We start from the raw sequence: 114,709 nt of genomic DNA on the forward strand, positions 1-114,709 counted from the left end.
CTCCCCCAGCTACCGCTGGGGGTGCCCCCAACGCCCCTTGCCGGCCCCGGACCACCCCGGCCCCTCCCGTTCGTTCGCGGCTGCAGCCAGTGGCCCCTGAGGCCCAGGAGTACGGCTGTCGCGATCAGCAGGAGGAGGAGTGATACCGCTGTGGCCCCTTGGGGGTCGTCCTGGAGGAGCAGGTACACCTGCAGGGGGAGTGTTTGCGTTTCGCCCGGGAGATTGCCCGCGAAGGTGATCGTCGCGCCGAACTCCCCCAGGGCCCTCGCCCAGCTGAGCGCCGCCCCCGCGAGCAGGCCGGGAGCCACCATCGGCAGAGTGATCGTGCGGAAGACGCGGAGCGGCGCCGCCCCCAGGGACGTCGCCGTCTCCTCGTAGCGGGGGTGGAGGCCCGCCAGCGCGCCCTCCAGGCTGATCACCAGGAACGGCATCGCCACGAAGGCCGATGCCACCACTGCCCCTGCCGTGGAGAAGGGGAGGGTGACGTTCATGGATTCCAGGGCCGGGCCCAGGACGCCGCGGCGGCCGTAGCCCTGCAGGAGTGCCACGCCGGCGACCGTGGGCGGCAGCACCATCGGCAGCATCACCAGGCAGCGCACCAGGGACTTGCCCCGGAACTCCACCCGCGCCAGCAGCCACGCCAGCGGCACGCCCAGGATCAGGGAGAGCAGGAGTGCCCAGGCCGAGGCGAGGAGGGACAGTTGCAGGGCTTCGGTGACCGGTTGGGAGGTGAGGCGGGACGGGAGCGTCTCCCACGGGGTGCGGGCGAGGATGCCTGTCAGCGGCAGCAACAGGAACGCCACCGCCAGCGCGGCGGGCAGCCCGAGCGCCAGAGGCGTGCGGGCCCTGGTCACGGCTGCTGGAAGCCCGCTGCCCGCAGGAGCTTCTGGGCCTCGTCCGTGCCGAGCCACTTCACGAAATCGTCGGCCTGCTGCGCGTGCTTGGAGCCCTTGAGCGTGGCCGCGGGGTACGACGCCACGGCGTTCTGCTCGTCGGGCACCGTGACGGTGGCGACCTTGTCCTTGGCCGCGTCGGTCACGTAGACGATCCCGGCGTCGGCCTCGCCCAGGGTGACCTTGCTCAGGACGGCTCGCACGCTGGGCTCCTGGGAGACCGGCTTCACCGTGACGTGCTGCTGGTCCAGGACCTTCTTGCTGTAGCGGCCCACCGGCACCTCCGGCGCCGCCAGGACGACCTTGAGGTCGCTGCGGGAGAGGTCCGACAGGGCCTTGATGTTCTTGGGGTTGTTCTTCGCCGTGGCGATCGTCAGGCGGTTCTTTGCGATCACCTTGGGGGTGTTCGTCTCGCTCTTCAGATCTTGCATGGTTTTCGTGTCCGCCGTCACCAGTGCGTCCGCCGGGGCGCCCTGGCGTACCTGCGCTGCCAGCTCCTGCGAACCCGCGAAGGAGAACTTGACCTTGGTGCCCGGGTGTTCCTTCTCGTAGGCCTGGCCCGCCTGCTTGAAGACGTCCGTCAAGGATGCTGCCGCCAGGACGGTGAGCGTGGTTTCGTTCTTGGCGTCGGCTTTGTCCTCGCTGCCGCAGGCAGCCAGGAGCGGGATGAGCATCGTGCCGGCCAGGAGCGGCAGCGCGCGGCGAGAGTGCATCGGTTCTCCGTGGTCAGGTGCGGTCGATGTGCACGTTGGTGGCCTTCACCCGGGCCACCGCTTCCATCCCGACCGCCAGCCCCAGCTCCTCGACGGCCTCGCGCGTGAGCAGGGAGACGAGGCGGTGCGGGCCGGCCTGGATCTCCACCTGCGCTGCGACGTCGCCGAGCTTGACGGCCGTGATGATGCCGGGGAAGGCGTTGCGGGCGCTGGTGTACGCGTCCTCGCCGTCCGCCGCCTCCGCCGCGAGCGACACCGAGAACGCGGCCAGGTCGGCCCCGTCGATGTGCCGCTTCCCCGCCTCGTCACGGCGCGTCGGTATCCGGCCGGCATCGGCCCACCGCCGGACGGTGTCGGCGCTGACGCCCAGCAGCTTGGCGGCACGGCCGATCGTGTAGGAACGCATATGCGGCACCGTAGGTGCTTGTCCCTCGCATTTGCAAGGGGTTGGGGTTGGGGTGCTGGCAGATGCGGTAGCCCCGGGTTAGATCGCGCCCTTGCGGGTCAGGTGCGTGAAGCACAGCCACCCCGGCAGGACCGGCAGCCACAGCGTCATCAGGCGGAAGAGGAGCACCGCCGGCGTGCCCTGCTCCGCCGGCAGGCCCGCCACCGTCAGGGCCGCGGTCAGCGCGAGCTCCACCGCGCCGACGCCGCCCGGCGTCGGCGCCGCCGAACCCAGCGCGTTCGCCGTCAGGTAGACCACCGCGATGCTCGCGTAGCTCAGCTCGCCGCCGAACGCGCGGATCGCGGCGTCCAGGCACATGACGTTCGCGGCCGTCAGCAGCAGCATTCCGCCGATGCCCGAGAGGAGCTTCTGCGGGCGCTGCGTGACGTCCAGCATGCGCGGGACCACGCCCGCGAACAGCGACCGCACGCGCGTCGAGACGAACTTCCGCAGGACGGGGATCGCCGCCACGACGAGCACCAGGACCGCGGCCGTCAGCAGGCCGCCGATGACCGTGCGCGAGGGGCCGAGCGAGGAGCTGCGCTCGGTGCCGGTGACGTAGCCGAAGGACAGCAGCAGCATGATGTGGCAGGCGAGGCCGAACAGCTGGGACGCGCCGACGCTGGCCACCGCCAGGCCGGGGCGGACGCCCGAGCGCTGCAGGAAGCGGGTGTTCAGCGCCACGCCGCCGACCGCCGCGGGGGCGACCAGCTTGACGAACGAGCCGGCCACCTGGGCCAGCACCGTGCGGGCGAAGCCCACCTTCTCGGGCACGAAGCCCAGCAGGCTGAGGGCCGCGGCGACGTACGTCAGCGCCTGGAAGGCCACCGCGACCGCGACCCACGGCCACTCCGCCTTGTCGACGAGGTCGCCGAACTGCACGTGGGTGAGCTGCGACAGCAGGAAGTACGCGGCGAAGGCGCCGGCGACGAAGCTGATCAGGGTGCGCGGCCTGATGCGCTCCAGGCGTACGGGCTCTATCGGGGCCTGGGGGCGGATGAGGAGCACCTGGCGGCGGATCTGGGCCAGCAGGTCCTCCTCGCGGGCCTCTTCCATGGCCTCGTCGATGGCCCGCTTCTCGGCCTGGCGCTCGGCCTTGAGCGCCTTGCGCCCGCTGACCTCCTCCTCGGCCGCCGCCGCCTTGGCCTCCTTGGCGGCGCTCGCGGCCTCCAGGACCTTCTCGCGCTCCCGCTGGGCCCGCTCGCGGGCGAGCTGGCGCAGGGTCGCCCGGCTGGTGCGGGTGAGGGCGATGGACTGCAGGAGCGGGAGGCTGTCGGCGACGGCGTCCGGGCCTAGGACCGCCACGCCGGTGGCCACGGCGCGCTCGGCGCCGACCCGCAGGCCGAGCGTGACGAGCAGCTGGGCGACGTCCATGCGCAGGACGATGTCGCCGGCCGCGATCTCGCCGCCGCGCAGGTCGGTCAGCACCACGTTGCCGGAACGATCCACCAGCAGGGCGTCGCCGTCGAGCCTGCGGTGGGCGATACGGCGCGACTGCAGGGCATGGACCTGGCGCCACGCGCCCGCCATGAGCTCGTCGGTGATCTCCTCGGTGGGCACCTGCCCGAAGGGGCGGCCGCCGATGTGCTCGTAGACGAGCATGACGGCGTCCGGGCCCAGCTCGGAGGTGGCGATCAGCTTGGGCGCGTTGGCGCCGGCGGCGATGGCCGCGTAGGCGAGCAGGGCCTCCTGCTCCAGGGCCTGGCGCAGGGACTGCAGGCTGCGGCGCTGGGTGATGCCGCGCAGGGCGAGGCGCTGCCAGACGCGGTAGAAGAAGCCCTGCGCCTGCTGTTCGCGGTCGACGACCGTGACGTCCAGGGGCGGGCCGTCCTCCAGGGTGACGATGTAGCGGCGGCCCCGCTCGTGCGGCTCGGTGTCGTCGGCTCCGTCCTCGGCGCGCAGCGCGGTGACCGGCTTGAAGCCGACGCGGCGCAGGCCGGTCAGCAGGTGGCGGCCGGTGGGGCGGACGTTGGGGGAGCCGACCGCGTAGAGCGTGCCGTAGGCGACCGTCCAGCCGATCAGGACCGTGGTGACGATCGAGAACGGTGTCGTGTAGCCGTTGACCAGGACCGCGAAGGCGTCCAGGAGCAGGACCGCCCACATCGCCACGCGCCAGCGGGGGCGCCGGGACATGCCGACGGCCGTCATATAGGCGATCACGGGGGCCAGATAGCCGTGGACCGGGTCGGTGAGGCCGCCCGTGGGCGCGAGCTGGGTGAGGGCGGCGCGGATCGAGTCGGGGGCCGTGCGGGCCACCCACAGGTCGGTGGCCAGGGAGACGCCGTGCGCGAGCACGGCGGCCAGCACGCCGTCGGCGATGCGCAGCCCGTCCCGCTTGATCAGCCGCTCGACGGCGAAGGCCACGGGGACGATGAAGATGGCGATGTTGGCCGCGAGGCCCGCGAAGCTCGCCAGCAGCTGCGGGGCGCGCCCCGTGCTCTCGTTGATGTCCTGTGCGAGACCCGTGGTGGTGCCGTGCGCGAAGGCGGCCAGGGCGAGGACGAGCGCGATGCCGACGATGCCGAGGAGGAGCCGGAGCAGGTCGGCCGGGCGGTGCACGCGGGCGGGCAGCAGCGGTTCGTCACCGGAGACCCGGTCGATCTGCACGCCCCCCTCGTCGCATTCGTATGCTCCCGGGCCGGACGAGGACAGCGCTTGGGGAGCGCGGTCCCCTTCAGGAGGCTCCGCGCCCTGCATCCGGTCCTTCTCGTCTTCTTGGTCTCGTATCACCTGTCACCGCCCGGAAGATGGTGGCATGGCCCCGCCGGGCGAGGGGGCATCAGGGTGCAATTCGGGGGCGCGGACTCCGGATCGTACGCCCTGTAGTGCGGTTCCGCACTGTGCGTGATCACTGGGCGGAGCTGTCGGCGGGGTGCGGCACCATGGACCGGGTGAGCGAGGACGAGGAGCTTCCCGAGTACGCGGAACGTGTGCTGGCGGTCGCCGAGCAGATCCCACCCGGGCGGGTGATGACCTACGGGGACGTCGCCGAGTGGCTGGGCGAGGGCGGGCCCCGTCAGGTGGGGCGCGTCATGGCGCTCTACGGCGGCCCCGTGCCCTGGTGGCGCGTCGTCCGCGCGGACGGCGTCCTGCTGCCCGGCCACGAACTGCGCGCCCTCGCCCGCTACCGCGAGGAGGGCACGCCCCTGCGCGAGGCCGCGCGGTCGGCCGAGGGGCACGTCCCCCGGATCGCCATGGCCCTCGCCCGCTGGGACGGCCGCAGCCCCGGGGATGTGACTCCGCACACCTGACGGCACCCACCGCCCGCGGTCGCGGGACCCGGTCTCACCCGAACGGGTGAGACCGTTGAAGCCGTGCGCCGGCTCCCGCGACGCCCTGCGCCCCGGACGCCGCCTGGCGTAGCGTCGGGAACCGCCGTCACTCCCCGGCCTCCCGCCCCGCACGGCCGCACGACTCCCCGCACCCCCACCAGGACCGGCAACCCACGTGAGCTCCTTCCCGCCTTCCGGCTCGACCCGGCCGCAGCACCAGCACGCACGGCAGCCCTCCCCGGGCTCCTACCGCCTCGTGCGCACCCGGCCGGGCTCCACGGCCCTTCCTGAGCTGGACGCACGCCAGCGCGCCGTGGTTGAGCACGCCGGAGGGCCGTTGCTCGTGCTCGCGGGCCCCGGCACGGGGAAGACGACGACGCTGGTCGAGGCCGTCGCGGAGCGGGTGCGCCGGGGCACCCCGCCGGAGCGGATCCTCGTCCTCACCTTCAGCCGCAAGGCCGCCGTCGAGCTCCGCGACCGGATGGCCGCCCGGCTCGGCGCGGGCGCCGCCGCGCCCCAGGCCACGACCTTCCACTCGTACTGCTACGCCCTCGTCCGCGCCCACCAGGACGCCGACCTGTTCATCGACCCCCTGCGGCTGCTGTCCGGCCCCGAGCAGGACGCCGTCGTGCGCGAGCTGCTGGCCGGCCAGGCCGAGCTCGAGCGCGCCGGCCGCGCCCGCGTGCGCTGGCCCGACGAACTGCGCGCCTGCCTGACCACCCGCGGCTTCGCCGACGAGGTGCGCGCCGTCCTCGCCCGCAGCCGCGAGCTCGGCCTGGGCCCCGGCTCCCTCGGCGACTTCGCCGCCCGCACCGGGCGGCCCGACTGGGCGGCGGCCGCCTCCTTCCTCGCCGAGTACCTCGACCTGCTCGACCTGCGCGGCGTCCTCGACTACGCCGAGCTCGTGCACCGCGCCGTCCTCCTCGCCGAGGGGCCCGAGACCGCCGCCGAGCTGGCCGGCCGCTACGACGCCGTCTTCGTCGACGAGTACCAGGACACCGACGCCGCCCAGGTGCGGCTGCTGCGGGCGCTCGCCGGAGGCGGCCGCACCCTCGTCGCCTTCGGCGACCCCGACCAGTCGATCTACGCCTTCCGGGGCGCCGACATCAACGGCATCCTCGACTTCCCGGACGCCTTCCCCCGCCGCGACGGCGCCCCCGCCCCCGTCGAGGTCCTCACCACCTCGCGCCGCTCCGCCGCGGACCTCCTCGCGGCCACCCGGCTGCTCACCCGCCGGATGCCCCTCACCCGCCTCCCCGCGGACGCCGTCCGCGCGCACCGGGACCTCGCCGCCGTCCGCGAGGGCGGGCGCGTGGAGGCCTTCACGTACCCGACGGCGGGCGCGGAGACCGACAACATCGCCGACATCCTGCGCCGCGCGCACCTGGAGGACGGCGTCCCCTGGCACGAGATGTCCGTCCTCGTCCGCGCGGGCTCCCGATCCATACCGGCCCTGCGCCGCGCCCTGACCTCGGCGGGCGTCCCGGTGGAGGTCGACGGCGACGACATCCCCCTGCGCCAGGAACCGGCGGTGACGCCGTTGCTGACGGCGCTGCGGGTGGTGGCGGAGGACGTCGCGGAACCCGCGGTGGCTGCCGCTCCGAGTGCGTCTGCCGGGGCGCTTGCGGCTCCCGCCGTCATGGGCGACGGCAGCCCGGCCGGGCCTACGGTTCCGGCTGCTGCGGAGGCATCCGACGACAGTGGGGCCTCTGATGGGGCTCCTGCCGCTCCGACCGTCGTGGGCGGTCGGGAGGGTGCCGGGACCGAAGACCCCGCGCCGCAGGCGCGGGCACCCCGCATCGACCCCGAGACCGCACTCGCCCTCCTCACCTCCCCCCTCGGCGGCATGGACGCCGCAGACCTCCGCCGCCTCGGCCGCGCCCTGAGGGACGAAGAGCGCGCCGCAGGCGAAGCCGTACCCCGCCCCTCCGACACCCTCATCGCCGAAGCCCTCGCCGAGCCGGAGCGACTGGCCGTCCACGACCCCGCCTACGCCCGCGGCGCCCAGCGCCTGGGCGCCCTCCTCCGCGGGGCGCGCGAGATCCTCGCAGCCGGAGGCACCGCCGAAGAGGCCCTCTGGGCCCTTTGGGACGGCACCCCCTGGCCCGCCCGCCTGCAGCGCGCAGCCCACCGCGGCGGCGCGGCCGGCCGCAACGCCGACCGCGACCTGGACGCCGTCTGCGCCCTGTTCGAGACCGCCGCCCGCGCCGAGGAACGCACCGGCGGCCGCGGCGCCCTGAACTTCCTCGACGAGCTCGAGGCGCAGGACATCGCGGCCGACACCCTCACCCGCAGGGCCGTCCGCCCCGACGCCGTGCGCCTGATGACCGCCCACCGCTCCAAGGGCCTCGAATGGCGGCTCGTGGTCGTCGCGGGCGTCCAGGAAGGGCTCTGGCCCGACCTGCGGCGCCGCGGCTCGCTCCTGGAGGCCGACCGGATCGGCCGCGACGGCATCGCCGAGCCCCTCAGCCCCGGCGCGCTGCTGGCCGAGGAGCGCCGCCTGTTCTACGTGGCGGCCACGCGTGCGCGCGAGCGCGTGGTCGTCACCGCGGTCAAGGCAGCGGCGGAGGACGGCGACCAGCCGTCCCGGTTCCTGACCGAGCTGGGCGTCGAGCCCGTCGACGTCACCCAGCGCCCGCGCCGCCCCCTGGCCGTCGCCGCCCTCGTGGCGGAGCTGCGCGCCACCACCGTCGACCCCGCCGCCTCGGACGCCCTGCGGGCCGCCGCCGCGGAACGGCTCGCCCGGCTCGCGGCCCTGCGCGACGAGGAGGGCCAGCCGCTCGTACCGGCCGCCCACCCGTACCGCTGGTGGGGCCTGCACGAGCCGACCCACAGCGAGGTGCCGCTGCGCGACCGCACCCGTCCGGTCGCCCTGTCCGGTTCGGCCCTCGGCCAGCTGGGCACCTGCTCGCTGCAGTGGTACCTGGGCCGAGAGGTGAAGGCCGACGCGCCCGCCACCGCCGCCCAGGGGTTCGGCAACGTCGTGCACGTCCTCGCCGACGAGGTGGCCTCCGGCCGCACCCCCGCCGACCTCGCCGTGCTCATGGAGCGCCTCGACTCCGTCTGGGACGCGCTCGCCTTCGACGCCCCGTGGAAGTCGGCGCAGGAGAAGGAGAACGCCCGCGCGGCCCTGGAGCGCTTCCTGCGCTGGCACGTCATGGAGCGCGGCGGCCGGGCCCCCGTCGCCACCGAGCACGCCTTCGACGTCACCCTGAAGGCCGACGACTACCTCGTGCGCATCCGCGGCTCCATGGACCGCGTGGAGGCGGACGACCACGGCCGCGCCTACGTCGTCGACTTCAAGACCGGCAAGGGCACCGTCTCCGCCAAGGACGTCGAGCGCCACCCCCAGCTCGCCGTCTACCAGCTCGCCGTCGAGCACGGGGCCGTCGACGAGGTCTTCGACGGCGCCCGGCCCCGGGCCGGCGGCGCCGAGCTCGTCCAGCTGCGCCAGGGCGCGGCGAAGCGGGACGGCGGCGACGCCGTGCCGAAGGTGCAGGGCCAGGAGCCGCTGGGCGAGGGCGAGTGGGTCGGCGGGCTGCTCGCCGAGGCGGCGGGCCGGGTCCTGGAGGAGCGGTTCGCCCCCCGCCCCGGCCAGCACTGCTCGCACTGCTCCTTCCGGGCCTCCTGCACGGCCCTGCCCGAGGGCCGGCAGATCGTCGAATAGCCCGGCCCTCGAAGAGAGGCGGGGAGAGGCGCTCTGACCTGCGGCGATGCCGATATGTCAGTGGCGGCCGTTAGCGTGGTGTGCCGTGACCCCGCGCCTGACCGACCCCGAGCAGCTCAAGGAGCTCCTCGGCATCCCGTTCACCCCGGAGCAGACGGCCTGCATCACCGCGCCGCCCGCCCCGCAGGTCATCGTGGCCGGCGCCGGGTCCGGCAAGACCACGGTGATGGCCGCGCGCGTGGTCTGGCTCGTCGGCACCGGGCAGGTCGCCCCCGAGCAGGTCCTCGGCCTCACCTTCACCAACAAGGCCGCCGGCGAGCTGTCCGAGCGCGTCCGCAAGGCCCTCGTCGCGGCCGGCGTCACCGACCCCGACCCCGAGCCCGCCGCCGACCCCGACCAGGCCCCCGGCGAGCCGCAGATCTCCACGTACCACGCCTTCGCCGGCCGCCTCCTGAAGGAGCACGGCCTGCGCATCGGCCTGGAGCCCGGCGCCCGCCTCCTCGCCGACGCCACCCGCTTCCAGCTCGCCGCCCGCGTCCTGCGCGGCTCCCCGGGCCCCTTCCCGGCCCTCACCCGCTCCTTCGGCGACCTCGTCGCCGACCTCCTGGCCCTCGACGGCGAGCTCGCCGAGCACCTCGTGCCGGCCGAGCGCCTCCGCGCCCACGACCGCGAGCTGCTGGCCGCCCTGGAGGGCTCCCGGCTCACCAACGCCGACCTGCGCAAGGTCCCCGAGACCGCCCGCGCCCGCCTCGAACTGCTGGAGCTCGTCGGCGGCTACCGCGCGGAGAAGCGCAAGCGCGACCTGCTCGACTTCGGCGACCAGATCGCCCTCTCCGCCGAGCTCGCCCGCAGCCGCCCCGAAGTGGGCCGGATCCTGCGCGAGCAGTTCGCGGTCGTCCTCCTCGACGAGTACCAGGACACCTCCGTCGCCCAGCGCCTCCTGCTCTCCGGCCTCTTCGGCGGCGGCACCGGCCACGCCGTCACCGCCGTCGGCGACCCCTGCCAGGCCATCTACGGCTGGCGCGGCGCCTCCGTCGCCAACCTGGACGACTTCCCGCAGCACTTCCCCTTCGCCGACGGCAGCCCCGCCCGGCGCTTCGCGCTCAGCGAGAACCGGCGCAGCGGCGGCCGCCTCCTCGACCTCGCCAACGGCCTCGCCACCGAGCTGCGCGAGCGCCACGAGGGAGTCGAGGCCCTGCGCCCCGCCCCGGGCGCCGAGCGGGACGGCGTGGTGCGCTGCGCCCTGCTGCCCACCCACGCCGAGGAGCTGGAGTGGCTCGCCGACTCCCTCGCCCACCTCGTGCGCACCGGCACCCGCCCCGGCGACATCGCCGTCCTGTGCCGCACCGCAGCCGACTTCGCGCAGATCCAGGGCGCGCTCGTGCGGCGCGACCTGCCCGTCGAGGTCGTCGGCCTGTCCGGGCTGCTGCACCTGCCCGAGATCGCCGACCTCGTCGCCGTCTGCGAGGTCCTCCAGGACCCCGCCGCCAACGCCTCCCTGGTCCGGCTGCTGATCGGCCCGCGCTGGCGCATCGGCCCCCGCGACCTCGCGCTCCTCGGCCGCCGCGCCCGCACGCTCGTGCCCTACGGCAGCGCGGGCGGCGACCCCGAGCGCCGCCTCGCCGAGGCCGTCGAGGGCACCGACCCCGCCGAGACGGTCTCCCTCGCCGACGCGCTCGACACCTTCCTCGCCGCCGACGCCCCGGGCACCCCTCAGGACGGACTGCCGTTCTCGGCCGAGGCCCGGGTCCGCTTCGCCCGCCTCGCCGCCGAACTGCGCGACCTGCGCCGCTCCCTGGCCGACCCCCTCATGGACGTCCTCCACCGCGTCCTGGCCGTCACCGGCCTGGAGGTCGAGCTGTCCGCCTCGCCGCACGCCCTGGCCGCCCGCCGCCGCGAGACCCTCTCGCACTTCATGGACATCGCCGCGGGCTTCGCCGCCGTCGACGGCGAGACCACCCTGCTCGCCTTCCTCGGCTTCCTGCGCACCGCCGCGCAGTACGAGAAGGGCCTCGACAGCTCCCTCCCCGGAGGGGAGGACACCGTCAAGGTCCTCACCGCGCACAAGTCCAAGGGCCTGGAGTGGGACGTCGTCGCCGTCCCCGGCCTCGTCGAGCGCACCTTCCCCAGCGAGCAGTCCCGCGACTCCTGGACCGCCCAGGCCAAGGTCCTCCCGCACGCCCTGCGCGGCGACGCCGACACCCTGCCCGACGTCGCCGCGTGGGACGCCAAGGGCATGAGCGCCTTCAAGGCCGCCATGAAGGAACACCAGCGCATCGAGGAACTCCGCCTCGGCTACGTCACCTTCACCCGCCCCCGCTCCCTGCTCCTCGGCTCCGGCCACTGGTGGGGCCCCAGCCAGAAGAAGCCCCGCGGGCCGTCCGCGTTCCTCGAAGCCCTCCGCGCGCACTGCGAGGCCGGCCACGGCGAGATCGAGGCCTGGGCCGCCCCTCCGGAGGAGGACGCCGAGAACCCCGCGCTGCAGGAGGACGAGACCGACCGCTCCTGGCCGCTGCCCCTGGACCCGGAATCCCTCGCCCGCCGCCGCGCCGCGGCGGACGCGGTGCTCGCGCACCTGGAGCGGCTGGAGAGCGGGGTCGCCGCGGGCGCCGGTGCGCCGACGTCCCACGACGGCTTCCGCACGCCCGCCGGGGACGCCGGCCCCGCCGACGATCCGGAGTGGCCGACCCCGCCGCCGGACGACGAGGACTTCGACACGTACGCACCGGAGCCGGCCCCGCACGAGGACGAGCACCTTGCCGACCCTGACGCGTGGGACGCCTTGCCGACGGCCCGGCCGGACGACCCGGTGCCTGGTGCAGACCCCGAGCGCCTCGCCGGCCCCGGCACCCGGGACGCCCTCCCGGCTGCCCGCCAGGAGGCCACCACAACTCCCGGTGCACCCGGGGACGCGCCGATGTCGCCCGCCCGCGGCGGCCCGGTGCTGCCCGGACCCCGCCGCGCACCCGGCACCCCTGAGCCCGCGCGGGACGATCACGCTCCCGCCCGGTCCGGCCCCGCCGGCGGGCTGCCCCACCCGGCGCCGGAGCCCGACGGGCTCCCGGCGTCAGTGCTCGTGCCCGAAGAGGCCCGCCTGGCCGCCTCCTGGGACCGGGATCTCGACGCCCTGGCGGGCGAGCTCCGCCGGGCACGCGCGCGTGAGCGCGACGTGCCCCTGCCCGCTTCGCTCAGCGCGTGGCAGCTGGTCCGGCTCGCCGCGGACCCCGACGGGTTCGCGCGCGAGCTCGCCCGGCCCATGCCACGCCCGCCGCAGCCCGCGGCCCGCCGCGGCACCCGCTTCCACGCCTGGATCGAATCCCGCTTCGAGCCGCTGCCGCTGCCCCTGCTCGGCCCCGACGAGCTGCCCGGCGGCGCGGAGGACGGCTTCGGCCCGGAGATCGCCGACGAGCAGGACCTCGCCGAGCTCAAGGAGGCCTTCGAGCGCACCCCGTACGCCCGCCGCGTGCCCCACCGGATCGAGGTGCCCGTCCAGCTCACCCTCGCGGGCCGGGTCGTCCGCGGCCGCATCGACGCGGTCTACCGCGACCGCGGCCCCGACGGCGACACGTACGAGATCGTCGACTGGAAGACCAGCCGCGCCCACGACGCCGACCCCCTGCAGCTCGCGATCTACCGCGTCGCCTGGGCCGAGCAGCACGGGATCCCGCTGTCCTCGGTCACGGCCGCCTTCGTCTACGTGCGCGACGGCGGGACGGTCCGCCCGGACGGCCTCCCCGACCGCGCCGGGCTGGAGCGGCTCCTCCTGGGGGAGCACCCGTGACCAGGCGCGATGACGGAAGGTGTGTCCGGCGGTACGCCGGGCCGGTCATGGTCACGCCGTGTGTCCGGATAGGCTCGACGGCATGAGCGAGACTCCGGACAGCGCCGTCCGCGCGTTTATCGAAGGCCACCGCGCCGCGTTCCTCGACGATCTCGTCGAGTGGCTCCGCATCCCCTCCGTGTCGGCCGACCCCGGCCGTTCCGGGGACGTGCGCCGCAGCGCGGACTGGCTGGCCGCGAAGCTCACGGAGACCGGCTTCCCGACCGCGGAGGTCTGGGAGACCGACGGCGCACCGGCGGTGTTCGCCGAGTGGCCCTCGGGCGACGAGGGGGCGCCGACCGTCCTGGTCTACGGCCACCACGACGTCCAGCCCGCGGCCCGTGAGGACGGCTGGCACACCGAGCCCTTCGAGCCCGTCTTCAAGGACGGCCGGCTGTACGCCCGCGGCGCCGCCGACGACAAGGGCCAGGTCTTCTTCCACACGCTCGGCGTCCGCGCCCACCTGGCCGCCACCGGCCGCACGGCGCCCGCGGTCAACCTCAAGCTGCTCATCGAGGGCGAGGAGGAGTCCGGCTCGGAGCACTTCGCCGACCTCGTCCGGGCCCGCGCCGGCCGCCTCGCGTGCGACGCGGTCATCGTCTCGGACACCGGCATGTGGTCCGAGGACACCCCGACCGTCTGCACCGGCATGCGCGGCCTCGCCGACTGCCAGATCGACCTCTACGGCCCGGACCAGGACATCCACTCCGGCTCCTTCGGCGGCGCGGTGCCCAACCCCGCCATGGAGGCCGCCCGGCTCGCCGCCGCCCTGCACGACGAGAACCTCCGCGTGGCGATCCCCGGCTTCTACGACGGTGTCGTCGAGCTCACCGACCGCGAGCGCGAGCTCTTCGCCGAGCTGCCCTTCGACGAGAAGCAGTGGCTGCGCACCGCCCACTCGCACGCCCCCCTGGGCGAGGCGGGTTACAGCACCCTGGAGCGCATCTGGGCCCGCCCCACCGCCGAGGTCAACGGCATGGGCGGCGGCTACCAGGGCCCCGGCGGGAAGACCATCGTCCCGTCCACCGCCCAGCTGAAGCTGTCCTTCCGGCTCGTGGCGGGCCAGGACACCGACCAGGTCCAGCAGGCCGTGCGCCGGTGGGTGGCCGGCACCCTGCCGGACGGCATCCGCCACGAGATCACCTTCTGGGGCGCGACCCGCCCCTGCCTGACCCCGCTGGACCACCCGTACCTCCGGTCGGTGGTGCGGGCCATGGAGCGCGCCTTCGGCAAGAAGGTCCGCTTCACCCGCGAGGGCGGCTCCGGCCCCGCCGCGGACCTGCAGGACGTGCTCGGCGTCCCGGTGCTCTTCCTCGGCATCTCGGTGCCCTCGGACGGCTGGCACGCGCCGAACGAGAAGGTCGAGCTGGACCTCCTGATGAAGGGCGTCGAGACCTCCGCCCACCTGTGGTCCGACCTCGCGGCCGCGGGCGCGTCCGGGACGGGGCCCGGGGGAGGGCTCGCCGGCTAGTCCGCGCACCACAGACCATTCGCAGGGATTCGTAGGGGGAGTTGGAAGCAGCAGTGACCACCTGGACCGATCTCTCGGCCGCCCGGCCGATCACCCTCACCGCCGAGAGCGGCATCGACCGTGCCGCCCACCACCGCCTGGACGAGGCGTGGCTCGCCGCGGCCTGGAGCCACCCCTCCACGAGAGTCTTCGTGGTCTCCGGCGGCCAGGTGCTGATCGACGACACCCCCGACGGCCGCACCGAGCTCGTGATGACGCCCGCCTTCGAGGCGCCCGTCACCGAGACGCACCGCTACTTCCTCGGCGAGGACGCGGACGGCATCGCCTACTTCGCGCTGCAGAAGGACGCCCTGCCGGGCCGGATGGACCAGTCCGCGCGCCCCGCCGGGCTGCGCGAGGCCGGCCTGCTGCTCTCGCCGCGCGACGCCGGCCTGATGGTGCACGCGGTGGCCCTGGAGAACTGGCAGCGGCTGCACCGCTTCTGCTCGCGCTGCGGCGAGCGCACGGTCGTCGCGGCCGCGGGCCACATCCGCCGCTGCCCGGCCTGCGGCGCCGAGCACTACCCGCGCACCGACCCGGCCGTGATCATGCTGGTCACCGACGGGGACGACCGCGCGCTGCTCGGCCGCCAGATGCACTGGCCCGAGGGCCGCTTCTCCACGCTCGCGGGCTTCGTCGAGCCGGGGGAGTCGCTGGAGCAGGCGGTGCGGCGCGAGGTCGCCGAGGAGGCGGGCGTCGTCGTCGGGGACGTGGAGTACGTCGCGAGCCAGCCCTGGCCGTTCCCGTCGAGCCTGATGCTGGGCTTCATGGCGCGGGCCACGTCCTGCGACATCCAGGTGGACGGCGAGGAGATCCACGAGGCGCGCTGGTTCTCGCGCAAGGAGCTGCGGGCCGCCTTCGACTCGGGGGAGGTCCTGCCCCCGACCGGCATCTCCATCGCGGCCCGGCTGCTGGAGCTCTGGTACGGCGAGCCGCTGCCGCAGAGCCAGCCCTGAGGAAGCCCTGAGGAAGCCGCCCTGGGGAAACCCTGAGGAACGCGTCACACCCGCGTTCCTCACGGAGACGGCGAAGGCCCCGGTCCGCGGACCGGGGCCGTTCTGTCTCCGCGCCCGCGTCAGGACGCCAGGGCCTGCTTGACCTGGGCCAGGGACGGGTTGGTCATGGTGACCGGCGCGGCGCCGCTGAGCGGGTTCACCAGGACCGTCGGGACCGTCTGGTTGCCGTCGTTCGCCTTTTCCACGAAGGCCGCCGACTCGGCGTCGTGCTCGATGTTGATCTCGTTGTAGGCGATTCCCTCGCGGTCCAGCTGGCTCTTCAGCCGGCGGCAGTAGCCGCACCAGGTGGTGCTGTACATCGTCACGGTGCCCGACATTCGACTTCGTGCCCCTTCTCTCGTGGTGGTGTTCCGGTCCGTTCCCGGTCGTGCCGTGGGTACCGATCCGGGTGTTGTTCCGGTGGTAGAACGTGCACCTGTCCACAGCCATTCCCGTATTCGTACGACTGCCGCGGCACCCCTGTGGACGGCATTCCCGGTCGCCCCTGCGGACCTGGCAGCATGGCGGGGTGACAGCAGCAACGCACTCCACCCTCTTCCCGCCGGTTCCGGACTCCCCGGACGCGGTGCTCGACGGGCTCGACCCCGAGCAGCGCGAGGTGGCGACGGCCCTCGACGGCCCGGTGTGCGTGCTGGCCGGCGCCGGCACGGGCAAGACCCGCGCGATCACCCACCGCATCGCCTACGGCGTCCGGTCCGGAGTGCTCCAGCCCTCCAGCGTGCTCGCCGTCACGTTCACCAACCGCGCCGCCGGCGAGATGCGCGGCCGGCTCCGCCAGCTCGGCGCCGGCGGCGTCCAGGCGCGCACGTTCCACTCGGCCGCCCTGCGCCAGCTGCAGTACTTCTGGCCCAAGGCCGTGGGCGGGGAGCTGCCGCGCCTGGCCGAGCGGAAGGTCCAGATCGTCGCCGAGGCCGCCGCCCGCTGCCGCATCCGCCTCGACCGCACCGAGCTGCGCGACGTGACCGGCGAGATCGAATGGGCCAAGGTCACCCAGACCGTCCCCGAGGACTATCCGGCCGCCGCCGCCAAGGCGGGCCGCGACATGCCCCGCGACCCCGCCGAGACCTCCCGGGTCTACGCCGCCTACGAGGAGCTCAAGCGCGACCGCGGCGTGATCGACTTCGAGGACGTCCTGCTGCTGACCGTCGGCGTCCTGCAGGACCGGCACGACATCGCCGAGACCGTCCGCCGCCAGTACCAGCACTTCGTCGTCGACGAGTACCAGGACGTCAGCCCCCTCCAGCAGCGCCTCCTGGAGCTGTGGCTGGGCGACCGGGACAACCTGTGCGTGGTCGGCGACGCCAGCCAGACCATCTACTCCTTCACCGGCGCCACCCCCGACCACCTGCTGAACTTCCGCACCCGCCACCCGCACGCCACCGTCGTCAAGCTCATCCGGGACTACCGCTCCACCCCCCAGGTCGTCCACCTGGCCAACGGCCTGCTCTCCCAGGCCCGCGGCCGGGCCGCCGAGCACCGCCTGGAGCTCGTCTCCCAGCGCGAGGCCGGCCCCGAGCCCGTCTACGGCGAGTACGCGGACGAGCCCGCGGAGGCCGAGGGCACCGCCCGCCGCGTCCGGGACCTCATCGACTCCGGGGTGCCCGCGAGCGAGATCGCGATCCTCTACCGCATCAACGCCCAGTCCGAGGTCTACGAGCAGGCCCTCGCCGATGCCGGTGTCCCCTACCAGCTGCGCGGGGCCGAGCGGTTCTTCGAGCGGCCCGAGGTGCGCGAGGCCGGGCTGCTGCTGCGCGGCGCCGCCCGCGCCGGCGGGGGCGACACCCAGCTCGCCGGCGCCGATGACATCCCGTCCCAGGTGCGGGCCGTCCTGGGCACCCGCGGCTGGACGCCCGAGCCGCCCACCGGCTCGGGGGCGGTGCGGGACCGCTGGGAGTCCCTCGCGGCCCTCGTGCGCCTCGCCGAGGACTTCGTCCGGGCCAGACCCGCCGCCACCCTCGCCGATCTCGTGGCCGAGCTCGACGAGCGGGCGAGCGCCCAGCACGCCCCCACCGTCGAGGGTGTGACTCTCGCCTCACTTCACGCCGCCAAGGGCCTTGAGTGGGACGCCGTGTTCCTCGTCGGTCTCGCCGAGGGCATGATGCCGATCACATACGCCAAGACGGACGAGCAGATCGAGGAGGAGCGCCGCCTCCTCTACGTCGGCGTCACGCGGGCCCGCCGCCACCTCTCCCTGTCCTGGGCGCTCTCCCGCACGCCGGGCGGCCGCCCCTCCCGGCGCCCCACCCGCTTCCTGAACGGCCTGCGGCCGGGCTCCGCGGCCGTCCGCCCCGCCCCCGGCTCTCCCGGCGGCACGGCGGGCGTCGAGCGGGGTCCCGCCCGCCGCCGCCAGCGGGGCTCCGCCCGCTGCCGAGTCTGCGGCCGCACCCTGACCGACGCGGGCGAGATCAAGCTCATGCGCTGCGAGGACTGCCCCTCCGAGCTCGACGAGGCGCTCTACGAGCGGCTGCGCGACTGGCGCGCCGGGGAGGCCGGCCGGCTCGGCCAGCCCGCCTACTGCATCTTCACCGACAAGACGCTGCTCGCCATCGCGGAGGCCGTTCCGGGAACCGAAGCGGAGCTCGCGCGCATCTCAGGGGTGGGAAGACGGAAGCTCGACTCGTTCGGTGCCGACGTCCTCGCTCTGTGCGCAGGCACCTGCCTGACGTCGGAGGATGCGTCCCACGACGCATCCGAAGAATCTCGCGAAAAATAGTTTGCGCACGCGGACGGCATACCCATAGCCTTCCGAGCACGGAGACAACGGCTCTTCCGGGAGCCGGCGGATCCGTGCTGTACTGAACCGGCTGTACCGAACTTTAAAAGCCCGGACCTGTCCCGACAGGTCCCCGAAGACGCCGAGAGGAGGCGAGACCAATGATCAGCTTCAAGACCAGCAACAAAATGACCGATCGCCCGGTCATCGCCGCCCGTCCGCTCGGCTTCTCCTTCGACTCGCTCCGGGGCACCGGTCTGTCCGGCGCCGGTTTCGCTCTGATCAACGGCTCCGCCCTGATCGGCGAATCCTCCCTGATCAACGAAACCTCCCTGATCAATGAGCGACCGACCAAGGCGTCCGCGGTAAAGGCAGCAGCATCGGCACAGGCCCAGGCCTATGCCCTTGCGGCGACGACCAACGGCGCCGGATCCGTCAGCACGCAGCAGCACCAGCACCACACGATGTGGGCCTTCCGTGGGCTCGAACCCTGGAGAGATCCAGCCTGATCGGCATGATCAGGTCGGCACCTTCCAGGGCCGCGGAACCCACACCGGGATCCGCGGCCCTTTTGTTTGCCCCCTCACCGAGGGGAACCAGCCCGGCCACGAGCCGGAAGACAGACGAGGAAAAAGACACCGTGCAACTCAAGGCACACACCCCGTCAGTAGCGACCGACCTGATCCCCCCGCCCGTCCCCACGGAGGACACCTTGACCCCCCTCACCGCCCTGACCGACCTCGACGACGCGATCGAGAACCTGGGCACCCCCGTCCCCTGCCGCAGCTACGACCCGGAGGTCTTCTTCGCCGAGTCGCCCGCGGACGTGGAGTACGCCAAGTCGCTCTGCCGGACCTGCCCGCTGCGTGAGGCCTGCCTCGCCGGCGCGATGGACCGCCGCGAGCCGTGGGGCGTCTGGGGAGGCGAGCTCTTCGTCCAGGGCGTCGTGGTGGCCCGCAAGCGGCCCCGTGGCCGTCCGCGCAAGAACCCGGTCGCCGCATGAACGTCTTCGGCACCATCGACCGCCCCACCACGCACGACCCCAAGAAGCAGGATCCGACGATGCACCGCCCCTCCGCCGAGCCGTTCGGCCCCGAAGTCCCCACCCGTGACGCCTTCAGCGCGATCGCCTCGCGCCAGAACAGGAACCTCGAAATGCAACTCATCCCAGAAGCCCTGGCCCGTGCCCATATGCACGAGCGACTGAGGGAGGCCGAGTCCGAACGCAGGGCCACTCGGCTGGCCGCCGCCCGGCGCATGCAGCGCCGCGCCGAGCGCGCCTCGATGCGCGCCCGCCGGGCCCTGGCCATGGCGGTCATGCACTGACCGCCCCACCCTCGTCGTCACCCCCGCGGGGCCGGATCCGAACGGACCGGCCCCGCGGGGCGTCGGGTGCGTTGTGCCCTCCCGGCCCCTTCGCGGGGATATCGTCTGGGAGTGGACCAGAAGACGCATGAATCAGGGCAGTTGGACCCTGAGGCCACCGAGCCCGCCGAGACCATCACCTGTGCTCGCTGCGGCACCCCCGCCGACGGTGCGCCGCCGACCTGGACCTGCTCCTTCGAGAACGGCAGCCGCCGCTACTTCTGCGACGACTGCGCCCGGGCCAACATCAGATCGATCGAGGGCCGCCTCGACTCCTCCTGGTGGTGAGGCCGGGGGCCCGGCCCCGTCAGGCAGGCGTCTCCCGGCTCTCCTCCTCCGCCGCGCCGCCGCCCGCCGCCGCGAAGCCGGGCACCCACGCCTCCATCTCCTCGCGCAGCCGCACGGTCGCACCCAGCTGGCACAGCACCCCGATGGTGCTCATCGTCACGCGGTGTATCAGCAGATACGCCGGCGGGAGGTTGAGCCGGCGGGCCAGCTGGTACGCGGGGGAGCGGGGGTCGGCGATCCGCGTCGCCTGGGCGCGCATCCAGCCCCGGGTGAAGGTGAACTCCGCCGCCTGCGCCGGTTCGATGATCGGCAGCAGATAGTCGAGCACGGCGCCCGGATCCAGATCGATCTCCGGCTTGACGAACCCCTCCTCCCGCAGCAGCTCGTGGACCGCCTCGGCCCGGCCGTCCAGCGTCAGCCGCAGCGCGGTGCCGATCTCCGGCGGGAGGCCCTGCGGCAGCCGGTCGACTGTGCCGAAGTCCAGCACGCCCAGCCGCCACTTCTCCGGCGGGCCGTCGGGGTCGTCCCCGGTGAGCAGCCGGAAATTGCCCGGATGCGGGTCGGCGTGCAGCAGCCCCGTGCGCGCTGCGCCCGAGAAGAGGAAGCGCGCCAGCAGCTGCCCGGCCCGGTCCCGCTGCTCCTGGGTGCCCTCCGCTATCACCTCGGACAGCGGCAGCCCTTCCATCCATTCGGTGACCAGCACCTGGTCGCTCTGGTGCACGACGGCCGGCACCACCACATCCGGATCGCCCGCGAACTCCTGCGCGTGCGCGCTCTGGGCCCGCGCCTCCAGGCCGTAGTCCAGCTCCTCGGAGACCCGGTCGCGCAGCTCGGAGATCAGCGGCTTGATGTCCATGCCCGGCACCAGCGGCCCCAGCAGTCTCGCGAACCGCCCCAGCTGGGTGAGGTCCGACAGCAGCGCCTCGCCCGCCCCCGGGTACTGCACCTTGACCGCGACCCGCCGCCCGTCGTGCCACACCGCCCGGTGCACCTGCCCGATCGAGGCGGCCGCCGCCGGGCGGTCGTCGAACTCCTCGAACAGATCCCGCCAGTCCTCGCCGAGCCGCTCCGCCAGGGCCGCGTGCACCGTCTTCACCGGCATGGGAGGGGCGGCTTCCTGAAGCTTGGTCAGGGCGGCCCGGTAGGGTCCGGCGATCTGCTCGGGAAGCGCCGACTCGAAGACCGACAGCGCCTGACCCAGCTTCATCGCACCCCCCTTGAGCTGCCCGAGTGTCGCGAAGAGCTGCTCTGCGGTGCGCTGCTGCAACTCGGTCGCGATCAGCTCCGCCGGCCGCCCCCCGATGCGCTTGCCGAGCCCCAGGGCCGTGCGCCCCGCGAACCCCAGTGGCAGCGCGGCCAACTTGGCGGTGCGCGTTACCGCCTTGCGGGGTAGATCAGACATTCGCCCCTCCAACTAGCTGAACAGCCACGCCGCGGACGGCGGTTACCTGCTCATTGTCCCGTGCGGTGACCCCGTGGCCGCGGCATACCCGGGATCCGGGGAACGCGCCGCGCCGCAGGGGCACCGCGGATGCGGCTCGACGGGCCGCGGGGACCAGGCCGGACCGGGCAGAGCCAGCTCCAGCCGCACCCCCGCGCTCGCCGGGGACCCACCGTCGAGGAAGGCCAGCGCCCGCGCCACGGTCAGCCCCGCCACAACCGTGGCCAGTGCCATGTCGCACGACGGTACCCCCGAGCCGCGGCCGGACCTCCACTGGGCGAGCATCCGGGGCCAGGCGGGGTCACGGCCGGCCCGCCCCAGCTCGATGCAGCCCGCGCACGCCGTCCCTCCGGGGAGCACCAACGGCCCCACCAGCCCGGTGGCTTCCAGCACCCCCGCGTACAGGTGCGGCGTACCCGAGGCGAGGAGCTCCTGCGAGGATCCGGGGTCGGGCGCGTAGGCCGCGAGCCCGTCCCGCGGGGCGAAGACCACCAGCCCCAGCGGCGGCTCCGGCTCACCGCCCCGCCGCGGCCTGCGCCGCACCCCCGGCGCCGCCGCCCGCACGGCCCGCCGCGCCGCCGTCTCCCGCCGCTCCCCGGTCCGCGCGGCGTCCAGCCCGCCGGGCCCCGCGTCCCACGGCTCGACACAGCCGCCGTCCATCACATCGACGCGGCCCACCCCCGACGCCGACAGCAGCGCCGCGACGGCCGCGCCCACCCGCCCGGCGCCGCGCACCTGCACCCGCATGGCCTGCCGCGCCGCCATCAGCCGCATCGCCTCGCCCGGCCCCGGGTGCAGCACGGACAGCGAAGCCAGGTCGGGCCGCAGCCGGTCCAGCGCCGGTCCCGTCTCGCGCAGGGCCGCCGCGGCCTCCCCGCCACCGCGCACGTCATCGAGCAGCCCGGCCGCGGAGAGCCGCTCCACCAGGGCGTCCGCCCGCCCTTCGGGCAGCCCCACGGCTCTCGCCTCCTCGCGCAGGAGCGGCATGCCGCGCGTGCCGTCGAGCAGGGTCAGGAAGCTGCCCGTGGCCGTGTCCACCGGACCCACTGCCACGGCGTGGGCCGGGGCCACCCCGAACTGGACGGTGTCGCGATTGCGCCAGCTGCGCCGCAGTGCGGGCTTGAGCATGGGATGTGCGGACGTGCCCGTTACGGAGCTCTCCTCCACGGCCGTCCTCTGCACGGCGGTCCTCTGCACGGTTCCCCCCTCGGTCGGCATGGCCCTCCCCCTTGATCGGCCTTCAGCATGGACCGTTCGCGCTGTCACCGTGAGAAGTTGTCCACAAGCGCGGTGTGATGGTCGTACAAGCTCGGTCCCCGTGGGGTCTTTGCGCCCGACAAGGAGTGATGGGCGGGACTTCACGCGCCGCCAGCCGGTAACGTCGGGGCCGTGCCCGTCGACCCTCTGCACAGTGCCGCACGACCGCGCAGTGCTCCCAGCCCGCTCACCGGCGGTGCCGAGCCCGGAGCGGTCGAGGTCCGACGGAGCGCGCGCCGCCGCAGGACGGTCTCCGCGTACCGGGAGGGGGACCGCACCGTCGTCCTCATCCCCGCCCGCATGTCGGAGGCCGAGGAGCAGCGCTGGGTGACGGTGATGCTCGACAGGCTCGCCGCGCAGGAGAGCAAGCGGATGCTCGGCGACACCGAGCTCGCCGAGCGCGCCGCGCGCCTGTCCGCGCAGTACCTGGGCGGCCGGGCCCGCCCCGCGACCGTCCGCTGGGTCACCAACCAGAACACCCGCTGGGGCTCGTGCACCCCCACCGAGGGCAGCATCCGCCTCTCGCACCGGCTGCAGGGGATGCCCGAGTACGTCCTCGACTACGTGCTCCTGCACGAGCTGGCGCACCTGCTCGTCCCCGGCCACGGCCCCGGCTTCTGGCGGCTCCTCGACGCCTACCCGCGTACCGAGCGTGCCCGCGGCTACCTCGAAGGTGTGGTGGCCGCCGACAGGTTGCCGCACCTCCCCGCAGCGCGCGGCGAATGAGCCGGGCCCGGTGCCGGCGGGCCCCTGTGGGGGACACGTCCGGTCCGGAGTCGGTTGAATCCGCCCTCAGCCGTTAGCCTGACGCAACGCATTCATCACACGTTTTCATCGCACGTTCGGATGGGGGACGGTCGTTACGCATGGCCAGGGAATTCCAGCGCGGCCACAAGGCCAAGATCAGTGACCTGACGGCGGGGACCGATCTGTACGTGGGAGTGCAGATCGCGGGCCCCGGCCTGACCTTCGACATCAGCTGTTTCGGCCTCGACGCCGCGGAGCGGCTCTCGGACGACCGGTATTTCGTCTTCTTCAACCAGCCCAAGTCGCCCGAGGGCGCCATTCAGCAGCTCGGGGCGCAGGCCGGTGACACGGAATCCTTCCGCGTCACCCTCGACCAGATCCCCGCGCACATCCAGCGGCTCTCTTTCACGGCCACCCTCGACGGCGCGGGCCAGATGTCGCAGATCGCACCCGGCTATCTCCGTATCGTCGCCGGCGGCCAGGAAGTCGCGCGCTACTCCTTCACCGGGGCCGAATTCAGCACCGAACGCGCGGTGATGCTCGGCGACATCTACCTGAAGGACGTCTGGCGCTTCGCCGCTGTCGGGCAGGGCTTCGACGGCGGACTGGAGGCACTGCTCCAGCACTTCGGCGGCGAGGTGCTCGAAGAGGAGCCCCAGGCGCCGGCCCCGGCCGCGCCCGCGCCCGCCGCAGCGCCCGCCTTCGCCCCTCCGCAGCAGGCGGGCCCGCCCCCGGCCGCGCCCGCGCCCGCCGCAGCGCCCGCCTTCGCCCCTCCGCAGCAGGCGGGCCCGCCTGCTGCGGAGGGGCGAAGGCGGGCGCTGCGGCGGGCGCGGGCGCGGCCGGGGCCGGCGCCTGGGGCGGCTGACCGTACGGCTGCTGGCCGGGCTGGCCCGGGAAGGGCTGGCCGTGCTGGGGCGCGGAGTGCGGCTGGCCGGGGACGCCGGGCGGACCGGGCGGCGGCGGGGTGAACTGGCCGCCGGTGGAGGCCCCCGGGCTGTTGAAGAAGCCCGGGGGCCTCCACCGGCGGCCAGTTCACCCCGCCGCCGCCCGGTCCGCCCGGCGTCCCCGGCCAGCCGCACTCCGCGCCCCAGCACGGCCAGCCCTTCCCGGGCCAGCCCGGCCAGCAGCCGTACGGTCAGCCGCCCCAGGCGCCCGCTCCGGCCCCGGCGCCCGCCGCCCCCCAGGCCCAGACGCCGCCGCCCCACCAGGGCTTCCCGCCCCCGCCCGGCAGCACCCCGCCGCCGGCACCGCCCGCCGGGCAGGTGCACGCCGCGCAGACCCTGGCCGCGCCGATCGCCCCTCCGGGCTTCTTCAACAGCCCGGGGGCCTCCACCGGCGGCCAGTTCACCCCGCCGCCGCCCGGTCCGCCCGGCGTCCCCGGCCAGCCGGGCCCGTACGGCCAGCAGCAGCCCACCCCGTACGGTCAGCCGCAGCAGCAGCCCTACGGCCAGCCCGGCCAGCAGCCGTACGGTCAGCCGCCCCAGGCGCCCCAGCAGAACGCGCCCTACCCCGGCCAGCCGCACTCCGCGCCCCAGCACGGCCAGCCCTTCCCGGGCCAGCCCGGCCAGCAGCCCTACGGCCAGCCGGCCGCGGCGGCCGGCGTCCAGGCGGCGCTGCAGAAGTACCGGGAGGCCCCCACCGGCCAGCGCTGGACCCAGCAGAACCCCAAGCTCGTCCGCGTCGACCTCGGCGTCGACGGCCAGCCCGTGCTCGCCCGCCAGGGCAGCATGGTGCTGTACCAGGGCAAGGTCGACTTCGGCTACAAGGGCGCCGGCTTCGCCGGCCGCATCGTCGGCAACGCCACCGGCCAGGAGCTGCAGCTGATGCGCTGCACCGGCCGCGGGCAGGTCTTCCTCGCGGAGAACTCCGCCCACGTGCACCCCATCGAGCTCCAGGGCGACGCCATCTGCGTCTCCGCGGAGTCGGTGCTCGCCTTCGACGAGTCGCTGCAGCACGAGGTCCGCCGGATCGAGGGCCACGGCATCCCCGGCGGCGCCCTGTTCACCATGCAGTTCCAGGGCCACGGCACCGTCGTCGTCAAGACCCACGGCATCCCCGTCGTGCTGCCGGTCACCCCGTCGACCTACGCGGACAGCAACGCCGTCATCGCCTGGTCCGCGGGCGCCCAGGTGATCATCTCCAGCCAGGTGCGCCTGCGCCGCAGCTCCTACCCGGGGCACAGCGGAGAAGCCGTGAACCTCCAATTCCGGGGCGCTCCCGGCAATTTCGTCGTCGTCCAGCCCTACGAGGTCTGAGGGACCAGCGAAGACCATGAACCAGACACCGATCCAGGGCTACGCCCCCACCCCCGTCACCACCCGCATGGAGAACCACGGCAGCAGCATGCTGAAGGTCGCCATGCAGACCGGCCAGGACCTCTTCGCCCGCACCGGCTCGATGGTCGCCTACGAGGGCTACGTCCAGTACGACCCGAACCCGCCCGCGGTCCGCCAGATGGCCTCCCAGTGGCTCACCGGCGAGGGCGTGCCCCTCATGCGCTGCCACGGCGACGGCCTGCTCTACCTCGCCGACTACGGGGCCGACGTGGTCTGCCTGCAGCTCAACGGCGACTCCCTCTCCGTCAACGGCACCAACGTGCTCGCCTTCGACGCCCACCTCCAGTGGGGCGTGGAGCGCGTGAAGGGCATGGCGAAGTTCGCCGGACAGGGCCTGTTCAACGTCGGCATCAGCGGCACCGGCTGGGTCGCCCTGACCTCCCGCGGCACCCCCATCGTCGTGGACTGCGGGCGCGGCGACGACGAGACCTACGTCGACCCCGACGCGCTCGTCGCCTGGTCCAGCAACCTCCGGATGAAGGGCAAGCGCAGCTTCAAGGCCTCCTCGCTGATCGGCCGGGGCAGCGGCGAGGCCTACCAACTGGGCTTCTCCGGAGAGGGCTTCGTGGTCGTACAGCCCAGCGAGGACAGCACCGACCGGCTCCGGGCCCGGGGCTGAGGGGGAACGAGGACATCATGCAGAGCCCGCTTTTCGGCTTCACCGAGGCCCAGACGCAGGACCGCTACGCCCTGCAGAACCCGCAGATGCTGCGCGTCTCCCTCACCGGCCACGACGACGTGCTCGCCCGCAAGGGCTCGATGGTCGCCTACCAGGGCCTGATCGAGTTCGACGGCGAGTACCAGACCCGCGGCCAGCAGACCTCCCGCGCCCACACGGGCGAGGGCCTGGACCTGATGCGCTGCTCGGGCCAGGGCACGGTCTACTTCGCCAACCTGGCCCAGCACGTCCACGTGGTCGACGTCGACCGCGACGGGCTGACCGTGGACGGCGCCTACGTCCTCGCCCTGGACTCCACGCTGCACTGGGAGGCCATCGCCGTCGACAGCCAGTACGGCATCTCCGGCACCGGCGCCTACCAGCTCAACATCAGCGGCCAGGGCAAGGTCGCGCTGATGACCTCCGGCGAGCCCCTGATGCTCCAGGTCACGCCCGACCGGGTCGTCAGCGCCGACGCCGACGCCGTGATCGCCTGGTCGACGTCCCTGCGCGTGCAGATGCAGGCCCAGACGTCGTCCTCGGGCGTGTGGCGACGGCGCGGCAGCACGGGGGAGGGCTGGGAGCTGAGCTTCGCCGGCCACGGCTACGCCCTCGTCCAGCCCAGCGAGCTCCTGCCGCCCCAGGGCGCCGAGATCGGCCAGGGCCTCATGGCGCAGTACGGCGTGGGCCAGCAGGGTGCGCACGGCCGCAACCAGGGCAACATCTGGTCCTGAGCCCGGCCGCTCGCCGGGCGGAGCACGCGTAAGGGGCGGTCACCATGGGTGACCGCCCCTTACCTGCGCCCTGACTGCATCAGGGCGCATCAGGCTCTTACAGCCGCTCCAGCGTGCGCCGCATCAGCTGCACGACCGAGTCGTCGGCGACCTCGCCCACCTCGGCGTACGGGAACCAGCGCAGGTCCAGGGACTCGTCGCTGATGGCCGCCGTCGCACCCGCGGGCACCAGGGCCGCGTACTGGACGTCCAGGTGCCAGTTGCAGGGCGAGGGGATCGGGTGCCGGTCGAGCCGCACGGGGCCGCCCGGCAGCAGCGTCAGCCCGGCGATCCCGGACTCCTCCGTGGCCTCCCGCAGGGCCGCCGCCTCGACCGTCGCGTCACCGGGCTCGCAGTGGCCGCCCATCTGCAGCCACATCCGCAGCTTGCGGTGGAGTGTGAGCAGCACCTGACCGCGCGACGGATCGATCACCAGGGCGCTCGCCGTGACGTGACCGGCCTCACAAGGCTTCCACATGCCGTCCGGGTGGGACGCCAGGTGGTCCAGATAGAGCCCGCGCAGCTCCTCCTGGTCCGCGTACTCCTTCAGCACGCGGACCGCATCCTCGTGCAGGCTCACTTCTTGTCGTCGCCTTCGCCCTCGGGCTTGCCCTTGTCGTCCTGGCCGCCCTTCTCGCCCCTGGCCGCCTCGCCGAGCATCTTGTCGATCTCGGAGAAGTCCAGGTGCTCGCGGTGGACGAAGCCGTCCGGGTCGTCCAGGTCGGCCGCCGTGGGCAGCATGTCCGGGTGCTCCCAGAGGGCGTCACGGCCCTCCGGGCCGCGCGCGTCCGCCAGGGAGGCCCACAGCCGGGAGGCGTCGCGCAGCCGGCGCGGGCGCAGCTCCAGGCCGATCAGCGTGGCGAAGGTCTGCTCGGCCGGGCCGCCGGAGGCACGCCGCCTGCGCAGCGTCTCGCGCAGGGCACCGGCCGACGGCAGGTGCGGGGCGGCGGCCGCGTGCACGACGGCGTCCACCCAGCCCTCGACGAGCGCCAGGGCGGTCTCCAGGCGGGCCAGGGCCGCCTTCTGCTCCGGAGTGTCCTCCGGCTGGAACATGCCCTGCTGGAGGGCGTCCTGCAGCTGCTCGGGGTGGGTGGGGTCGAGCTGGCCGACCACGTCCTCCAGCTTGGAGGTGTCGACCTTGATGCCGCGCGCGTAGCCCTCGACGGCGCCGAAGAGGTGCGAGCGCAGCCACGGCACGTGCGCGAAGAGGCGCTGGTGGGCGGCCTCGCGTAGGGCCAGGTAGAGCCGGACCTCGTCCTGCGGGACGCCGAGGCCCTCGCCCAGCGCCGCGATGTTCACCGGGAGCAGCGCGGCCTTGCCCGCGGGGCCCAGCGGCAGGCCGATGTCGGTGGAGCCGACCACCTCGCCCGCCAGCACGCCCACGGCCTGGCCGATCTGCGTGCCGAACATGGCGCCGCCCATGGAGCGCATCATGCCGAGCAGCGGGCCCGCCATGGCCTGCATCTCCTCGGGCAGCACGTCGCCCATGGCCGCGCCCACGCGCTCGGCCACCGGGTCCACGAGCTCCTTCCACACCGGAAGGGTCGCCTCGACCCACTCGGCGCGGCTCCAGGCGAGCGCCGTGCCCGAGCCCGACGGCAGCGACGTCGCGCCGTCCAGCCACAGGTCGGCCAGGCGCACGGCCTCCTCGACCGCGCTCCGCTCGCCGGAGGTGACGCTGGCGTCCTTGGTGCCGTCGGCGGTGCCCTGCGCGACGGTCTGGCGCGCGATGTCCTTGGCCATGTCCCAGTTCACCGGGCCGCCCTCGTAGGAGAGCATCTGCCCGAGCTGCTGGAAGGCCGCCCCGAGGTCGCCCGGGTTCATGCCGCCGCCGAACATCGCGGCGAAGGGGTTGTCCCCCGCGCCGCCCGGCCCGCCGAACCCGAACGGATTCGCAGGCCCCTGGCCGCCCTGGCCCTCGCCCTTCTTCTTGCCGTCGCCGCCGTTCTCCGGCTCCTCCGGCGGAAGATTGAATCCGAATGGGGTGTCACTCACGGGTTTCCTCGGCTCGTAGGGCCGCCGGCACAGGACCGGCGGCGAATGCCCGACATCACCACCAGCCTAGACACCTCACCGGTATCCGGGCTTGGTGCTTCGCCGACCCGGGGCCTGCGGCAGGATGGACGTCACCTGGTCCGTACGCGTCATCTCTCGTACGTACTGAAGACAACCGCTGGAGACGCCCGGTGAGTTCCCCCGACCCAGAAGTTCGCGCAGCGCGAAACGGTTCCGCGCGAGACAGTACGACCCCGCACGGCGGCCGAAGGCCCGTCGTGGCGGTCACCGGTGCCGCGCGCGGCGTCGGCGCCCTGCTCACGCAGCGGCTCGCCGTGTCCGAGCAGATCAAGCAGGTCGTGGCCATCGACGAGCGCCGCGGCGACGTGACCGAGGCGCAGTGGCACGTGCTCGACGTCCGCGACCCGGCGATCGCCGAGAAGCTGCGCGGCGCCGACGTCGTCGTGCACCTCGCGCTCGACCTCGACCTGGAGACCGACGCGGCCGCCCGCACCGCCTACAACGTGCGCGGCACCCAGACCGTCCTGACGGCCGCCGCGGCCGCCGGAGTGCACCGCGTCGTGCTGTGCACCTCCGCGATGGTCTACGGGGCCCTGCCCGACAACGACGTGCCGCTCGCCGAGGACGCCGAGCTGCGCGCCACCGCCGAGGCCACCGGTGTCGGCGACCTGCTGGAGATCGAACGGCTCGCCCGCCGCGCGCCGCGCGCCCACCCCGGCCTGAACGTCACGGTGCTGCGGCCCGCCGTCCTCGTCGGCGGCACCGACACCGCCCTGACCCGCTACTTCGAGTCGCCCCGCCTCCTGGTCGTCGCCGGATCCCGGCCGACCTGGCAGTTCTGCCACGTGGAGGACCTGGTCAGCGCCCTGGAGTTCGCCGCCCTGGAGAAGGCCGAGGGGGAGCTCGCGGTGGGCTGCGACGGCTGGCTGGAGCAGGAGGAGGTCGAGGAGCTCTCCGGCATCCGCCGCATGGAGCTGCCCTCCGCGGTCGCCCTCGGGGCGGCCTCCCGGCTGCACCGCCTCGGCCTGACGCCGTCGCCCGCGGGGGACCTCGAGTACACGATGCACCCGTGGGTCGTCAGCGGGAGCCGGCTGCACGAGGCCGGCTGGCGGCCGCGCTGGACGAACGAGGAGGTCCTCGCCGAGCTGCTGGAGGAGGTCTCCGGCCGGCACACGGTCGCGGGCCGCCGCCTGGGCCGCAAGGACGCCACCGCCGCGGGCGCCGCGGGGGCGACCGTGGCACTGCTGGGCACCGCCGCGCTGGTCCGTCGCGCGCGCAAGGCGCGCCGCCGCCTCTAGGGGCCCGCGGCGAGGGCCCGGGGGCCTTGGAGGACCGTCCACAGACCGTCTCGTACGGCTGTTTGAAAGGCCGGTCCTCGCCCACGCCCTCCGTACGGCACGATGGGGGACATGGCCCGTACGTACGATCACCCCGGCGAGCTCGCCGCGACGGATCCGGTCCGCCTTCTGGCGGTCCGCGACGCCCCCCTGTCCGTGGACGAGGTCTTCGCCGCGGTCGGCGACCACGCCGCGGGGGGCACGGCGCTCTTCGTGGGCACCGTGCGTGACCACGACGGCGGCGCCGGCGTCCGGGGGCTCGGCTATTCCGCGCACCCCACCGCCGAGGCGGAGCTGCGCCGCGTGGCCGAGAAGGTCGCGGCGGACTTCCCGGTGCGGGCGCTGGCGGCCGTGCACCGGGTGGGCGATCTGGAGATCGGTGACCTGGCCGTCGTGGTGGCCGTCTCGTGCCCGCACCGGGCGGAGGCGTTCGAGGCCTGCCGGCGGCTCATCGACGACCTCAAGCGCGAGGTGCCGATCTGGAAGCACCAGGTCTTTTCGGACGGGACAGAGGAGTGGGTGGGCGCTTAGGCGTTGGGGGCACCCCCAGCGGTAGCTGGGGGAGGGTCGGCGCTTAGTGCTGCTGCTCGGGATCCGGCGTCCTGAAGGATCACTTCCGGTTGCGTAACCGGCCCCCTGACGCGAGCGTTGACTCTACGAAAGACTAATCTGCTCATCGGTCTTTTCAGTGGTGGTGTCCGGGGGTCGGAGGTCGGTATGGCGGCACTCGTGTGGTTGCTGATTCCGGTTGCCGCGGCCGTCGTTGCCCTGCTGTGGGGCACCTGGGCCGCTCGTAACCGCAAGAGCGGGGACATCTCCGAACTCGCGGGGTATGCCCGGTTCCGTGAGGCGATGGAGCGGCGTGAGGCGATGGAACGGCAGGATTCCGGTACCGGGGTCTCCTGAAGCGCCCCCCGGCTCACGCCGGGGCGCCGGCGCTTTTCCGCGAGCCCCGGGTGGCCTCCCCGGACGGACCGCCCCGCGGGTGGACTGTCGGACCCGTCCCGTACTGTCGTTCCATGCCCCGCCGCACCGCGACGATGCTCGCCTCCCTCTTGATGCTGATCGCGCTCCTCTGCGCAGGCGTGCTGATCCCCGTGCCCTACTCGGAGATGTCGCCCGGGCCGACGGTCAACACGCTCGGTGAGCACGACGGGGAGCCGGTGCTGCAGATCTCGGGGCGCCAGACGTATCCGACGACCGGCAACCTCAACATGACGACGGTCCGCGTCACCGGCTCGCGGTACCGGATGAACCTGGTGGAGGCGGTCTACGGCTGGATCGCCCACGACAACCTCGTCGTCCCGCACAGCACGCTCTACCCGGACGACAAGACGCCCGACGAGCTCAACCAGGAGACGGCGGAGGAGTTCAGCCAGTCCCAGGAGAGCGCCAAGGTGGCGGCGCTCAAGCAGCTGGGCATCCCGGTCGGCACCCGCACGGTCGTGGCGTCGGTCGTCAAGAACAGCCCGGCCGAGGGCCAGCTGCACGCCGGCGACGTGATCAAGGCCGTCGACGGTACGGAGATCAAGCAGCCCGGGGACGTCGCCAAGCTGGTCACCAAGCACCAGCCGGGCCAGAAGGTCACCTTCCGGATCGTTCCGGCCAAGGAGGCCGCCGCGGCCGAGAAGGAGAAGCGGCAGCCGTCCGTGGAGCAGGACGTGACCCTCACGACGGGCAAGGCGCCGGACGACAAGCGCGCCCTGGTCGGCATCCAGGCCGGGACGGACCACACCTTCCCGTTCACGATCAACATCAAGCTGGCGGACGTCGGCGGGCCGAGCGCCGGTCTGATGTTCGCCCTCGGGATAGTCGACAAGCTGACCCCCGGGGACCTGACCGGCGGCAAGTTCGTCGCCGGCACGGGGACCATAGACGAGGACGGCAAGGTCGGCCCGATCGGCGGCGTCGAGATGAAGACGGTGGGCGCGCGCTCCAAGGGCGCCCGCTACTTCCTCACGCCCAAGGACAACTGCGCGGCCGCCGCGAAGGACAAGCCCTCCGGGCTCACGCTGGTCAAGGTCGACACCATAGGTGACGCCGTCGGCGCCCTGGAGAAGATCCGCAAGGGGGACTCGGCCGGCCTGCCCTTGTGCAAGGCCGGCTGAGCCCCCGCTGCGGGTGCGGCATCAGTCCTCGAACGTCGCAGCCAGCGCCTCCGCCAGCCCCGGCACCAGGTCCGGGCCCGTGAGGACCTCGGTCGGCGAGTCCTTCTCGCGCAGCCGCACCGCGGTCTCCCGCGCCCCGTCCCGCAGTACGGCGACGGTCATCCGCACCTCCTGCCGGTCCGGGTGGGCGGCGACCCACTTGGCGAGCTGCTTCTCGTTCATCCCGTTGGGCACGGTGCCCTCGGCGGACGGCGGCAGCATCAGCCGCTCCACGGTCAGGGCGCACCCCGTCACGGCACCGGGCCACGCGATGGTGCCGAGGAACTTGTCCAGGGCGGTGCCCGCCGGGACCTCGTCCTGCTCGATCGGGGTGAGGGAGCCGGCCTGGGCGGTCGCGTCGAGGCCGAGCTGATCGGCGAGACCGGGCTCCTGGGCGCGCAGCTTGGCCGTGTCGACCAGGGCGAACAGCCGCGCGGGCTGGTCCCAGCCGAGGGTGGAGGCGTACTGGTCGATCTCGAGAACGGCGCGGGTCAGCGGGCTGGCCGCCATGGGGGTGTCGCCGCCCGGGCCGCCGGGGCCGGACGGGAGGGAGGGGTCGGGGGTGCTGGAAGTGCTGGACATGAGCAATATCGTGCCCTGAGAGTGACCGAAAACGGGAACTGAGTAAAGCCTCGGTAAGTTGCCACCTTGGGCCCTAGTATCGCTGGGCCCTGATCGACAGCTCCCCTGACAGCGAACTTCGAGGTGCGCACCTTGGCTTTCCAGATGCCGGACCGCGGCGGAGGCCCGACAGGGCCACGGATCAGAGTCGGCCGACCGTCCCGGCGGATCCGGACCCTGCTCACCACGCTGGGCGTGCTGGCCGCACTGGCCATGCTCTTCGTGATGTTCGCAGGGTTCTGGACGGACTGGCTCTGGTACCGCTCGGTGGACTACTCCTCGGTCTTCACCACCACCCTCGGCACCAAGATCGGGCTCTTCGCGGTCTTCGGCCTGCTGATGGCGCTGGCGGTGGGGACCAACATCTGGCTGGCGCACCGGCTCCGGCCGCCGCTGAGCGCGATGTCGATGGAACAGCAGAGCCTCGACCGCTACCGGATGAGCATCGCGCCGTACAAGAAGTGGGTGCTCCTCGCGGTCACCGCCCTCGTGGGCCTGGTCGCGGGCGCCTCGGCGGCCGGGCAGTGGCGCACCTGGCTGCAGTGGGTCAACGGCGTCCCCTTCCACCAGAAGGACCCGCAGTTCCACAAGGACATCGCGTTCTACACCTTCGACCTGCCCTGGTACCGCTTCCTGCTGAGCTTCGGCTTCGCGGCCGCGGTGCTGTCGCTGATCGCCGCCGCCCTCGTGCACTACCTCTACGGCGGCCTGCGGCTGACCAGCCCGGGCCACCGGGCGACGGCCGCGGCCACGGGGCACCTGTCGGTGCTGCTCGGCATCTTCGTGGGCCTGAAGGCCATCGCCTACTGGCTGGACCGCTACGGCCTGGCGGTGAAGTCCAGCGGCCTGAAGTCCACCGACGGCTGGACGGGGCTGCGCTACGTCGACGCCAATGCGTATCTGCCGGCCAAGACGATCCTGTTCATCATCGCGCTGATCTGTGCGGTGCTGTTCTTCGCCACGCTGTGGCGCCGCACCTGGCAGCTGCCGGTGATCGGCTTCGGGCTGATGGTGCTCTCGGCCGTCCTGATCGGCGGGCTCTACCCGGCGATCGTGCAGAAGTTCCAGGTCCAGCCGAACGAGCAGGCCAAGGAAGCGCCGTACATCAAGAAGAACATCACGGCGACGCGTGAGGCGTACGGCATCGGCGATGCGGACGTCCAGAACTACAAGGGCAACAGCGACCTGACGGGCAAGGACCCCGAGAAGCTGCGCGCCGCGGTGAATTCGACGGCCAGCCTCCGCCTCCTCGACCCCAATCTCGTCTCGCCCGCCTTCCAGCAGGAGCAGCAGGTCAAGGGGTACTACCAGTTCCCCTCCACGCTGGATGTCGACCGCTACAAGGTGGACGGCAAGGAGCAGGACACGGTCATCGGTCTGCGCGAGCTCAACCTCAAGGGCATTCCCGAGCGCAACTGGATCAACGACCACTTCAAGTACACCCACGGCTACGGCGCCATCACCGCGAAGGGCACCACGACCGACAAGGCCGGGGCGCCGGACTTCACGGCCAAGAGCCTGCCGACCGAGGGCCTGTTCGGCCCCTACGAGCAGCGCGTCTACTACGGCGAGAAGACGACGCAGTATTCGATCGTCGGCGGTCCGCAGGAGGAGCTGGACTACTCCTCGGACAAGGGCGAGCGGAGCTACTCGTACAAGGGGAAGAGCGGGGTCAACCTGTCCAACCCCGTCAACCGCGCCGCGTACGCGGTGGCTTTCGGCGAGCCGCAGATCCTCTACTCGGGTGCCATCGGAAAGGGTTCGCGGATTCTTTACCACCGCACCCCCAAGGAGCGCGTCGAGGCGGTCGCCCCGTGGCTGACCATCGACGGCGACGCCTATCCGGCGGTGGTCGACGGCCGCATCCAGTGGATCGTGGATGCGTACACGACGACGAACGGCTATCCGTACGCCTCCCGTACGACCCTCGGTGACACCACGGCCGACTCGCTGACGACCGGCCAGCGCGCCGTCGTCGCCCAGCAGAACCAGGTCAACTACATCCGCAATTCCGTCAAGGCGACCGTTGACGCCTACGACGGCACGGTGAAGCTGTACCAGTGGGACGAGAAGGACCCGGTCCTCAAGACCTGGATGAAGGCGTTCCCGGGCACGGTGAAGGCGAAGAGCGCCATCGGCTCCGCGCTGATGGACCACCTGCGCTACCCGCAGGACCTCTTCAAGGTCCAGCGCGAGCTGCTCTCCCGCTACCACGTCACCGACTCGGAGACGTTCTACACCGGCAGTGAGCGCTGGGAGGTGCCGGACGACCCGACCAACACCAAGGGCAACGCGGTTCCGCCGTACTACCTGAGTATGAAGATGCCCCGCCAGGAGAAGCAGACCTTCTCGCTGACGACGACCTTCACGCCCAAGAACCGGACGAACCTCGGTGCCTTCATGGCCGTGGACGCCGATGCCAAGAGCAAGGACTACGGCAAGATCCGGATACTGAAACTGCCGTCCGAGACCTCGGTCTGGGGACCGCGGCTGGCACAGGGCAAATTCAACAGCCACACACCCGTCGCCGACCAGATCAACATCTGGAAGAAGGGCGATTCCGAGGTCGAGTACGGAAACCTGCTGACCGTGCCGCTGGACGGCGGGCTGTTGTACGTGGAACCGGTCTATCTGCGGGGCGCCGGCTCCAATTACCCGCTCCTGAAGAAGGTGCTGGTGAACTACGGCGACAAGATCGCCTTCAGGGACACCCTCGACGAGGCCCTGGACGAGATCTTCGGCAGCAAGACCGCGCCCGCCAAGCCCTCCGAAGGCACGCAGAAACCGGCTCCCTCCCAGGACCCCACGGTCAAGCAGGCCCTGAAGGACGCCCAGGACGCCTTCACGGCCGGCCAGAAGGCCCTGGAGAACAAGAACTGGGCGGAGTACGGCAAGGCCCAGGACGCCCTGAGGGACGCCCTCGACCGGGCCGCCAAGGCCGAGGCCAAGGCCGCCGAGAAGAGTGGCGACAAGGGCGGCGACAAGGCCGGGGACAAGGGCAGCGAGCAGGGCGGCAAGCCCGGAAGTTGATCAAGCTCCGCCCCGCGCCGTGGTACGGTTGTTCCACAACAGCGCGGGGTGGAGCAGCTCGGTAGCTCGCTGGGCTCATAACCCAGAGGTCGCAGGTTCAAATCCTGTCCCCGCTACTTCATGACAAGGCCCGGAGTCCAACCTCGGACTCCGGGCCTTGTCGTTCCCGGACCCCGCCGGCCACCCCGGCCGTGCGGTGTCCGGGTGACGCGGACTGTGCGGGTTGTGTGCGGGGCTTCTGTGGAGAGTTTGGAGCCCCGTCGTGTCGGGAAGTCGGGAAGTCGACAAAACGCTGAAGTGACCTCACTGGCTGCGGTATACCAGGTGTACGCGGGTTGCGGGTGGTGCGACGATGGGGCTTATGGGGGACAGGACGACGCTGTGGGAGACAGGCCGGCTTGTAGAGGCTCCCGGTGACGGGAGCGACCAGGAAATGCCGGGGTTCCGTCCCGGCACGGCGGACTCCGCCGACGCCGGCGACGCCGCCGACCTCGAGCTGGAGACCGCCCGCCGCCGTGCCGCGGAGAGCGGCGACCCCGCCGCTCTGAGCATGCTCGGCGCCCTGCTGCTGCGTCGTGGGGACCTCGACGGGGCGGAGCGCCACCTGCGCGCCGCCACCGCCGACGGCGACCGCTCCGCCGCGAACAACCTCGGCGTCCTGCTGCACCAGCGGGGCTACGCCGACGAGGCCGCCGGGTGGTGGCGCATCGCCGCCGTCGCCGGTTCCGCCGCCGCCGCGCACGCCCTCGGCCGCTACCACCGCGAGCGCGGGGACGAGCCCGCCGCCGAGTACTGGCTGCGCCAGTCGGCCGAAACCGGGCACGCCCTCGGCGCCTACGCCCTTGCCGACCTGCTGGAGCACCGAAGCGACGTCGGGGCCGAGCGCTGGTTCCGGTCCGCGGCCGAGCGCGGCCACCGCGAGGCCGCCTACCGCCTGGCCAGGATCCTCGACGGCCGGGCGCCGCGCTCGCGCGCCGAGAGCCTGGGCCCGGGCGGCGTCGAGACCTCCGTCCGCGAGCTGCGCGCCGCCGCCGCGGGCGGCCGCGACGGCGGGAGCCCGGCCCGCGAGGCCGAGCAGTGGTACCGCCAGGCCGCCGCCCGCGGCCACCGCCGGGCCGCCCTGCACCTCGGCACCCTGCTGGAGGGCCGCGGCGAGACCCAGGAGGCCGCCCGCTGGTACCTGACCTCCGCCAAGGACGGCGAGCCCCGGGCCGCCTGCGCGCTCGGCTTCCTGCTGCGCGACGCCGGGGACGCCGACAGCGCCGCCGTGTGGTGGCGCCGCGCCGCCCAGGACGGCGACGGCAACGCCGCCAACGCCCTGGGCGCCCTGCACGCCGACCGGGGCGAGTCGCAGGAGGCCGAGCGCTGGTACCGCACGGCGCTCGACCACGGCGACGTCAACGGCGCCTACAACCTGGCCCTGCTCTGCGCCGAGCAGGGCCGCACGGCCCAGGCCGAGCAGTGGTACCGCCGCGCGGCCTACGCCGGGCACAAGGAGGCGGCCAACGCCCTCGCCGTGCTGCTGCTCCAGGGCGGTGACGCGGCCGGTGCGGAGCCCTGGTTCTCCAAGGCCGCCGAGGCGGGCAGCGTCGACGCCGCCTTCAACCTCGGCATCCTCTACGCCGGGCGCGACGAGGACCGCACGGCCTTCCAGTGGTACGAGCGCGCGGCCACGGCCGGGCACACCGACGCCGCCCTCCAGGTCGCCATGGCCCTGCTGCGGGACGGCGACGAGGAGGCCGCCGAGCGCCACCTGCGGGTGGCCGTGCGCGGCGGCAGCGCGGAGGCCGCCTTCCGGCTGGGCGCGTTGCTCGACCGGGACGAGGAGGCCCGCGAGGAGTGCGAGGAGTGGTACGAGCGGGCGGCCCGGCAGGGCCACCGGCGGGCCCAGGTGCGGCTGGGGATGATCGTCGCCGAGCGGGGCGACGTGGTCGGGGCCGCGCACTGGTACCGCGAGGCGGCCGAGGCCGGCAGCCGCAACGGCGCCTTCAACCTGGGGCTGCTGCTGGCCCGCGAGGGCAGCGAGCCGGAGGCGGCCTTGTGGTGGGCCCGCGCGGCCGAGGCCGGGCACGGGCGCGCCGCACTGCGGCTCGCCCTGCTGGCGGCCCGGCGCGGTGATCTCACCGAGGGGCGGCACTGGTGCGACCGGGCGGTCGCGCTCGGCCCCCCGGAGGTGGCCGAGCGCGCGGCGCGGCTGCGCGATGCGCTGCAGCAGGAGCTGACGGCGTAGGGACGGGCCGGGGCAACCCGTTTGCTTCTACTGCGCCGGAAGGGTTAGGGTGAAGCTAACGACGCGGGGTGGAGCAGCTCGGTAGCTCGCTGGGCTCATAACCCAGAGGTCGCAGGTTCAAATCCTGTCCCCGCTACTCCAAGGCAAGGCCCGGATCCTCAGGATCCGGGCCTTCGCCGTTTCCGGGCCCCTCACGCTGACGGCCGCCCCCCCCGGGCGCCCCCCCGCGCTCAGCTCGTGGAGCAGTTGGGGCAGACGCCGCGGTACGTGACCTCGACGGCAGCCACCTGGAAGCCGAAGCGCTCGTCGGCCGGCAGGACGGCCAGCAGGTCGCCCGTGGGGTGCACGTCGCGGATCGTGCCGCACCGGGAGCACACCAGGTGCTGGTGCGCGTGGTGGGCATTGGGGTCGTAACGCTTGGCGCGCCCGTCCGTGCTCACTTCCATGACCTCACCCAGGGAGACCAGCTCCCCGAGGGTGTTGTACACGGTCGCGCGCGAGATCTCCGGCAGTAGTTCCGCGGCCTTGGCGTGCACTTCGTCCGCGGTGTAGTGCACGTGGTCCCCGTTCAGGACCTCGGCCACGACGCGTCGCTGTGCGGTCAGCCGCCAGCCGCGTCCCCGGAGCCGTTCCAGCAGGTCACTCATGCCATTCACCTATCAGTCAGATGGGACCAGCGTAGCAGCGGCCCTCGTCCACGATTGGATCTTGTTTTTATGTTAGGTCCATCTTGACTTAGACATTGTCTAATGTAGGATCGAGCTCGGCTCAGGCCAAGCGATCAGGTCAAGCCAAAGCGATCGGGTCCGGCCAGGTGACGGCTGGGGCCCAGTGGCCGAGTGAGGGACGAGATGACGGAGGCACACGTGTCGGTTCAGGGCGAGACCATTCCCACGACGGGCCCGCTGACCACGGAGTCCGGAGCTCCGGTCGCGGACAACCAGAACAGCGAGACCGCGGGCCTCGGCGGTCCCGTTCTGATCCAGGACCAGTCGCTGCTGGAGAAGCTCGCGCACTTCAACCGCGAGCGGATCCCGGAGCGCGTGGTGCACGCCCGCGGCGCCGGTGCGTACGGCACGTTCACCGTCACCGCCGACGTCTCCCGGTACACCCGGGCGAAGTTCCTGTCCCAGGTGGGCAAGCAGACCGAGACGTTCCTGCGGTTCTCCACCGTCGCCGGCAGCCTCGGCTCCGCCGACACGGTGCGCGACCCCCGCGGCTTCGCCCTGAAGTTCTACACCGAGGAGGGCAATTACGACCTCGTCGGCAACAACACCCCGGTGTTCTTCATCAAGGACGCCATCAAGTTCCCCGACTTCATCCACACCCAGAAGCGCGACCCGTACACCGGCTCGCAGGAGGCGGACAACGTCTGGGACTTCTGGGGGCTTTCGCCCGAGGCCACCCACCAGGTGACCTGGCTCTTCGGCGACCGCGGCATCCCCGCCTCGTACCGCCACATGAACGGCTACGGCTCGCACACCTACCAGTGGCAGAACGAGGCCGGCGAGGTCTTCTGGGTCAAGTACCACTTCAAGACCGACCAGGGCATCAAGAACTTCACCCAGGACGAGGGCAACCGCGTCGCCGGCGAGGACCCCGACTTCCACCAGCGCGACCTGCGCGAGGCCATCGAGCGCGGCGAGTTCCCCACCTGGACCCTGCAGGTGCAGATCATGCCGGCGGACGAGGCGGCCCACTACCGCTTCAACCCGTTCGACCTCACCCGCGTGTGGCCGCACGAGGACTACCCGCCGATCGAGGTCGGCAAGCTGGAGCTCAACCGCAACCCCGACAACGTCTTCGCCGAGGTCGAGCAGTCCGCCTTCTCGCCGGCGCACTTCGTGCCGGGCATCGGTCCCTCCCCGGACAAGATGCTGCAGGGCCGGCTCTTCGCCTACGGCGACGCCCACCGCTACCGCGTCGGCATCAACGCCGACCACCTGCCGGTGAACCGCCCGCGCGCCACCGTGGCGAACACCTACGGCCGTGACGGCTATGCCTACGACGGCCGCCACGGCCGGGCCAAGAACTACGAGCCCAACAGCTTCGGCGGCCCCCGGGAGACCGGGCAGCCGCTTTGGGGTTCCACCTCCGTCACCGGCGGCACCGGCAATCACGCGGTGCCCTCGCACGCGGAGGACGACGACTTCGTCCAGGCGGGCAACCTCTACCGGCTGATGTCGGAGGAGGAGAAGGAGCGCCTCATCGCCAACCTCGCGGGCTTCATCGCGAAGGTGTCGCGCGACGAGATCGCCGAGCGGGCCATCAACAACTTCCGCCAGGCGGACGCGGACTACGGCAAGCGACTGGAGGCCGCGGTCCAGGCCCTGCGCGGCTGACAGGCCGCTTGCCGTACAAACCGGAGAGGCCGGACGCCAATGGGCTCCGGCCTCTCCGGCTGCCCTCAGCCCCTCATCCCGTCAGTGCCCCCGCCGCCGCGTCCTCCCGGGCCCCCCGCGCGCCCGTCCGCAGCCAGCACCGGATGATGTCGCGCACCGACACCACGCCGACCGGCCCCTGCCCGTCGAGGACGATCAAGTGGCGGAAGCCGCCGCGCGACATGGCGTTCGCGGCCTCGTCCAGCGTCCACTCGGGCGCCGCGAAGACGACGTCCGTCGTGGTGTGCGCGTGGGCGGTCTCCCGGTCCGGGTCCTGCCCGGCGCCGACGGAGTTGAGGATGTCCCGCTCGGTGAGGATGCCGAGGCCGCTGGTGTCGGGATCGAGGACGACCGCGGCGCCTATCCTGCGCGCGGACATCAGCCTGGCTGCCTGTCGGAGGGTGTGGGCGGGGCCGATGATGAGGACCACCGTGCTCATGGCGTCGCGGACGAGCATGGCTGGAGCCACCTCCTTGGTGGACCGCGAACCCCCTGCCGGGATTCACAAGTTCACAAGCGTGGGGCCTTCATCGTCACACGGCACGGCGTGCCCAACAAGGGGCGCGCAGGGCTGTAACCGCACTCGGCGGCACTCCCGGATCCGCCCGGGCGCGCTACGTGCGCAGGTAGCCCAGGAGCTCGTCGTGGAGCAGGCCGTTGGACGCCGCGGCGTCGCCGCTGTGCGGGCCCGGCCGGCCGTCCAGCCCGGTGAAGCGGCCGCCCGCCTCCTCGACGATGACCACGTTCGCCGCCATGTCCCACAGGGACAGCTCCGGCTCGGCACAGATGTCCACCGACCCCTCGGCGACCATCATGTACGGCCAGAAGTCGCCGTAGCCGCGGGTGCGCCAGCAGTCGCGCGTGAGGTCGAGGAAGCCCGGCAGCAGGCCGCGCTCCTCCCAGCCGCCGATCGAGGAATAGGCGAACGAGGCGTCCTCGATACGGCCCACGCGGGACGCCTGCAGGCGGGTCGCCGATGTCAGGCTGCGGCCGGTGTACGCACCGGAGCCCTTGGCCGCCCACCACCGGCGGCCCAGCGCCGGTGCCGACACCACGCCCACGACGGGCTCCCAGCTGATCGAGCCGGCGTACTCGGACTGCACCATCAGGGAGATCAGCGTGGCCCAGACCGGCACCCCGCGCACGTAGTTCTTGGTGCCGTCGATCGGGTCGATCACCCAGCGGCGCGGGCCCGTGCCCTCGCTGCCGAACTCCTCGCCCAGCACCGCATCACGCGGCCGTGCGCGTTGCAGGTGACCGCGGATCAGCTCCTCGGCGGCCTTGTCCGCCTCGCTCACCGGGGTCATGTCCGGTTTGGTCTCGACCTTCAGGTCGAGGGCCTTGAACCGGTCCATGGTGGCCGCGTCGGCGGCATCCGCGAGGACATGGGCCAGCCGCAGATCATCGTGGTAGTCGGACATGGCTGAACAGTACCCGTGGCCGCCGCTCCGGCACTCGCGGCCCGCCCAGGGCTCTTGACACCGTATGGCGGCACGTCAATTCTGTGGCCACAGTCGTGGTACGGCCGGACGGCCGGGGAGGCGACGATGCCCGCGGCACGAGAGCTCTTGCTGGACGCGGCCTTCGCGGCGCTTCGCACCCGGCCCTGGAACGGGGTCCGGATGGTGGACGTCGCGGCCGCGGCCGGGGTCTCCCGGCAGACGCTCTACAACGAGTTCGGCAGCAAGGACGGCCTCGCCCGCGCCCTGGTCCGCCGGGAGGCGGAGGCTTTCCTCGCCGGTGTCGAGCGGGCCCTGGCGGCCGCGCCCGCCGGCGCCGCCGCGGACGCCGGGGACCGCTGTGCGGCCGCCGCCTGCTGGATCCTGCGCACGGCCCGGGCCAACCCCCTCGTCCGGGCCGCGCTCACGGGGTGCCGCGGGGAGCGGCTCCCGGCCGCCGCGGCGCCTGCCCTGCCGGCCCCGCGGGGGCCGTTCGCCGCTCCCCGGGGGCGCTCCGGGCCCGCCGCCGCGGCCCTCGCCGAGGCCGTCCGCGACCGCACCGTCCGGGCGGTCTCCGGCACGGCTCCCGACCGGGCGCCGGAGGTCACGCGGTGGGCCTGTGAGGCGGCCGTACGGCTGACGTTGTCCTACGTCGTCGCCCCGGGCGCGTCGGACGAGGAGGCCGCCGGACAGGTCGCCCGTCTGGTCCGCACCCTGGTGGGGGAGTACGCGACGGAAGCGCCCCGTCCGGAGCAGTGACCGGTCGGGGCGGTGGTTGCTCCGGCGGTTACTTCAGCCATCCGATCCGGACGCTGTTCTCGTCGCCCAGCCCCGGCGCACCGGTGTTGGCCAGGCCCTTGCGGATCGCGATGATCTGGGGCCGCTGGTAGAGCGGCACCGAGTGACCGAGCTCCCAGACCTTGGCGTCCGCCTCGTTGTACAGCGCGACCTGCTTCGCGGCGTCCGTGGTCCGGGACGCCTCCACCAGCAGCTTGTCCACCTCGGGCGACGAGACCCGGCCGTAGTTGGTGAAGGCGTTGTCGCCGTCCGGCTGCCGGTAGTCCTGGTAGGAGCTGGAGCGGTGGATCCGGTCGACCTGGCGGAACTGCGTGAGGTCGTAGTTGCCGCGGTGGACGTACCGGTCGAAGTAGTCGTCGCCCGGGACCTTGCGCAGGTCGACCTTGATGCCGATCTCGCCGAGCATCTGCTGGGTGAGCTTGGCCTGGTCCTCGGCGAGCGGGACCGCGTCGGCGGGCATCACGTACTCCAGGGCGAGCGGCTTGCCGTCCTTGGTGCGCGGCTTGCCCGCGCCCTCCTCCTTCCAGCCCGCCTCGTCCAGCAGCTTCTTTGCCCGGGCGACGTCCCGCTTGCCGAAGGAGCCGGCGTTGTCCCGGTAGCCCTCCTGGTTCGGCATGAAGAAGTGGTTGTTGACGACCTTGGGCCGGAACGGCAGGTCCTTGCCCGCCACCTTTGCCAGCGCCTCGCGGTCCACGCCGAGGGTCACGGCCTGGCGCGCCTTGACGTCCTGGAGCGGCCCCCGGGCGCCGTTCATGCTGAGCGTGACCTGGTCCCAGCGCGCGCCGATGCGGAAGTCGGTGTCCTTGTCGCCCTTCAGGCGCTGGTACGCCTCGGGGGTGGAGGCGGGCGTGTCGTCGATCTCCTTGTTGAGGTAGGCGTCGGTGCGGGCCTTGCTGTCCATGGCCCAGAAGATGTACTTGTCCAGCTTCGGCTTCTCGCCCCACCAGGCGGGGTCCGGGACCAGGGTGATGGTCTTCGCGGTCTTGTCGTACTGGCCGACCTTCCAGGCGTTGCCGGTGACCGGGACCCGTCCCGCCCAGCCCTTGTTGAAGCTGTCCGGGGTGGCGTTGAGGGAGGCCGGGAGCAGCGGGTCGAAGAGCATCTGCCAGTCGGCGAACGGGGTCGCGAAGGTGACCCGCACCTCGTGCTCGTCCTTGCCCTGCTCGACCTTGGTGATCTGGTCGTAGCCACTGGTGGAGGCGACCTGGAAGCCCTTGTCCTTGCCGCTGAGCGCCTTCCACTGGGCCTCGAAGTCGGCGACGCCCAGCGGCTTTCCGTCCGACCACCCGGCCTTCGGGTTGAGCTCGTACGACACCACCTGCGGGTCGGTGGAGACGACCTTCGCGGAGGCCAGGTAGTCCGGGTTGGAGTGCGGGACGCCCTTCGCGTCGAAGGTGAACAGATCGGGCTCCACCAGGGCGGTGATCGCCGCGGCGTCGCCCTGGGTGCCGTCCGTCTGGTTGGGGTTGTACTGGTTGATCCACTGCTGGATCGAGACCTTGTGGATGCCGCCCTGCTTCAGGTCCTCCGCCGGGTGCGGGTTGAGGTCCTGGGCGCCGACCGCCGGTGCCGCCTTGTCCTGTGCGCCGTCGTCCGAGGACTTCCCCGAGCCGCTGCCGCAGGCGGTGACCACCAGCGCGGCGGAGACGGCCGCGGCCGCTAGGGCGGTGGCTCTGACGGGCCTGATCATGGCGGGTTTCCTCTCATGGGGGACGGACGGCCCGGTCACCGTAAGCACGTCGCTGCCGCCTCAACAGGCCTATACGGTCAAGCGTTTACATCATTTATCACGTACGAAACACATCCGAAACAGAAAGAAACCGAATGGTAGGTTCCGCCGGATAGTGTCACTCACCGTGCTCGCCTATCTGACGAAACGACTCGGCTACTATGCGCTGCTTCTGGCCGTGGCCGTCTTCCTGTCGTACGTGCTGTCGTCGCTGGCGCTCTCCCCGCGCGGGTACTTCGAAGGCCGCCAACCGCCGCCCCCCGCCGAGTCGGTGGAGGCGCAGCTGACCGCGCTCGGGATCAACGACCACACGCCACTGCTGGAACGATTCGGCACCTGGGCCTCGCACGCCGTGCGCGGGGACTTCGGGCGGACCATCGACAGCAGCAGCGTGGGCGAGGAGTTCGGCCGCCGCATCGGCGTCAGCCTGCGGCTGCTGCTCGCGGGCACCCTGTTCGGCACCGTCGCCGGCATCCTCGCGGGTGCCTGGGGCGCGCTCCGGCAGTACCGGTTCTCCGACCGCGCGGTCACCGTCCTCGCCTTCCTGCTGCTGTCCACGCCCACCTTCCTCCTCGCCGTCCTGCTCAAGATCGGGGCCATGAAGGTCAATCAGGCCGCGGGCACCGAACTGATCTCCTTCACCGGCGAGAAGACCCCGGGCCTCACCGGCTCCGCGGGCACGCTCCTCGGCGACCGCGCCGCCCACCTGCTCCTGCCCACCCTCTCCATCGCGCTCGGCACCGCCGCCGCCTACAGCCGCTACCAGCGCGGCACCATGCTCGACGTCCTCGGCTCGGACTTCCTGCGCACCGCGCGCGCCAAGGGGCTCACCCACCGCAGGGCCGTCCTCACCCACGGGCTGCGCACGGCGCTCGTGCCCATGTCCACGTTCTTCGCCTACGGGTTCCTCGCCCTGTTCACCGGCGCCGCCTTCACCGAGAAGATCTTCGGCTGGCACGGCATGGGCTCGTGGTTCATCGACGCCATCGGCAAGAGCGACGTCAACTCCGTCGTCGCGGTCAACGTGTTCGCCGCCGTCATGGTGCTGCTCTCCGGCTTCCTGGCCGACGTCCTCCACGCCGCGCTCGACCCGCGCGTCCGCACCAGCTGAGCGAGGCACACGACCGTGACCACCACCGCCACCGTCCCCACCGCCGGCCCCGCCGCGGCCCCACCGCCCGCGGCCCGCGGGCGGGGCCGCACCGCACTGCGCCGCTTCGCCGCCAACCGCAACGCCGTCACCGGCGCCGGCGTCCTCCTGCTGCTGTTCCTGCTCGCCTTCGCCGGCCCGTATCTCAGCCCCTGGAGCCACACCGACATCGACTACGGCGCGCTGCGCGAAGCACCCTCGGCCGATCACTGGTGGGGGACCAACCGCATCGGCCAGGACGTGTACGCGCAAGTCCTCCACGGGCTGCAGAAATCGCTGCTGATCGGCCTGCTCACGGCCCTGACTTCGACCGTGCTGGCCTCCGTCGTCGGCGCCTGCGCGGGCTACTTCGGCGGCTGGGCCGACCGGGCCGTCACCTTCTTCATCGACCTGCTCCTCGTCTTCCCCGCCTTCCTGATCATCGCCATCGTCTCGCCCCGGCTCCGCGACAGCGGCTGGATCGTCTTCGTCGGACTCCTCGCCGTCTTCGGCTGGATGATCACCGCGCGGGTGGTGCGGTCCATGACCCGCTCCCTCAAGGAGCGCGAATTCGTCCGGGCCGCCCAGCTCATGGGGGTGCACCCGCTGCGCATCATCCTGCGCCACATCCTCCCCAACATCTCCTCCTTCCTCATCGTCGACGCCACCATCGCCGTCGGCGGCGCCGTGATGAGCGAGACCGGCCTGTCGTACTTCGGCTTCGGCGTGCAGCCCCCCGACGTCTCCCTCGGCACCCTCATCGCCGACGGCTCCGACGCCGCCCTCACCTACCCCTGGATGTTCTTCTTCGCCGCCGGACTCCTCGTCGTCTTCGTCCTCGCGGTCAACTTCCTCGGCGACGGCCTGCGCGACGCCCTCGACCCCACCTCGGGCCTCCACCGCACCAGGCGCCGCCCGCGCCGGAAGGGAACCACCCATGACCGCGCCGCCCGCTGACGCGGTGACCCCGGCCCGCACGGCCGCCCTGGCCGTACGGGACCTGCACGTCGACTTCGACGGGCCCGAGGGCCCGGTACCCGCCGTGCGGGGCGTCGACCTCACCCTGAACCGCGGCGAAGTCCTCGGCCTCGTCGGCGAGTCGGGCTCCGGCAAGTCCACCGTCGCCCTCGCCGCCATGGGCCTGCTGCCCCGCACCGCACGCGTCCGCGGTTCCGTGCTGGCCGGCGGCACCGAGATGCTCGGCGCGGGGGAGAAGGCGCTGTCCCGGCTGCGCGGCAGCCGCGTCGCCATGGTCTTCCAGGACCCGCTCTCCGCCCTCACCCCCGTCCACCGCATCGGCGACCAGATCGCCGAAGCCGTCCGCATCCACCAGGACGTCACGCGCGACCAGGCCCGGCGCCGTGCCGTCGAGCTCCTGGACCTCGTCGGCATCCCCGACCCCGCCCGGCGCGCCCGCGCCTACCCGCACGAGTTCTCCGGCGGCATGCGCCAGCGCGCGATGATCGCCATGGCCGTCGCCAACGACCCCGACGTCATCCTCGCCGACGAGCCCACCACCGCCCTCGACGTCACCGTCCAGGCCCAGATCCTCGACGTCCTGCGCACCGCCCGGCGCGAGACGGGCGCTGCGCTGCTCCTCGTCAGCCACGACCTCGGCGTGATCGCCGGCATGGCCGACCGCGTCGCCGTGATGTACGCGGGCCGAGTCGTGGAGAGCGCGCCCGTGGACGAGCTGTTCGCCGCACCGCGCATGCCGTACACCATCGGGCTGCTCGGCGCCGTGCCCCGCCCGGACACCGGCGGACACCCGCTCACCCCCGTACCCGGCTCACCGCCCGACCTGCGCAAGCCGTCCGGCGGCTGCCCCTTCGCGCCCCGCTGCCCGCTCGCCGACGAGGCCTGCGGCGACGAACCCGAGCTCACAGGGTCCGGCGACCACCTCGCGGCCTGCGTGAAGACGCCCGGCCCCGACCTCTACCCGGTGCCCGGCCTCCCGCCCGCACGCGCCGCCGCCGACGTGCCCCGCGACGAACTGCCCGCCGTACTGCGCGTGCAGGGGCTGACCAAGACCTTCCCGGTGTTCAAGGGCACCGCCTTCCGCCGCCGCGTCGGCAGCGTGTACGCCGTCGACGGCGTCGACCTCGACATCCGGCGGGGAGAGACCCTGGGACTCGTCGGCGAGTCCGGCTCCGGCAAGTCCACCGCCCTGATGGAGATCCTGCGGCTCGCGGCCCCCGAGTCCGGGGAGGTCGAGATCCTCGGCCGCTCCGCCGCCGAGCTGACGAAGCGCCAGGCACACGCCCTGCGCGGCTCCGTACAGATCGTCTTCCAGGACCCCATGGCCAGCCTCGACCCGCGGATGCCGGTAGGCGAGATCGTCGCCGAGCCGCTGCGCGCCCAGGGCCACGGGCGCGCGGTCGCCGCCGGCCGCATCCCCGAACTGCTGGAGCTCGTCGGCCTGGAGGCCGGCCACGCGGACCGCTTCCCGCACGAGTTCTCCGGCGGGCAGCGGCAGCGGATCGGCATCGCGCGGGCGCTCGCGGTCGAACCGGAGCTGCTCGTCCTCGACGAACCGGTGTCCGCGCTGGACGTCTCCGTGCAGGCCGGCGTGCTCAACCTCCTGCAGCGCCTCAAGCGCGAACTGGGCCTCGCCTACCTCTTCGTCTCGCACGACCTGGCCGTCGTGCGGCACGTCGCGGACCGCGTCAGCGTCATGTACCTCGGCCGCACCGTGGAGTCCGGGCCGGTCGAGGAGGTCTTCGCCCGGCCGCGGCACCCGTACACGCAGGCGCTGCTGTCGGCCGTCCCGGTGCCGGATCCCTCGCGGGAGCGGTTGCGGGAACGGATCCTGCTGGCGGGGGACCCGCCCAGTCCCGAGGTACGGGACGAAGGGTGCCGGTTCCGCGGGCGGTGCGCCGTGTACACGGGGCTGGGGGATGCGGAGCGCTCGCGGTGCGAGGGGGTGCGGCCCGTGCCCCGGGCGTTCGGCGGTGACCAGGTGGCGGCATGCCACTTCGCCGCGGGCTAGCGGCTGAGGTGTCAGTGCGCCGAACCCGACAACTGCAGCCCCATGACCCCCAGGATCACCAATCCGATCGACACCAGCTTCAGCGTCGAGACCAGGTCGCCGAGGAAGACCATGCCGTAGATCGCCGTGCCGGCCGCGCCGATGCCCGTCCACACGGCGTAGGCCGGGCCCACGTCGAGCTTCTTGAGGGAGAGCGTCAGCAGGCCGAAGCTGCCGAGCGCGAAGCACGCGAACGCGATCGTCGGCCACAGCCGGGTGAAACCGTGGGAGAGCTTGAGACAGACCGCGAAGCCGGTTTCCAGCAGTCCGGCGACCACGACCAGCAGCCACGCCATCAGTTTGCCTCCCGCGTCTCGGCGACCGCCGTCCGTCCCGGTGTGCTTGATGCCCTTGCCACTGGCGGTCACTCGCAAACGTAGGCGATCAATCGCCTTCGCGTCGCTCCCGCGTGGAAAGCAGTCGGCGCAGTGAGTAGAGGCGCTGCGGATCGGCGTGGCCGTCGGCCACCCACGCGTCCAGAGCGCATTCCGGTTCGTCGTGGCTGCAGGCCCGCGGACAGCCCTCCGTGCCCGGCTCCAGGTCGGGGAAGGCGTGGATGACGCGGGACGGATCGATGTGGTGGAGGCCGAACGACCGGACGCCCGGGGTGTCGATGACCCAGCCCGAACCGCCGGGCAGCGGCAGGGCCAGCGCGGAGGTGGTGGTGTGCCGGCCGCGGCCGGTGACCGCGTTGACGTGGCCGGTGGCCCGCTGCCGGTCCGGGACGAGCGCGTTGACCAGAGTCGTCTTGCCGACGCCGGAGTGGCCGACGAAGGCGGTCACCCGGCCCGCCAGCTGCTCGCGGACCCGGTCCGCGGCGCCGCCGTCCGCGAGCTCCTCGCGGCTGGTGACCACGTGGTGCACGCCCAGCGAGCCGTAGGACTCCAGGAGCTTGTCCGGCGAGGCCAGGTCCGACTTCGTCAGGACGAGCAGCGGCTCCAGGCCCGCGTCGAAGGCGGCGACCAGACAGCGGTCGATCAGCCGGGGCCGCGGCTCGGGGTCCGCGAGGGCGGTGACGATCGCGAGCTGGTCGGCGTTGGCCACCACCACGCGCTCGAAGGGGTCGTCGTCGTCCGCCGTGCGGCGCAGCACCGACGAGCGCTCCTCGACCCGCACGATGCGCGCGAGCGTGTCCTTGGCGCCGGACAGATCCCCGACGACCGCGACCCGGTCACCGACCACGACCCCCTTGCGGCCCAGCTCGCGGGCCTTCATCGCCATCACGATGCGGTCCTCGACCAGACAGGTCAGCCGGCCGCGGTCGACGGTCAGGACGAAGCCCTCGGAGGCGTCCTCGTGCTTGGGGCGGATGTTGGTGCGGGGGCGGTTGCCCTTGCGGTTGGGGCGGACGCGGATGTCGTCCTCGTCGGGGTTCTTGCCGTAGCGGCGCATTGCTGGCTTTCCTGGATCTCTCAGACTCTCGGCGCCGTCGCCGCCCCCGCGACGGTGCCCAGCATCCCGGTCCACAGCTCCGGGAAGTCGGGCAGGGTCTTGGCGGTGGTGGCCACGTTCTCCACCTGGACGCCGTCGACCGCGAGGCCGATGACGGCGGCCGCGGTGGCGAGCCGGTGGTCCTCGTAGGTGTGGAAGACGCCCCCGTGCAGCGGGCGCGGGCGGATGTGCAGCCCGTCCTCGGTCTCGGTGACGTCGCCGCCGAGCTCGTTGATCTCCTTGGCCAGGGCGGCCAGCCGGTCCGTCTCGTGCAGCCGCAGGTGGGCGATGCCGCGCAGGGTGGACTCGGAGTCGGCGAGCGCCGCGACGGCGGCGATCACCGGGGTCAGCTCGCCGACCTCGTGCAGGTCGGCGTCGATGCCGGTGATGCGGCCCGTGCCGGTGAAGGTCAGGCCGGCCTCGGTCAGCTCGCAGGAGCCGCCCATCGCGGTGAAGATCTCCCGCAGGGCGTCGCCGGGCTGGGTGGTGCGCTCGGGCCAGTCGGGGACGGTGACCCGGCCGCCGGTGACCAGGGCGGCGGCCAGGAACGGCGCCGCGTTGGACAGGTCCGGCTCGATCACGACGTCGCGGCCGAGCAGGGCGCTGGGGGAGACCCGCCACACGTTCGGCTCGCCGCCGGACTCGGGGGTGTCCACCTGCGCACCGGCCTGGCGCAGCATGTCGACGGTCATCCGGATGTGCGGCATCGAGGGCAGCACGGAGCCCACGTGCCGGACCTCCACGCCCTGGTTGAAGCGCGGCCCCGACAGCAGCAGCGCGCTCACGAACTGCGACGAGGACGAGGCGTCGATCTCGACGGTGCCGCCCTCCAGGGCGCCGCCGCCGTGCACGGTCAGGGGCAGGGCGCCGCGCTCGTTGTCGTCTATGCGGGCGCCCAGGGCGCGCAGTGCGTCGATCACGCCGTGCAGGGGGCGCTCGTAGCTGCGCGGGTCGCCGTCGAAGCGGATCGGGCCGTCGGCCAGGCTCGCCACGGGCGGCAGGAAGCGCATCACGGTGCCGGCGTTGCCGACGTCCACGGTGGAGGGGCCGCGCAGCCGCGCGGGGATCACCCGCCACGCCTCGCCGGAGCCGGCCGGGCCGTCGGGATCGCCGGAGCTGGAGGAGACGGTCTCCTCGATGCCGACGCCCATGGCGCGCAGCGCCTCGGCCATCAGCAGGGTGTCGCGGGAGCGCAGGGGGCGGCGCAGCCAGCCGGGCTCGGAGGCGAGCGCGGCCAGCACCAGGGCGCGGTTGGTGACCGACTTCGAACCGGGCACGGTGACGGTCGCGTCGACCGCTCCCGTGGCGAGGGGGGCGGGCCAGAGGTCTGCGTGCGCGGGGTTCTCGGTCATGCCTTTACCTTACTGACGTTCGCCGCGTGGTTCGGTCCCCGAAGTCCTATGGCCTGAGGTTCCCGGCCCGGGCGGCGTCCGCCGGTGCCCCGTGCGCGCCCCGTACGCGCCCCTCCCGGTCACAGCCCCAGCAGCCAGCGCCCCCCGCCGGTCAGCGCGCACAGCGAGATCACATGGAAGAAAACCAGCCACACCGTGGCGGGCAGGTTGGTGAGCCGGGCGAGCTGGTCCGCGTCCGAGTCCGGGGCCCCTCCGTAGCGGCGCTTGCTCTGCAGCTCGAAGGCCGGGCGGACGCCGCCGAGCAGCAGGAACCACACGACCCCGTACGCGAACAGGGCCTGCACGGCGGGCCCCGCCAGCCAGGAGACCAGCACGAACAGGGAGCCCGAGAGCACCACCGTCAGCACCCCGTAGGCATTGCGGATCATCAGCAGCATCGCGGCGAGCAGCGCCGTGGCGAGCCACAGCAGTGCCGTGATGTGACCGGCCGAAAGCAGCCACGCGCCGCCGAGCCCCAGCAGCGAGGCGGCGGGGTAGCCCGCGGCGGCGGTGAGGATCATGCCGAGGCCGGTCGGCCTGCCGCGCGACACGGTCAGGCCGGAGGTGTCCGAGTGCAGCCGGATGCCCTCCAGCCGCCGCCCGGCGAGCAGGGCCACCAGGCCGTGGCCGCCCTCGTGGGCGATGGTGACGGCGTTGCGGGTCACCAGCCATATGCCGCGCGGGGCCACCGCCGCGAGGGCGACGAGCGCCGTGGCGGCCACCAGCCACACGGAGGGCGCGGGCTGGGTTCCCACCACGCGGTCCCACAGGGCGGTGGCTTCGGTGCTGTCCATTTGTGCGCGGCTCCTCGTGGGTCCGTGGCAGGGTTGGCGAACATGTGTGGTCGATATGCGGCGAGCCGGGAGCCCGAGGATCTCGTGGGGCTCTTCGGCATCGGGAAGTGGGAGCCGACCGAGGCCCTCGCTCCGGACTGGAACGTGGCCCCGACGAAGAGCGTCCATGCGGTGCTCGAACGTCCTCTGAAAGACGCAGCCGACCGGCGTCCGGTTCGCCAGCTGCGCCCGCTGCGCTGGGGCCTGGTCCCGCCGTGGGCGAAGTCGCCCGAGGGCGCCGCGAAGATGATCAACGCCCGGTCCGAGACCGTCCACGAGAAGCCGTCCTACCGGCAGGCCTTCGAGAGGCGCCGCTGTCTGATACCCGCCGACGGATACTACGAGTGGGTCACCGGAGCGGCCGAACGGGAGCTGGAGGAACAGGGCCGCAAGAAGAGGACCCGGAAGCAGCCCTACTTCGTCACCTCGGCCGACGGCTCGGTCATGGCGATGGCCGGGCTGTACGAGTTCTGGCGCGACCCCGCGCTGCCGCCCGACCACGCCCACGCCTGGTGGGCCACCTGCACGGTGATCACGACGGAGGCCGAGCCCGCGCCGTTCGCTTCCCCGGAGGGGGACCCGGCCCCGGACGGCGGCCCGCGCTCCCTGGCCGAGATCCACCCCCGGATGCCGCTGGTGCTGCCGCCGGACCGGTGGGACGCCTGGCTGGACCCGGCGTGCACGGACGTGGAGGAGCTGCGCTCCCTGCTCGCCCCGCCGCCCGCGGGATCCGTCCGCGCCTACCCGGTCGCGACCGCGGTCAGCGACGTCCGCAAGAACGGCCCCGAGCTCCTGAAGGAACTGGACGCGCCGGAGGAAGCGACGCTGTTCTGAGGGATGGCCTGGGGACCGCCTGAGGGACGGCCTGGGGAGGGATGGCCTGGGGACTGCCTGAGGGATCGAGCGCTGTCCGGGGTCCCGAGGTCGAGGGGTTCCGGGGCGCGGTGGACGAAGATGGACGGGTGATCGAGACCGTTCCCACCCCCGCGGGCGACGCCCGGATCCACTGGTACCCCGCCCCGCAGGCGCGCCTCGTGCTCGCCCTCGGCCACGGCGCCGGCGGCGGCATCGAGGCCCGCGACCTGCAGGCCCTCGCCGCCGCACTGCCCGCCCACGGCGTCACCGTCGCCCTGGTGGAGCAGCCCTGGCGCGTCGCCGGCAAGAAGGTCGCCCCGGCGCCGAAGACGCTGGACGCCGCCTGGACGGCCCTGTGGCCGGCGCTGCGGAAGCCTGGGCATCCGGTCGTGGCCGGCGGCCGCAGCGCGGGTGCCCGTGTCGCCTGCCGCACCGCGGCCGGCCTCGGCGCCGTCGCCGTGCTCGCCCTGAGCTTCCCGCTCCACCCGCCGGGCAAGCCGGAGAAGTCCCGCGCGGACGAGCTGACCGGCGCCGGCCTGCCCACTCTCGTCGTCCAGGGCGCCAAGGACCCGTTCGGCCGCCCAGAGGAGTTCCCGCCCGGCACCCGTCTGGTGCCCGTGCCGCACGGGGACCACGGTTTCGCCGTGCCGAAGAAGGCGGATCCCGGGCAGGAGGAGGCCCTGGCCGGCCTCACCGGGGCGGTCGCCGGCTGGCTGGACGGCATCGACGGCGCCGGCATCGATGGCGTCGGCGCCGGCCGCTGAAGCCGCCGTCGGACCAGCCGAATCCGTTACAGCCGGATCCGCCCCAGCTTCGGAATTCCGTATTCCGGAAGAGCCGTTGAATTCCGGAGGATTCCGGGAATGCCCCGTGCCCGGGCGATGTTGTGCCAGTCGTCATCAGCTACTGGACCGGTGGCTACTGGCCGACCGAGGAATGGGAGCTCGCCGCATGGGATCGATCGCATGCCTGTCCCGCCCGCAGACCGCTGACCTGGGGTGGGCGGCACTGCATGTGGCGCAGCCCGCCCCGGCTGGAGCGGCGGACGGGCGGGATCGTCGTCTATTCTCCGATTCGAGCGGGTCCGCATCCGGTCCTGCCGTCGTGTTGGAGGAGGTGGGTCCGGTCACTGGGACCGACGAGGGGACCGAAGACACCGGGGCCACGGGCATGAAGAGCGCCACCGAGAACGCCGCCGCCATGGGCGACGCCGCCGGCGCGGAGACCGCCGCCGAGCGCAACGCCCGGTTCGAGCGCGACGCCCTCACCTTCCTCGACCAGATGTACTCCGCGGCCCTGCGCATGACGCGCAACCCGGCGGACGCGGAGGACCTGGTGCAGGAGACCTACGCCAAGGCGTACGCGTCCTTCCACCAGTTCCGCGACGGCACGAACCTCAAGGCGTGGCTGTACCGCATCCTGACCAACACCTTCATCAACTCCTACCGCAAGAAGCAGCGCGAGCCGCTGCGCAGCGCGTCGGAGGAGATCGAGGACTGGCAGCTGGCCCGTGCCGAGTCGCACATGTCGACCGGCCTGCGCTCCGCCGAGTCCCAGGCGCTGGACCACCTCCCGGACTCCGATGTCAAGGAGGCCCTCCAGGCCATCCCCGAGGAATTCCGGATAGCGGTCTACCTCGCGGACGTCGAGGGCTTTGCCTACAAGGAGATCGCGGACATCATGGGTACGCCCATCGGCACGGTCATGTCCCGGCTCCACCGGGGCCGCCGCCAGCTGCGCGGAATGCTGGAGGACTACGCCCGTGAGCGGGGTCTCGTCCCGGCCGGGGCGGCCCCCGCGCCGAACGGCTCCGACGAGTCGCACAACCGGAAAGGCTCGGACTCATGAGCTGCGGAGACCCGCACGAGACGGACTGCTCCGAGGTCCTCGACCACCTCTACGAGTTCCTCGACCACGAGATGCCCGACGGGGACTGCGCCAAGTTCGAGGTGCACATCGACGAGTGCTCCCCGTGCCTGGAGAAATACGGCCTGGAACAGGCGGTGAAGAAGCTGGTCAAGCGCTGCTGCGGTCACGATGACGTGCCCGCGGACCTGCGCTCGAAGGTGATGGGCCGGATCGAGCTGATCCGCGCCGGGCAGTCGGTGCCCGACCAGGACGTCGTGGCCGAGGCCAGGGCGGCGGAGGCCGCCGCCCGGACGCAGGGCGCCCAGAGCGCTCCGGGCGTCCGCAGCGCGTCGGGCGGCTCCGCCGGTGCGGGCCCCCTGGGCGCCACGGCACAGGAGTAGACGCGGGCGCGGTGCCCGTACCGCGCGGTCCGCGTACGTCCGCGTAGTTCCTCCGCGTCCCTCCGCGTAGCCCTTCCGGGCCTGATGCGGCCCGGGCCCGGCATGCCGCCCGGCGGGGATTATCACCCGAAGGTGTGCATCTGGTCGGTTCGCGCGGGGCAATCCCCGAATGCGCCGTTCCCCGGCCCTGCCGGACCCTATTCTCCCCTTCCTGACGGCAAGCATGTCGGCACCGGACGGGACGGGAGGACGCACCATGGGGGCACTTCCGGCGGCAGCGCGCGCCTGTGTCCTGTGCGCCGCCCTCGTCGCCGCGCTGTGCGCCGCCCCCGTCCTGCGGGCCGCCCACGGCGTCCCCTGGGGCGCGGTGGCCCTCCTGGCCGCGGTCTGCGCCGTCTGCGAGCGCCTGCCGCGCCGCACCCTGACGCTGCCCGTCCTGCTCGCCGGGGCCTTCCTGCTGCCGCCCGCCGCCGCGGGGCTCGTGGCCGTGCCGGGGGCGCTCGCCGGCCGAGTCGAGCAGCGCCCGGCGTGGGTCCGGCGGCTGTGGCACGCCGCCCAGCTCTCGCTGGCCACCTGTGCCGCCTCCCACGTCTTCGCCCTCACGGCCCCGGCCACGGCTCCGCCTGCCGCCCCGGACACAGGTTTCCCTCCGGTCGCCCCCGCGGACTTCCCCTCCGCGCTGCTGCCCGCCCTCGCCGCCGCCCTCGTCCTCTCGCTCGTCGCCGCCCTCCTCGACGGCGCCGTCCGCGTGGCCGCCGAGCGCCGCCGCCCGCGCGCCGCATGGAGCGGGCTCCTGCTGCCCGGCCCGCTGCTGCCGGCCCTCGTGCACGGCCCCATCGGGCTGCTGACCGCGGCCCTCTGGCACAGCACCTACGGCCCGGCCACGGCGCTGCTCGTCCTGCTGCCGATGTCCGTCTCGTCCTGGTTCCTGGACCGCTGCGAGCGCGAGCGGGCCGCCCACCAGGCCACCATCCGGGCGCTCGTCCAGGCCGTCGACCTCAAGGACCAGTACACCCGCGGCCACAGCGAGCGCGTGGGGCGCGCCTCGGTGCTCATCGGCCGCGAGCTCGGCATGGCCGGCGAGCGGCTGGAGGCGCTGCGCTTCGCGGGCATCCTGCACGACGTCGGCAAGCTCGGCGTCCCCACCCGCCTGCTGCGCAAGGACGGACCGCTCACCCCGGAGGAGCGGCGCGTCATCGAGCTGCACCCGGAGTACGGGCACGAGATGGTGCGCGGCATCGGCTTCCTGGACGAGGCGCGGGCCGCGATCCTCCACCACCACGAGCGCCTGGACGGCACCGGCTATCCCTACGGCCTGATGGGCCCTCAGATTCCCTTCTTCGCGCGGATCGTGGCCGTCGCCGACGCGTTCGACGCCATGACCTCCACGCGCAGTTACAGCCGGGCCCGTCCCGTACCGGCCGCCCTCGCCGAGCTCCACCGCTGCGCGGGAAGCCAGTTCGACCCTCGCATGGTCGCGGCCCTGTCCGCGGCCCTCGACCGTCACGGATGGCATTCGACAGTGACCTCGGAGGCTACGGAGAGTGCAACTCCGCCCAGCGGAAACGTCCCTTCTTCCCGCCGGCCGGTCACCGGGGCCGGCCACCCGGGAGGTGAGGGGTGACGGGACGCGGTGACGGAATGCTGATACGGAGCGTGCACGCCGCGGCCGTAGCGCTCTCCCTGGCCGCCCTGGCCCGCACCGCCTGGCACGGCGTCGCCCAGCCCCAAGTCGCCCTCGCCTACGGCCTCCTGATCGCCGTCGGCGAGGCCGCCCGGCGCCGCCGCCCCACGACCGGCCCGGGCGACCGCCAGACCGCCCCCGTCGGCGCCGCCGGAGCCCTCTCCTACGCCCTGCTCGGGGAGATCGGCGGCCGGCCCACCGCGCACTGCGCCCCGCAGGTCGTCGCCGTCGTGCTCGCCGCGACCCTCGCCGGGGCGGTCGGCCGCCCGCCCACCCGCGACCACCTCGCCCGCCGCCTGCTCACCACCGGCTTCGCCGCCGTCTGCTTCCAGCCGCTGCACCACTCCGGCGCCCTCGACCGCTGGCCCGGCCACGGCCCCGCCTACGCCTTCGTCCTGCTCCTCGTCCTCGCGCTGACCACCCTCTTCGACGCCGTCCTCGCCGCGGTCCTCACCCGCGCCCGCACCGGCGGCCCCTACGGGCCCGTCCTCCGCGACGAGCTGCGCGCCCTCGCCGGCATCGGCACCGCGATCTGCGCCACCGGCGCCGTCATGGCCCTGGCCGTGGGCGTCGCCGGCCTGTGGGCCCTGCCGGTCTTCTGCCTGCCCCTGCTGCTCACCCAGCTCTCCTTCCACCGCTACACCGCCGTACGGGCCACGTACCACCAGACCATCGCCTCCCTCGCCCGCTCCACGGAGATCGCGGGCCACACCCCGGCCGGGCACGCCCGCCGCGTCGCCGCCCTCAGCCGGGCCGCCGGACGCGAGCTCGGCCTGTCCGAGACGGACCTCACCGTTCTGGAGTACGCGGCCCTCATGCACGACATCGGCCAGCTCTCCCTCCTCGACCCCGTCCCCGCCGGGGCCACGGAGCCGCTGCCCCCCGAGCAGCGCCGCCGCATCGCCCTCCTGGGCGGGGCCGTGGTCCGCCAGACCGGGGTGCCCTCCGACGTCGCCGTCGTCGTGGAGCGCCAGGCGGACCCCTACCGCGAGCAGCCGCTCGCCGCCCGCGTCGTCCGCACCGTCAACGCCTACGAGGACCTCGTGGGCCGCACCGGCTGCGGGCCCCTGTGCGCCCTGGAGCGGCTGCGCCTCGACACCGCCCACGAGCACGACCCGCAGGTCGTGGCCGCCCTGTCCCGGGTGCTCGCGCGCGGGGGCGGCGGCGGGGGAGCGGAGCCGGGGCGCAGCGGGGGTGGACCGGGGCCGGACCAGGGGTAAGAGTCCGGTCAAAGCGGGAGTACCGCGGTGAACCCACGGGTAATGAGCGGGCGTCCAAAGGGGCATGGTTGGATGCGAAGAGGAGAAGACGACAGAGAAAGACGGGGAAACCACAGAGACGACGGGGGGCGTCGGGCGCGCCGCCTCCGGCACGGAGGCGGATCGGGCGCGACTTCCCGGAGCGAGTGAGATGTGGCAGGTTGTCGTCAGGGAGGACGGCGGCCTTCACCTGGGTCATCCGGCGTGGTCGCACGCAGAAACCGGCAGGCGGGAATCGTGAGGATCTTCGGCAAGGTACGGCACCGGCCTTCCGCCTCGTGGCGGCAGGCCACCGACCGTGCCTTCACACTCATCGGCGACGGCCGGTACGAGGACGCGGGCGCGCTGCTGACGCGCGCGGCCGACATGGAGCCGTGGCTCTCCGAGTCGTGGTTCAACCTGGCGCTGCTGCACAAGTTCCGCCACGACTGGGAGCAGGCCCGCGCGGCCGGGTTGCGCGCCGTGGCGCTCCTGGACCGCGAGGCCGGCGCCCCGGACTGGTGGAACGTGGGCATCGCCGCCACCGCCCTGCAGGACTGGCCGCTGGCCCGCCGGGCCTGGCAGGCGTACGGCCTGCGGGTCCCCGGCGAGGGCACCCCGGCCGGCGAGCCCGTCGGCATGGAGCTGGGCAGCGCGGCCGTCAGACTCTCGCCCGAGGGCGAGGCGGAGGTCGTGTGGGGCCGCAGGCTCGACCCGGCCCGCATGGAGGTCCTCTCCATCCCGCTGCCCTCCTCGGGGCGCCGCTGGGGCGAGGTCGTGCTGCACGACGGCGTCCCGCACGGCGAGCGCGTCACCGCCGCCGGGCCCTCCTACCCCGTCTTCGACGAGATCGAGCTGTGGGCCCCCTCGCCCGTGCCGACGTGGGTCGTGCTGCTGGAGGCCGCCACCGAGGCCGACCGGGACGCCCTGGAGCGCCTCGCGGCCGACGCCGGCTTCGCCGCCGAGGACTGGTCCTCGTCCGTGCGCCTGCTGTGCCGCACGTGCTCCGAGAGCCGCATGCCCAGCGACGAGGGCAACGGCGAGCACCTCGACCCGCACGATCACAGCGAGCCCGGTCACCCCGGCCCCCTCGGCCACCGCACGGCCGGCTCCGGCTCCCTGTGGGTGCCCGAGCGCGAGTGCGGCATCGCCGCCCCCGCCGGGCTGGTGCGGGGCCTGCTGGACGGCTGGGTCGCGGACAGCCCCGACACACGCGAGTGGCGTGATCTGGAAGAGGTCTGCTGACGCCCCCCAGGGGGCCCCTTACCCTGTATAGGCATCCTTTTGGGTTTTGAGAGAGGCATAACGGCGGACATGTCGCAGCAGTCGCAGCAAGAGACCGACCAGCCGGTGGACGACGAGTTCATCGTGGACACCGAGGACTGCGAGGAGCGCGAGCTCGCGCACCGCGAGCGCGGCACGTCCCGCCCGATCACCGTCGTCGGCAACCCCGTCCTGCACCGTGAGTGCAAGGACGTCACCTCGTTCGACGATGAGCTCGCACAGCTGATCGACGACATGTTCGCCAGCCAGCGCACCGCGGAGGGCGTGGGCCTCGCCGCCAACCAGATCGGCGTCGACCTCAAGGTCTTCGTCTACGACTGCATGGACGACGAGGGCGTCCGCCACGTGGGCACCGTGTGCAACCCCGTCCTGGAGGACCTCCCGGCCGACCGCCGGATCCTGGACGACTCCAACGAGGGCTGCCTCTCCGTCCCCACCGCCTACGCCGCCCTCGCCCGCCCCGACTACGCGGTCGTCAGCGGCCAGGACGCCGAGGGCAACCCCATCCGCGTCCGGGGCACCGGCTACTTCGCCCGCTGCCTGCAGCACGAGACCGACCACCTCTACGGCCGGCTCTACATCGACCGCCTCTCCAAGCGCGACCGCAAGGACGCCCTGAAGCAGATGGAAGAGGGCACGCCGCGCTACCCGGTCGTCGCCAACGACTGACCTCGCGCCCGCCACACGCGTTCTACGAGCCGTCCGGGAAGTCGGAGGCCTCGAAGACCGGGCGCACCTCGACCTCGCCCTCCCGGAAGGGGATGCACCGGGCCCACTCCAGGGCCTCGTCCATGGAGCCGGCCCGGATGACCCAGAAACCGGCGACCAGATCCTTCGCCTTCCCGCCGAAGGGCCCCTCCGTGACGACCGGCGGGCCGTCCGAGAACGTCACCCGCGCACCCTCGGAGCTGGGACGCAGCCCCTCGCCCGCGAGCATCACCCCGGCCTGCTGCAGCCGGTCGTTGTACGCCCCCATCTCGGCGAGCATCTCCTCGGTCGGCAGCACACCGGCCTCGGACTCCTCGCTCGCCTTGACGATCACCATGAAACGCGGCATCGGCCGCCTCCCGTTTCGATTTGTATGGGTTGGATGTTCCATTTTTCGCCTATATGTCGAACGGGGGTGGGTGGCGTCGAACGTGTCGCGGGAAGATTTGCGCCGGGGGTAGTGGCGCGTTCGGCATCATCCGTGGCCGGAACTCGTCATCTGCTTGTCCGTCAATTCCACTACCCCTTAACGTGTTTGGCGTACGTGCCACGTGGTGGTGATGTGTCGTAGGGGCCGGGAACTGTCCTGGAGGCTCTCCTGGAGGGCTGCTGCTGGCGGAGCGAGGAAGCCCATGGGGGGTGGAACCGCTGGTCGAGCGGCATCCGCGCGCGTGCTTCTCACGTGCCGTTGCGCGTGGTGATGGAGGCCCCAGCGCCCCGTTAATGAGCGGGGAACGGCCCGGCTGCCCAGCCGAGTTCGGCCGGAACAGGTCTCTGGTTGGGGGTGGTCGAGCTGGCCACCATGCAGGGAAACTTCCGGATCGTCTACGTCGACGACTCCGGCAACGCCCGTGACGTTGCGGCACTGGGCTGGATCGAGATCGACGTGCGCAGCTGGAACGCTGCCATGTCGGCCTGGAAGCGCTTCCGGACTCAGCTGTACGAGGACGAGAAGACCAGGATTCCGGTGGACTACGAGTTCCACTCGGTGAACTTCATCCCCGGCCGCGGAAACCCCTCGCTCCTGGAGTCCTGGAACCGGCAGAAGCGCCATCGCGGCCGGGTCGCCCTCGGGGCGCTCGACGCCATCGCCCAGATGCCCGGCACCCGCGCCGGAGCCGTCTACCGAGAGACCCGGAACTACGCCCACGACCGAGTCGATCTCTACCGGGCATGGCTCCACCGGCTCAACGAGGAGCTCGGGGCCACGGACTCCCACGCGCTGGTCGTCGTGGACGGGGACGGCACCGAGCACGCGTACCGCCGTGTGCACCGGGAGCTGCCGGAAGCCACACGCCGCATCGTCGAGGACTCGCTGTTCCAGCCGGCGAAGGACAGCCACTTGCTGCAGTGCGCGGACATCGTGGCGTACACCGCCTTCCAGAGCGTGGTCAGGGCTCCGGGCAAGCGGTTCATGTGGGACTGGTTCCGCTCCAGGCTGCCCCTGGCGCAGGGGCCGACGGCGCTCTGAGCGCCGGTCCGCGGCAAACACAGAGCCCCGGCCGTGGGCCGGGGCTCGGAAAAGCTGGACCCGGTGCCCCGAATACTCGGGCCGGGACCGCCCGTCCAGTCTCCCAGATCAACATTCTGTACGCAACAACCAGTCGATGGCTACACACAGTGATCGACGGAGGGGGGAGAGGTGCCAGAAGATCTCGACAGTCCGCGTCCCGTATACGTCGAGGCACCGGACCCGGCCGAGACGTTCAAGGTCAAGTGGGGTGACGGCGACGAGGAGATCACCGTCACCGGCTTCAAACGGTTCATGCCCGAACAGTCCGCTGCCGGCGAGCGGACCAAGGTCGTGCGTGCGGGCCAGGCCAACGAGTACACCGACCTGTCCGAGGACGCCTGGCACGCCGTCGCGCGGGCCGTGGTGCACCCTGAGGCCCTTGCGTCGCAGCTGAGGCAGCAGCAGGCCGGAGCCGCAGCCAGCATGCTCGTCGAAGAGCACGTCGACGGTGCGACGCTCAGGTCCGTGCACGCCCGGGTTTGGCTCACCGAGCTCTTTCCCGGGCTGCAGCCGCGAACGGGCCAGGAGGCCCTGCCCACGCCGGACCCCGAGGTGCGGGGGGTGCTGTCCGAGCGTGGCCCCCAGGCTGCCGTCCACTACCGCTACCGCGACCGCGGCCACATGCGGGACCACATCTATCAGACCATCGCGGCGACCTTGCGGATCAACAGGTACGACGAGTCGATCCTGGCCCGGAGAGTAACCAGGGCCGTCATCGCCCACCCGGTGGTCTTCGAGTTCGAGGACGGTACGGAGCCGGTGCACGCCCTTGCCGTGCGCGACGGCATCACCCGGCTCGCCAGCGCCTGGAAGGTGCTCGCCGGGCCGTCTGCGTCATCGGAGGAAGTGGCGCAGGAGGCGGTGCGCTTGCTGTTCGCCGAGCGCCCTCAGCGCCGGGGTGCAGCCCAACGACCGCTCAGCCAGCGGATGGCGCACGGGCGGGAGGACGTCCTGTCCGAACTGCGGGGTGAATTCCTCAAGGGCGTCGCCGGTGACGAAGTGTCGCTCAAGGCCGTCCAGATCGCCCAGGCGTCCGTGCTGCCCGCTCAGATCGCGGTCGGTGTGGAGGCTCACCGCGGGGGGTCCTTGCGGGGGCCCGATCTGTTCGACGACGCGGTGCGCAGCATCCTGGCCTCTGTGCACGTCGAGTTCAAGGCGTGGGACCCCGCCGCTCAGAATGTCGAGGTCGGCACCAGGGCCCTCAAGCGGGTGGTCCAGGCCGGTGCCCGCCACTGGGAGCCGGTGGAACTGCGTGATCTCTACGACCTCGTGGTGGGCCGGAAGGACGCGTCGGCCACTCCGGCGGTCTTCCGCGACGACCGGATTCCGGGGACGCCGCTGTGGCGGGCTGTATACATCGTCCATGCCCTGACCCGCACCGGGTTCTTCGAGCCGCTGAAGCACTACGCGAAAGAGATCAAGGGCGACAAGCGCATGGGCGTGCCCGGCTTCGCCGGTCTGCTGGGGCCCATGGTGGACCTCCCCTGGCGAGCGGCCAAGCAGCGTGTGCTCAAGCAGGCCAGAAACGCGTGGGGGAACGGCGGCGTGCTCTGCCAGGACGTGCTCCACGGCGACTGGGATCCGGTGCCGACGGAGGACTTCACGACGCTGGTGAGCCGTGCGATGGCAGGCGACGACAACGCACGCAACACCCTGGCCGTGGCCGGCGGCGTGGCCCTGATCGCCGACAAGCTCGTCACCCGGAACGTCGGGTCGGCCGTCGGGATCGCCGTCCCCTTCCGCGCCGACGTGCACAAGGTCGTCGGAAGCCTGGCCCGGTCGGACAACGAGAAGGGCCTGTGGACCCTGGCGCTGGCGGCCAATTGCTTCGATGCCGAGCGCCTGCCGTTGAACGCCCTCACCGAGAAGCAATTCGAGAAGGGGAACGACGGCTCGGTTGCCGGAGACCACTATGAAGTGGTGTCCGTGGATCTGGCCTCTCCGGACCGCATCAACCGTGACGGCGCCGGTGCGCCCGTGCCGCTGACGCAGTACGAGGTCGTGTGGATCTCGGATCCCGGACGGGCGGCCCTGGAAGAGAGCGAGCGCAAGGCAACGGACGGCGAGGCCGGGACCAGCAAGTCGATTCCGGAGCAGCTGGCGGGCGAGCGCAGCTCCCTTGACACCCGGCTGGACCTCGCGCGGGACAGTCTGGACCGCCTGGTCGCCCTCGGGGCGGAGTCGGGGACGTGGCATCCCATGGGCACCCACGAGGAGTGGACGAAGCTCCATACGAAGGCGATTGAGCTGCAGAACATCCTGTACAACCATGCCCCTGTCGTGCCTTCGGCGGAGGACGAGGACGCGTACGACGAGGAGGCGGAGGAGGAATGAGCAACCGCCCCGCCGGATCCGATCCGGCGGGGCGGTTGCGTGGCGCGAGGAGGAGCCCGAGGCCTAGAACTCCTCGTCGAAGCCGACCGAGCCCTCGACCGCCATCTGGTACGCGGAGGCGCGGCGCTCGAAGAAGTTGGTCAGCTCCTGGACGTTCTGCAGCTCCATGAAGGAGAACGGGTTCTCCGAGCCGAAGACCGGCTTGAAGCCCAGGCGCTGCAGGCGCTGGTCGGCGACGCACTGGAGGTACTCGCGCATGGACTCGGTGTTCATGCCCGGCAGGCCCTCGCCGCACAGGTCGCGGCCGAACTGCAGCTCCGCGTCGACGGCCTCCTTCAGCATGTCGGTGACCTGCTGCTGGAGCTCGTCGTCGAAGAGGTCGGGCTCCTCCTGGCGGACGGTGTCCACGACCTCGAACGCGAAGTTCATGTGCATGGTCTCGTCGCGGAAGACCCAGTTGGTGCCGGTCGCCAGGCCGTGCAGCAGGCCGCGGCTGCGGAACCAGTACACGTAGGCGAAGGCGCCGTAGAAGAACAGGCCCTCGATGCACGCGGCGAAGCAGATCAGGTTGAGCAGGAAGCGGCGGCGGTCGGCCTTCGTCTCCAGCCGCTCCAGCTTCTCGACCTCGTTGATCCACTTGAAGCAGAACTGGGCCTTCTCGCGGATGGAGGGGATGTTCTCCACCGCGTCGAACGCCGCGGCACGGTCGTCCGGGTCGGGCAGGTAGGTGTCCAGCAGCGTCAGATAGAACTGGACGTGCACGGCCTCCTCGAAGAGCTGCCGCGACAGGTACAGCCGCGCCTCGGGGGAGTTGATGTGCTTGTACAGCGTCAGGACCAGGTTGTTCGCCACGATCGAGTCACCGGTCGCGAAGAACGCGACCAGGCGGCCGATCATGTGCTGCTCGCCCGGGGAGAGCTTGGCGAGGTCGGCGACGTCCGAGTGGAGGTCGACCTCCTCGACGGTCCAGGTGTTCTTGATCGCGTCGCGGTAGCGGTCGTAGAAGTCCGGGTACCGCATGGGGCGCAGCGTCAGCTCGAAGCCGGGGTCGAGCAGGTTCTTCTGGCGTTCGGTCGACATTACTGGCATGCCTCGCAGGACTCGGGGTTCTCAAGGGAGCAGGCGATGGCGTCCGCGTCGGGCGCGGCCTGCTGCACCGGGATGGTGGCGGGAGCGGCGGCACCGCCGGACGCCGCGCGGGCGATCCGGGTCGCCGGGCGCGAGCGCAGGTAGTACGTCGTCTTGATGCCCTGCTTCCAGGCGTACGCGTACATCGAGCTGAGCTTGCCGATGGTGGGCGAGGCCATGAAGAGGTTCAGCGACTGGCTCTGGTCCAGGTACGGCGTACGGGAGGCGGCCATGTCGATCAGGGCGCGCTGCGGGATCTCCCAGGCGGTGCGGTAGAGGTCGCGCACCTCCTGCGGGATCCAGCGCATCTCCTGGACCGAGCCGTTGGCCTCGGTCATCGCCTCGCGGGTGGCGCGGTCCCACACGCCGAGCTTCTTGAGGTCCTCCACCAGGTAGGTGTTGACCTGCAGGAACTCACCGGAGAGCGTCTCGCGCTTGAAGAGGTTGGAGACCTGCGGCTCGATGCACTCGTACACGCCGGCGATGGAGGCGATGGTGGCCGTCGGGGCGATGGCGAGCAGCAGCGAGTTGCGCATGCCGACCTCGCCGATGCGGGCGCGCAGCGCCTCCCAGCGGTCCTCCCAGGCGGCGACGGCGTTGGGGTAGTGGTCCGGGTGCAGCACGCCGCGGGCGGTGCGCGTCGCGGACCAGGCCGGGTGCGGGCCGTGCCGCTCGGCGAGGTCGGCGGAGGCCTCGTACGCCGCGAGCATGATGCGCTCGGAGATGCGGGTGGACAGCTCCTTGGCCTCGGGCGAGTCGAAGGGCATGCGCAGGCGGAAGAAGACGTCCTGCAGGCCCATCAGGCCCAGGCCCACCGGGCGCCAGCGGCTGTTGGAGCTGCCGGCCTGCTCGGTCGGGTAGAAGTTGATGTCCACGACGCGGTCGAGGAACGTGACGGCCGTGCGGACCGTGCGGTCGAGCTTCTCCCAGTCCATCTCGCCGTCGGCGCCGAGGTGCTGCGCGAGGTTGACGGAGCCCAGGTTGCAGACCGCGGTCTCGCCGTCGTCCGTGACCTCGAGGATCTCGGTGCAGAGGTTCGAGGAGTGGACGACCGCGCCCTTCTCGGCCGTCTGGTTGGCGGTGCGGTTGGCGGCGTCCTTGAACGTCATCCAGCCGTTGCCGGTCTGCGCGAGGGTGCGCATCATGCGGGCGTAGAGCACGCGGGCCGGGATCTGCTTGACGGCCTTGCCCTCGGCCTCGTACTTGCGGTACGCGGCGTCGAACTCGTCGCCGTAGAGGTCGACCAGGTCGGGCGTGTCGGCCGGGGAGAACAGCGACCACTCGGCGTCGGCCTCGACGCGGCGCATGAACTCGTCCGGGATCCAGTGCGCGATGTTGAGGTTGTGGGTGCGGCGGGCCTCCTCACCGGTGTTGTCGCGGAGCTCCAGGAACTCCTCGATGTCGGCGTGCCAGGTCTCGAGGTAGACGCAGGCCGCGCCCTTGCGCCGGCCGCCCTGGTTGACGGCGGCGACGGAGGCGTCGAGGGTGCGCAGGAACGGCACGATGCCGTTGGAGTGGCCGTTGGTGCCGCGGATCAGCGAGCCGCGCGAGCGGATGCGGCTGTACGACAGGCCGATGCCGCCGGCGTGCTTCGACAGGCGCGCCACCTGGTGGTAGCGGTCGTAGATCGAGTCCAGCTCGTCCAGCGGGGAGTCCAGCAGGTAGCAGGACGACATCTGCGGGTGGCGGGTGCCGGAGTTGAAGAGCGTGGGGGAGGACGGCAGGTACGACAGGGTGCTCGTCAGGCCGTACAGCTCGGCGACGTCGGCGACGGCGCGCTCGGAGTGGTCCTCGGCCAGGCCGCAGGCCACGCGCAGCAGGAAGTGCTGCGGGGTCTCGATCACGTTGCGGGTGATCGGGTGGCGCAGCAGGTAGCGGCTGTGCAGGGTGCGCAGGCCGAAGTAGCCGAAGCGGTCGTCGGCGCCGCCGAGGAGGGCCTCGTCGACCAGCTCGTCCAGGCGCGCGGCGTGCGTGGCCACGAAGGCGGCGGTGTCGTCCGCGATCAGGCCCTCGCGGTGGCCGACGGCGACCGAGGCGGAGAAGGACGTGGCGCCCTGGCCGGCGGCCTCGTCGGCGATCGCGCGGGTGAGCAGCCGGGCGGCGAGCTTGGAGTACTCGGGCTCCTCGGCGATCAGCCCGGCGGCGGCCTCGGTGGCGAGGGAGCGGAGCTCGGCCTCGTCCGAGTTCGCGCTCCGGCCCCGCAGTGCGGCGGCGGCGACCTTGCCGGGGTCGGTGGCGGGAAGGTCGGCGGTGAGGTCGGTCAGGGTGCGCAGCAGCGCGGTCCCGGGGCCGCCGGTCGCTTCTTCCGCTGAGACCGGATCGGCGGGCGCGATGGTCACTGAGGCTCTCCCTCGCTCGGCTGGGTGGGCCGGCGGGAGGGTACGACGGTCGCGCACGGGCACGCCTGATGGACCAGGGCATGCCTCGTAGGCGTCCGTCGGCCCAACCCGCGAGGCCCGGACGAATTCAACGCCCATAGCCGAGCCCAGGGCAGGCTCGGTGGAGGGCGTGCTGCCGGCAGGTACTCGGACTCCTGCATGCGCGGCTTAACGGCATACATGCACCGTTGCGGGACAGTTCCGGATTTTCACCGGATTCCCCTGCGACGACAGCGAGGACGAGCATACATCTAGTGCCGCCCCTCGCACGCGCCCCCACATGTTGTGTCGCGCGGTAAGCGCATAGGTCGGAATGTGTTATCAGGCCCCGGTGTTGAGGGTGGGTTCGCAGGTCGGAGGGGGGTCGGGTGCGGGGCACGGCGAAGGGCCGTCACGCCCCCTCCAGGGGGGTGTGACGGCCCGGTCGGCTCCGCGGGGCGAGGGCCCCGCCGAGGGTCGCTCTAATGGCCTCCAGGGGCCCCTGCGGTGGCCGGCGGGAGCTCGGCCCGGACCCCGGGGTCGCCGGCGTCCGCCGTGTAGTCCGCCGCCGTGGTCTCGTCCGTGCCGTCCGGCACGCGGAGCGCCTTCAGGACGAAGGTCAGGACGATGACGACGATCACATTGAGCGCGAAGGCGGTGAGCCCGATATAGCCCTTTTCTCCGATAAGGGGGATGAGGTTGGTATTCCCGAAATGATCCTGCGTCGCGCTCGGCGTGTCGTACGCCTTCCAGGTGCCGTACCCCATGCCCGCGGCCCAGCCGGCCAGCAGGGCCCAGCGGTGGAACCAGCGGGTGAAGAGCCCGCCCACGAGCGCGGGGACCGTCTGCAGGATCCAGATGCCACCGAGCAGCTGGAAGTTGATGGCGACGGTCTTGTCCATGGTGAGGACGAAGACGAGCGCGCCGACCTTCACCAGCAGCGAGGCGAGCTTGGAGACCTTCGCCTCGTGTCCGGGCGAGGCGTCCGGCCGGATGAAGTCCTTGTAGATGTTGCGGGTGAAAAGGTTCGCCGCGGCGATCGACATGATCGCGGCCGGGACCAGGGCGCCGATGCCGATGGCGGCGAAGGCCACGCCCGTGAACCAGTCCGGGAACATGTCCTCGAACAGCTGCGGGATCGCGAGCTGCCCGTTCTTCACCTTGATCCCCGCGGCGATGGCCATGAAGCCGAGCATCGCGAGCAGGCCCAGCATCAGGGAGTACAGCGGCAGGATCGTCGTATTGCGGCGGATGACGTTGCGGCCTTTGCTGGAGAGAACCGCGGTCACCGAGTGGGGGTAGAGGAAGAGCGCCATCGCCGAGCCGAGCGCGAGCGTCGCGTACGCCCACTGCGCGTCCGGACCGCTCACCAGGGCGCCGCGCGGCTTGCCGGTCTCCGGGTTCTTGACCGCGAACGCTTCGCCCGCCTTGCTGAAGATGTGGTCGAAACCGCCCAGCTTGATGGGGATGTAGATGATCGCCACGATGATCACGATGTAGATCAGCGCGTCCTTGACGAAGGCGATCAGCGCGGGCGCCCGCAGCCCGGAGGAGTAGGTGTAGGCCGCGAGCACGCCGAAGGCGATGAGCAGCGGCAGGTCCTTCATGAACCAGTTCGACCCGCCGCCCACGCCCAGCACGTCCAGGACCGCCTGTATGCCGACGAGCTGCAGCGCGATGTACGGCATCGTCGCGAGGATGCCGGTGAGCGCGAGGGCGAGCGAGAGGCCCTTCGAGCCGAAGCGGCCGCGGACGAAGTCCGACGACGTCACGTAGCCGTGCTTGTGGGAGACCGACCACAGGCGGGGCAGGAAGGTGAAGACCAGGGGGTAGCAGAGGATCGTGTACGGCACCGCGAAGAAGCCGGCCGCACCGCCCGCGTAGATCGCCGCCGGGACGGCCACGAAGGTGTACGCGGTATAGAGGTCGCCGCCGAGCAGGAACCAGGTGACCCAGGTACCGAAGGACCGGCCGCCCAGCCCCCACTCGTCGAGGTTGTCCGCGTTCTCCGCACGCCGCCACTTCGAGGCCATGAAGCCCATGACCGTCACGGCGAGGAAGAAGAAGATGAAGACGGCGAGCGCCACGCCGTTCACGCCGTCCTTCATCGCCGCTCACCCGCCTTGCGGGCCCGCTCCTGGCGCCGCACGAGCACGTAGGCGACGACGGTGAGCAGGGTCGACACGGGCACCCACAGCATCTGGTACCAGTAGAAGAAAGGGATGCCGATGAAGGCGGGCGCGGTCCTGGCGTAGGAGTCGACCCACAGCATCGCGACGAACGGGACGGCCAGACACAGTCCCGCCACGGCCAGGGGCAGGGTGACGACCGCCCTCCTGCCGCCCTCCGGTGGTTCCGTCATGGTGGTGACTCCCCCCTGTGTGATCACTGCGTGATGCGCAGGAAATCTAGGCGAGGGGCCCGCTGGGCGTCACCCCCTGTCCGCATATCGGTATGACAACGACATCGGGCCTGTTGAAATGGCGTTCCGTTTATGGTGAGTTGATGGACATGGAGGCGTCTTGAGGTGGGCGGTCGCCGGCTGCGGCGACGTCGTGCGGCGTCATGTACTGCCGGCCCTGCGCGGCCTGGGCGAGGAGACGGCGTACGTCTGGGGGCGGGACCCTGCGCGCGCCGCCCGCACGGCCGCGGAGCACGGGGTGCCCGCGGGCGGCGACGACCTCGGCCGGCTCACGGCCGCCGACGCGGTGTACGTGGCCACGCCCGTCGCCGCGCACGTGCCCCTCGCGCTCCACGTGCTGCGCGCCGGCTGCCACGTCCTGGTCGAGAAGCCCCTGGCGGGCGCGCTCAGCGGCGGGGGCGTCCTGGCGGCGGAGGCGGCCCGGGCGGGGCTGTGCGCAGGCGTGGCGTACCACCGCAGACTGGGCCCGGCCGCACGGCAGTTGCGCGAGGCGCTGACGGCGAGCGGGCCGGCGCGCGTGCAGATCACCTTCTGCGCCCCCTTCGACCCGGAGCCGGAGCACCCGGCGCACTGGCGCACCGACCCGGCCGTGGCCGGCGGCGGCGTGCTCGCCGACGCGGGCAGCCACCGCCTGGACCTGCTGCTGTCGGTCCTGGGCCCGCCCGTGCGCGTGGGCGCGCGCTTCGGCCGCAGATTCGACGCCGGGGCCGAGCGGCGCGCGCACGTCTCCCTGGGCTGGGCGTCGGGCACGTCGGCCGAGTGCCGCTTCGCCTGGATCGGCGGCACCGAGCGGGACCGCCTCGACGTCACCGCCGGGGGCCGCTTCCTGTCGCTGGACCCGCTGGACGCGGAGCTCGGCCCCGACCCGCACGTGCCGCTGATCGCCGACTTCGCGGCGGCGGTGCGGGAGGGGAGGGCGCCCGCCTGTCCGGTGGCGGAGGCCGTCCTCGTGGACGACGTCATCACGGCGGCCTGCTGGGCGGCGCGCTTCCGTAACGCCTGAGAGCAGCCGGGAGTGCGGTGCCGCCGTTCGGCAGCGGAGACGCCGTGAGGCGGACGAGCGCATGAGACCACCGGTGCCGAAGTTGCCGAACGATGCCGCAGCTTGACGGGGGTTCACCTTCCGTTCATCCACTGTTCACAGCACACCTGTGCGGACCGTGCGGGTGGGCGTTTCACTGCCGGGGCGGGGGCGCCGGGAGCCCTGATGGAAGGCGGGCCCTGAAGCGATTAGCGCGATCATGACAACTCGTTCCGCGCGGCTGCCGATTGTCCTGGTGTGTGATGCATGCGACCTCCCTGCGAGCCTCCCGGAAAGCAGTTACGTGTGTAATGCACGGGTAATGCGTTCCTCCGTATATCGCAATGAAGACGCAGCTGATGGGGCTCATGGTTGCAGCTGAGACGGAATCAATTCCTCCAAAATCTCTGGGGGAATCGAATAGTTCGGGACTGTACCAATCCAGCGTCAAGTAGCCTTCGGCGTCCGTTTTTTGACGAAAAATTTCTCTTTCACGAGGAGGTAATACACGGGTAAAGTGTTGGTCTCCGCAGTCGTGCACAATTGGCTGCAGGCCGGTGCCCGTGCCTCGAAGCTGTGGCACCGCCATGCCGCTCGCATGCTCGTCATGCTCGATCCGACCCGACCACACCGCGCCCCGGCGTCACGCCGCGGTGCGCAGGAGGCAGGCCATCATGAAGTCCCTCATTGACAACGCGCGTTCCTTCGCCGCCACGCACGTGGCCGATCCGGAGCGCGCCGAGAGTTTCCGCGCCCTCGAAGCGGGCCAGTCACCCGAGACGTTGTTCATCACGTGCTCCGACTCCCGCGTCGTGCCCGCGCTGTTCACCGGGTCGTCCCCCGGAGAGCTCTTCGAGCTCCGTACCGCCGGGAACATCGTCCCGGAATACCGCAGTGACAACCCCTCCGGCGAGAGCGCCACGATCGAATACGCGGTGCGCGTGCTGGGCGTCCGCGACATCATCGTGTGCGGTCACTCCCACTGCGGTGCCGTCACCGCCGTCGTCCGCGGCGACGACCTCTCGTCCGTCCCCGCCGTCCAGGGCTGGCTCGAGCAGTCCGTCCCCGCCGACGCCCCCGCCCGGGCGGTCGAAACCTTCACCGACGACATGGCGGAGGCCGTGCAGCGGCACGCCGTCGCCCAGCTGGAGACGCTCCGCTCCTACCCGTGTGTCCAAGAGGGCATCGAGCAAGGCACGTTGGGGTTGCACGCCTGGTACTACGAGGTGCACACCGGCGCGGTCGAAGTCCACCTCCCCGAGAGCGACCCGGTGTCGTTCGGACCCCTGTGATCCGTCCTCACGTGACCTCCAAGGGACCCTCACCCATGTTCTCCGCCCTCAAGCAGCCCGCCGTCCTGCGTCAGGACGCGCTCGCTTCGCTCGTCGTCTTCCTCGTGGCCCTGCCGTTGTGCGTCGGCGTGGCCGTGGCCTCCGGGGTGCCGGCCGAACTCGGCCTGATCACCGGCATCGTCGGCGGTCTCGTCGTCGGCGCCCTGCCCGGCAGCACGTTCCAGGTCAGCGGCCCCGCGGCCGGGCTGACCGTGCTCGTCTTCGAGGCCGTCCGGGAATTCGGCCTGGGCATGCTCGGTGCCATCGTGCTGGCCACCGGCGTGCTGCAACTCGTCCTCGGGTTGCTGAAGTTCGGCCGCTGGTTCCGTGCGATCTCCGTCTCCGTCGTGCACGGCATGCTCGCCGGCATCGGACTCGTCCTGATCTTCGGGCAGCTGTACACGATGGCCGGCGTCAAACAGCCGCGCTCCGGCCTGGACAAGATCGCCGGCATCCCCGGCCTGGCCGCCGACATCGCCACGGACAGCTCCGCCCTGACCGCCTTCGCGGTCGGCGCAGGGACCATCGCCGTGCTCGTCGTGTGGAAGAAGCTGCCCGCCAAGGCGCAGCTGGTGCCGGCGCCGCTCGTGGCGGTCGCCCTGGCCACGGCCGTGACGGTGCTGGGCGGCCTGGACGTCGCCAACGTCGAGGTGCGCGGGCTCGCCGACGCCATTCAGCCGCCCGGGCTGAACGACCTGACGTCGCTGGGCGGCGTCGCGGTCCTCGGCACCGTCATCGCCTTCACCCTGATCGCGTCGGCGGAAACCCTGTTCAGCGCGGCCGCGGTCGACCGCATGCACGACGGGCCGCGCACGCACTACGACAAGGAACTGCTGGCCCAGGGCGTGGGCAACGCGGTGTGCGGCGTGCTCGGCGCCCTGCCCATGACGGCGGTGATCGTCCGTAGCTCCGCCAACGTCCAGGCGGGTGCGAAGACGTCGCTCTCCCGCATCCTGCACGGCGCATGGCTGCTGCTCTTCGCCGTGCTGCTGCCGGCGGCGATCGGCGTCATCCCGCTGGCGGCGCTGGCGGGCGTGCTGGTCCACGCCGGCTGCAAGCTGGTGCCGGTGAAGGAGCTCGGCCCGCTGTGGCGCGAGCACCGCGGCGAGGTCGCCGTCCTCGCCGTGACCGCCGTCGCCATCGTGACGACCAGCATGTTCGAGGGTGTGGTGCTCGGCATCCTGCTGGCCGTGGTGAAGACGGCGTGGGACACCTCGAAGGTCCAGCTCGACGTCCGCGAACTCACCGACGGCCGGATGGTCGCGACGGTGGTGGGGAACGCCACGTTCCTGCGGCTGCCCCGGATCCTGGAGACGCTGGAGGCCCTCCCGCAGGACCGGCCCATCGAGATCGACCTGTCCGGCGTGCGCCATCTGGATCACGCGTGCCGTACGGCCCTGGAGGGCTGGGCGGCCCGGCACAACGCCCCCGGGACCGAGCCGGTGCTGATGCGGCACCCGGAGCCGGAGAAGGCAGTGGTGTAACCGGCCAACCGCAGTCGCGCGAAGGCCAAGTGAGTGCACGTCACTTGATGAGCCGTTGACACTTGCTTGGCCAACGCTTTACGGTCTGTTGCAGCGGCACAAATGCACTGTCATCGCCGCAATTCCTCACTTTTCGGAGGTGCGTTATGGACAAGCTCATCAAGAAGATGGCGCAGGAGAACGTCTGGCGCGGCTGGGTGGCCGCCAACTCGGCGCAGGCCGCCAAGGACGGCTGCATCAGCGCCGCCCCCAAGGCGGGCTGCATCAGCGCGGCGCCCAAGACGGGTTGTATCTCCTGACCACCGGAGACTGATTGAAGCGAGCGGAGTGGACCGTGACCACCGTGTGTGCGCGGTCCACTTCGTGCGTACCGGCCCCGTCAGCGCCGTGCGGGGCCTTCCGTTCTCCGATCACTCCCGGGGTGGCACATGGATGGGCAGCCGACGGCCGGCGTCGTCGAGCAGATCAGGGACATACCGATCTACCGCGCGTCGATCGAGCGGGGACACTTCCCCGTACTCGAGAAACCCGAGATAGCCGACGGTTTCCCGGACAACTGGATGACTCCCGCCCTGGAGAAGGCACTTGAGGCGGGCGAGGCCGAGTTCGTGCTCTCCACGGGCACCAACCACGCCCGGATGCAGATCATCCGGCCCCCCTACTTCCTGCTGAACTCGTACTACCGGCTGTGGAGCGAACACCCGGACATCTCCGGCACCTGGGAGCAGGGCTGCCGCAGGGTCTCGCTGACCACGGTGCTGGCGACCGAGCACGTGGCACGGGTCAACGCCAAGAAGCGCGGGGCCGAGCCGAGCCCCGTCCCGGACCTCGACGACCGGCGGCTCGACGAGCGGACGCTCTACCTCAACCTCCGGCTCGATCCCGCGCTGTGGACGCGCGAAGACGTCGAGCGGATGCTCGGGGAGATCGAGACGGCCCGCCGGGAGCACCCCGAGGGCCGCTACCACCTGGACTGCTCCGGCTACCACCTGGCGCATCTGGTGCACAAGGCCCGGGAGTGGGGCCTGTGGGAGGCCTTCCCGCGGCCCGACAGCATCATCCACGCCTACGAATACACCCCGGCCAACGTCCGGCGGTACCTGCACGAGCACTTCGACTGCCCGGTCATCGACCTCTTCGGCAGTACCGAGCTCGGCTACCTCTACTACAGCGACCGCCACGGCCGCTACCGGCCGTACCTCGACAAGATGAGCGTCGAGCTGATCCCGGTCGCCCCCGGCAGCACGCTCTACAGCCTCATCGTCTCCAGCGTCCGCAATCCGTACATGCCGCTGATCCGCTACCGCTCCGGCGACTGCGCGCGCACCCTCGACGGCACGCCGGACCCCACCAAGATCTCCAGCTTCTGCGGCCGGGAGAAGGAACTGCTCGCCGCGCCCGACGGGCCCGTGGCCCAGGGAGACCTCGACGAGCGCATCAGCGCCGCCGCGCCCGGGATCTTCCTGCACCAGCTGCGCGTCGAGGACGGCGGCACGACGGCCCGCCTGCTGTACACGACCTTCGACGGCGGTCCGCTCGGGCAGGCGCAGAGCGCCGCCCTGAAGCTCGGCGTCCGCGAGCTGACCGGGCTGCCGTGCGCCCTGGAGCACCGGGAGCACATTCCCATCGGGAAGTCCGGCAAGTACGCCTGGCTCGCACGCGACCTCTGAACATCAGGACTACGGGAACGGGACGAACCCCATCATGGCCACTACTCCGCAGCCGAACACGCCCCCGAAGGTCTCCGCCGACGACCTCAAGGCGCTCCTCGGCGAACAGCTGCACGCCGAGGTGGTGCGGTACTTCACCGGCAGCACGGGCGGCGCGCCCGACTACGTCGAGCGCCAGGTCCTGGAGGCCCTGCGCTACCTCTACCTGGTCTCCCGCCACCGCGAGCAGCTCAGCGGCCTCTTCCTGCCGGTCGAGCAGGAGATCGACGAGATCTGGCACTACCTCATCCTGCAGACGCGCGAGTACCGGGAGCTGTGCGAGGAGCGTCTGCCGGGACGTTTCTTCATCCACCACCGCAGCATCGCCTACGAGGACTACCAGCAGGAGCCCGGCCGCGAGCAGGTCATCGAGGAGGCGCTGCGCTGGATCCCGCTGTACGTCGCGGAGTTCGGCCCGTTCGACGAGGGCGCGCTGCCCCACTGGACGATCGTGCGCTTCCTGCACCGGCAGCTGGACATGCCGCTGGAGGAGATAGCCGCGCTGGAGCCGCTGCAGGCGGCGTAACACGCCGTCCACCGACACTCAGGGAGAGGAAGCCATGGGCGCTCGGCCCGCTGCACCGGCCACGCACGGCACCCCGGGGAGCGCCACCGGCCCCGAACAGAAGCGCATCATGACCGTCCTGGTGATCTCCCAGGTCCTCAGCGGAGCGGGCCTCGCCGCCGGGATCACCGTCGGCGCGCTGCTCGCGGAGGACATGCTGGGCTCGACCGGCCTGGCCGGCGTGCCCAGCGGGCTGTTCACCGCCGGTGCGGCACTCGGAGCCATGGTCATCGGGCGCCTGAGCGAGCGCTGGGGCCGCCGGCCCGGCCTCACCCTCGGCCACGCGACCGCCGCCCTCGGCAGCCTCGGGGTCGTGGTGGCGGCCGCCGTGGACATGGTGCCGCTGCTGTTCCTCTCCCTCTTCGTCTACGGGGCGGGCACGGCCGTCAACCTGCTCGCCCGGTACGCGGGCGCGGACCTCGCGCCGCCCGCGCGCCGGGCGAGCGCGGTGAGCACCGTGCTCCTGGCCACCACGTTCGGCGCGGTCGTCGGCCCCAACCTGGTGACCGTCACCGGGGACGTCGCGCACGCCTGGGGCATCCCCCGGCTCGCCGGGCCGTTCCTGCTGGCCGTCGTCGCCTACGCGGCGGCCGCCGTCGTCATGGGCACCTCGCTGCGGCCAGACCCGCTGCTGCGGGCCCGCGAACTGGCCGCGGCGGAGGCGGCCGACCGGGCCGCAGCGGGCGGTGCGGACGCCGGGGGCACGGAGGCCGGCGGCGCGGGGGAGAGGGCCCACGTGCGCGGGGTGGCCACGGGGACGGCGGTGATGGTCCTCAGCCAGCTCGTGATGATCGGCATCATGACGATGACGCCCGTCCACATGAGCGCCCACGGGCACGGCACCCAGGCCACCGGACTGGTCATCGCCCTCCACGTGGCGGCGATGTTCCTGCCGTCCCCGCTCACCGGCAGGCTCGTCGACCGCTTCGGCGCGCCGCGGGTCGCCGCGGCCGCCGGGGTCACCCTGCTCCTGGCCGGACTGCTCGCCGCCCTCGCCCCGCCGCACCAGGGCGCGGCCCTCGCCGCGGCGCTCGTCCTGCTGGGCCTCGGCTGGAACTTCGGCCTGGTCAGCGGCACCACCATGATCACCGAAGCGGTGCCGCTCGCCACGCGCGCCTCGACCCAGGGCCTCGTCGACGTCGCCATCGCCATCGCGGGCTCCACCGGCGGGACGACCTCGGGCCTGGTCGTCGCCGGCAGCGGCTACCCGGCCCTCGCCGCCGGCGGCGGCCTGCTGGCCCTGGCGATCGTGCCGGTGGTCGCCTACTCCGCCGCCGGCCTCCGCGGCCGGGCCACGCTGCGCCGTTCCGGGGGGTAGCCCCGGACGCCCGGCCGGGACCGGCCGGGGCCTCTACTCCTCGGCCGGCCGGGCCTCCTACTCCTCCGTCGGCCTCTGCAGCCGCGCCACGCTGCGCTGTCCCGGGGGGTAACCCCCGGACCCCCAGCCGGGTCGGGCCGGCCGGGCCTCCTACTCCTCCGTCGGCCTCCGCAGCCGCGCCACGAACTTGTACCGGTCGCCGCGGTAGACCGACCTGACCCACTCCACCGGCTCCCCCTGGGCGTCCAGGGAGTGGCGGGAGAGCATCAGCATCGGCAGGCCCACGTCCGTGCCCAGCAGGCCCGCCTCGCGCGGCGTGGCCAGGGACGTCTCGATGGTCTCCTCCGCCTCGGCCAGCCGGACGTCGTAGACCTCGGCGAGCGCGGTGTACAGCGAGGTGTACTTCACGAGGCTGCGCCGCAGCGCCGGGAACCGCTTGGCCGACAGGTGGGTCGTCTCGATCGCCATCGGCTCGCCGCTGGCGAGCCGCAGCCGCTCGATGCGCAGGACGCGGCCGCCCGTCGCGATGTCCAGCAGCTTGGAGAGCCGGTCGTCGGCGGTGACGTAGCCGATGTCCAGGAGCTGGGAGGTCGGCTCCAGGCCCTGGGCGCGCATGTCCTCCGTATAGGAGGTCAGTTGCAGCGCCTGCGAGACCTTGGGCTTCGCGACGAACGTCCCCTTGCCCTGGATGCGCTCCAGCCGCCCCTCCACGACCAGTTCCTGCAGCGCCTGGCGGACGGTCGTGCGGGAGGTGTCGAACTCCGCGGCCAGGGTCCGCTCCGGCGGCACGGGAGTGCCGGGAGGCATGGTTTCGGTCATGTCCAGCAAATGGCGTTTGAGGCGGTAGTACTTGGGAACGCGCGCGGTCCGCGCGCCGCCCGACGCGCTGCCGCCCTCGGCCGTACCACCGTCGGTCGCCATCGTCCGCCTTCCCGACTCCGATCCTGCTGCTGTCACCGGCTCCTCCGTCTGTCGCGGTCACATGGTGGCACGGGCAGAGCCCGAGGGGCCCGGAGACGCCCAGGTCGACCTCGAGGTGTCGGTCCGGTAACGGAGCCGACAGCGACTCTTATACACCCTTGACACCCCAAAAGGTCTAGGCCAAGCTGCGGGCACTGGTCTAAACCATTAAAGACCACATTCGGTCCTTGAGGAGAGTGCTGTGAAGCGAGGGCTCATAGCGGCGACGGGTGTCGCGGCCATGTTGGTGAGTGTTGCTGCCTGTGGGTCCAGCGACGGTGACAAGGGATCGGGTGACGGGGGCAAGGCCAAGAGCCTGACCGTCTGGTTCATGGATGGCTCGAACCCGCCGGGCTGGACCAAGTCCGTCCAGGCCGAGTTCGAACAGAAGACCGGCGCCAAGCTGGACGTCCAGGTCCAGAAGTGGGACGGCATCCAGCAGAAGCTGACCACGGCCCTCTCCGAGTCCAGCCCGCCGGACGTGGTCGAGGTCGGCAACACCCAGACCCCCTCCTACGCGCAGACCGGTGGCCTCGCCGACCTCGGGGACCTGAAGAAGGAGATCGGCGCCGACTGGTCCGAGTCCCTCAACAAGCCCTCGGTCTTCGAGGGCAAGCAGTACGCCGCGCCGTGGTACGCCGCGAGCCGCGTCGTCATCTACAACAAGAAGGTCTGGGCCGACGCGGGCGTCACCGAGGTCCCCAAGACCCGCGCCGACTTCTTCAAGGCCCTGGAGGCCATCCAGAAGAAGGGCGAGGCGGAGCCGCTCTACCTGCCCGGCCAGAACTGGTACTTCTTCGACGGCCTGACCATCGGCACCGGTGCGGACCTGGTGAAGAAGGACGGCAAGAAGTGGGTGTCCAACCTCGCCGACCCCAAGGTCGCCAAGGCCATGGAGATCTACAAGCAGTACCAGGCCTTCAGCAAGGCCCCCAAGGACAAGGACGAGGCCACCCCGCAGCAGGCCGACGTCTTCGCCAAAGGCAGGACCGGCGCCTTCATCGGCATGGGCTGGGAGGCGGGCACCGCCATCAAGGCCAACCCGGCCATCGAGAAGGACCTCGGCTACTTCACCATCCCCGGTGAGACGGCCGGCAAGCCCGAGGGCGTCTTCCTCGGCGGCTCCAACCTCGCCGTGGCCGCGGGCAGCAAGAAGCAGGAGCTCGCCAAGGAGTTCCTGAAGATCGCACTGTCCGACAAGAACGAGGGCGCGCTGGCCAAGGAGGTCGGCTCGATCCCCAACAAGGAGTCCCTGCTGGCGCAGGTGAAGGGCAACCCGGCCGCCGAGGCCGCGGCCCCGGCCGCCAAGGGCGGCGGCACCACCCCGCTGATCCCCGAGTGGGCCGCGGTGGAGAACGCCCCGAACCCGATCAAGGCGTACATGACGGCCGTGCTCAACGGCAAGTCCCCCGAGGACGCCGCCAAGCAGGTCGAGGCGGACATCAACAAGCGCCTCAGCCAGAAGCAGTGACCCGACGGCCGGGCAGGGGGTCGTGAACCACGTCCCCCTGCCCGGCCGCGCACCAAAGCAATACCGTTCGACAGGGGAGAAGGCGGACGACGATGTCAGCGCAGATCGAAGAGGTGGCGGCCACCGGGCCCGCCTCCCGGACCGGCAAGGGCGCCGCCCCGCCGCCCCGCCGCGGACCCGGCCGGCTCGCCCGGGGCGCGCCGTATCTGCTGATCCTCCCCGCCGCCGCCGTCACGGTGCTGCTGCTCGGCTGGACGCTGCTGAAGAACGGCCTGCTGTCGTTCCAGAACCTCGGCCCGCGCCAGCTGATCCAGCACCTCACCGAGTGGACCGGAACGGACAACTACGCCGAGCAGCTCGGAAGTTCCGAGTTCTGGGGCGTCACCGGGCGCTCGGTGGTCTTCACCCTCGCCAACGTCGTCCTCATCATGGCGCTGGGCTGCTTCATCGGCCTGCTCCTCGCCCGCCTCGGCACCGCCCTGCGGCTGCTGCTCTCGGTCGGCCTCGTCCTCGCCTGGGCCATGCCCGTCGTGGCGGCGACCACCGTCTTCCAGTGGCTGTTCGACCAGCGCTTCGGCGTCGTCAACCACGTGCTGGACAAGCTCGGCTGGCACTCCATGGCCGGCTACAGCTGGACCAGCGGGCAGTTCTCCACCTTCTTCGTGATCACCGTGCTGATCGTCTGGCAGTCGGTGCCCTTCGTGGCCATCAACCTCTACGCGGCGACGACCACGATCCCCAAGGAGCTCTACGAGGCGGCCGCGCTGGACGGCGCGAACGCCCGGAAGCAGTTCACCTCGGTGACCTTCCCCTTCCTCAAGCCCTTCTTCCTGGCCACGACGTTCCTCGAAGTCATCTGGATCTTCAAGTCGTTCACCCAGGTGTTTGCGATCAATGAGGGCGGGCCGGACCGGCTCACGGAGACCCTGCCCGTCTACGCCTTCCAGGAAGGCTTCGGCAGCCAGCACTTCGGGATGGGCGCCGCCATCTCCATCCTGACCATCGTGATCCTGCTGGCCCTGACGGCGTACTACCTGCGCCTGGTGCTCAAGCAAGAGGAGGACGAGCTGTGAGGCGATCGACCCTGGGCCGGATCTGGCCGGGAGCGACCGCGGTCGTTCTCTTCCTCGCGTTCGTGTTCCCCGTCTACTGGATGTTCAGCACGGCCTTCAAGGCCAACAAGGACATCGTCAGCGAGGACCCCGTCTGGTTCCCGGCCAGCCCCACCTTCGAGCACTTCGAGCGGGCGGTGGAGGCGGACGGCTTCTGGACGCTGGTGCGCAACTCCTTCACCGTCACCCTCGTCGCCGTCGCACTGTCGCTGGTGATCGCCCTGTTCGCCTCGTTCGCCGTCGCGCGGATGCGGTTCAAGGGGCGCAAGAGCTTCATCCTGGTGATGATGATGGCCCAGATGGCCCCCTGGGAGGTCATGGCCCTCGCGTACTACATCATCGTGAGGGACGCGGAGATGCTGAACAGCCTCGTGCCGCTGATCGCCATCTACACCGTCATGGTGCTCCCCTTCACCGTCCTGACGCTGCGCGGCTACGTCGCCGCCGTGCCCAAGGAGCTGGAGGAGTCCGCCATGGTCGACGGGTGCACCCGCACCCAGGCGTTCATCAAGGTGATCTTCCCGCTGCTGGCGCCGGGCCTGATGGCCACCTCGCTCTTCGGCTTCATCACCGTCTGGAACGAGTTCCCTTACGTCCTGATCCTCAACAAGGACGCCTCGGCCCAGACCCTCCCCGTGTGGCTCACCGGATTCCGCACGGCGTTCGGCGACGACTGGGGCGCCACCATGGCCGCCTCCTCGCTCTTCGCCGTGCCCATCCTGATCCTCTTCGTCATCCTCCAGCGCAAGGCCGTCGGCGGCCTCACCTCCGGCGCAGTGAAGGGTTAGGGGCCCACTTTTCATGGACACGGACATGGACACGCTCACGCGCAACGCCCTCACCGTCCTGCAGCCCGGCTTCACCGGCACCGCCGCCCCGGCGTGGCTGCTGCGCCGGCTCGGCGAAGGGCTTGCCTCCGTCGGCCTCTTCGGCCGCAATATCACCTCTCCCGAGCAGCTCTCCAAGCTCACCGCACAGCTGCGCGCCGAGTGCGACGACGTGCTCGTCGCGATCGACGAGGAGGGCGGTGACGTCACCCGGCTGGAGGTGCGCACCGGCTCCTCCTTCCCCGGCAACCTCGCCCTCGGCGCCGTCGACGACACCGGGCTGACCCGGGCCGTGGCCCGGGAGCTGGGCCGCCGGCTCGCCGCCTGCGGCGTCAACCTCAACTGGGCGCCGTCCGCCGACGTCAACTCCGACCCGGACAACCCGGTCATCGGCGTCCGGTCCTTCGGCGCCGACCCGCAGCTCGTCGCCCGGCACACCGCCGCCTACGTCGAGGGCCTGCAGTCCGCGGGCGTCGCCGCCTGCACCAAGCACTTCCCCGGGCACGGCGACACGGCCGTCGACTCCCACCACGACATGCCGCGCATCGACGCGGACCTCGCCACGCTGCGGGCGCGCGAACTGGTGCCCTTCCACGCTGCGGTCGCCGCCGGCACCAAGGCCGTCATGAGCGCGCACATCCTGCTGCCCGCGCTCGACGCGGACCTGCCGGCGACGCTCAGCCCCGCCGCCCTGCACGGGCTGCTGCGCGCGCCCGTCGCCGACGGGGGCCTCGGCTTCGACGGCCTGATCGTCACCGACGGCATGGAGATGCGGGCCATCGCCGGCACCCACGGGATCGAGCGCGGCAGCGTGCTGGCCATCGCCGCCGGCGCCGACGCCATCTGCGTGGGCGGCGGACTGGCCGACGAGGACACCGTGCTGCGGCTGCGCGACGCGCTCGTCGCGGCCGTACGCGCCGGCGAGCTGCAGGAGGAGCGGCTCGCCGACGCCGCGGCACGGGTGCGCGCCCTGGCGCGCTGGACCTCGGGGGCGGGTGCGGCCGAGGAGGGGAACGCGCCTGCCCCCGAGGTGGGGCTGACCGCGGCGCGGCGCGCCCTGCGGGTGACCGCCTCGCCCGCGCACGAGCCCCTCGCCGGGCCCGCCTACGTGGCCGCGTTCACCCCGCTGGCGAACATCGCCGTCGGTGACGAGACCCCCTGGGGCGTCGGCGCCGAACTGGCCCGGCTGCTGCCCGGCACGGAGACCGGCACCTACGGCCACGACGCGGCCCGTGCCTCCGACGTGCTGGAGGCCGCGGGCGGACGGCGGATCGTCGCCGTCGTACGGGACGCGCACCGGCACGGGTGGATGGCGGAGGCCCTGGACGCGCTGCTCGCGGAGCGGCCGGACACGGTCGTGGTGGAGATGGGCCTGAACGAGGCTCCCGCGCGCGGCGGTCTGCACATCGCCACGCACGGCGCGGCGCGCGTGTGCGGCGCCGCCGCCGCGGAGGTCATCGCGGGGACGGAAGGCTGACGGCCGTCCCGGAAAACACCGGAGGGGAGCAGGCGCCGCCTGCTCCCCTCCGGCGTTTCCGGACGTACGGCTACAGCCCCTGCCAGGCCGGCTTCGCCGCATACGTGGCGCGGAAGTAGTCCGCCAGCTTCAGCTTGGACGCGGCCGCCTCGTCGACGACGACCGTCGCGTGGGGGTGGAGCTGCAGCGCCGAGGCCGGGACCAGGGCCGAGACCGGGCCCTCGACGGACGCCGCCACGGCGTCCGCCTTGCCCTCGCCGGTGGCCAGCAGCACCAGGTGGCGGGCCTCCAGGATGGTGCCGATGCCCTGGGTGATGACGTGGTGGGGCACCTGGTCGATGTCGCCGTCGAAGAAGCGCGCGTTGTCGACGCGGGTCTGCTCGGTCAGCGTCTTGATCCGGGTGCGGGAGGCCAGGGAGGAGCACGGCTCGTTGAAGCCGATGTGCCCGTCGGTGCCGATGCCCAGCAGCTGGAGGTCCACCCCGCCGGCCGCGGGCAGCGCGCGGTCGTACTCCTCGCAGGCGGCCTGGACGTCCTCGGCGGTGCCGTCGGGGCCCATGAAGGACGCCTCGGTCAGGCCGAGCGGCTCGACGACCTCGCGCAGCACCACCGAGCGGTAGGACTCGGGGTGGTCGGCGGGCAGGCCGACGTACTCGTCGAGCTGGCAGACGCGGGCGCGCGAGGCGTCCACCGCACCGGAGCGGACCTTGGCGGAGAGGGCCTCGTAGACGGGCAGCGGCGTCGAGCCGGTGGCCACGCCGAGCAGAGCGTCGGGCTTGCGGCGCAGGAGGGCGGCCATGGCCTCCGCGATGAGTTCGCCGCCTGCCTTGGCGTCCGGGACGATGACAACTTCCACGCTGGGGCCTGCCGATCTTAAGGAGTGGAGCGGATCGTGTGGTATAGACCAATCTAACAGAGGGATGTGCAAGGGGGAGCCTCCCCGAGCCCGCATCCGGCTGGCGGGCGCGGCCCGCCCCGTGGTCGACTGAGAGGGTCCCGGCGCCGCGCGGCGGGCCGCCGGACCGCGACCCCCGCAGCCCTCGCCCGGGAGGTAACCGGACATGAGCGTCTCGACCCCCGCCCACCACAGCGAGCAGCCGGGCGGGATCATGTCCGGCGAGATGGCGGAGCAGCCGGCCGTCCTGCGCCGCATCCTCGACGACGGCGCCCCCGCCATCGCAGAGACCGCCCGGGTCATCGCCGCCCGCCGGCCGCGCTTCGTGCTCCTCACCGCCCGGGGCACCTCCGACAACGCCGCCCTCTACGCCAAGTACCTCCTCGAAGTGCAGCTCGGGAAGCCCTGCGGCCTGACCTCCATGTCGACCATCACGACCTACGGCGCCCGGCCCGACCTGACGGACGTGCTCGCCGTGACGGTCAGCCAGTCCGGCGGCTCCCCGGATCTCGTCGCCTCCACCGAGGCCGCCCGCGCGGCCGGGGCGATCACCCTCGCGGTGACCAACAACGCCGACTCCCCGCTCGCCGCCGTCTCCGAGCACCACATCGGCATCCTGGCCGGCCCCGAGCGCGCCCTGCCCGCCACCAAGACCTACACCGCCTCCCTCCTGACCCTGTATCTCTTCGTCCAGGGCCTGCGCCCCGGCGGGGGAGACGGCACGGCCGCGGCCCGGGCGCTGCCGGGCCTCGCCCAGCGCATCCTCGACCGCGGCGCCGAGGTCAGACAGCTCGCCGCCCGCTACCGCTTCGCCGAGCGGATGGTCCTCACCTCCCGCGGCTACGGCTACCCGACCGCCAAGGAGGCGGCGCTGAAGCTGATGGAGACCAGCTACATCCCCGCTCTGTCCTACTCGGGCGCCGATCTGCTGCACGGCCCGCTCGCCATGGTCGACAACATCTCGCCCGTCATCGCCATCGTCACCGAGGGCCGCGGCGGCGCGGCCCTGCAGCCGGTGCTCGAACGGCTGCGCGGCCGGGGCGCGGACCTCATGATCGTCGGCACCGAGGCGGAGGTGGCCCGGGCGACGACCGGATTCGCCCTCCCCACGGCCGGCGTGCCCGAGGAGCTGCAGCCCGTCCTCGAGATCCTGCCGCTGCAGATGCTGGCCTACGAGATCACCATCGCCCGCGGCCAGGACCCGGACGCACCTCGCGCCCTGGCCAAGGTCACCGAGACGCACTGACCGGACACCGCCCCGGCGGCCGCGGCCCCCCGTCCCGCGGCCGCCGCCCGGCGGGTGTCACAGCAGCGCCGGGCATCAGAGCAGCGCGCCGCCCGTGGCGTCTATCCACTGCCCCGTCACCCACCGGCTGTCGTCCGAGGCGAGGAAGGCCACGATGTCGGCGACATCGCGCGGCTCGCCCACCCGGTTGAAGGGGGACATGGCGGCGACGCCCGTCCGCACCTCCGCGCCGCTGTTCAGCCAGGCGGCGTTCATGTCGGTGTCGATCACGCCCGGCGCCACGGCGTTGACGGTGATGCCGCGCTCGCCCAGCTGCTTGGCCAGCACCGAGGTGAAGGCGTCCACCGCGCCCTTCGTCATCGTGTAGGCGATCAGCTGGGGCATCGCCGCGCCGTGGGTCAGCCCCGTGGAGACGTTGACGATGCGCCCGCCGTCGCGCAGGCGGTCCAGGCCGAGGCGGGTGATGAAGAACGGCGCCTTCGTATTGACCGCGAAGACCCGGTCGAAGTCCTCCTCGGTGACCTCGCCGATCGGCACCCGCACGCCGTCGGTGCCCGCGTTGTTCACCAGGATGTCCAGGCCGTCCGCCCGCTCGTCGAAAGCGGCCCACAGGGCCTCGGCGTCCCCCGCCGCCCCCAGCTCCGCCCGGATCGCGAAGGCCTCGCCGCCCGCCGCCTCGATCGCCTTCACCGTCTGCTCGGCGGAGGCGGCATCCCGCCCGTAGTGCACGGCGACGCGGGCCCCCTCCCCGGCCAGCCGCTCCGAGATGCCCCGCCCGATGCCCCGGCTGCCGCCCGTGACCAGTGCCGTCCTGCCCGTGAGCGTGCCCATGGCCGCGCCCCCCTCTTTCTTTAGTGAGTGCTACAGAAAGAACGTAGCACAGGTTTTTTAGCGAGCGCTATAGAATGGGGGTCATGGCGACCAAACAGCGGGGCAGGCCTCGGTCCTTCGACCGCGAGACGGCCCTGGAGCAGGCGATGAAGGCCTTCTGGGAGCACGGCTACGAGGCCGTCTCCATCTCCGACCTGACCCGCGCCATGAACATCAAGGCGCCCAGCCTCTACGCGGCGTTCGGCGACAAGCGCAGCCTGTTCGAGGAGGCGATCGAGGCCTACGTGCGCAACTACGGCGTCTTCACGGCGAAGGCCCTGGCCGAGGCGCCGACCGCCCGCAGCGCGGCGGACCGCCTCCTGCACGAGGCCGCGGTGGCCCACACCCTTCCCGGCCTGCCGCGCGGCTGCATGATCATCAGTGCGGCCACGAACTGCACCGAGCAGTCCGCCGAGGTGGTCGCGGCGCTCCAGGAGCGGCGCAACAAGGGCGTCGCGTTCATCGAGAGCCGCATCGCCGCCGACGTCGCCGCGGGAGTCCTGTCGGCGGACACCGACGCGCACGCCCTCGCCGTCTATACGAGTGCCGTTCTGCAGGGCATGTCGCAGCAGGCGCGGGACGGCGCGGACCGCGCCACCCTGGAGGCGGTCGCCGACGTCGCGATGCAGGCGTGGCCGCAGGAGCGGGCGGGGGAGACGGGCCCCGGAGAGGTCACTTCGGGCCGCGGCGCCTGACCGGGACCCTCGACCCGGCCGGCACCGCAGCCCGGAGCCGGATCGGCCCGCCGGGATGCGGGGTGTGCGGGCCCCGCGGCCGGAGTGGGCCGACTGGAGGCCGTGGCGCGATCAGGGCAGAGAGCGCCGGGCCTCGCTCCGCCCTCCTGTGCGGGGAAGGCGGAAACTTTGCTCGCTCATTGTGGACTAGACCATTCTCGTCTGTCCATGGTTTCTCCCGCCCGGGTTTCCCCGGGTAGCCGCCGCGGTCCGCGCGGCCCCTCGGCCCGTCCGCACCGGGGCCCACGGCAGGCCCGCGCCGCGCCCGGGACAGGGCTCACGGCGGGCCCCGGCCGCCCCGGGATGGGCGTCCCGGCCCCGGGTAGGCTCACCACTGTGCCCTCCATGAACGACCTCGTACGTCAGCACACGGCCCTCTGCGACTCCGACCTGGAGTGGCTGCACTTGCTGGTCTCGGAGTGGCAGCTGCTCTCCGACCTGTCCTTCGCCGACCTCGTCCTGTGGGTGCCCACGCTCGACGGCACCCGCTACGTGTCGGTCGCGCAGATGCGGCCCAACACCGGCCCCACCTCCTACCAGAACGACATGGTCGGCCACCTCGTGCCGCGCGGCCGCCGTCCCATGCTGGACGCCGCCCTCGACGAGGGCCGGATCGTCCGCGAGGGCGACCCGGAGTGGCGCGAGGAGGTCCCCGTCCGCGTCGAGTCCATCCCCGTCCGCCGCGACGGCCGGGTGCTCGGCGTCATCGCCCGCAATACGAACCTGCTGACGGTGCGCACCCCGAGCCGGCTGGAGCTCACCTACCTCCAGAGCGCCTCGGACCTCGCCCAGATGATCGCCAACGGCGCGTTCCCCTTCCCCGGTCAACAAGTCGACATGGACGCCTCCCCGCGCGCCGGCGACGGTCTCATCAGGCTGGACGCCGACGGCATCGTGCAGTACGCGAGCCCCAACGCCCTCTCCGCCTATCACCGCCTCGGCCTCGCCGCCGACCTCGTGGGGCATCATCTGGGCGAGACCACCGCTCAGTTGGCGCCCTCGCGCGGTCCGGTCGACGAGTCGCTCGCAAAGCTGGCCAGCGGCTGGGCGCCGCGAGAGTTCGAGGTTGAGGGCAACGACGGCGTCATCCAGCTCCGGGCGATTCCCCTCAAACCCAAGGGAAATCACATCGGTTCGCTCGTCCTGCTGCGCGACGTCACCGAACTGCGACGCCGCGAGCGAGAGTTGATCACCAAGGACGCGACCATCCGGGAGATTCACCACCGGGTGAAGAACAATCTGCAGACCGTAGCGGCCCTGCTGCGGCTCCAGGCCCGCAGGATCGGTTCGGCCGAGGGGCGCGAGGCGCTGGAGGAGGCCGTCCGCCGGGTCGGCTCGATCGCCATCGTCCACGAGACGCTCTCGCAGAATCTGGACGAGCGGGTCGAATTCGACGAGATCGCCGACCGGGTGCTGGCGATGGTCGCCGAGATCTCGCCCGGCCGGGTCGCCGGGCGGCGCACGGGCCGCTTCGGGATCCTCGACGCCGAGGTGGCGACTCCGCTGTCGATGGTGCTGACCGAGCTGCTGCAGAACGCCATGGAGCACGGGTTCGGGCCGGGGGAGCGGGGCACGGTGGAGGTCACCGCCGTGCGCAGCGGCACCCGGCGCGACGCCCGACTGCTGATCTCGGTGCAGGACGACGGCCGCGGGCTGCCCGAGGGCTTCGACCCGCAGCGCGCCGGCAACCTGGGCCTGCAGATCGTCCGCACCCTCGTCGAGGGCGAGATGGGCGGGACGTTCGACATGGTGCCCGCTTCCGGGCAGGGAACGAGGGTCGTCCTCGACATCCCGGTACGGGCCGAGAAGGGCTGACCCGCCGAGAAGAGCCGGCCCCCTAGCCCGCACGGGCCCACCGCACCCGGAACAGCACTGAGCCCCGGACCATCAGGTCCGGGGCTCAAAGCTCACGTGATGTGGGGCGCCCCCAGGCGAAGCTCGGGGGGAGCGTCAGGGGGTACTGCGCGCTGCGGCTCGGGGGCCGAGGGGCGTCGTCAGGCGGTGGCGTTGCGCGCCCGGTTGCGAGCGGCACGGCGCTTCATGGCGCGGCGCTCGTCCTCGCTGAGGCCACCCCAGACGCCGGAGTCCTGGCCGGACTCGAGCGCCCACTGCAGGCACTGCTCCATCACGGGGCAGCGGCGGCAGACGGCCTTGGCTTCCTCGATCTGCAGCAGCGCAGGACCGGTGTTGCCGATGGGGAAGAAGAGCTCGGGGTCTTCCTCGCGGCAAACGGCGTTGTGACGCCAGTCCATGGCTGCTCCATCTCCTCGTTATTGCGGCTACGTTGCTTGTGAATGTGAACGCTTTCACGAATCCCTCCGCAGGGGAAGGGCCGACGCCCAGTCGTGAAACTGGTGCGGTCCATCAGGAAAAGGGAGGGGTTCGGGCTGTATCGGAAGGCCGGAAGAGCGGACGTCCCGATCGCCATGAAGAGATTCGCAAACCTCGGCGGCGGATACAACCCCTTCTGGAAAGTTTTTTTTGATTCCTCGGTGTCGGCTAGGTCACAGCCGTACTTCCAGGGGGTGGAACCCAGTCTAAACGTTCGAGTGGAAGGACTTTAGGCCCTAGCACTCACACAATCACACGCAGTGCACGGCGAACGCCTGTGAACGTCACGCTACTCCGCACTCCCAGGTGGTCACCGTCCATCTGGAACGGCAGTGGGACCTGCGAATGCAAGGTGAACTGCGTCTGGTCGTGCAAGGACACGGTGTGTTTGCCCCGGGGGCCCCGCTCGGGCGTGGACGTGAGCAGCTGGGTGACGTAGCGGCCGGCCGCCGCCGTCGACAGTTTGGTGAATCCCAGCACGTCAAGGGCGGTGTCGAAGGACGCCTGCGGCGACGCGTAGACCGGACGGTTGTTGAGGTACGTCCACGGCGCCGTGTTGCAGATTATCGACATGACGAGATTCTCGAGTGGCTCCTCGCCCGGCCGTTCGAGGGTGATCGTGCCCCGCCGGCGGTGGGTCTCTCCGACGAACTGACGCATCACCTGTCGCACATACAGCGCAGGCGTCGACCGCTTGCCGCGCTCGCGCTGCTGCTCCACCCGGCCGATGACCCCCGCGTCGAAGCCGAAGCCCGCACAGAAGGTGAACCAGCGGGACGGGACCCCCTCGTCCTCCGTGCCGGGCGTGCCGCCCGCGAGGCCGAGGCCGACCGTGCGCTCGGTCCCGTCGCGCAGGGCGTCCAGCAGGGCGCCGGTCGCCTCCACGACGTCGTTGGGCAGGCCCAGGGCGCGGGCGAAGACGTTGGTGGAGCCGCCGGGCACCACGGCGAGCCGGGGCAGGTTCTCGGGGTCGGGGCCGTCGTGCAGGAGACCGTTGACGACCTCGTTGACCGTGCCGTCGCCGCCGAGCGCCACCACCAGACCGGTGTTCCCGCTCTCGGCCGCCTGCCGGGCCAGATCGCGGGCATGGCCCCGGTACTCCGTGGTGGCGACCTCCAGCTTGAGATCGCTGGCGAGCGCGTGGACCAGGACATCACGGGTACGGGCACTGGTGGTGGTGGCCGAGGGGTTGACCACGAGAAGCGCACGCATGCGCGCCAGCCTACCTACCTGTCGGTACACGATCGGCCCCGGCCCGCCTTCGGCCCCCCTCGGATCGTCGGCGGTACGGCTACCCTGCTGGGGTGAGCAGCAAGCAGTCCGCGCCGAAAAACGCCCGTAAGAGCGGCCCCGCCGGTCCCCGGCAGCAGGCCGCCGAGGCCCCCGCCCCCGCCGGGCCCCGCCCGGCCCGGCTGACGGCAGCGGCCGTGCTGACCGGCCTGGAGGGCGTGGCGCTCGCCGCTGCCGGCATCTACATGCTGGCCATGGGCCTGCTCGGCAAGCCGGACAGCCCCCAGCAGGCCGAGACGGGCGGCCTGACCGTGCTCGCGCTGGCCGTGCTGCCGCTGGTGGCCGCGCGCGGGCTGTGGCTGCGCCGCCGGTGGAGCCGGGGGCCCGCCATGATCACGCAGATCATGGCGCTGCCGGTCGCCTGGACGCTGTACGTCGCGGGAGGCGCGATGGTCGCTGCCGCGGTGGCGCTCGTCGTAGTGGCCCTGGGCACGCTGGCGCTGCTCGTGAACCCGACGGCGACCGAGGCGCTCGGGATCGGCCCGCGGGAGTGAGCACCGGGGCTTCCGCCCCGGACCCCGGACCTCAGAGCCCGGTCCTCGGACGCCGGACGGGCTTGATCGCTCACCTGGCGCACCAGGGCCCGGCTTCTACTCCTCGATCAGCAACCTGTCCCGCAGCTGCGCCAGCGTCCTCGCCAGCAGCCGTGACACGTGCATCTGCGAGATCCCGACCTCCTGGGCGATCTGCGACTGGGTCATGTTGCCGAAGAAGCGCAGCAGCAGGATCTTCTTCTCCCGCGGCGGCAGGTCCTCCAGCAGCGGCTTGAGGGACTCGCGGTACTCGACGCCCTCCAGCGCCTCGTCCTCCGCGCCGAGGGTGTCCGCGACCGCCGGGGACTCGTCGTCCGTGTCGGGCACGTCCAGGGAGAGGGTGCTGTAGGCGTTGGCGGACTCCAGCCCCTCCAGCACCTCCTCCTCGGAGATCCCCAGGTGCTCGGCCAGCTCGTGGACGGTGGGCGCGCGGCCGTGCCGCTGGGAGAGCTCGGCGGTGGCCGTGGTCAGGGCCAGCCGCAGCTCCTGCAGCCGGCGCGGGACGCGGACCGCCCAGCCCTTGTCGCGGAAGTGCCGCTTGATCTCCCCGACGACCGTGGGGGTCGCGTACGTGGAGAACTCGACGCCGCGGTCCGGGTCGAACCGGTCCACCGACTTGATCAGGCCGATGGTGGCGACCTGGGTGAGGTCGTCCAGCGGCTCCCCGCGGTTGCGGAAGCGCCGGGCCAGGTGCTCCACCAGCGGCAGGTGCATCCGCACGAGGTGGTTGCGCAGCTCGGCCCGCTCGGGCGAACCGTCCGGCAGCGCCCGCAGCTCGATGAACAGGGCCCGGGCTCCACTGCGGTCCTGCGCGGTGGAGTGCCGGTGCTGGTGCTGGTCCATGTGGTCCGCCCGCTCTGGTGGGTCGCTCGCCTCGTCCGGCGCGGGATTCGCAGGATCGCCCGGCAGCTGTCGGGCAGGCTGCTGCGGGATGGCCGGGGTACGCACCCCCCGCGACGATGCAGTACTCACGGAGCCCCCTCTTCCGTCACGGCTGTCCGGGGCCGGCGCCGCGCTTCTTGTGCAGGCTGATGCTGACCGTACGGTCGTCGGCGACGGTCGAGTCGACCTCACCGGCCAGGGCGGAGAGCACCGTCCAGGCGAAGGTGTCGCGCTCGGGTGCGCGGCCGTCCGTGGTGGGCGCCGAGACGGTCACCCGCAGCGCATCGCCCACCAGGCGGAAGACGCAGCTGAGAACGGAGCCGGGCACGGCTTGTTGCAGAAGGATCGCGCACGCCTCGTCCACCGCGATGCGCAAGTCCTCGATCTCGTCGAGGGTGAAGTCCAAGCGGGCCGCGAGACCGGCTGTCGCCGTTCGCAGCACCGACAGGTAGGCACCCGCAGCGGGCAGCCGGACTTCCACGAAGTCCTGGGTCCCGGGCTCGCCTGCGATTGGGGACACCCTCACCTCCAAGGTGGCACAAGCTTCTTGAGCTGTTACGAGCGCCGGCCCCCGCCCTCGGCCGCCCTTCGGTCGAGGGTCGCGCGCGGGCCGGTGCGGCACATGGTTCGGCTGCGACGCTATCGCGATCTGCGGGTCCGTGGAGCAGCCCCGCCACTGTCACTCATGGTAAACCCATGAGCACGGACAGTGGCTAGGGGCTTGCGGTCCCAAATCGAAAGAGCTGTCGCCTAGTTGGGATTTTCGTCACTCTGCGCGAGCGCCGCAAGGGTGCGGAGGGGTTCTCCGGACAAGCGGTAGGTGGTCCATTCGTCCATGGGTTCGGCCCCGAGGGATTTGTAGAACCCGATCGAGGGCGTGTTCCAGTCCAGCACTGACCATTCGAAACGCCGGTAGCCGCGGTCCGTGCAGATCCGGGCGAGGGTCGCGAGGAGCGCCTTGCCGTACCCTCCGCCGCGCGCCTCGGGGCGCACGTAGAGATCCTCCAGCCAGACACCGTGCGTACCCGTCCAGGTGGAGAAGTTGCGGAACCAGATCGCGAAGCCGACCGGCTCCGCCGCCCCAGGGGCATCACCGCCCACAGATCCGTCACTCTCCGCTATCAGAGCGAACGCCGCGGGGTGTTCCCCGAAGAACGCCTCGTGCAGCTGTTCCTCGGTCGCCCGGGCGTCCTCCACCGACCGTTCGTACGCCGCGAGTTCGCGGATCATCGCGTGGAGGGCGGGCACGTCGGCGGGCGTCGCGGCTCGGATCATGCGTGCATGCTAGCGGGCGCCGTCAGACCAGCCGCTGGTCCACGTAGCACCAGCGCCAGCTCTGGCCCGGCTCGTAGCTGCGCATCACCGCGTGCCCCGTCTCCCGGAAGTGGTCCGTGGCGTGCCGGTACGGCGAGGAGTCGCAGCAGCCGACGTGGCCGCAGACCAGGCACAGCCGCAGTTGCACGGGGTGGCTGCCGGCCGCCTCGCACTCCGGGCACGTCGGGTGCACGGCGGCGGGCTCGGGGCGCGGCAGCCCGGGAAGATGCTGGCACTCGCTCATGATTGCCAGATTAGATCGCACCGCCGACACGCGAGCGCCCGCACCGTCGGCACGCGCCACCGCACCCACGAGGAGACAGGCCCGCACCGATGGACGTCATGCCACTGCTGATGCTGGTCGCGGGCGGAGCCGCCATCGCCGGCGCGGCGCGGCGCACCCCCGTGCCCGCGCCCCTGCTGCTCGTCGCCGCGGGCCTCGTCGCCTCCCAGATCCCCGGCGTACCGGACTACACGCTCGACCCGCACATCGTGCTGCCCCTGCTGCTGCCGCCCCTGCTGCACACGGCCGCGCTCGACAGCTCCTACCTCGACCTGCGGGCCAACATCCGCCCCGTCGCGCTTCTGTCCGTCGGCTACGTCCTCTTCGCGACGCTCGCCGTCGGCTACGCGGCCTACCTCGTCGTGCCCGGGCTGCCGCCGACGGCCGCCCTCGTCCTCGGCGCCGTGATCGCCCCGCCCGACGCCGTCGCGGCCACCGCCATCGCCCGCCGCCTAGGCCTGCCCTCGCGCATCACCACGATCCTGCAGGGCGAGTCCCTCGTGAACGACGCGACCGCCATCACCGCCTACAAGGTGGCCCTCGCCGCCGCCGTCGGCGCGGGCGCGACCTGGGGCGAGGGCATCAGGGAGTTCGCCGTCGCCTCCCTCGGCGGCATCGGCGTAGGCCTGGCCCTCATGGTGCCGCTGCACTGGCTGCGCAAACACCTGCGCGAGCCGCTGCTGCAGAACACCCTCTCCCTGCTGATCCCCTTCGCCGCCTACGCCGCCGCCGAGGAGGTCCACGCCTCCGGGGTGCTCGCCGTCGTGGTCGTCGGACTCTGGCTCGGACACCGCTCCTGGCAGGTCGACTTCGCCACCCGGCTGCAGGAGGCCGCCGTGTGGAAGATGGTCTCCTTCGTCCTGGAGTCCGCCGTCTTCGCCCTCATCGGACTGCAGCTGCCCGTGGTGCTGCGCGGCCTCGACACCTACGGAGCGGGGGCGGTCGCCTGGTACGCGGCCGCCCTCTTCCTCGCCGTCGTGGCCGCCCGCTTCGTCTGGGTCTACCCGGCGACGTTCCTGCCGCGCGCCCTGTCCGCGCGGATCCGCGAGCGGGAGACCGACACCACGTGGAAGAGCGCGCTCGTCGTCGGCTGGGCCGGCATGCGGGGCGTCGTCTCCCTCGCCATCGCCTTCTCCATCCCCGTCACCACGGACACCGGGGAGGGCTTCCCCCACCGCGACCTCGTCCTCTTCCTGACCTTCACGACCGTCATCGCCACCCTCGTCGTCCAGGGGCTCACCCTGCCCCCGCTGATCCGCGTGCTGCGGCTGCCCGGGCGCGACAGCGCCGCGGAGACCCTCGCGGAGGCCCAGGCACAGAACGAGGCCTCCCTCGCCGCCGAGCGCCGCCTGGACGAGCTGCTCGCCGACGAGCGCAACGCGCTTCCCTCACCGCTCGCCGACCGGCTCCGCGTCGTCATGGAACGGCGGCGCAATGCGGTGTGGGAGCGGCTGGGGACGGTCAGTGCGGTCACCGGGGAGTCGGCCGACGACATTTACCGGCGGCTCGCCCGGGAGATGATCAGCGCTGAGCGCGAGGTTTTTGTCGCTCTGCGGGATCAGCGGCGGATCGATGACGAGATGCTCCGTACGCTCTTGCGGCGCCTTGACCTTGAGGAAGCCGCCGCGTACCGCGAGGGGGAGGCGGGCTGACCCGGCTCACCCTGCCGGAGCCGCAGGCTCCGGGCCCCCGCTGCCCGTGATCACCGCCGCCACCGTCGTTCCCCTCGGGAACGCGCCCTCCTCCGTCAGGGTCGTCAGGCCGTACAGCATCTTCGCCACGTACAGCCGTTCCAGGGGCATGCCGTGGCGGGCGGTGAAGTCGTCGGCGAAGGTGTCCAGCGCGGCGGACGTCCTGGCGTAGCCGCCGCAGTGGAAGCGTTCGTCCAGCCGCCACGTCCCGCGCCGCCCGCCGTAGGCCTCGCCTTGAAGTCGCTCGATCTCCGCGCCGAGGAAGCCGCCCTTGAGCACGGGGAAGCCGATGGCCCGCTGTCCTTCGCCCAGCCCGGCGGCCAGGCCGGCGAGCGTGCCGCCCGTGCCGCACGCGACGCCGACGACGTCCGCCATCCCGCGTAGCTCCCGGCCGAGCTCCGCGCAGCCGAGCACGGCCGCCGCGTTGGAGCCGCCCTCGGGCACGACGAAGCAGTCGCCGCCCGCCCGCCCGGTCAGCCGGGCGAGCACCTCGGGCTCGGCCTTGCGGCGGTAGGTGGACCGGTCGATGAACATCAGCCGCATGCCGGAGGCGGCGCAGTAGCGCAGCGACGGGTTCAGCGGGCGGTCGGCGAGCTCCTCGCCGCGCACGACGCCGACGGTGGCGAAGCCGAGCAGGCGGCCCGCCGCGGCGGTGGCCCGCAGGTGGTTGGAGTAGGCGCCGCCGAACGTCAGCAGGGTGTGCCGGCCCTCCTCCGCCGCGGCCTGCAGGTTGGGCGCGAGCTTGCGCCACTTGTTGCCGGGCAGCTCGGGGTGTATCAGGTCGTCCCGCTTGAGCAGCAGCCGTACGCCGTGCCGGGCGAACCTCTCGTCCGGGAGCTCCACGAGCGGGGACGGCAGCCGCGGCCGCAGGCCGGCGAGCCCGGCGCTGCCGGCGGCGGGGGGATGGCTGGTCACGCCCCCATTGTCGCGTGAGCGGGCGGGCGGGCCACGGGGAGCCTCACTTCAGCCGCTCACGGACCCGCTCGCGCAGCCACTCCATGGAGAAGCCCACGGGGTCGGACTTGCCCGGGCGCCACTCCAGGTGGCCGATGACGGACCGCTCGGTCCAGCCGTGGTACCGGCAGATCGCGGCCGCCACCTGTTCGATGGCGAGCAGCTGGTCCTGCGGCCAGGGGTCCTCGCCGTCGCCGCGGTTGACGCACTCGAAGCCGTAGAAGTGGACGTTCCCGTCGGTGTCCGCCCAGCGGACCGGCGGCAGCCGCTTCTCGGCGATCACCGCCTTGAGGACGTCCCCGTCGCCGCCCCCGGCGTGGTTGGCGCGCCCGCAGCCGACGAGGTGGATCGCGCCGTCCTTGGCGATGACCCCGTGGCACAGGGGGCCCGGCAGCTCGTCGTAGCCGTTCCAGCACAGGCGCACGGTGCTGTCGGTGCCCGAGGTTGCGGAGTGGTGGATCATCACGCCGTTGACGGGGCCCCAGGGGCCGTGCCCGGCCCGGTTGTGGTTGCGCCAGCCGTCCACTTCGACGACGGTGGCGCCCTCGCGTCTGAGCGCGGCCAGGAATTCGTTCGCGGACATGGGTGGGGCCATGCCGCCCTCCCTCGGTTCGTCAGGTGGCGTACGCCGGTCGCGTAGGCCGAATGACCCCCTTGTACCCAAAAGTTCGCAGGTGGGCCGGGCGTTCGGATATCGTGCGAGCCGATCCGGCCGTTGGCCGAATATCCCACCGATCGCATCGTCGACAGCGTCGTCGACACGGAAGTACGGACCAAGGACTGTGGACTACCAGGCCGTCCTCGAAGAGGTCACCGCCTTCGCACGCCCCCTCGTCGGCCGTGGCCAGGTCGCCGACTACATCCCCGCCCTCGCCGAAGTGGACGTCAATCAGTTCGGCATGGCCGTCGCGGACGTCGACGGCGGCGTCTACGGCACCGGGGACTGGGAGAAGCCCTTCTCCGTGCAGTCCATCTCCAAGGCCTTCAGCCTGGCGCTCGTGCTGGCCGAGGGCGGCGGGAAGATCTGGGACCGGGTCGGAACGGAACCGTCCGGAAATCCCTTCAACTCGCTGGTCCAACTCGAATACGAGAACGGCATCCCGCGCAATCCGTTCATCAACGCGGGCGCGCTCGTCGTCACCGACCGGCTGCAGACGCTCACCGGCGACGCCAGCACCACCATGCTGGAGTTCCTGCGCGCCGAGAGCGGCAATCCCGACCTGGCCTTCGACCCCGCCGTCGCCGCCTCCGAGACCGAGCACGGCGACCGCAACGCCGCCCTGGCCCACTTCATGGCCAGCTACGGCAACCTCGACAACCCCGTCCCCACGGTCCTGGAGCACTACTTCTGGCAGTGCTCCATCGAGATGAGCTGCCGCGACCTCGCCCGTGCGGGCAGCTTCCTGGCCCGCCACGGCCTGCGGGCCGACGGCTCGCGGCTGCTGCCGCGGCGCGAGGCGAAGCAGGTCAACGCCGTCATGCTCACGTGCGGCACGTACGACGCGGCCGGGGACTTCGCCTACCGCGTGGGGCTGCCCGGCAAGAGCGGCGTCGGGGGCGGCATCGTCGCCGTCATACCGGGCCGGTGCACGCTGTGCGTGTGGAGTCCGGGCCTGGACACCCGGGGCAACTCCGTTGCGGGGGTCGCTGCGCTGGACCACTTCACCACGTTGACCGGGTGGTCGGTGTTCTAGGCGGTGCGCCGTCGTCGGCTGCGGGCTTCGGTAAGGGGCGCACCGCAAAGGGCCGCGCCCCTTACGGGCAGCGGATGACCTGGCCCGCGTACGAGAGGTTGCCGCCGAAGCCGAAGAGCAGGACCGGCGCGCCCGACGGCACCTCCCCGCGCTCGACCAGCTTGGAGAGCGCGAGCGGAATGCTCGCGGCGGACGTGTTGCCGGACTCGGTGACGTCCGTCGCGACGACCGCGTTGACCGCCCCGAGCTTGCGCGCGACCGGCTCGATGATCCGCAGGTTGGCCTGGTGCAGGACGACCGCGGCCAGGTCCTCCGGCGCGACCCCGGCCCGCTCGCAGACCCGGCGGGCGATGGGCGGCAGCTGTGTGGTGGCCCAGCGGTAGACCGACTGGCCCTCCTGGGAGAAGCGGGACGGCGTGCCCTCGATCCGCACGGCGTGCCCCATGCCCGGCACCGAGCCCCACACCACGGGGCCGATCTCCGGTTCGACCGAGGCCGTGACCACGGCGGCGCCCGCGCCGTCGCCGGTCAGGACGCACGTGGTCCGGTCGGTCCAGTCGGTCACCGAGGTGAACTTCTCCACGCCGACGACCAGGGCGTTCGTCGCCGCGCCGGCCCGGATGGCGTGGTCGGCGCTGGCCAGCGCGTGGGTGAAGCCGGAGCAGACGACGTTGACGTCCATGGTGGCGGGCGTGGCGAGGCCCAGCGCGGCCGCGACCCGGGCGGCCGTGTTCGGGCTGCGGTCGTCGGCCGTGCAGGTGGCGACGAGGACGAGGTCGATGTCCTCCGTCGCGAGCCCGCTGTTCGCCAGCGCCTTCCCGGCGGCCTCGGCCGCCATGTCGGCGACCGTCTCGTCGGGCGCGGCGACCCGGCGGGTGCGGATGCCGACGCGGGAGCGGATCCACTCGTCGCTGGTGTCGACCATGGCCGCCAGCTCGTCGTTGGTCAGCACCCGGGCGGGCTGGTAGTGGCCGAGGGCGAGGACGCGGGACCCGGTCATCGGCGGTTCCTCCTGCGAGGGCTGGCGGGGTGGTACGAAAGGGATGTGCGGGGTGAAGACGTACGGAGAGTGACGTACGAGATCGGCGTGGGCATCGGCCTACGGGCATCCAGTACGGAATTCACAGTCTTGACGCTGGACGCCCGCAACCGGGTATGTGATCCGCCCAATGTTCTGCCGGGATAACTGGCACAACCCGCAGGGCCCGGCCGCTGGAGCGGCCGGGCCCTGTCCCCCCTGTGGTGATCTGTGACGTTGTCGGCGTCGCCGGCCGCGGCGTCGCCGGTGCCGCTCGGTGCGGCGCCGGCCACGCTCCGGCGTCAGCGCAGCGAGAGCGCCTTGCGGATCGTCGTGAACAGCTGCGTCTGGTCGGTGAGGCCGAGGACGCGCTCCGCCTGCGGGCCCTGGGCCGCGATGCGCACCTGGGTGCCGGTGTGCTCCTGCGCCTTGCCCGGCGTGTTGGTGGAGTAGTTCACCTTCAGCTTGCCGCCCTCGTCGGTGACCAGCGTCGAGGACAGGCCGGGCGGGGTGGCCTCCAGCGGGACGATCTGGCTGGTGTGGGCGTGGTCGGCGGTGGTGACGACCAGGGTGTCCGGGTGCTGCGCGGCGTAGTCGCGGGCGACCTTCACGGCGCGGTCGAGGGCCGCGGTCTCGCCGATCTGGCCGCACGGGTCGGCGGCGTGGTCGCGCTTGTCGATCGAGGCGCCCTCGACCTGCAGGAAGAAGCCCTTCTTGGAGCCCGCGCCCTTCTGCTTGGCCTCCAGGAGCTGCAGCGCCTTGCGGGTCTGGTTCTCCAGGCTCGGGGTGCCGGCCTTGCGCTCGGGGTTGTTCGTCACGCAGCGCTGCGGCTCGGTGCCGCCCTGGGCCGCGGCCTTGCCGGTCCACTCGACCGGCACGTTGCCGTCGGCGAAGAGGCCGAGGACGGGCTTGCCGGGCTTGGCGTTCTTCAGGCCCTTGTCGTCGGTGACCACCTGGTAGCCGAGCTGCTCGGCCTGCTGGGTGACGGTCCGGCCCGCGAAGCGGCCCTCGGCGATCTTCTGGTCGAAGCGGGCCTTGCCGCCGCCGAGGAGGACGTCCACCTTGTGGTTGACGCTCTGCTCGGCGATCGAGCCGGGGCCGCCCTTGGCGACGGTGTCGTTCGGGCAGGCCTTCATGTCGGCCGGGCCCGCGCAGCTGCGGTCGGTGGCGTGCGCGGCGAGGACGGCCGGGGTGGCGTCGGTCAGCTCGGCGGTGGTGACGCTGCCCGTGGCCAGGCCGTTCTTCTGGGCCAGCTCCAGGATGGTGGGCATGGCCTTGTCCGTGCCGGGCGTCTTGGATATCCGGCCGTTGACCGTCTTCTGCCCGGTGGCCCAGCCGGTGCCGCTGGCCGCGGAGTCGGTGACGTAGTCCGGCTTGCCGTCCTTGTCGACGGAGTACGTCGTGTACGCACCGGTGAGCGGGAACTTGTCCATGTTCAGCCGGCCGGCCGCGCCCACGGTGTAGTCACGGGCCAGGGTGATCTCCGAGTCGCCCATGCCGTCACCGATGAGCAGGATGACGTTCTTGGCCTTCTTCGCGCCGTGGCCCGCGGCGAGCGCGGGGACGTCCGAGCTGCCGCCCGCCTCGGAAGCGGCGGCCACGGCCGGTACCGCGACACCGGCGGCGAGCAGTGCGGCGGCGCCCCAGGCGAGACGACGCCGGTACGGACGAGAACCCATGGTTTTTCCTCCTCGCAGGCCGGGCGGGATGTCCGGCCGAGAGGAAGCTCACCAGGGGTGGGTGTACCGGAAGAGTCGTACAGGTGTCCTGTGGTTCACCGGGGGTTGTCGGCCGGTTGATCTTCGGCCCGCACGGCTCGGCCGTCCGCCTTCGCGGCCCGGTCGTCGGCCGTCACTGCCCGACCGTCGGCCGCCACTGCCTGGCCGTCGGACTTCATGGCCCTGGCCTCGCTCTTGAGGATGCGCATCGACTTGCCGAGCGCGCGGGCGGTGTCCGGCAGCTTCCGCGACCCGAACAGGACGACCATCACGAGCACCACCACGAGGATGTGCCACGGCTCCAGGGCATTGCGCAACATGGTCGGCGCACCTCTCTCTTCCGCTCACTTCCGTAACCGTTGTGTTCACCATACTTGCCAGATTGCGCAACTGGACAACCAAAGTGGCTGCCCGGCCGTCTATCGGGGTGAGGTGGCAAGGGAGCCGGGCACGCCGGGGGAATGGATGAGGGCTCGCAGATGAGTGGCAGCCGAGGGAGCGGGACGCATCACCGGATGCGGACGGCGACGCTCGTCGCGATGGCGTTCGTGGTGCTGCTGACCGCCGGTGCCGGCTGGCTCTGGCTCCGGCTGAACGGCAACATCAGCACGTTCGACGCGGACGGGCTGTCCAAGAACCGCCCGGGCGCGGGGGTCGCCGGCCAGAACGTCCTGGTCATCGGCTCGGACTCGCGCGCCGGGGGCAACAGCGGCCTGGGCGGGGGCGAGGGCGACGTCGGCCGCTCGGACACCGCCTTCCTGCTGCACGTGTACCGCGACCGCGAGCACGCCATCGCCGTCTCGATCCCCCGGGACACGCTCGTGGACATCCCCCCGTGCCGGCTGCCCGACGGCAGCTGGACGTCCGGGCGGACGCGGGCGATGTTCAACTCGGCCTTCTCGGTGGGGGAGTCCGCGAAGGGCAACCCGGCCTGCACGCAGAACACCGTGGAGAAGCTCACCGGGCTGCGCGTCGACCACACCGTCGTCGTCGACTTCGAGGGCTTCTCCGCGATGACCTCCGCCGTCGGCGGCGTGGAGGTGTGCCTGCCCAAGGACGTCTACCAGGGCGACCTCGACCCGCACCGCGGCTCGCGCGGCGGGCTGCTGTTCCCCAAGGGGCAGCAGACCGTCTCCGGGCAGAAGGCCCTGGACTACGTGCGCGTGCGGCACGGCATCGGCGACGGCTCCGACATAGGCCGCATCCAGCGCCAGCAGGCCTTCCTCGCCGGCCTGATCAAGAAGGTGCGGGCGCAGGGCTTCAACCCCGCCGCGCTGCTGCCGCTGGCCGACGCCGCCACCCGGTCGATGACCGTCGACCCGGGGCTGGGCTCGGCGGACAAGCTGCTGTCCTTCGCGATGTCGCTCAAGGACATCGGCCTGCACGACATCAAGTTCATCACCGTCCCCTGGCGCTACGAGGGGGACCGCGTCGACATCGTCCGGCCCGAGGCCGACGCCCTGTGGGCCTCCCTGAGGGCCGACCGCACCATCGACGGCAAGGACGCGGGCGGCGACCGCTCCAAGGGCCGGCCGGGGGGCGCGGTCCCGGCCTCCCCGGCCCCGGATTCGCAGGCCCCCGTCTCGCAGGCCCCCGCCTCACAGGCGCCGGTCTCGGGCGAGGGCGTGAGCGTCTCCGTCGCCAACGGAACCAGGGTGACCGGGCTCGCGGCGCGGGCCGCGGCCGCCCTCGAACAGCACGGGTTCACGGTCGGTGACACCGGCAATGCGGAGGTCCGCAACGCGGGCACCACCGTGATCGAGTTCGGCCCGGGGCGGGCGGCGGACGCGCGGACGGTCGCCCGGCTCTTCCCCGGGGCGTACATCCGGGGCGTGGCGGCCGACGGGGTCACGGTGACGGTGGGCCGCGACTACGCGTCCGCGAGCGCCTCCGCCGGTGCATCCGGAAGTGCGTCCGGGAGCGCCTCCGGCAGTGCCTCCGCGGGTGCGACCGGGGCTGCCGGGCCGTCCGCGGGGCCCTCCGCCCCGGCCCCCGGGACCCTCTCCACCGACGTCGCCGCCACGGCTCGGTCGGCGGACGACGACCCCTGCGCGAACCTCTCGTACGGATGAGCCGGGGATGAGCCGGGGGAGGCGGGGGAACCTAATGTCTGACTAATCCGTTTTGGGAGTAAATTTCGCTGTAGGTAGGAACCCGACCTCGATCCGAGGAGCACCGCCATGCCCGCCACCACCCGGGCGCTTCCCAGGCCGCTGCTGGCCCTGATCGCCGCCCTGATCGCCCTGGCCGGCACGGCGCTGTACGCCCCCGCCCCCGCCGCGCACGCCGCGACCGGCCTCGACACCGTCGCCGAGGCGCTGCGCGAGAAGCCGGTCTACGTGGACCCGCGCGCCGCAGGCCAGCTCTCCGCGGCCGACGCCGACGCCCTGGCCAAGAAGATCGAGGACGCCGGAAAGCCGGTCTTCGTGGCCGTACTGCCCGCGAGCCCGGAGTTCCCCAAGGCCACCGTCTTCCGGGACCTGCGCACCAAGGTCGGCATCGCCGGGGTCTACGCCATCCGGCTCGGCGACGACTTCAACGCCCACGCCGATTCCCGCGTCATGTCCCGCAACGCGGTCGGCAACCTCGTCGGCTCCGTCCAGCGCTCCGGCGGCGACGCCGGCACCATGCTCAACAGCTTCGTCGACCAGGCCGACCGGCAGGCACGGGGCCGGGCCCCCGGCTCCTGGGACGGCGCGGAGTCCGGCGTCGGCACCGCAGGGCTGATCACCGGCGGCGCGATCGTCGTCGCGGGCGGCGCGGGCGCGTACGCCCTCTACCGGCGCAACAAGCGCAAGCGCGAGGAGCGCGAGCGGGCCGAGCTGGACGCCCTGCGCGTCGTCGTCGACGAGGACATCACCGCCTTCGGCGAGGAGCTCGACCGGCTCGACTTCCACCCCTCCGAGCCCGGCGCCGACGACGCCATGCGGCGCGACTACGAGGAGGCCCTCGACGCCTACGAGGAGGCCAAGTCGAAGATGGCCGCCGCAGCGCGCCCCGAGGACGTCACCGCCGTCACCGCCACCCTCGACAAGGGCCGCTTCGCCCTCGCCACCCTCGCCGCCCGCCGCAGCGGCGCCCCCCTGCCCGAACGGCGCATGCCCTGCTTCTTCGACCCGCGCCACGGGCCGTCCGTCCAGGACGTCGAGTGGGCGCCCCCGGGCGGCGCGCTGCGCACCGTGCCCGCGTGCGCGGCCGACGCGGCCAGGCTGGCCGAGGGCCAGGAGCCCCTGTCCCGCACGGTCGACACCGCCGACGGCCGCCAGCCGTACTGGAACGCGGGCCCCGCCTACGCCCCCTGGGCCGGCGGCTACTTCGGCGGCGGCCTCCTGCCCGGTCTCCTCGTCGGCACCATGCTGGGCGGCATGCTCTCCGGCCCCGCCTACGCGGCCCCGGCGGACGCCGGCCCCGACGGCGGCGACTACACCGGCAGCGACTTCAACTCCGACGACTTCGGCGGCGGCTGGGGTGGCGGGGGCGGCGGCTTCGGCGGCGGCGACGGCGGAGGGTTCGGCGGCGGGGACTGGTGACGGCACCGCCCCCCGGCCCCGGCCGCGGCCCCGACCGCAGCCGCACCGCGGCGGGCCGCGGGGCCGCGGACCGGCCGCCTCCGGAGCAGAGCGGCCGGCCGCGGCCGGAGGGGGCGCGGACCGGCGGTCGGGCCCGGCCGGAGAAGCGGACGGGCCCCACCCCCGTGTGCCGCCGGTACGCGCCCGGTGGACCGAAGTGCCGGGGAGGGCACACGAGCATGCTCGCACCCCGGAGCTGAAGCAGCGCTGAGGATTCCTTAAGGGGTCTTCAGGTCACGGACCTGTGCTCCGGGCCATGCTGAAGGCATGCGAATACTGGTGGTTGAGGACGACCGGCGGCTCGCTGAACTGCTGCGCCGCGGCCTGGTCGCCGAGGGGTTCGCGGTGGAGGTCGCGTACGACGGGCACACGGGCCTGCACCTCGCGGCCGAGGACGCCTACGACGTGGTCGTGCTGGACGTCATGCTGCCCGGCCTCAACGGCTACCGGGTGTGCGCCCGGCTGCGCGAGGCCGGCGTCTGGACTCCGGTGCTCATGCTCACCGCGAAGGACGGCGAGTACGACGAGGCCGAGGGCCTGGACACGGGCGCCGACGACTACGTGACCAAACCCTTCTCCTACGTCGCCCTCGTCGCCCGGCTGCGCGCCCTGGTGCGCCGCGGCCGGCCCGAGCGGCCCGCGATGATCCGGATCGGCGACCTGCAGATCGACCCCGCGAGCCGCTGCTGCCGGCGCGGCCCCGTCGATCTCACCCTCACCGCGCGGGAGTTCGCGGTCCTGGAGTACCTCGCCCGGCGCGACGGCGAGGTCGTGGCCAAGGCCGAGATCCTCGCCCACGTGTGGGACGAGGCATTCCAGGGCGATGTGAACATCGTGGAGGTGCACGTCAGCGCGCTGCGCCGGAAGATCGACGCGCCGTTCGGGCGGCACACCATCCAGACCGTGCGCGGCGTGGGCTACCGGCTGGCGGCCGACGCCCCCGCAGGGTGAAGCGGCGGCCCGGCCGGGTGCGCGAGCTGCTGCGGCCGGCCTCGATCCGGGGCCGGCTGACGTGGCTCGTCGCCGTCTCGGCCCTCCTCCCGCTGATCGTCGGCGCGGGGCTGGCCGCGGGCTCGCTGCGCGACTACTTGTCGCGGGAGGCCAGGGACTACACGGTCCGCACGGTCGCCGCCGTCCCCCGGCTCGTCGACTACGACCCGGACGCGCAGCTCTTCTACGCGGCCGAGAAGCTGCGCGACGACCCCCGGCTGGAGGTGTCCACCGGGTTCGAGCCCCGCATGGAGCACTGGGAGCCGGGCCCCCAGCCGCCGGAGAACGAACCCTCGCACGGCGACGAGCTGTTGTCGCTGTGGCCGTGGACCGACCCCGCCAGCCGGATCCCCAGCCTCGACTACGTGCAGTCCGGCACCGAAGGCCGCTACCTGCACGTCGCCAACCGGCTCCGGGAGGAGCAGCGTCGCCTCAACCACATGGTCCTGCTGCTGGCCGGCGCCGTGCTGGCGGTGACGGCGGCCCTCGCGGGCACGACGTGGTTCGTGGCCGGGCGGGTGCTGCGCCCCGTGGAGGCGATCCGCACCCAGTTCGCCGAGCTGACCGCGCACCACCTGGAACGCCGGGTGCCGGTGCCGCAGACCCGGGACGAGGTGGCCCGGCTGGCCGGGACGATGAACAGCACGCTCGACCGGTTGCAGGCGGCCGTCGACCAGCAGCGCCGCTTCGTCGGGGACGCCTCGCACGAACTGCGCAGCCCGCTCGCCGCCCTGCGGGCCGAGCTGGAGATCGCCCTCGCCCACCCCGGGGACGCCGAGTGGACGGCGGTGGCGGAGGCGGCACTCGGCGACACCCGGCGGCTGCAGAGCATCACTTCGGACCTGCTGCTGCTCGCCCGCCTGGACGCGACCGGCACCGACGGACTGCCGGGGGCCCAGCCCGTCGACCTCGCCGCGCTCGTCCGCGAGGAGGTCCGGCGCCGGCCGGAGGGGCGGCGCGCCCTGGAGGTCCGCATCGAGGGAGGGGCCCCCGTCGCCGTGCACGGCCGCCACACGCTCATCGCCCGTCTCCTGGGCAACCTCCTCGACAACGCCGACCGGCACGCCGCCCGCACCGTCACCGTGCGCCTCGGCCACGACGCCGGGCGGCGGGTCGCCGTCCTGCACGTCGAGGACGACGGGCCGGGCATCCACCCGGACGACCGGCAGCGCGTGTTCGAACGCTTCACCCGGCTCGACGACGCCCGTACGCGCGCGACGGGCGGCACCGGCCTCGGCCTCGCCATCGCCCACCACATCGCGACCGTCCACCGCGGGACCCTGGAGATCACCGACAGCCCGCGCGGCGCCCGGTTCACCACCACGCTGCCGGTCGCGGACCCCTGCCCCGCGGAGGGCCCCACGGGCTGAGCCGGCGGACCGAGCCGGCGGACCAAGATCTAACTCATGGCGTCAGAACCCCTGACACAGTTGAATATGCGCACACACATCCGACATCGGGGGGTTCATGTTCGACATCGTCATCCTCACGCTGCCCGCACTCATGGCGGCGGGCGGGATCGCCGGCATGGTGTGGGCGGTGATGCGGATGCGGCGCCTGCGAGCCGCATGGCGCAGCGGCATCGAGGTACAGGGGCGCTGCGTGCGCCTCTACGCGACGACGGTCACCCGACGGCGGGGCGCGCACCGGTCGTCCTCGACCACGCTGCACCACGTCTACGAGTTCACCGACGGGGACGGGCGGCACCGGCGGTTCGAGGAGGCGGGCGGGTCGGCGACGGTCATCGAGGGGGACACCGTCGTCGTCCGCCACCCGCAGGGCCGCCCGGACCGGGCCACGGCCATCCCGCCCGGTGACGCCAGGACGCGGGTGGGCATGGGGATCCTGCTGGTGTTCCTGTCCTTGTTCGTGGCCGGGTGCGTGGGCTTCGGGGTCTTCTACCTGAGCGTGTTCAAGCCCGCGAAGGAGAAGGTCACCGAGCGGATCGAGGACTCGTGGCCGTCGGCCCCTCCGGCAACCCCGCGGGTGACGCCGCCGGCCCTGCCGACCTTGCCGGACGGCCCGCCGGACGACCTCCCCACGGGAGTCCCGAGCGGCTTTCCCACGGACTTCCCCACCGGATTCCCGAGCGGGTTCCCCTCCGGCCCGCCGAGCGGGTTCCCCACGGGCCCGCCCTCCGGCGGGCTCAGCCGCTGACGGTCCGGCCGGCGACCTCGGCCAGTACGCGCCCGAACGCCCGCAGGCGCTCCGTCTCCGCGGCCCGCTGCCGCACCAGCCCCAGGGCGGAGCAGGGCAGGCCGGTCACCGGCACGAAGGCGATGTCGCGGCGCCCGTGGTAGTCGGCCGTCGGCCGGCACAACAGCATCCCGGCGCGCCCGGCGGCGGTGAGGGTGATGCCTTCCTGCAGCGTCGTCACCTCCGGGCCGCGGGGGACCGGGCGCCCGCCGGGCGTGACCGCGGGGGCCTGGGCCGCGCGCCAGTACGCCGGGGCGGGGGCCGCGGGAGCGACGAGCGGGCAGTCCGCGAGCTCCTCCGCGCCGAGCTCGGCACGTCGGGCGAAGGGGTGCCGGACGGACACCGCCAGCGTCTGCTGCTGCCGGGAGAAGACCGGCCCCACGGCCAGGTCCGGCTCCTCCGCGGGCAACAGCACCACCGCCGCGTCGACTTCGCCCCTGCGGACGGCGCCGAAGGGGTCGCTCAGCGGGATCTCCACGAGCTCGACCACGCACCCCGGCCGGCGCTCCTGGAACGTTCCGACGGCCTCCATCACCCCGCCGTCCGCCGTGCCCTGGAAGCCGATGCGCAGGACGCCCTCCACCCCGCGGGCGGCGGCCCGGGCGTCGTCGACGACGCCCGCGAGGGCCCCGTACGCGGGCCGCAGCCCGGCCAGGAACCGCTCGCCGAGCGGCGTGAGGGCCACCCGGCGGCTGGTGCGGTCGAACAGCCGCGCGCCGATGCGGCCTTCGAGGGAGCGCAGGAGCTGGCTTACGCGGCCCTGCGACACGTACAGCCGCTCGCCGGCCCGGCCGAAGTGCAGCTCCTCGGCGAGGACCAGGAAGCACTCCAGCTCCCGCAGGTCCGCCCCCACGCCCGTGCCTGCGCCTGCGCCCGTGCCCACGCCCGTGCCCACGTCCCGCCCTCCGCCGACCGATGAATCCCGCTAATCAAAGGATGAGAAGTCCGGCGTTGTTCCCTGCTGCGCAGCCGCCGAGGCTGAGGCCCATGGAGCAAGGTGCAGTGAAGCAAGGTGCAGGCGAGCAAGGTGCGGGCAAGCGCGGTGCAGGCAAGCGCGGTGCGGAGAAGAGCGGTGCGAAGGCGGAAGCGAAGGGCGGCCGGGCCGCGGTGGTCGCGGTGGCCGCCGCGACGTTCTCGGTCGTGACGAGCGAGATGCTCCCCGTGGGGCTGCTCACCCCGATCGGCTCCGGGCTGGGCGTCCCTGCCGGGACGGCCGGTCTGACGATGACCGTGCCCGGGCTGGTCGCGGCGGTCGCCGCGCCCGCGGTCACGGCTGCCGCCGGGCGGCTGGACCGTCGGTGGGTGCTGGTGGGGCTCATGGCCCTGCTGGCCGTGGCCAACCTGCTGTCGGCGCTGGCGACCCACATCGCGGTGCTCGTGGGCCTGAGGGTCCTGGTGGGGGTGTGCATCGGAGGCGTGTGGGCGATAGCGGCGGGGCTGGCGGTACGGCTGGTGCCGGAGCGGGCGGTGGGCGCGGCCACCTCGCTGATCTTCAGCGGGATCGCGGTCGCGTCGGTGCTCGGTGTGCCGGCCGGGACCCTGGCTGGCGGACTGGGCGGCTGGCGGGCGGCGTTCGCGGCCATGGGCGTGGTCTGCCTGGCCGTGACGGCGGCGCTCGCCGTGCTGCTGCCGCCGCTGCCGGCGGAGCGGGCCGTCCGGCCGAGCGAGGTGGCGGGGCTGCTGCGCATTCCGGGCGTACGGGCGGGCCTGCTGGTCGTCGTGCTGATCGTGGCCGGGCACTTCGCCGGCTACACCTTCGTCCGGCCCGTCCTGGAGCGGGCTTCCGGAGCCGGGGCCGGTCTGATCAGCGGGCTGCTGCTGGCGTACGGCGTGGCGGGCGTGGCCGGCAACTTCCTGGCGGGCGCGGCCGCCGCGCGCAACCTGCGCCGCACCCTGCTGGTGATCTCGGTCGCGCTGGCCGCCGTGCTCCCGGCGGTGTCGGTAACGGCCGGCGGGGCGGTCGCCGCCGGTGCGCTGATCGTGGTGTGGGGCCTGGCGTACGGCGGGGTGTCGGTCTCCACGCAGGGGCTGCTGACGGCGGCGGCGCCGGGATCGCGGGAGGCGGCCTCGGCGCTGTTCGTCTCGGCCTTCAACGCGGCGATCGCGCTGGGGGCCCTGCTGGGCGGGCGGGCCGCGGACGCGGTGTCGCTGCCGGCCGCCCTGTGGCTGGGCGGGCTGCTGGTGGCGGGGGCACTCGTGGTGCTGGCGGTGCCGGCGGTCGCCGCCCGCCGGTCGCGCACCGCGGCCGCGGACCTTCCGTGACGAACCCCTCCGCAACGGAGGTCATGACCCGGCGATCGCTGGGTATACGCCGGTCGACAGAGGTGAACCAGCAGGTCAGGTAGAGCAGCGACGAGGGAGCCGCCGGATGGTTGTGATCGAAGCCCCGTACGGGGACGCCGCCCGGGCGCGTCACGCGACGGCGGAGTTCCTGGCCCGCCACTGCCCGTGGGCGGACCCCGATGCGGTCGTCCTGGTGGTCTCGGAGCTGGTCACCAACGCGATACGGCACGCGGGAGGCTGGTGGCGGCTGTGCGTGCAGGCCGTGCAGGGCCGCCTGGTGGTGGAGATCGCCGACGCGAGCCCGCGCCCGCCGCAGCCGCGCCCGCCGGACTTCGGCGGCGGCGGGGGGCTGGGCTGGCACATGGTGGAACGGCTGGCCGGCCTGCTGGAGGTGGACCGGCGGCCGGACGGAAAGACAGTCCGGGCCACGTGGCTGGGACCGGCGGCGTCGGGGACGACGACGGCGCCCGCCGCGTAGGGCCGCCGAGCAGGGATGCCGCGCGGGGACGGCGCACAGGGGACAGGGCCGGGAGGCGGGGGAGGGGGCTCCCCCATGGAGGCCGAGCCCCCGCCGTCCCGCATGAGCTGCCGTCCCGCACGAGCCCGCACGGGCGCCGCCCCGCACGAGCCCCTGCTGCCCGGGCCCGTCCCGGGCGGCTACCGGTCCCCCCGGGGACGCTACTTGTGCCCCAGCATCCCCGCCCGCAGCCGCGTCAGGATCCTCGTCAGCAGCCGCGACACGTGCATCTGCGAGATGCCCAGTTCCGCACCGATCTCGGACTGCGTCATCTCCCCGCCGAACCGCATGCGCAGGATCTGCCGGTCGCGTTCGTCGAGCTCGGCGACGAGCGGTTTGAGCGCGTGCAGGTTCTCGACACCTTCGATGGCGGGGTCGAGTCCGCCCAGCCGGTCGGCGTAGGTGGTGCCGGCCTGGTCGGCGCCGTCGTCCACGGGGACGTCGATGGAGCCGGCCGTGTAGCCGTTGCCCGCGACGATGCCCTCGACGACCTCCTCGCGGCTGAGCCCGAGGTGCTCGGCCAGCTCGGCGGGCGTCGGCGAGTGGTCCAGCTCCTGCGAGAGCTCGCCGGTGGCCTTGGCCAGCTCGACCCGCAGCTCCTGCAGCCGCCGCGGCACGTGCACCGACCAGCCGGTGTCGCGGAAGTGCCGCTTGATCTCCCCCACGATGTACGGCACGGCGAAGGTGGTGAACTCCACCTCGCGCGACAGGTCGAACCGGTCGATCGCCTTGATCAGGCCGATCGTGCCGACCTGGATGATGTCCTCCATCTGGTCGCCGCGGCTGCGGAACCGGGAGGCGGCGAAGCGGACGAGCGAGAGGTTGATCTCGATGAGGGTGTTCCGCGCGTACTGGTACGCGTGGGTGCCCTCCTCCAGCTCCCGCAGGCGTACGAAGAACAGCCCGGACAGTGCACGGGCGTCGCGAGGCGCCACTGTGGACGCGTCCTCGATGTACGGCAGCCCCCCGACCGCTTCTTCGAGGTGCTGCGGCACAGCCCCCGAACGCCCTGTCGTAACCGTGGATGCCGTGATGGTCACATCGTCCTCCCCAGATCCGTAGGTGACCTCCGACCGCCTACCCGGCGACCCGTGGCCCATGCATGCCGGTTCGCGGAAGGCGCGCACAAGCGGAAGGCGTCGGTGGCGGGTGGCGGGAACCGGGCGCACGCGGTGGGCGGCCGGGCGACGCCGGACGGCCACCCGCGCGTTCCCCGCACGTCACCGGCGGGCGTGAACATGCCACACATGACCGCACCGATACCGGCCCGCCGCACCGCAGTTGCCCTCGCCGTCACCGCCCTGGCCACGGCCGTGACGGCCGCCACCACGACGGACGCGACCGCCGCCCCCGCCGACCGCCCGGCCGCCGCCACGGCGAGCGCCGCCCGGACCTCCGGGCCCGCGGGGCTCAAGGGCGTCGACTACGCCGTCTGGCAGCGCGACGTGCAGGCCGTCATCGACCGGGCCCTGCCCTACGTCAAGGAGCGCACCGCGGACGCGCACGGCCGGAAGCAGGCCATCGTCCTCGACATCGACAACAGCTCCCTGGAGACCGACTTCCACTGGACGTACCCCACGCCGGCCATCGCCCCGGTGCTGGAGCTGACGCGCTACGCCCACGCCCGGGGAGCCGCGGTCTTCTTCGTCACCGCCCGCCCCGGCATCCTCGACTCGCTCACCGAGTACAACCTGCGCGAGGTCGGCTACCCCGTCAGCGGCCTGTACGTACGGCACCTCCCGGACCTCTTCCAGGACGTGAGCACGTACAAGACCGCCAAGCGCGCGGAGATCGAGAAGCAGGGGTACTCGATCATCGCGAACATCGGGAACAACACCACCGACCTCGTGGGCGGCCACGCGGAGCGGACCTTCAAGCTGCCGGACTACGACGGCAAGCTGTCGTAGCCGCCGGATCCGTACGCTTTCCCGCACGCCTTCCTGCACGCCTTCCCGCAACGCCTCCCCATACGCCGTTCCGTACGCCTCAGTGCCGCGCCTTCGCCCTGTCGAGCGCGGCCACGCCCAGCGCGGCCAGCGCGATCTGGATGAGCCATTCGATCCAGTCGACCCCCTTGGTGTCGTCGACGCCCAGCCAGTGGGCGATGGCCGCGCCCAGGAACGCGGCGGCGATGCCGACCACGATCGTCCACAGCACCCCGATGTGCTGGCGCCCCGGCACGATGAGCCGGCCGAGCACGCCGATGATCAGACCGATCACGATGGCACTGAAAATTCCGGAGATTTCCACGGGTCCCCCCTTTGCAGCCTGTTGCCGCCGTTCCGGACCGGTTGCTCTCGATACTTCTGCCCAGCCCCCGGGCGGCGCATGTCCGCCCGTCCGCTCCCCTCGGCCTGCCTAGACTGGTCGTGCCGGGCACAGGGACGCGCGGCAGGAACGGGAGAGCGACAGTGGCCGCAGGTGTCGGAAGCTTCGAGGACGTCGAAGAGGACTTCGGCGAAGGCCTCGGCGACCCCTCGGCGGACGTGCTCACCGAGGCCGCCGCGGCCTTCGGGCTGCTCGCCTCGCCCGCGCGGCTCCACCTGGTGTGGGCCCTCGCCCAGGGCGAGAGCGACGTCACGGCCCTCGCCGAGCGGGTGGGCGGCGCGCTCCCCGCGATCAGCCAGCACCTGGCGAAGCTGAAGCTGGCCGGGCTCGTGCGGTCGCGCCGCGAGGGGCGCCGCATGGTCTACCTCGTGGACGACCCGCACGTCGTCGCGATCGTCCGGCTGATGGTCGGCCAGCTCGCCGACCGCGAGGCCGGGGGGACGGGCCGGGCCGCCGGGCGCGGCGCCGCCCGCACCGGGCGCCTCCATGGCCTGGGAGCCTGACCGCTCCGCCGCGCGAGGAGGCACCGGCACCACCCTGGAGGTCCTGCGCGCGCTGGAGAGCGGGCCCCGCGGACTGCCCGAGGCCGAGGCCGACGAGCGGCTCGCGCGCCACGGCGAGAACGTCTTCCCCGGGCGCCGCCCCGAACCCTGGCCGCGCCGCTTCGCACGCAGCCTGCGCGACCCCTTCACCGCCGTCCTCCTCTCCCTCGGCCTGGTGTCGGCGGCCCTCGCCGCCTGGGGCACCGCCTGCGTGATCGCCGTCCTCGTCACCGTCAGCTGTGTGCTGCGTGCGACCGGCGAGCACCGCGCCGACCGCTCGGCGGCCGCCCTGCGCGAGCTGCTGGCCACCACCGCGACCGTCCGCCGCCGCCCCGCGGCCACGGAGGAGCCGGTGACCCGCGAGCTGCCCGTCGAGCAGCTCGTGCCGGGCGACGTCGTCCTCCTCGCCCCCGGCGACCTCGTCCCCGCCGACCTCCGGCTGCTGCGGACGACCGGCCTGGCCGTGCACGAGGCGGCGCTGACCGGGGAGTCCGCGCCCGTCGCCAAGGGCGCGGCCGGCGACCTGTGCTTCCAGGGCAGCAGCGTCGTCTCCGGCAGCGCGACCGGCGTCGTCGTCGCCACCGGCGCGGACACCGTTCTGTCCGGGGCCTTGTCCGGGGTCCTGCCGCAGGACCGCGGCCGCCGGCTCCCCGGCCCCTTCGACCGCTCCGTGAACGGGATCGCCTGGACGCTGGTGCGGTGCATGCTGCTCGTCGCGCCGCTGGTGCTGGTCGCGAGCGCGCTGGTGCGCGGCCGCGGCATGGAGACGCTGCCGTTCGCCGTCGCGGTGGCGGTGGGCCTCACCCCCGAGATGCTGCCGGTCGTCGTCACGACGGCCCTGGCGCGCGGCGCCGCCCTCCTCGCGCGCGGCGGCGAGGTGATCGTCCGACGGCTGCCCGCACTGCACGACCTCGGCGCCGTCGACGTCCTGTGCGTCGACAAGACGGGCACCCTCACCCAGGACCGGCCGGTGTTCGCCTGCGCGGTCGACGCGGAGGGCCGCGAGGATCCGGCCGTACTGCACTGGGCCGCCGTGGCCGCCCTCTGGACCCTGCACCTCGCCGAGCTGCCCGCCCCGGACGCCCTCGACGAGGCGCTCCTCGACGCGGACGAGGAGCGGGGCGGCGGCGCGGACGGCGTCGAGGGCGTCGCGGCGCTGCCCTGCGGCCCCGGGCGCCGCGTCGCGTCGGCCCTCGTCCGGGTGGCGGGCGGCCGGCCGGGCACCCTGCCGGACCTCCTGCCGGACCTCCTGCCGGACTCCCCGCAGGATTCCCTGCAGGACTCCTTGCAGGACTGCTTGCCGGGCAACGTCCGCCTGCTCCGCCCGGCC

General features: G+C 72.5%; 101 protein-coding genes, 2 tRNA genes, 1 pseudogene and 1 riboswitch (1 of these 105 cut by a window edge). Of the genes and pseudogenes, 64 read left to right on the top strand and 40 right to left on the bottom strand.

Going from position 1 to position 114,709, the window contains the following annotated elements:
• The 4 genes from AS857_RS38165 to AS857_RS28970 all read right to left on the bottom strand — a co-directional run.
• A partial coding sequence (locus tag AS857_RS38165; RefSeq protein ID WP_079110704.1) for an ABC transporter permease occupies positions 1–854 on the bottom strand: 854 nt, incomplete at its 3' end.
• Complete coding sequence (gene modA / locus AS857_RS28960) at positions 851–1,606, bottom strand: molybdate ABC transporter substrate-binding protein (RefSeq protein WP_058046135.1); 756 nt, start codon at positions 1,604–1,606, stop codon at positions 851–853. The genes AS857_RS38165 and modA, both read right to left, overlap by 4 nt.
• A gap of 13 nt (positions 1,607–1,619) precedes the next feature.
• A complete protein-coding gene (locus tag AS857_RS28965) occupies positions 1,620–2,012 on the bottom strand; it encodes a TOBE domain-containing protein (RefSeq protein ID WP_030366201.1) in 393 nt (130 codons plus the stop codon).
• A gap of 78 nt (positions 2,013–2,090) precedes the next feature.
• Entirely contained in the window at positions 2,091–4,748 is a 2,658-nt protein-coding gene (locus AS857_RS28970; RefSeq protein WP_058046136.1) for a lysylphosphatidylglycerol synthase transmembrane domain-containing protein, read from the bottom strand.
• Positions 4,749–4,933: 185 nt separating this feature from the next.
• On the opposite strand from AS857_RS28970, the gene AS857_RS28975 reads away from it, so the two are divergent.
• The 5 genes from AS857_RS28975 to nudC all read left to right on the top strand — a co-directional run bounded on the left by AS857_RS28975 (position 4,934) and on the right by nudC (position 15,276).
• Entirely contained in the window at positions 4,934–5,302 is a 369-nt protein-coding gene (locus tag AS857_RS28975) for an MGMT family protein (RefSeq protein WP_058046137.1), read from the top strand.
• 196 nt (positions 5,303–5,498) lie between these two features.
• Entirely contained in the window at positions 5,499–8,990 is a 3,492-nt protein-coding gene (locus AS857_RS28980) for an ATP-dependent helicase (RefSeq protein WP_058046138.1), read from the top strand.
• Positions 8,991–9,075: 85 nt separating this feature from the next.
• The gene (locus AS857_RS28985) at positions 9,076–12,771 is read left to right on the top strand and encodes an ATP-dependent DNA helicase (protein ID WP_058046139.1); all 3,696 of its coding nucleotides are present in this window, start codon (positions 9,076–9,078) and stop codon (positions 12,769–12,771) included.
• A gap of 82 nt (positions 12,772–12,853) precedes the next feature.
• Complete coding sequence (locus tag AS857_RS28990; protein WP_058046140.1) at positions 12,854–14,281, top strand: dipeptidase; 1,428 nt, start codon at positions 12,854–12,856, stop codon at positions 14,279–14,281.
• Positions 14,282–14,334: 53 nt separating this feature from the next.
• Positions 14,335–15,276 (top strand): NAD(+) diphosphatase, encoded by a 942-nt coding sequence (gene nudC, locus AS857_RS28995; RefSeq protein WP_058046141.1) that lies wholly within the window; start codon positions 14,335–14,337, stop codon positions 15,274–15,276.
• 119 nt (positions 15,277–15,395) lie between these two features.
• Here nudC and AS857_RS29000 read toward each other — a convergent pair whose 3' ends face one another.
• Positions 15,396–15,653, bottom strand: a complete 258-nt coding sequence (locus AS857_RS29000) for a mycoredoxin (RefSeq protein WP_058046142.1) — start codon at positions 15,651–15,653, stop codon at positions 15,396–15,398.
• Positions 15,654–15,844: 191 nt separating this feature from the next.
• Between AS857_RS29000 and AS857_RS29005 the strand changes: the two genes are divergently transcribed.
• From AS857_RS29005 to AS857_RS29025, 5 genes are all read left to right on the top strand, one after another.
• Positions 15,845–18,049 carry a UvrD-helicase domain-containing protein gene (locus tag AS857_RS29005; RefSeq protein WP_079110706.1) on the top strand — a complete coding sequence of 735 codons (2,205 nt, stop codon included), beginning with the start codon at positions 15,845–15,847 and terminating at the stop codon, positions 18,047–18,049.
• A gap of 161 nt (positions 18,050–18,210) precedes the next feature.
• Positions 18,211–18,558 (top strand): hypothetical protein, encoded by a 348-nt coding sequence (locus tag AS857_RS29010; RefSeq protein WP_058046144.1) that lies wholly within the window; start codon positions 18,211–18,213, stop codon positions 18,556–18,558.
• Positions 18,559–18,689: 131 nt separating this feature from the next.
• Entirely contained in the window at positions 18,690–19,052 is a 363-nt protein-coding gene (locus AS857_RS29015) for a WhiB family transcriptional regulator (RefSeq protein ID WP_030366211.1), read from the top strand.
• Positions 19,049–19,375 (top strand): hypothetical protein, encoded by a 327-nt coding sequence (locus AS857_RS29020; RefSeq protein WP_058046145.1) that lies wholly within the window; start codon positions 19,049–19,051, stop codon positions 19,373–19,375. The genes AS857_RS29015 and AS857_RS29020 overlap by 4 nt, the downstream gene beginning before the upstream one ends.
• A gap of 111 nt (positions 19,376–19,486) precedes the next feature.
• Complete coding sequence (locus AS857_RS29025; protein ID WP_058046146.1) at positions 19,487–19,702, top strand: hypothetical protein; 216 nt, start codon at positions 19,487–19,489, stop codon at positions 19,700–19,702.
• Positions 19,703–19,721: 19 nt separating this feature from the next.
• On the opposite strand, the gene AS857_RS29030 is transcribed toward AS857_RS29025, so the two are convergent.
• Both AS857_RS29030 and AS857_RS29035 read right to left on the bottom strand, forming a co-directional pair.
• On the bottom strand, positions 19,722–21,104 hold the full coding sequence (locus tag AS857_RS29030) for an ABC1 kinase family protein (RefSeq protein WP_058046147.1): 1,383 nt from the start codon (positions 21,102–21,104) through the stop codon (positions 19,722–19,724).
• A gap of 42 nt (positions 21,105–21,146) precedes the next feature.
• Positions 21,147–22,271, bottom strand: coding sequence for a ThiF family adenylyltransferase (locus AS857_RS29035; RefSeq protein WP_058047137.1), 1,125 nt, complete (start codon positions 22,269–22,271; stop codon positions 21,147–21,149).
• A gap of 261 nt (positions 22,272–22,532) precedes the next feature.
• Here AS857_RS29035 and AS857_RS29040 point away from each other — a divergent pair, with 261 nt between their 5' ends.
• The 4 genes and pseudogenes from AS857_RS29040 (at position 22,533) to AS857_RS29060 (ending at position 26,875) form a co-directional block, all read left to right on the top strand.
• Entirely contained in the window at positions 22,533–23,126 is a 594-nt protein-coding gene (locus AS857_RS29040; protein WP_058046148.1) for a M48 metallopeptidase family protein, read from the top strand.
• A gap of 140 nt (positions 23,127–23,266) precedes the next feature.
• Positions 23,267–25,402 (top strand): annotated as a pseudogene (locus AS857_RS38170) (TerD family protein).
• A gap of 16 nt (positions 25,403–25,418) precedes the next feature.
• Positions 25,419–26,102, top strand: coding sequence for an AIM24 family protein (locus tag AS857_RS29055; RefSeq protein ID WP_058046151.1), 684 nt, complete (start codon positions 25,419–25,421; stop codon positions 26,100–26,102).
• 17 nt (positions 26,103–26,119) lie between these two features.
• Positions 26,120–26,875, top strand: a complete 756-nt coding sequence (locus AS857_RS29060) for an AIM24 family protein (protein ID WP_058046152.1) — start codon at positions 26,120–26,122, stop codon at positions 26,873–26,875.
• 97 nt (positions 26,876–26,972) lie between these two features.
• On the opposite strand, the gene AS857_RS29065 is transcribed toward AS857_RS29060, so the two are convergent.
• Entirely contained in the window at positions 26,973–27,494 is a 522-nt protein-coding gene (locus AS857_RS29065) for an NUDIX hydrolase (protein WP_058046153.1), read from the bottom strand.
• The gene (locus AS857_RS29070; RefSeq protein ID WP_058046154.1) at positions 27,491–28,909 is read right to left on the bottom strand and encodes a zinc-dependent metalloprotease; all 1,419 of its coding nucleotides are present in this window, start codon (positions 28,907–28,909) and stop codon (positions 27,491–27,493) included. Before AS857_RS29070 ends, AS857_RS29065 begins: the two co-directional genes overlap by 4 nt.
• A 191-nt stretch (positions 28,910–29,100) precedes the next feature.
• Between AS857_RS29070 and AS857_RS29075 the strand changes: the two genes are divergently transcribed.
• The 4 genes from AS857_RS29075 to AS857_RS29090 all read left to right on the top strand — a co-directional run bounded on the left by AS857_RS29075 (position 29,101) and on the right by AS857_RS29090 (position 32,375).
• On the top strand, positions 29,101–30,228 hold the full coding sequence (locus AS857_RS29075) for an SDR family oxidoreductase (RefSeq protein ID WP_058046155.1): 1,128 nt from the start codon (positions 29,101–29,103) through the stop codon (positions 30,226–30,228).
• A gap of 111 nt (positions 30,229–30,339) precedes the next feature.
• Positions 30,340–30,798 carry a molybdenum cofactor biosynthesis protein MoaE gene (locus AS857_RS29080; RefSeq protein ID WP_058046156.1) on the top strand — a complete coding sequence of 153 codons (459 nt, stop codon included), beginning with the start codon at positions 30,340–30,342 and terminating at the stop codon, positions 30,796–30,798.
• A gap of 186 nt (positions 30,799–30,984) precedes the next feature.
• Positions 30,985–31,173: a hypothetical protein gene (locus tag AS857_RS29085; protein ID WP_058046157.1), complete on the top strand. Its 189-nt coding sequence runs from the start codon at positions 30,985–30,987 to the stop codon at positions 31,171–31,173.
• A gap of 113 nt (positions 31,174–31,286) precedes the next feature.
• Positions 31,287–32,375 (top strand): YlbL family protein, encoded by a 1,089-nt coding sequence (locus AS857_RS29090; RefSeq protein WP_173864817.1) that lies wholly within the window; start codon positions 31,287–31,289, stop codon positions 32,373–32,375.
• Positions 32,376–32,396: 21 nt separating this feature from the next.
• Here AS857_RS29090 and AS857_RS29095 read toward each other — a convergent pair whose 3' ends face one another.
• Positions 32,397–32,996 (bottom strand): PPA1309 family protein, encoded by a 600-nt coding sequence (locus AS857_RS29095; protein ID WP_058046158.1) that lies wholly within the window; start codon positions 32,994–32,996, stop codon positions 32,397–32,399.
• Positions 32,997–33,140: 144 nt separating this feature from the next.
• Between AS857_RS29095 and AS857_RS29100 the strand changes: the two genes are divergently transcribed.
• The 4 genes from AS857_RS29100 (at position 33,141) to AS857_RS29115 (ending at position 38,431) form a co-directional block, all read left to right on the top strand.
• Positions 33,141–36,065, top strand: a complete 2,925-nt coding sequence (locus tag AS857_RS29100; protein WP_079110709.1) for a UPF0182 family membrane protein — start codon at positions 33,141–33,143, stop codon at positions 36,063–36,065.
• 42 nt (positions 36,066–36,107) lie between these two features.
• Positions 36,108–36,181: transfer RNA gene (locus AS857_RS29105), tRNA-Met, on the top strand.
• A gap of 236 nt (positions 36,182–36,417) precedes the next feature.
• The gene (locus AS857_RS29110; RefSeq protein ID WP_079110710.1) at positions 36,418–38,295 is read left to right on the top strand and encodes a tetratricopeptide repeat protein; all 1,878 of its coding nucleotides are present in this window, start codon (positions 36,418–36,420) and stop codon (positions 38,293–38,295) included.
• A 62-nt stretch (positions 38,296–38,357) separates the two neighbouring features.
• Positions 38,358–38,431, top strand: a tRNA-Met gene (locus AS857_RS29115).
• A 94-nt stretch (positions 38,432–38,525) separates the two neighbouring features.
• Here the strand turns inward: AS857_RS29115 and AS857_RS29120 are convergent.
• Positions 38,526–38,942 carry a Fur family transcriptional regulator gene (locus tag AS857_RS29120; RefSeq protein WP_058046160.1) on the bottom strand — a complete coding sequence of 139 codons (417 nt, stop codon included), beginning with the start codon at positions 38,940–38,942 and terminating at the stop codon, positions 38,526–38,528.
• Between the two features lie 204 nt (positions 38,943–39,146).
• On the opposite strand from AS857_RS29120, the gene AS857_RS29125 reads away from it, so the two are divergent.
• Positions 39,147–40,637, top strand: coding sequence for a catalase (locus AS857_RS29125; RefSeq protein ID WP_058046161.1), 1,491 nt, complete (start codon positions 39,147–39,149; stop codon positions 40,635–40,637).
• Between the two features lie 73 nt (positions 40,638–40,710).
• On the opposite strand, the gene AS857_RS29130 is transcribed toward AS857_RS29125, so the two are convergent.
• Positions 40,711–41,133, bottom strand: coding sequence for a CBS domain-containing protein (locus AS857_RS29130; RefSeq protein ID WP_058046162.1), 423 nt, complete (start codon positions 41,131–41,133; stop codon positions 40,711–40,713).
• Positions 41,134–41,290: 157 nt separating this feature from the next.
• Positions 41,291–42,097 (bottom strand): histidinol-phosphatase, encoded by an 807-nt coding sequence (gene hisN, locus AS857_RS29135; protein WP_058046163.1) that lies wholly within the window; start codon positions 42,095–42,097, stop codon positions 41,291–41,293.
• Between the two features lie 126 nt (positions 42,098–42,223).
• On the opposite strand from hisN, the gene AS857_RS29140 reads away from it, so the two are divergent.
• Positions 42,224–42,874: a TetR/AcrR family transcriptional regulator gene (locus AS857_RS29140; RefSeq protein ID WP_058046164.1), complete on the top strand. Its 651-nt coding sequence runs from the start codon at positions 42,224–42,226 to the stop codon at positions 42,872–42,874.
• Between the two features lie 28 nt (positions 42,875–42,902).
• On the opposite strand, the gene AS857_RS29145 is transcribed toward AS857_RS29140, so the two are convergent.
• A complete protein-coding gene (locus AS857_RS29145; protein WP_058046165.1) occupies positions 42,903–44,603 on the bottom strand; it encodes an ABC transporter family substrate-binding protein in 1,701 nt (566 codons plus the stop codon).
• A 166-nt stretch (positions 44,604–44,769) separates the two neighbouring features.
• Here AS857_RS29145 and AS857_RS29150 point away from each other — a divergent pair, with 166 nt between their 5' ends.
• Genes AS857_RS29150 through AS857_RS29160 form a run of 3 tightly spaced genes read left to right on the top strand, consistent with a single transcriptional unit; the run spans position 44,770 to position 48,760 of the window.
• Complete coding sequence (locus tag AS857_RS29150) at positions 44,770–45,753, top strand: ABC transporter permease (RefSeq protein ID WP_058047140.1); 984 nt, start codon at positions 44,770–44,772, stop codon at positions 45,751–45,753.
• A gap of 15 nt (positions 45,754–45,768) precedes the next feature.
• The gene (locus tag AS857_RS29155) at positions 45,769–46,728 is read left to right on the top strand and encodes an ABC transporter permease (protein WP_063278441.1); all 960 of its coding nucleotides are present in this window, start codon (positions 45,769–45,771) and stop codon (positions 46,726–46,728) included.
• On the top strand, positions 46,709–48,760 hold the full coding sequence (locus AS857_RS29160; protein ID WP_058046166.1) for a dipeptide ABC transporter ATP-binding protein: 2,052 nt from the start codon (positions 46,709–46,711) through the stop codon (positions 48,758–48,760). The genes AS857_RS29155 and AS857_RS29160 overlap by 20 nt, the downstream gene beginning before the upstream one ends.
• Positions 48,761–48,771: 11 nt before the next feature.
• Here AS857_RS29160 and AS857_RS29165 read toward each other — a convergent pair whose 3' ends face one another.
• The 4 genes from AS857_RS29165 to AS857_RS29180 all read right to left on the bottom strand — a co-directional run bounded on the left by AS857_RS29165 (position 48,772) and on the right by AS857_RS29180 (position 52,415).
• Complete coding sequence (locus AS857_RS29165) at positions 48,772–49,095, bottom strand: DMT family transporter (protein ID WP_030366234.1); 324 nt, start codon at positions 49,093–49,095, stop codon at positions 48,772–48,774.
• 88 nt (positions 49,096–49,183) lie between these two features.
• A complete protein-coding gene (gene rsgA, locus AS857_RS29170) occupies positions 49,184–50,191 on the bottom strand; it encodes a ribosome small subunit-dependent GTPase A (protein ID WP_058046167.1) in 1,008 nt (335 codons plus the stop codon).
• A 20-nt stretch (positions 50,192–50,211) separates the two neighbouring features.
• Positions 50,212–51,582: a 3-phosphoshikimate 1-carboxyvinyltransferase gene (aroA, locus tag AS857_RS29175; protein WP_058046168.1), complete on the bottom strand. Its 1,371-nt coding sequence runs from the start codon at positions 51,580–51,582 to the stop codon at positions 50,212–50,214.
• A gap of 119 nt (positions 51,583–51,701) precedes the next feature.
• Positions 51,702–52,415: a M50 family metallopeptidase gene (locus AS857_RS29180; protein WP_058046169.1), complete on the bottom strand. Its 714-nt coding sequence runs from the start codon at positions 52,413–52,415 to the stop codon at positions 51,702–51,704.
• Positions 52,416–52,457: 42 nt separating this feature from the next.
• Between AS857_RS29180 and AS857_RS29185 the strand changes: the two genes are divergently transcribed.
• The 8 genes from AS857_RS29185 (at position 52,458) to def (ending at position 60,433) form a co-directional block, all read left to right on the top strand.
• The gene (locus tag AS857_RS29185; RefSeq protein ID WP_058046170.1) at positions 52,458–53,288 is read left to right on the top strand and encodes an SOS response-associated peptidase; all 831 of its coding nucleotides are present in this window, start codon (positions 52,458–52,460) and stop codon (positions 53,286–53,288) included.
• Positions 53,289–53,416: 128 nt separating this feature from the next.
• Positions 53,417–54,073 (top strand): alpha/beta hydrolase family protein, encoded by a 657-nt coding sequence (locus tag AS857_RS29190; protein ID WP_058046171.1) that lies wholly within the window; start codon positions 53,417–53,419, stop codon positions 54,071–54,073.
• A 352-nt stretch (positions 54,074–54,425) separates the two neighbouring features.
• Entirely contained in the window at positions 54,426–55,157 is a 732-nt protein-coding gene (locus AS857_RS29195) for a sigma-70 family RNA polymerase sigma factor (protein WP_058046172.1), read from the top strand.
• Entirely contained in the window at positions 55,154–55,558 is a 405-nt protein-coding gene (gene rsrA, locus AS857_RS29200) for a mycothiol system anti-sigma-R factor (RefSeq protein ID WP_058046173.1), read from the top strand. Before AS857_RS29195 ends, rsrA begins: the two co-directional genes overlap by 4 nt.
• A gap of 256 nt (positions 55,559–55,814) precedes the next feature.
• Positions 55,815–57,182, top strand: coding sequence for an HD-GYP domain-containing protein (locus AS857_RS29205; RefSeq protein ID WP_058046174.1), 1,368 nt, complete (start codon positions 55,815–55,817; stop codon positions 57,180–57,182).
• A 17-nt stretch (positions 57,183–57,199) separates the two neighbouring features.
• Positions 57,200–58,462: an HD domain-containing protein gene (locus AS857_RS29210; RefSeq protein WP_058046175.1), complete on the top strand. Its 1,263-nt coding sequence runs from the start codon at positions 57,200–57,202 to the stop codon at positions 58,460–58,462.
• Between the two features lie 276 nt (positions 58,463–58,738).
• The gene (locus tag AS857_RS29215) at positions 58,739–59,725 is read left to right on the top strand and encodes a tetratricopeptide repeat protein (protein ID WP_058047142.1); all 987 of its coding nucleotides are present in this window, start codon (positions 58,739–58,741) and stop codon (positions 59,723–59,725) included.
• Between the two features lie 69 nt (positions 59,726–59,794).
• Positions 59,795–60,433: a peptide deformylase gene (gene def, locus AS857_RS29220; RefSeq protein ID WP_058046176.1), complete on the top strand. Its 639-nt coding sequence runs from the start codon at positions 59,795–59,797 to the stop codon at positions 60,431–60,433.
• Between the two features lie 22 nt (positions 60,434–60,455).
• Here def and AS857_RS29225 read toward each other — a convergent pair whose 3' ends face one another.
• Positions 60,456–60,821: a YciI family protein gene (locus AS857_RS29225; protein WP_058046177.1), complete on the bottom strand. Its 366-nt coding sequence runs from the start codon at positions 60,819–60,821 to the stop codon at positions 60,456–60,458.
• Between the two features lie 453 nt (positions 60,822–61,274).
• Here AS857_RS29225 and AS857_RS29230 point away from each other — a divergent pair, with 453 nt between their 5' ends.
• Both AS857_RS29230 and AS857_RS29235 read left to right on the top strand, forming a co-directional pair.
• Positions 61,275–61,943 (top strand): DUF3800 domain-containing protein, encoded by a 669-nt coding sequence (locus AS857_RS29230; protein ID WP_063804416.1) that lies wholly within the window; start codon positions 61,275–61,277, stop codon positions 61,941–61,943.
• A gap of 171 nt (positions 61,944–62,114) precedes the next feature.
• Entirely contained in the window at positions 62,115–64,319 is a 2,205-nt protein-coding gene (locus AS857_RS29235; protein ID WP_058046179.1) for a hypothetical protein, read from the top strand.
• Positions 64,320–64,382: 63 nt separating this feature from the next.
• Here the strand turns inward: AS857_RS29235 and AS857_RS29240 are convergent, their stop codons facing one another.
• The 4 genes from AS857_RS29240 to AS857_RS29255 all read right to left on the bottom strand — a co-directional run bounded on the left by AS857_RS29240 (position 64,383) and on the right by AS857_RS29255 (position 70,166).
• Positions 64,383–65,399 (bottom strand): ribonucleotide-diphosphate reductase subunit beta, encoded by a 1,017-nt coding sequence (locus AS857_RS29240; protein ID WP_058046180.1) that lies wholly within the window; start codon positions 65,397–65,399, stop codon positions 64,383–64,385.
• Positions 65,399–67,786, bottom strand: a complete 2,388-nt coding sequence (locus AS857_RS29245) for a ribonucleoside-diphosphate reductase subunit alpha (RefSeq protein WP_058046181.1) — start codon at positions 67,784–67,786, stop codon at positions 65,399–65,401. Before AS857_RS29245 ends, AS857_RS29240 begins: the two co-directional genes overlap by 1 nt.
• A gap of 172 nt (positions 67,787–67,958) precedes the next feature.
• Positions 67,959–68,059: riboswitch (adenosylcobalamin-variant (AdoCbl-variant) riboswitch) on the bottom strand.
• A gap of 227 nt (positions 68,060–68,286) precedes the next feature.
• The gene (gene mctP, locus AS857_RS29250; RefSeq protein ID WP_058046182.1) at positions 68,287–69,912 is read right to left on the bottom strand and encodes a monocarboxylate uptake permease MctP; all 1,626 of its coding nucleotides are present in this window, start codon (positions 69,910–69,912) and stop codon (positions 68,287–68,289) included.
• A complete protein-coding gene (locus AS857_RS29255; RefSeq protein WP_058046183.1) occupies positions 69,909–70,166 on the bottom strand; it encodes a DUF3311 domain-containing protein in 258 nt (85 codons plus the stop codon). The genes mctP and AS857_RS29255 overlap by 4 nt, the downstream gene beginning before the upstream one ends.
• A 160-nt stretch (positions 70,167–70,326) precedes the next feature.
• Between AS857_RS29255 and AS857_RS29260 the strand changes: the two genes are divergently transcribed.
• From AS857_RS29260 to AS857_RS29285, 7 genes are all read left to right on the top strand, one after another.
• Positions 70,327–71,229: a Gfo/Idh/MocA family protein gene (locus AS857_RS29260; protein ID WP_058046184.1), complete on the top strand. Its 903-nt coding sequence runs from the start codon at positions 70,327–70,329 to the stop codon at positions 71,227–71,229.
• Between the two features lie 692 nt (positions 71,230–71,921).
• Positions 71,922–72,539: a carbonic anhydrase gene (locus tag AS857_RS29265; RefSeq protein WP_058046185.1), complete on the top strand. Its 618-nt coding sequence runs from the start codon at positions 71,922–71,924 to the stop codon at positions 72,537–72,539.
• Positions 72,540–72,574: 35 nt separating this feature from the next.
• Entirely contained in the window at positions 72,575–74,062 is a 1,488-nt protein-coding gene (locus AS857_RS29270) for a SulP family inorganic anion transporter (RefSeq protein ID WP_058046186.1), read from the top strand.
• A 146-nt stretch (positions 74,063–74,208) separates the two neighbouring features.
• Complete coding sequence (locus tag AS857_RS40505) at positions 74,209–74,361, top strand: hypothetical protein (RefSeq protein WP_173864818.1); 153 nt, start codon at positions 74,209–74,211, stop codon at positions 74,359–74,361.
• Positions 74,362–74,490: 129 nt separating this feature from the next.
• Complete coding sequence (locus AS857_RS29275; RefSeq protein ID WP_058046187.1) at positions 74,491–75,732, top strand: phenylacetate--CoA ligase family protein; 1,242 nt, start codon at positions 74,491–74,493, stop codon at positions 75,730–75,732.
• Positions 75,733–75,766: 34 nt separating this feature from the next.
• The gene (locus AS857_RS29280; RefSeq protein ID WP_058046188.1) at positions 75,767–76,297 is read left to right on the top strand and encodes a glycine-rich domain-containing protein; all 531 of its coding nucleotides are present in this window, start codon (positions 75,767–75,769) and stop codon (positions 76,295–76,297) included.
• A 34-nt stretch (positions 76,298–76,331) separates the two neighbouring features.
• Positions 76,332–77,654 (top strand): MFS transporter, encoded by a 1,323-nt coding sequence (locus AS857_RS29285; RefSeq protein WP_058046189.1) that lies wholly within the window; start codon positions 76,332–76,334, stop codon positions 77,652–77,654.
• A gap of 150 nt (positions 77,655–77,804) precedes the next feature.
• Here the strand turns inward: AS857_RS29285 and AS857_RS29290 are convergent, their stop codons facing one another.
• Complete coding sequence (locus AS857_RS29290) at positions 77,805–78,575, bottom strand: GntR family transcriptional regulator (RefSeq protein ID WP_058046190.1); 771 nt, start codon at positions 78,573–78,575, stop codon at positions 77,805–77,807.
• 241 nt (positions 78,576–78,816) lie between these two features.
• Here AS857_RS29290 and AS857_RS29295 point away from each other — a divergent pair, with 241 nt between their 5' ends.
• The 4 genes from AS857_RS29295 to AS857_RS29310 all read left to right on the top strand — a co-directional run bounded on the left by AS857_RS29295 (position 78,817) and on the right by AS857_RS29310 (position 83,501).
• Positions 78,817–80,085 carry an extracellular solute-binding protein gene (locus AS857_RS29295; RefSeq protein WP_058046191.1) on the top strand — a complete coding sequence of 423 codons (1,269 nt, stop codon included), beginning with the start codon at positions 78,817–78,819 and terminating at the stop codon, positions 80,083–80,085.
• A gap of 92 nt (positions 80,086–80,177) precedes the next feature.
• Positions 80,178–81,158, top strand: coding sequence for a carbohydrate ABC transporter permease (locus tag AS857_RS29300; RefSeq protein WP_058046192.1), 981 nt, complete (start codon positions 80,178–80,180; stop codon positions 81,156–81,158).
• Positions 81,155–81,985: a carbohydrate ABC transporter permease gene (locus tag AS857_RS29305; RefSeq protein WP_058046193.1), complete on the top strand. Its 831-nt coding sequence runs from the start codon at positions 81,155–81,157 to the stop codon at positions 81,983–81,985. The genes AS857_RS29300 and AS857_RS29305 overlap by 4 nt, the downstream gene beginning before the upstream one ends.
• 25 nt (positions 81,986–82,010) lie before the next feature.
• Positions 82,011–83,501, top strand: coding sequence for a glycoside hydrolase family 3 protein (locus AS857_RS29310; RefSeq protein WP_107105741.1), 1,491 nt, complete (start codon positions 82,011–82,013; stop codon positions 83,499–83,501).
• A gap of 70 nt (positions 83,502–83,571) precedes the next feature.
• On the opposite strand, the gene nagB is transcribed toward AS857_RS29310, so the two are convergent.
• Positions 83,572–84,357: a glucosamine-6-phosphate deaminase gene (nagB, locus tag AS857_RS29315; RefSeq protein ID WP_058046195.1), complete on the bottom strand. Its 786-nt coding sequence runs from the start codon at positions 84,355–84,357 to the stop codon at positions 83,572–83,574.
• Between the two features lie 205 nt (positions 84,358–84,562).
• Between nagB and AS857_RS29320 the strand changes: the two genes are divergently transcribed.
• Complete coding sequence (locus AS857_RS29320) at positions 84,563–85,642, top strand: SIS domain-containing protein (RefSeq protein ID WP_058046196.1); 1,080 nt, start codon at positions 84,563–84,565, stop codon at positions 85,640–85,642.
• Positions 85,643–85,717: 75 nt separating this feature from the next.
• Here AS857_RS29320 and AS857_RS29325 read toward each other — a convergent pair whose 3' ends face one another.
• Positions 85,718–86,473: an SDR family oxidoreductase gene (locus AS857_RS29325; protein WP_058046197.1), complete on the bottom strand. Its 756-nt coding sequence runs from the start codon at positions 86,471–86,473 to the stop codon at positions 85,718–85,720.
• 83 nt (positions 86,474–86,556) lie between these two features.
• On the opposite strand from AS857_RS29325, the gene AS857_RS29330 reads away from it, so the two are divergent.
• The gene (locus tag AS857_RS29330) at positions 86,557–87,207 is read left to right on the top strand and encodes a TetR/AcrR family transcriptional regulator (protein WP_079110866.1); all 651 of its coding nucleotides are present in this window, start codon (positions 86,557–86,559) and stop codon (positions 87,205–87,207) included.
• 384 nt (positions 87,208–87,591) lie between these two features.
• Positions 87,592–89,061, top strand: a complete 1,470-nt coding sequence (locus AS857_RS29335) for a sensor histidine kinase (protein ID WP_058046199.1) — start codon at positions 87,592–87,594, stop codon at positions 89,059–89,061.
• 179 nt (positions 89,062–89,240) lie between these two features.
• On the opposite strand, the gene AS857_RS29340 is transcribed toward AS857_RS29335, so the two are convergent.
• Positions 89,241–89,498 (bottom strand): WhiB family transcriptional regulator, encoded by a 258-nt coding sequence (locus AS857_RS29340; RefSeq protein ID WP_004937597.1) that lies wholly within the window; start codon positions 89,496–89,498, stop codon positions 89,241–89,243.
• 322 nt (positions 89,499–89,820) lie between these two features.
• Positions 89,821–90,789, bottom strand: coding sequence for a diacylglycerol/lipid kinase family protein (locus AS857_RS29345; RefSeq protein ID WP_058046200.1), 969 nt, complete (start codon positions 90,787–90,789; stop codon positions 89,821–89,823).
• A 92-nt stretch (positions 90,790–90,881) separates the two neighbouring features.
• Between AS857_RS29345 and AS857_RS29350 the strand changes: the two genes are divergently transcribed.
• Complete coding sequence (locus AS857_RS29350) at positions 90,882–91,361, top strand: hypothetical protein (RefSeq protein ID WP_058046201.1); 480 nt, start codon at positions 90,882–90,884, stop codon at positions 91,359–91,361.
• A 96-nt stretch (positions 91,362–91,457) separates the two neighbouring features.
• On the opposite strand, the gene AS857_RS29355 is transcribed toward AS857_RS29350, so the two are convergent.
• From AS857_RS29355 to AS857_RS29370, 4 genes are all read right to left on the bottom strand, one after another.
• On the bottom strand, positions 91,458–92,348 hold the full coding sequence (locus tag AS857_RS29355) for an RNA polymerase sigma factor SigF (protein WP_058046202.1): 891 nt from the start codon (positions 92,346–92,348) through the stop codon (positions 91,458–91,460).
• 40 nt (positions 92,349–92,388) lie between these two features.
• Complete coding sequence (locus AS857_RS29360; RefSeq protein ID WP_030366270.1) at positions 92,389–92,802, bottom strand: ATP-binding protein; 414 nt, start codon at positions 92,800–92,802, stop codon at positions 92,389–92,391.
• Between the two features lie 230 nt (positions 92,803–93,032).
• Positions 93,033–93,557 (bottom strand): GNAT family N-acetyltransferase, encoded by a 525-nt coding sequence (locus tag AS857_RS29365; protein ID WP_058046203.1) that lies wholly within the window; start codon positions 93,555–93,557, stop codon positions 93,033–93,035.
• 22 nt (positions 93,558–93,579) lie between these two features.
• Positions 93,580–93,840 (bottom strand): UBP-type zinc finger domain-containing protein, encoded by a 261-nt coding sequence (locus AS857_RS29370; protein ID WP_058046204.1) that lies wholly within the window; start codon positions 93,838–93,840, stop codon positions 93,580–93,582.
• Between the two features lie 89 nt (positions 93,841–93,929).
• Between AS857_RS29370 and AS857_RS29375 the strand changes: the two genes are divergently transcribed.
• A complete protein-coding gene (locus AS857_RS29375; protein WP_058046205.1) occupies positions 93,930–95,531 on the top strand; it encodes a Na+/H+ antiporter in 1,602 nt (533 codons plus the stop codon).
• Positions 95,532–95,537: 6 nt separating this feature from the next.
• On the opposite strand, the gene AS857_RS29380 is transcribed toward AS857_RS29375, so the two are convergent.
• Together AS857_RS29380 and AS857_RS29385 are read right to left on the bottom strand one after the other, a co-directional pair.
• Entirely contained in the window at positions 95,538–96,485 is a 948-nt protein-coding gene (locus tag AS857_RS29380) for a 1-aminocyclopropane-1-carboxylate deaminase/D-cysteine desulfhydrase (RefSeq protein ID WP_058046206.1), read from the bottom strand.
• A gap of 43 nt (positions 96,486–96,528) precedes the next feature.
• Complete coding sequence (locus AS857_RS29385; protein WP_058046207.1) at positions 96,529–97,119, bottom strand: N-acetylmuramoyl-L-alanine amidase; 591 nt, start codon at positions 97,117–97,119, stop codon at positions 96,529–96,531.
• A gap of 187 nt (positions 97,120–97,306) precedes the next feature.
• Between AS857_RS29385 and AS857_RS29390 the strand changes: the two genes are divergently transcribed.
• Positions 97,307–98,218 (top strand): glutaminase, encoded by a 912-nt coding sequence (locus AS857_RS29390; RefSeq protein ID WP_058046208.1) that lies wholly within the window; start codon positions 97,307–97,309, stop codon positions 98,216–98,218.
• Between the two features lie 61 nt (positions 98,219–98,279).
• Here the strand turns inward: AS857_RS29390 and AS857_RS29395 are convergent, their stop codons facing one another.
• The 3 genes from AS857_RS29395 to tatA all read right to left on the bottom strand — a co-directional run bounded on the left by AS857_RS29395 (position 98,280) and on the right by tatA (position 101,274).
• Complete coding sequence (locus AS857_RS29395) at positions 98,280–99,218, bottom strand: beta-ketoacyl-ACP synthase III (RefSeq protein WP_058046209.1); 939 nt, start codon at positions 99,216–99,218, stop codon at positions 98,280–98,282.
• Between the two features lie 320 nt (positions 99,219–99,538).
• Complete coding sequence (locus AS857_RS29400) at positions 99,539–100,915, bottom strand: alkaline phosphatase (protein ID WP_058046210.1); 1,377 nt, start codon at positions 100,913–100,915, stop codon at positions 99,539–99,541.
• Positions 100,916–101,010: 95 nt separating this feature from the next.
• Positions 101,011–101,274: a Sec-independent protein translocase subunit TatA gene (gene tatA, locus AS857_RS38175; protein WP_058046211.1), complete on the bottom strand. Its 264-nt coding sequence runs from the start codon at positions 101,272–101,274 to the stop codon at positions 101,011–101,013.
• A 159-nt stretch (positions 101,275–101,433) separates the two neighbouring features.
• Here tatA and AS857_RS29410 point away from each other — a divergent pair, with 159 nt between their 5' ends.
• The 5 genes from AS857_RS29410 to AS857_RS40740 all read left to right on the top strand — a co-directional run bounded on the left by AS857_RS29410 (position 101,434) and on the right by AS857_RS40740 (position 107,670).
• Entirely contained in the window at positions 101,434–103,026 is a 1,593-nt protein-coding gene (locus tag AS857_RS29410) for an LCP family protein (protein WP_058047143.1), read from the top strand.
• Positions 103,027–103,134: 108 nt separating this feature from the next.
• Positions 103,135–104,484 carry a hypothetical protein gene (locus AS857_RS29415; protein WP_058046212.1) on the top strand — a complete coding sequence of 450 codons (1,350 nt, stop codon included), beginning with the start codon at positions 103,135–103,137 and terminating at the stop codon, positions 104,482–104,484.
• Positions 104,485–104,790: 306 nt separating this feature from the next.
• The gene (locus tag AS857_RS29420; RefSeq protein ID WP_058046213.1) at positions 104,791–105,474 is read left to right on the top strand and encodes a response regulator transcription factor; all 684 of its coding nucleotides are present in this window, start codon (positions 104,791–104,793) and stop codon (positions 105,472–105,474) included.
• Positions 105,471–106,883 (top strand): sensor histidine kinase, encoded by a 1,413-nt coding sequence (locus tag AS857_RS29425; RefSeq protein WP_058046214.1) that lies wholly within the window; start codon positions 105,471–105,473, stop codon positions 106,881–106,883. The genes AS857_RS29420 and AS857_RS29425 overlap by 4 nt, the downstream gene beginning before the upstream one ends.
• A 97-nt stretch (positions 106,884–106,980) precedes the next feature.
• Positions 106,981–107,670, top strand: a complete 690-nt coding sequence (locus AS857_RS40740; protein ID WP_058046215.1) for a DUF3592 domain-containing protein — start codon at positions 106,981–106,983, stop codon at positions 107,668–107,670.
• On the opposite strand, the gene AS857_RS29435 is transcribed toward AS857_RS40740, so the two are convergent.
• On the bottom strand, positions 107,660–108,604 hold the full coding sequence (locus tag AS857_RS29435; protein WP_245700567.1) for a LysR family transcriptional regulator: 945 nt from the start codon (positions 108,602–108,604) through the stop codon (positions 107,660–107,662). The genes AS857_RS40740 and AS857_RS29435 overlap by 11 nt on opposite strands.
• A gap of 107 nt (positions 108,605–108,711) precedes the next feature.
• Here AS857_RS29435 and AS857_RS29440 point away from each other — a divergent pair, with 107 nt between their 5' ends.
• Complete coding sequence (locus AS857_RS29440) at positions 108,712–109,971, top strand: MFS transporter (RefSeq protein WP_420823975.1); 1,260 nt, start codon at positions 108,712–108,714, stop codon at positions 109,969–109,971.
• A 106-nt stretch (positions 109,972–110,077) separates the two neighbouring features.
• On the top strand, positions 110,078–110,470 hold the full coding sequence (locus tag AS857_RS29445; protein WP_058046216.1) for an ATP-binding protein: 393 nt from the start codon (positions 110,078–110,080) through the stop codon (positions 110,468–110,470).
• 200 nt (positions 110,471–110,670) lie between these two features.
• Here the strand turns inward: AS857_RS29445 and AS857_RS29450 are convergent, their stop codons facing one another.
• Positions 110,671–111,543, bottom strand: coding sequence for an RNA polymerase sigma factor SigF (locus AS857_RS29450; RefSeq protein ID WP_245700724.1), 873 nt, complete (start codon positions 111,541–111,543; stop codon positions 110,671–110,673).
• 213 nt (positions 111,544–111,756) lie between these two features.
• On the opposite strand from AS857_RS29450, the gene AS857_RS29455 reads away from it, so the two are divergent.
• Positions 111,757–112,416 carry an HAD family acid phosphatase gene (locus AS857_RS29455; protein ID WP_058046218.1) on the top strand — a complete coding sequence of 220 codons (660 nt, stop codon included), beginning with the start codon at positions 111,757–111,759 and terminating at the stop codon, positions 112,414–112,416.
• A gap of 79 nt (positions 112,417–112,495) precedes the next feature.
• On the opposite strand, the gene AS857_RS29460 is transcribed toward AS857_RS29455, so the two are convergent.
• Positions 112,496–112,759, bottom strand: a complete 264-nt coding sequence (locus tag AS857_RS29460) for a GlsB/YeaQ/YmgE family stress response membrane protein (protein ID WP_058046219.1) — start codon at positions 112,757–112,759, stop codon at positions 112,496–112,498.
• A gap of 161 nt (positions 112,760–112,920) precedes the next feature.
• Here AS857_RS29460 and AS857_RS29465 point away from each other — a divergent pair, with 161 nt between their 5' ends.
• A complete protein-coding gene (locus AS857_RS29465; protein ID WP_058046220.1) occupies positions 112,921–113,340 on the top strand; it encodes an ArsR/SmtB family transcription factor in 420 nt (139 codons plus the stop codon).
• Positions 113,324–114,709, top strand: partial view of an HAD-IC family P-type ATPase gene (locus tag AS857_RS29470; protein WP_058046221.1) — the 5' portion only. Its footprint extends 1,323 nt past the window's final position; only the first 1,386 of its 2,709 coding nucleotides appear in the window; its start codon is at positions 113,324–113,326; its stop codon lies beyond the right edge, outside the window. Before AS857_RS29465 ends, AS857_RS29470 begins: the two co-directional genes overlap by 17 nt.

The sequence above is a fragment of the Streptomyces roseifaciens genome (assembly GCF_001445655.1).
Lineage (GTDB): Bacteria > Actinomycetota > Actinomycetes > Streptomycetales > Streptomycetaceae > Streptomyces > Streptomyces aureoversilis.

Coding starts and splice junctions, on each gene's coding strand:
- AS857_RS28970 (WP_058046136.1), bottom strand. CDS start 4,748: ATGCAGGGCGCGGAGCCTCCTGAAGGGGACCGCGCTCCCCAAGCGCTG.
- AS857_RS29420 (WP_058046213.1), top strand. CDS start 104,791: ATGCGAATACTGGTGGTTGAGGACGACCGGCGGCTCGCTGAACTGCTG.
- AS857_RS40505 (WP_173864818.1), top strand. CDS start 74,209: ATGGACAAGCTCATCAAGAAGATGGCGCAGGAGAACGTCTGGCGCGGC.
- AS857_RS29160 (WP_058046166.1), top strand. CDS start 46,709: ATGACCGCGCCGCCCGCTGACGCGGTGACCCCGGCCCGCACGGCCGCC.
- AS857_RS29310 (WP_107105741.1), top strand. CDS start 82,011: ATGGACACGCTCACGCGCAACGCCCTCACCGTCCTGCAGCCCGGCTTC.
- AS857_RS29320 (WP_058046196.1), top strand. CDS start 84,563: ATGAGCGTCTCGACCCCCGCCCACCACAGCGAGCAGCCGGGCGGGATC.
- AS857_RS29010 (WP_058046144.1), top strand. CDS start 18,211: ATGATCAGCTTCAAGACCAGCAACAAAATGACCGATCGCCCGGTCATC.
- AS857_RS29230 (WP_063804416.1), top strand. CDS start 61,275: ATGCAGGGAAACTTCCGGATCGTCTACGTCGACGACTCCGGCAACGCC.
- AS857_RS29125 (WP_058046161.1), top strand. CDS start 39,147: ATGACGGAGGCACACGTGTCGGTTCAGGGCGAGACCATTCCCACGACG.
- AS857_RS29100 (WP_079110709.1), top strand. CDS start 33,141: ATGCCGGACCGCGGCGGAGGCCCGACAGGGCCACGGATCAGAGTCGGC.
- AS857_RS29090 (WP_173864817.1), top strand. CDS start 31,287: ATGCCCCGCCGCACCGCGACGATGCTCGCCTCCCTCTTGATGCTGATC.
- AS857_RS29335 (WP_058046199.1), top strand. CDS start 87,592: ATGAACGACCTCGTACGTCAGCACACGGCCCTCTGCGACTCCGACCTG.
- AS857_RS29240 (WP_058046180.1), bottom strand. CDS start 65,399: ATGTCGACCGAACGCCAGAAGAACCTGCTCGACCCCGGCTTCGAGCTG.
- AS857_RS29340 (WP_004937597.1), bottom strand. CDS start 89,498: ATGGACTGGCGTCACAACGCCGTTTGCCGCGAGGAAGACCCCGAGCTC.
- AS857_RS29210 (WP_058046175.1), top strand. CDS start 57,200: ATGCTGATACGGAGCGTGCACGCCGCGGCCGTAGCGCTCTCCCTGGCC.
- AS857_RS29400 (WP_058046210.1), bottom strand. CDS start 100,915: ATGGGTTCTCGTCCGTACCGGCGTCGTCTCGCCTGGGGCGCCGCCGCA.
- AS857_RS29455 (WP_058046218.1), top strand. CDS start 111,757: ATGACCGCACCGATACCGGCCCGCCGCACCGCAGTTGCCCTCGCCGTC.
- AS857_RS29085 (WP_058046157.1), top strand. CDS start 30,985: ATGGCGGCACTCGTGTGGTTGCTGATTCCGGTTGCCGCGGCCGTCGTT.
- AS857_RS29180 (WP_058046169.1), bottom strand. CDS start 52,415: ATGGACAGCACCGAAGCCACCGCCCTGTGGGACCGCGTGGTGGGAACC.
- AS857_RS29375 (WP_058046205.1), top strand. CDS start 93,930: ATGGACGTCATGCCACTGCTGATGCTGGTCGCGGGCGGAGCCGCCATC.
- AS857_RS29020 (WP_058046145.1), top strand. CDS start 19,049: ATGAACGTCTTCGGCACCATCGACCGCCCCACCACGCACGACCCCAAG.
- AS857_RS29095 (WP_058046158.1), bottom strand. CDS start 32,996: ATGTCCAGCACTTCCAGCACCCCCGACCCCTCCCTCCCGTCCGGCCCC.
- AS857_RS29365 (WP_058046203.1), bottom strand. CDS start 93,557: ATGATCCGAGCCGCGACGCCCGCCGACGTGCCCGCCCTCCACGCGATG.
- AS857_RS29415 (WP_058046212.1), top strand. CDS start 103,135: ATGCCCGCCACCACCCGGGCGCTTCCCAGGCCGCTGCTGGCCCTGATC.
- AS857_RS29275 (WP_058046187.1), top strand. CDS start 74,491: ATGGATGGGCAGCCGACGGCCGGCGTCGTCGAGCAGATCAGGGACATA.
- AS857_RS29120 (WP_058046160.1), bottom strand. CDS start 38,942: ATGAGTGACCTGCTGGAACGGCTCCGGGGACGCGGCTGGCGGCTGACC.
- mctP (WP_058046182.1), bottom strand. CDS start 69,912: ATGAAGGACGGCGTGAACGGCGTGGCGCTCGCCGTCTTCATCTTCTTC.
- AS857_RS28975 (WP_058046137.1), top strand. CDS start 4,934: ATGGACCGGGTGAGCGAGGACGAGGAGCTTCCCGAGTACGCGGAACGT.
- AS857_RS29055 (WP_058046151.1), top strand. CDS start 25,419: ATGAACCAGACACCGATCCAGGGCTACGCCCCCACCCCCGTCACCACC.
- AS857_RS29395 (WP_058046209.1), bottom strand. CDS start 99,218: ATGACCGGGTCCCGCGTCCTCGCCCTCGGCCACTACCAGCCCGCCCGG.
- AS857_RS29445 (WP_058046216.1), top strand. CDS start 110,078: ATGGTTGTGATCGAAGCCCCGTACGGGGACGCCGCCCGGGCGCGTCAC.
- AS857_RS29140 (WP_058046164.1), top strand. CDS start 42,224: ATGCCCGCGGCACGAGAGCTCTTGCTGGACGCGGCCTTCGCGGCGCTT.
- AS857_RS29410 (WP_058047143.1), top strand. CDS start 101,434: ATGAGTGGCAGCCGAGGGAGCGGGACGCATCACCGGATGCGGACGGCG.
- AS857_RS29205 (WP_058046174.1), top strand. CDS start 55,815: ATGGGGGCACTTCCGGCGGCAGCGCGCGCCTGTGTCCTGTGCGCCGCC.
- AS857_RS40740 (WP_058046215.1), top strand. CDS start 106,981: ATGTTCGACATCGTCATCCTCACGCTGCCCGCACTCATGGCGGCGGGC.
- AS857_RS29280 (WP_058046188.1), top strand. CDS start 75,767: ATGGCCACTACTCCGCAGCCGAACACGCCCCCGAAGGTCTCCGCCGAC.
- hisN (WP_058046163.1), bottom strand. CDS start 42,097: ATGTCCGACTACCACGATGATCTGCGGCTGGCCCATGTCCTCGCGGAT.
- AS857_RS29035 (WP_058047137.1), bottom strand. CDS start 22,271: ATGCTCAAGCCCGCACTGCGGCGCAGCTGGCGCAATCGCGACACCGTC.
- AS857_RS29030 (WP_058046147.1), bottom strand. CDS start 21,104: ATGTCTGATCTACCCCGCAAGGCGGTAACGCGCACCGCCAAGTTGGCC.
- AS857_RS29265 (WP_058046185.1), top strand. CDS start 71,922: ATGAAGTCCCTCATTGACAACGCGCGTTCCTTCGCCGCCACGCACGTG.
- AS857_RS29000 (WP_058046142.1), bottom strand. CDS start 15,653: ATGTCGGGCACCGTGACGATGTACAGCACCACCTGGTGCGGCTACTGC.
- AS857_RS29080 (WP_058046156.1), top strand. CDS start 30,340: ATGGCCCGTACGTACGATCACCCCGGCGAGCTCGCCGCGACGGATCCG.
- AS857_RS29330 (WP_079110866.1), top strand. CDS start 86,557: ATGGCGACCAAACAGCGGGGCAGGCCTCGGTCCTTCGACCGCGAGACG.
- AS857_RS29225 (WP_058046177.1), bottom strand. CDS start 60,821: ATGCCGCGTTTCATGGTGATCGTCAAGGCGAGCGAGGAGTCCGAGGCC.
- AS857_RS29110 (WP_079110710.1), top strand. CDS start 36,418: ATGGGGCTTATGGGGGACAGGACGACGCTGTGGGAGACAGGCCGGCTT.
- AS857_RS29165 (WP_030366234.1), bottom strand. CDS start 49,095: ATGGCGTGGCTGCTGGTCGTGGTCGCCGGACTGCTGGAAACCGGCTTC.
- AS857_RS29130 (WP_058046162.1), bottom strand. CDS start 41,133: ATGCTCGTCCGCGACGCCATGAGCACGGTGGTCCTCATCATCGGCCCC.
- modA (WP_058046135.1), bottom strand. CDS start 1,606: ATGCACTCTCGCCGCGCGCTGCCGCTCCTGGCCGGCACGATGCTCATC.
- def (WP_058046176.1), top strand. CDS start 59,795: ATGTCGCAGCAGTCGCAGCAAGAGACCGACCAGCCGGTGGACGACGAG.
- AS857_RS29290 (WP_058046190.1), bottom strand. CDS start 78,575: ATGGCGACCGACGGTGGTACGGCCGAGGGCGGCAGCGCGTCGGGCGGC.
- AS857_RS29185 (WP_058046170.1), top strand. CDS start 52,458: ATGTGTGGTCGATATGCGGCGAGCCGGGAGCCCGAGGATCTCGTGGGG.
- AS857_RS29060 (WP_058046152.1), top strand. CDS start 26,120: ATGCAGAGCCCGCTTTTCGGCTTCACCGAGGCCCAGACGCAGGACCGC.
- AS857_RS29325 (WP_058046197.1), bottom strand. CDS start 86,473: ATGGGCACGCTCACGGGCAGGACGGCACTGGTCACGGGCGGCAGCCGG.
- rsrA (WP_058046173.1), top strand. CDS start 55,154: ATGAGCTGCGGAGACCCGCACGAGACGGACTGCTCCGAGGTCCTCGAC.
- AS857_RS29370 (WP_058046204.1), bottom strand. CDS start 93,840: ATGAGCGAGTGCCAGCATCTTCCCGGGCTGCCGCGCCCCGAGCCCGCC.
- AS857_RS28965 (WP_030366201.1), bottom strand. CDS start 2,012: ATGCGTTCCTACACGATCGGCCGTGCCGCCAAGCTGCTGGGCGTCAGC.
- AS857_RS29345 (WP_058046200.1), bottom strand. CDS start 90,789: ATGCGTGCGCTTCTCGTGGTCAACCCCTCGGCCACCACCACCAGTGCC.
- AS857_RS29385 (WP_058046207.1), bottom strand. CDS start 97,119: ATGGCCCCACCCATGTCCGCGAACGAATTCCTGGCCGCGCTCAGACGC.
- AS857_RS29145 (WP_058046165.1), bottom strand. CDS start 44,603: ATGATCAGGCCCGTCAGAGCCACCGCCCTAGCGGCCGCGGCCGTCTCC.
- rsgA (WP_058046167.1), bottom strand. CDS start 50,191: ATGCGCCGCTACGGCAAGAACCCCGACGAGGACGACATCCGCGTCCGC.
- AS857_RS29300 (WP_058046192.1), top strand. CDS start 80,178: ATGTCAGCGCAGATCGAAGAGGTGGCGGCCACCGGGCCCGCCTCCCGG.
- AS857_RS29255 (WP_058046183.1), bottom strand. CDS start 70,166: ATGACGGAACCACCGGAGGGCGGCAGGAGGGCGGTCGTCACCCTGCCC.
- AS857_RS29285 (WP_058046189.1), top strand. CDS start 76,332: ATGGGCGCTCGGCCCGCTGCACCGGCCACGCACGGCACCCCGGGGAGC.
- AS857_RS29270 (WP_058046186.1), top strand. CDS start 72,575: ATGTTCTCCGCCCTCAAGCAGCCCGCCGTCCTGCGTCAGGACGCGCTC.
- AS857_RS28990 (WP_058046140.1), top strand. CDS start 12,854: ATGAGCGAGACTCCGGACAGCGCCGTCCGCGCGTTTATCGAAGGCCAC.
- tatA (WP_058046211.1), bottom strand. CDS start 101,274: ATGTTGCGCAATGCCCTGGAGCCGTGGCACATCCTCGTGGTGGTGCTC.
- aroA (WP_058046168.1), bottom strand. CDS start 51,582: ATGACCGAGAACCCCGCGCACGCAGACCTCTGGCCCGCCCCCCTCGCC.